We start from the raw sequence: 108,710 nt of genomic DNA, 5'->3' as shown, positions 1-108,710 counted from the left end.
GTTCCCGCCCGTCACTCACGAGGGGCGGGTGTTGATGGACGGGACGCTGGTCAACCCGGTGCCGGTGGCGCTCGCCCGCACGCTCGGGGCCGACCTCGTGATCTGCGTGAACCTCAACGGCGATACCGGCGGCCCGGTGGTGCACGAGGTGCCGACCCCGGCTCCGCGCCGCAGCTTCCTGCAGCTGATCCGCGCGCGCCTGCCCGGCTTCGAGCCCCAGGAGCCCGAGATCCCGGTCCCGGGCATCGCCCGGGTGGTACTCGGTGCCTTCAACATCACCCAGGACCGGATCTCCCGGGCGCGGCTGGAGCGCGACCCGCCGGACGTGGCGATCGGGCCGGATGTCGCCGGTTTCGGCCTGTTCGACTTCCACAAGGCCGACGAGGGGATCGAGATCGGCTACCGGGCGGCCCGGGCAGCCCTGCCCCGGATCCGCGCCGTCGTGAACGGCGCGGCCGCGCGGGCCTAGAGACCCATCCGGCTAAGCAATTGCCGGCCTTCGAAAAAAGACGGTGCCCGATCGAGCGCACGGTCGGCCGGTTTCGCGCCAGGATCGTCACGCGGTTGTCGCAGCCGGTTGCGATGGGCCCTCATCGACCTAGAGGGCTTCCAATGTATTCGAGCCGCCGCCAGATCCTTCTCTCCGGGGGGGCCAGCCTCGTCGGGATGGCGACCGGTCTGGCCCGTCCCGGCCTGAGCCGGGCCGCCGACCGGCCGCTCCTCAGCCACGGCCTCCAGTCCGGCGATGTCGGCGCCGATTCCGCCGTGGTCTGGGCCCGCTCCGACCGGCCGGCCCGGGCGATCATCGAGTGGGCGACCACCGAGAGCTTCTCCGAGATCCGCGGCGGGGTCTTCGCCGACGCGCTGCCCGAGAGCGACGGCACCGTGAAGGTGGCGTTGACCGGGCTGCCGCCGGGTCAGGACGTGTTCTACCGGGTCCGGCTCCAGGACGTCGCCGCGCCGACCATCGTCGGCCCCGCGCAGGTCGGCCGGTTCCGCACCGCGCCGGCGGACAAGCGCTCGGTCTCGTTCTGCTGGTCGGGCGACACGGTCGGCCAGGGCTGGGGCATCGACGAGGCCCGCGGCGGCATGACGATCTACTCGGCGATCCTCAAGAACCGGCCGGACTTCTTCATCCATTCCGGCGACACGATCTACGCCGACGGGCCGATCCAGTCCGAGGTTAAGCTCCCGGACGGCAGCCTCTGGCGCAACCGCGTCACCGAGGAGGTGTCGAAGCCCGCCGAGTCGCTCGCCGAGTTCCGCGGCCGCCACAAGTACAACCTCACCGACCGGAACGTGCTGGCGATGAACGCCGCGGTGCCGATCCTGGCTCAGTGGGACGACCACGAGGTCACCAACAACTGGTGGCCGGGCGAGCCGCTCACCCGGGCCGAGCACCTGAAGAAGAAATACGCCGACCCGAACGTACTTGCGCTGCAGCTGCGTGCGGCCCGGGCGTTCCACGAATACATGCCGATGCGCTTCGAGCCGGCCGAGCCCGGCCGGGTCTACCGCAAGATCGCCTACGGTCCCCTGGTCGACGTGTTCATGCTCGACATGCGCTCCTACCGGGGCCCGAACGGCGAGAACCTGCAGAAGGAATACGGTCCCGACGCGTATTTCCTCGGGCCGCAGCAGATCGCCTGGCTGAAGCGGGCGCTCACCGAGTCGCGCGCGACCTGGAAGGTGATCGCCGCCGACATGCCGCTCGGCCTTGTGGTGACCTACGACGTCGACCGCGATTTCGGCTCGGAGGCGGTGGCGCAGGGCGACGGACCGCCGCTCGGGCGCGAGCTGGAGATCGCGGACCTGCTGCGCTTCATCAAGCAGTCCAAGATCCGCAACACGGTGTGGCTGACCGCGGACGTGCACTACACGGCCGCGCATTACTACGACCCCAACAAGGCGCAGTTCCAGGATTTCGACCCGTTCTGGGAGTTCGTCTCCGGGCCGCTCCACGCCGGCACCTTCGGGCCCAACGCGCTCGACAACACGTTCGGCCCCCAGTTGCGCTACGTGAAGGCTCCCGAGAAGGGCCAGGTGAACCTGTCGCCGGCCGCCGGCTATCAGTTCTTCGGCCATGTCGCGGTGGACGGCGCCACCGAGCAGATGACCGTCACCCTCAAGGACGCGGCCGACACCGATCTCTGGCACGTCACCCTCGACCCCGCGAAGGCCTGAGGGAGGCCGCGCGCCGGCCGGACCTCCGCCTCCGGCCGGCGGATCACCCTATGCCGTGGTGATGTAGTCGCGCAGGGCCTGGTGCTCGGCCTCGACGGTGGCGATGCGGCGCGCGACCACGTCGCCGATCGAGATCAGCCCGGCGAGACGGCCGTTCTCGCAGACCGGAACGTGGCGGAAGCGCCCCTCGGTCATCAGGCCCATCACCTCCTCGATCGTGGTGCTCTTGCCGCAGGTGGTGACGTCCGCGGTCATGTGGTCCGAGACCGGCGCGTCGAAGGTCGCGCCCCCGTGGCGCGCGAGCGCACGCATGATGTCGCGCTCGGAGATGATGCCGGCCACCGACCCATCGGCGTGCGCGACCACGAGGGCACCGATCCGCTTCTCGGCCAGGATCTGGATCACCTCCTCGAGGGTCTTGTCGGGGCTCACGGTGACGACGGAGCTGCCCTTCTCGGCGAGGATGCGTGCGACGGTCATGGCTCTCTCCCTGTGACGCGGTGCGTGCGCCGTCAGCCGCGGCGCCTTCGTTACGCTGTCGTCCGGGTTGGCCCCGGCTCGTTCACATTATGGCGAGTGTGTGACCGAACCGCCGCGTTGGCAAGGTGCTCAGATCCGGGCGGTTTCGCGCCGGTCCAGAAACGGGAAAAGCAGAAAGCCCGCGATGAAACCGCCGAGATGCGCGTCCCACGCGATGGCGGCGTTCTCGCCCACGAGCGGCACGCTCACGAGCCCGAACAGCAGGTTGGTGACGAGCCAGATCGCCAGGAAGGCCACCGCGGTCCGGTTGCGCAGGAGCTCGGGGATCGTCTCGGCCGGCCGGTGCGGCGGCAATTGCCAGGGCTGCCCGGTATAGCCGGAGGCGGGGGGCTGGAACACGAAACGGGCGGCTGCCGCCATCAGGGCAGAGATCCCCGCCGAGGCGCCCACCAGCGGCCCCGCGCTCAAGGGATCGACCATCACGTGCAGCAGGCCGCCGGCCACCGTGCCGGCCAGCGCGATCAGGCCATAGCGCCAGGCGCCGCAGCGCCGGGCCACGGGCGACCCGAAGGCGGCGAGCCACACGCTGTTGAAGATCACATGCATCCAGGAGCCGTGCAGCAGGGCATAGGTGCCCAGGGTCCAGGGCTGCAGCGCGTGCTCGGAGGTGATGTAGCGGGCGAACGCCTCGCGGGCGGCCTCCATGTCGGGGTCGCCGGCGCCGGCCGCCGCCTGGATCACGTCGGCGGCCTTCCCGGGATCGAACCACACCGTCCAGCGGGCGGGCACCAGGGCGAGGTCGAGGACGACCCGGATGTCGAGGGTGTCCGGCAGCACGAACTCGCGCAAGGCCTGGATCGCCATCAGCAATCCGATCGAGAGCGTCACCACCCCCGGCATGTTGAACACGGGCACGCGGCTCTGGCGCGGGAATTCGGGGGAGGCATCCATCCCGGCACCATGTCGGGGCTCTAGGGCGTCGGGCAAGTCCCGGCGACGTATTGAAGCCTTTTCAGGTGACGTTCGGTTGTGGTCGGGTCGTCGAGGACGTCCATAAGCGGACATCGGATTGCCGGCATCGGACGCGGATACACGATCCGAAACCGACTCACACCGCCCCGCTATGGCGTCTGACGCCATAAGGGCCCTTTGGTATTCTTTCGGTGTGACTGCCGTTCTCGTCATTGCCGACAAAGTGATCTTCGATGACGGCGCGATCCAGGAAATCGTCGTCTGGCAGGTGCCGACGCCTGTTCCGCCGACGGTACACGGCTTCAAGTACCGGTTGTTCTACGGTTCTCTCGGACAACGCCTCATAGGCTATGACAACGAGCGCGGGGAAGGCGATCATCGCCATCTCGAAGGCGTTGAGGAGCCCTATCACGTTCGAGGCTGGGAAGAACTCATCGACGACTTCCTGACGGATGTGGCACGGATGAGGAGACGGAGATGACGGATATCCTCCTGCATGTCGGGCACGACCCTGCGGCTACGAAGGCCCGCTTTCTCGAAGCGATCCGCCGCGCCGAGGCCGGTGCTGCCACGCGTGAGCAACACATCACGTTCGAGACGTGGGATGGCCTGGCCAAGGTTCTGAGCGGCAAGCGCCTGGAACTGCTGCGCCACGTCTACCAGCATCCTGCGGCGTCCGTCGCCGAACTCGGGCGGGCACTCGGCAGGGATTACAAGCGGGTCCACGAGGACGTGGAGATCCTGACAGTCGCCGGCCTGCTCGAGCGAACCGAGGGCGGCGTGCGTGCCGCTTACGATGAAATCCGCACCGTGATCAGCCTGAAGCCGGCCGCGTAGACCATTTTGCGCCGGGCCCGCGCCCCAGAACCGTCCCGCGCCGGCCGGCACGGGGTATGCGCCGGACGCCTCAGATCGCCCCGGATCGCCGGCCCGTCCCACGCGGATGTGCCAGGTTGATCCGGGGACGGACACCAGGCGTATCGATTCGGGACTCCGATGAAACATCCCACGAGCCGCATGCTCCATGCCTATTGGGAGCGTCTGCGCGGCGAGCGCGCCGCGCCCGAGCGCTCTGAGATCGAGCCGGGCGAGATCCGGCATCTGCTGGCCGACAGCCTGATCTTGGAACTCGACATGGCCACGCGCTCGGCCACGGTCCGGCTCGCCGGCACGCGGGTCTGCGCCCTCTACGGCCGCGAGCTGAAGGGCGAGACCTTCGCCAGCCTGTGGGGGTCGGAGGCGCCCGATCCCTGGCGCATCGTCGATATTGTCGCCAGCGACACCCTGGGCGTGGTGGCGGGCCTGCGCGGCCTGAACACGGCCGGCGAGGCGGTGGATCTCGAGCTGCTGCTGCTGCCGCTGCGCCATCGCGGGCGCATGCAAGTCCGGGCGCTCGGGACCCTGAGCCTCGACAGCACGCCCCATTGGATCGGCCTGCGCCCCCTGGTGGAGGCGGAGACCACCTCCCTGCGCATCCTGCCCGGCCGCAGGATGGAGGCCGCTCCGCCGACGCGACCGGCCCTTCGGGGGCCGGCCGGCTTTCCCGGTCCGGTGCGCCGGGGCCATCTTCTCGTGCATGCCGGCGGGCGGGCCTAAGATCGCGAGTCGAAACCTGAATTCAGGACGTTCGGCACGCGCTTTTACGAACGGATATCGCAGGTAATCGGCATAAAAATCGACGTGGACAGGTCAGGCCTGATCCAATGGTCGCGTACGACAGGAAATCCGCCCCGCGGAGGATATTGCTGAAGCGGAAAAAAGGCTTTCGTAACAGTCCGGGTCTAGCCTGCGATAACGATTATCGCGGCGAGGAGGCCATCCCGGTATGATCGCGGTCGAGGCCACCGCTGGAACGGAAGCGGACCGCGGGGTCAGCCGTGGGCGCGACGCCGCCGACCAACGCCGCCACCAGCGCGTGCGGGTCGCCGTGCTCGGCCGCTACATGCTGGCCGACCGTCGGGAATATCCGTGCCAGACCGTGGACATGTCGCCGGGCGGCGTCCGGCTGACCTGCGCGGTGGTGGGCGAGATCGGCGAGCGCGTGGTGCTTTACCTGGAGCATATCGGCCGGATCGAGGGCGTCATCGCGCGTCACAGCACGGGCGGCTTCGCCGTCCAGCTCAACGCGACGCCGCGCAAGCGGGACAAGATCGCGTCGCAGCTGACCTGGCTCGCCAACCGGGAGATCCTGGGCCTGCCCGAGGGCCGCTCCCACGAGCGTCTCGTGCCGACCCATACGGCGGTGACCCTGCGGGCCGAGAGTGGGCGGGAGATCAAGGCCCGGCTGATCGACATCTCGATGTCGGGCGCGGCCATCGCCAGCTCGGCGACGCTGCCCCTCGGGGCGGCCGTGACGGTGGGCAGCACCCCCGGGCGGCTGGTCCGCTACTTCGAGGGCGGCTTCGGCGTGCAGTTCCTGCTGCCGCTCTCCCCCGATCGCTTCCATGCCGGGATGACGCTGTAGGGTCTTCCCCCGGGCGTCTCAGATCTTCTTCGCGAGCTGAGCCGCGGTCTCCTCGGCTGGACGCGACAGGTCTAGGGCGCCGAGGAAGCGGTTCTGCGCATCCATCACGTAGACGATCGCGGTGTGCTCCATCGTGTAATCACCGTCCTTGCCGGGCACCTTGCGGGCATAGGCGCGATACGCCTTCTCGGTGGCGACCACCTGCTCGGGGCTGCCGGTGAGGCCGGTGATGCGCGGATCGAAGCTCGACAGGTAGGTCTTCAGGCTCGCCGGGTCGTCGCGCTCCGGGTCGACAGTGACGAAGGCGACGCGCATGCGCTCGGCCTTCGGCCCGAGGGCGGCGAGCACGTCCGAGACCTGCTGCAGCGTCGTCGGGCACACGTCCGGGCAATGGGTGAAGCCGAAGAACACGAGGTGCGGCGCGCCGGTGAAATCCCGCTCGGTGACGGTGCGGCCGTTCTGATCGATCAGCGTGAACGGGCCGCCGACACCGGGAACGCCCACCGGCGCCCGGTCCGGCATGAAGGCGAACACCGCCGCTCCGGTCAGGCCGACGAGACCGAGGCAGAAGGCGAGGAGCGGGATCAGGGCGCGGCGCATCTTTTCGGACTCCGACCTCCGTGCTGCGGCTGGCACAGCACGGAACGGCGCGCGAAGGCAAGCCGGCTCTCCTGGGACCTGATGTCAGGGCTTGAATGTCAGGGCTTGGCGGCGGGCTCTCCGGCGGGCGGGGCGGCCGCGGCGCCCTTCGGCGGCTCCTTGCCGAGATAGATGTATTCCGGCGCGGCCTTCAGCTGATCCTTGGTCGTGTCGATGCGGGCCTGGAGCGTCTTGTCGTCGGTCCGGTCGAGCTTCATCACCGACGGGTCGACGGCCACGTACTTCGAGCCGATCCCCAGGAAGCCGCCGACGCCGATGATCCAGGCCTTCACGCTGCCCTTCTGGTCGAGGACGAAGTCGGCGATCTGCCCGATCGTGTCGTTGGCCGCGTTGGTGACGTTGGCCCCGATCAGCTTGCTGGCGACCATGTCGTCGGGGGTCTGGGCCACGAAGGTCGGGCGCAGGTTGTCGGCCATGGTGGCCGGCTGACCGGGGACCGGCGTCGCCGGCGCGCCGGCATTCGGGGCCGGGCTGGCATTCTGCGCCGCGGCGGTTGCGAGGCCGGCCAGCAGAAGGGCCGAGGCGAGGAACGGAGTGCGCATCGGGTCAGGACTTTCGGACAGGGATCGCAAACGAAGGTGGCGCCGCCTTAAGCCTTTGGCGCAGCGTAAGTTCCGCCGATTTTCATCGCGTCCTGCCGATTGCGTGCCCCTTTGCCGGCTCCGCGTCCCGGGACTCGGCGGTCGGCGGCATCACCGTCGCGAGCGTCGCGTTCATGCGTGCCGAGAGCCACGCTACGAAGCGGGTCGCCCGCTCGTCCCGGTCGATCGGATGGGCCGAGAGGGCAACGTATTGCGTGCCGTCCGGCCAGAATCCGCAGGGGCCGCACAGGCGCCCGGCCGCCAGATCGCGCCCGACCATGTGGATCGAGGCCAGGGCGACGCCCTGCCCGGCCAGAGCCGCCTCGATCGCCAGGTAGAAATGCTCGTAGGTCATGTCCGCGGTGCAGGCGATCGCCGGACGGTTCAGGCGCGTCCAGGCCGCCCAGGCATCGGGCCGGCTGCGGGTATGGAGGGCCGGCAGGTGGAACCGGCCCGGATCGGCCTCGAATCTCGGCAGGGCCTCCGGGCTGCAGACCGGTCCCATCGCCTCGTCGCAGATCACCCGGGCATGCAGCGTGCCGTCGATCGCGAAGTCGTTCCGGCGGATGGCGAGATCGACATGGTCCCGCCGGAAATCGATGCGCCCCCCGGCCGCCAGCACCCGCACCTCGATCCCGGTGTCCTGCAGGAACGCGCCGAGGCTCGGGATCAGGAATTTCAGGCACAGGGTCGGCTCGCAGGACACGACCAGCGGTTGCCGGGGCTCCCCGGCGCGGAAGTCGGCGAGCGCATCCTCCAGATCGCCGAAGATGCCCCGCAGCCGGGCGGCCAGCGCGCGTCCCCGCTCCGTCAGGAACACGCCCCGGTTTCTGCGGATGAACAGCGCCGCGCCGAGATCCGCCTCGAGGTTCTTGATCTGCTTGCTGACGGCGCCGTGGGTGACGTGAAGCTCCTCCGCGGCCCGGGTCAGGCTCCCGTGGCGGGCGGCCGATTCGAACACCCGCAATGCGCCGAGTTGCGGCAGGCGCGCGCGCATGGGGTCCGGGGCATCCATGCGGTGAGTTTTCCTCACGCTTCCCGGTGAGAGCAACTCGATTTTCTCAATCCGGCGCCCGTGCTTCCATGAGCCGACCGCAGCGACCGCAGGACATGCGGTCCCGGTCCGGCAACCGCGAGACTCCAGCCATCCGCGTCGGCGACGATGCGCGGCCGGGCCCGCGATCCTTGAGGAGTCCGCGATGGAGCAGGCCGCTCTGATCGTCCCCGTCGTCTGGCTGGCCGTGCTGAGCCCCGGCGCCGATTTCGCCATGGTGTCGCGCAACAGCTGCCTGTACGGCCGTCAGGCGGGCCTCGCGGTCAGCACCGGGATCGCGATCGCGTGCTGGTTTCACGTCGCCTACGCGATCCTCGGGATCGCCCTGATCGAGCGCACGCTCCCCCACGCCTTCGGCATCATCAGGATCCTGGGCGCCGCCTATCTGATCTACATGGGCGCCTCGATGGTCCTGCGCCGCCGGGCGGCCGAGCCGGATGCCGCCGGGCGTCCCGCCGCTTTCACCGCGCGCGGCGTCGTCACCGGCTTGCTCACGAACGGGCTCAATCCGAAGACCTCCATCTTCGTGATCAGCATCTACAGCCAGGCGCTGGGCGCGGACGCGCCGTTTCGGCAGCAGATCGCCTGGGGCCTGTTCATCTCGCTGTCCCACCTGGCGTGGTTCGCCCTGGTCTCGTCGTACCTCTCGAAGCCGGGCGTCCGCGCCTTCGTCCTGCGCCGCCAGATCCTGTTCAACCGGGCGATCGGCGTCGTCCTCACGCTGTTCGGGACGATGCTTCTGTACGTCAACCAGCCGGGCGGCATGCTGTAGCCTGGGCCGGGAGCGCGCCGCTTTGACGGCGGGGCGCCGGCCGATCACAAGCCTGGCCCCATGCTGCGCCTCGCCCTCTACCAACCCGACATCCCCCAGAACACCGGCACGATGCTGCGGATGGCCGCCTGCCTCGGGCTGGCGGTCGAGATCGTCGAGCCCGCGGGCTTCGACGTCTCGGACCGGCACCTGCGCCGCGCGGGCCTCGATTACCTTGACCACGTGGCGATCACCCGGCACCGCTCGTTTTCGGCCTTCGAGGCCTGGCGGGCCGAGGCCGGCCTGCGGCTCGTGCTGGCCACCACGGCAGGCGCCCGGCCCCACACGGAGTTCGCGTTCCGCCCGGACGATTGCGTCATGGTCGGGCGTGAATCGGCCGGCGTGCCTGACGCCGTCCACGCGGCCGCCGATGCGCGGGTAGTGGTGCCGATCCGGGCGGGCCTGCGCTCGCTCAACGTCGCGGTCGCGGCCGCGATGATCGCCGGCGAGGCCCTGCGGCAGACCGCCGGGTTCGAACCGGATCGCGCCCCGTCGGCTTGATAGGGGCGGGTCGTCGGTAGCACCCGCGCCGCCAGCCCGGGAGACGCGCCGCATGACCGAACCCGCACCCTACAGGCCCTCCCGGCGCCACGCCGATCTGGGCCCGGCCTTCTCCGATCCCGTGGCGGCCGCGCGCTTCCCCGCGACGATCCTGCGCTACCGCAACCAGGCCTGGGCCGCGCGCGTCGGCCTCGCCGGCCTCTCGGAGGCGGACTGGATCGGCCATTTCGGCCGGTTCGAGCCGCTGCCCGGCAGCTTCGAGACGCCGCTGGCGCTGCGCTACCACGGCCACCAGTTCCGCTCGTACAATCCCGAGCTCGGCGACGGACGCGGCTTCCTGTTCGCGCAAGTGCACGACCTCAAGGACGGACGGCTGCTCGATCTCGGCACCAAGGGCAGCGGCACCACGCCCTGGTCCCGCGGCGCCGACGGGCGGCTCACCCTCAAGGGCGGCGTGCGCGAGGTTCTGGCGACCGCGCTGCTGGAAGCGCAGGGTGTCTATACCTCGAAGAGCTTCAGCCTGATCGAGACCGGCGAGGATCTCGTGCGCGGCGACGAGCCCTCCCCGGCCCGGTCCAGCGTGCTGGTGCGGCTCTCCCACGGGCATATCCGGATCGGCAGCTTCCAGCGCTTCCGGGCGCTGGGCGAGCCCGACAACATCGCCCGGCTGCTCGACCACACCCTCGCGACCCACCGGCCCGAGCTCTGGCGCGACAGCCTGGAGGATCGGGGCGTCGCCTTTCTGGGGGACGTGGTCGCCCGGGTCGCCCGGCTCGGCGCGCAATGGGCGGCGGCGGGCTTCGTCCACGGGGTGCTCAACACCGACAACATCAACGTCACCGGCGAGAGCTTCGATTACGGCCCCTGGCGGTTCCTGCCGCATTACGACCCGGACTTCACCGCCGCCTATTTCGACGAGACCGGCCTCTTCAGCTTCGGCCGCCAGCCGGAGGCGCTGTTCTGGAACCTCGCCCGGCTGGCCGACTGCCTCCTGACGCTGGCCCCGCAGACGCGGCTCGAGGGCGCCCTGTCGGGCTTCGGCCCCGCCCTGCAGGAGGCCTTCGCGAAGGCCCTGTTCGGCCGGCTGGGCTTGGCGGAGGCGTCGCGGCCCGAGACCGACCGGCTGGTCTCGGCGGTCTGGCGGTTCCTGGCCGAGACCCGCGCGCCGTTCGAGCGGTTCTTCTTCGACTGGTACGGCGGCCCAGCGAGCGCGGAGCGTGCTGAGGCCGGCCCGAGCGCCGGCCATTACCGGTCGGAGGCCTTCGCGCCGGTGCGGGCGGCGCTCGACGCGCTGGCCCCGGCCCCGGGCGCGCGGCCCGACCACCCCTATTTCGCGGGCGCGCCCTGCACGATGCTGATCGAGGAGGTCGAGGCGCTCTGGGCACCGATCGCGGAGGCCGACGATTGGTCGCTGTTCACCGCCAAGCTCGCCGCGGTGGCGCAGATGGCCGAGGCCTGCGGCACGTCGCCCGCGGCAGCAGCCTGAGCCTCCTCTTCCGCCAGCCGTCGGCGCTCCTCGGCGTAGCCCCCCGCGATGGCCATATCGACGAGGCGGCGGGTCAGCCGGAAGGCCAGCCAGAACAGGACGAGGCAGACGGCAGTCGCGGCGGCAGCCTTGAGCGGGTCCACGGGACTCCTCGAACAATCTCCCCTATGTCGGGGGCGCCCCTCTTAGAGCCGCCCTTGACCGCGTTGCAATTGGACTTGGCTCCAAGGTCGTCTCCGATTGCGGGTCCAGCCCCGCGCCAACGCCGAACCGGGGCTGGTCCGGCGGCGGGCGTTCTCGAACTCAGGCAGGTGCCGTTGCGCGAGACCTTCCACATCGAAGTCCTCGGTCCCGAAGCGGACGAGGTCCAGACGCGGATCTCCGTGCGCGTCGGCAGCCTGGAGACCGCCCAGGAGCGGGCCCTGCGCCTGTTCGCCCGTGCCCGCGTCCCCCAGCGCTCCGGCGAGCCGGCCCAGGCCGTGCGGGTGATCGACGGCGCCGGCCGCGAGGTGTTCTTTCGCAGCCGCTTCGACTCGGCCGATTGAACCGGCCGATGCGCGCCGCCCTGATCCTGCCCGGGCTCGTCCTGCTCACCGGCGTGCTGTTCCTGCGCAGCTACACCCTGGCGCCGGCCCCCGACCGGCGCGGCGGCACGACGCTGCAGCTGACTTGGCCGAACCGCCCGGTCTTCGGCAGCCCGCGGGCCGACTGCCTCGGAACGCCGGCGGACGAGCCGGTCATCCCCTGCCTGATCGCCTCGGTCAATCGGGCTCGGGGTGAGGGCATGGCGCTGATCCAGCTGCCGTTCTGCGCGCCCTGCTACGCCCTGTCCGAGCGGATCGCGCGCATCGGCCGCGACGAGGCGGCAGCGCAGGCCCGACTCACGCAGATCGCCCGCTTCGGCTGGTGAGGCGCGCTCGGGCGACGCGCTCACGGGCGCGCTCCAGGCTTCGCGCCAGCGGGAACAGCGGGTCGCGCCCGGCCTCGACCAAGAGGTGGGCGATCGGGCGCCGCTCCGTCCAGAAGGTCGAGCCGAGGGCGAAATCCGGTGGGGCGCAGGAGTCGATCCGGTCTATCCCCGCCCCGGCCAGCACCGCCTCGGTCAGGCGGTGGACGAGCTGCACCCCGGGGGCGGCCTCCGGGTCGGCCTCGTCGTGGGCGATCTTGAGTACCCAGGCCTCGGGGCCGGTGAGCGGCAGGATCGCGGAAGCGAGGATCCGGTCGTCCCGGCGCAGCCGGGCGACGCGCACACGCCCCTCGGCCCCGAGATCGGCCAGGGCGGCGCGCAGGAACGCGACCTCGTCGGGCCGCTGCCCCAGGCCGGTGCCGGCCCGGCCCTTCCAGCCCGCCGCCTCCAGGGCGACGTGGTCGTCCAGGGCGCGGTCGAGCACCGCGGGGGCGTGCAGGATCTCGAGCGCGACGGGGCCCGCGGCCTCCAGCCGCTGCCGAGCGAGGCGCAGCTTGCGCCGGCGCTTGCCGGAGAGGTGGTCGAGATACGTCGCCCGCGCCGGCATCGACCGGCCGGTGACGTCGAGCAGACCGCGTTCATGCGGCCAGTAGGCCGCCTGCCGCATCCCGCACGCGGCCAGCAGGTCGACGAGCGGACCATCCGCGGGCGCGTTCGGCAGGAACAGCCGCGGCGGCAGGCCGAGCGCCCGCGGCGCGGCGAGCAGTCCCGCGAGGCCGGCCTCCGGGTCGGCGGCGTCGAACAGCGGGGCGCCGAAGGGGCCATAGCCGTGGGTCCAGCCCATCAGCACCGGAAGCGGCACGCCCCAGCGGCGCCACGACACCCGGAACGGCCAGGCGGCCAGGAACCGCGCGCCCGGCGCCTCGGGCGGACGGTCGGCGACGATCAGGAGACGGATACCGGCGCCGAAGGATTTTCGGGCCGCCAGCGCGTAGCCGGCCTCGTAGAACGGGTTGCGGATCCGCGCCTGCGCGCCGAGCGCCCGCCAGGCCGGGATCCAGGCGGCGGCGGGATCGAGGGGTCGAACCGCGGCGACGAGGCCGCCGGGAAGCGTCGCAGTGACCGGCATGGCGCGCCCGTCAGGCCGCGAGCCGGTGGCGGATCGCGCCGGCAAAGCCGAGCACGTCGAAGTGCCAGGCGGTCGCCCCCGCCCCGACGACCAGCAGGACCAGCCGCAGGGCCTGACCCGGCGGCATCAGCCCCCCCGGGACCAGGCCGATCCCGGCGATGACCGCGCCGCAAACCAGGGCGGCGCCCGCAATCCCCGCCATGTCGGCGAGCGGCAGCGGCATCGTGGTGCCGGCTCGGTAGGCGCCGAGCACCAGCACCAGGCAGGCCGCCGCCTGCCCGCCCGCGAAGGCGAGCGCCGCCCCGGAAGCCCCGAATCTCGGGATCAGCAGCAGGGACAGGATTGCCACCACCGCCAGAGTGGCGAAGGCCGCCGCCGCCTCGAGCTGGCTGGTGCGGGTGAAGTAGATCACCTGCCCGAAATAATAGGCCCGGAACATCATCAGGATGCTGGCCAGGATCAGGACCGGGGCGAGCGCTCGCGCCTCCGCCCGGTAATCCGGCCCGAGCAGCACCGCGACCACGAGGTCGTCGAAGCACAGGAAGAACACCGCCCCGAAGGCGGCGATCAGGGTCATGGCCCGGGCGGCGTCGCTCAGAACCCCGGAGGCGGCCGCGATGCCGCCGATCCGTGCTTCGCGCTTGGCGATGGAGATCAGCGACAAAGCGATCGCCTCACCGAACACGATGAAGCTCTGCTTCAGGAAGTCGGCCAGCGCCCCGTAGGCGCCGAGCCCCGCGGGCCCCACCGTCTTGGCGATGATCAGCCGGTCAAGGCTCTGGGCGAGGGCCGCCGTCCCGAACGAGAGGACCAGCGGCCAGCCATAGGCGAAGAGGCGCAGCGCCTCGGCCCGGCTGCCGCGGCCGGGCATCATCGGGGCGATGGTGATCGCGGCCGGCAGCGCCGCCAGGGCGTTCGCGGCGGCCACCGCAAAAGCGAGATGCAGCGGATCGGTGGACAGGTGCAGCGCCAGGCTGCCCAAGCCGAGGATCAGCACGGCCCGGCTCATCACCGAGGCCGCCACCGCCCCGGCCTTGAGGCGCGTGCGGGCGATCTCCGTGGCCCCCTCGAACAGGGTCGTGCCGAAGGCGAGCGCCAGGATCGCCGCCGCCATAGGGGCGGGGACCAGCCCAAGCCCGGCCGCGAACGCGCTGCCTAGGCCGGCGAGCAGCAGCGTGCCGCCCAGGATCCGCACCACGGTGCCGACCTGCGCCGGCTCGCGGGCCTCGTCGTAGAGGGCGAAGAACGCGAATTTCGGCCACTGGCAGGTCGCCCCGTAGAGCACCAGCGCCCAGGACAGGACGTATAGGTAGGTGCCGTAGTTCTCCACCGGCGCGAGCCGGGTGAACACCGCCACGGAGGCCATGTTCAGGGCGGCGGCGAAGCCGCGCGAGCCGACATAGATCAGGCTGTGCCGGGCAATCATGTCCTACGCATCACGCGTCATAAGGGTCGCCGGTCCGGCGATAACCCTTATAGGGCGCAAGCGTTAGAGCATCGTTCCGGACACCTGAACGATACTTTAAGACGACGTTGCTTCGAACCAGCACGCCGGCAGGCGCTGCCTCGCCGGCCCGCTCACCGGCGGATCAGCGACCGCCCGGTCATCTCGGCGGGCTGGTCGAGGCCCATCAGGTCGAGGAGAGTCGGCGCGACATCGGCCAGGCGGCCGTCGGAGAGCGTCACGCCGTCGACGCCGACGAGCGTCACCGGCACCGGGTTGAGCGTGTGAGCGGTATGCGGCTCGCCGGTCTCCGGGTCGCGCATCATCTCGCAATTGCCGTGGTCGGCGGTGACGAGCAGGGCCCCACCGCTCGCCGTGATCGCGTCGACCACCCGGCCGAGGCAGGTATCGACCGTCTCCACCGCCTTCACGGCCGCGGCGAGGCTGCCGGTATGGCCGACCATGTCGGGATTGGCGAAGTTCAGGAGGATCATGTCGTAGCGGCCGGAGCCGATCGCCTCCACGGCCCGGTCGGTTAGCTCCGCGGCCGACATCTCCGGCTGCAGGTCGTAGGTCGCGACCTTCGGCGACGGAATCAGGATCGCGTCCTGGCCCTCGAACGGCGCCTCGCGGCCGCCGTTCATGAAGTAGGTGACGTGGGGGTATTTCTCGGTCTCGGCCATGCGCAGCTGGGTGCGCCCGGCCCGGGAGACGGTCTCGCCGAGGCCGTTCGGCAGGTCGAGCGGGCCGAACAGGGTGTCGGCGAAGGCGTCGATCTCGACGCTGTACTGGACGATCCCGAGGGCGGCGGCGAACCGGACCGTCCGGGTGCGCGCGAAACCCGTGAAGGCCGGGTCGAGCAGGGCTTCGAGGATCTGCCGGGTCCGGTCGGCGCGGAAGTTGAAGCTCAGCACGCCGTCGCCGTCGTTCATGCCGGCATAGTCGCCGATGATGGCGGGCCGCAGGAACTCGTCGGACAGGCCGTCCGCATAGGAGGCGGCGATCGCCTCCGCGGCGCTCGCGAACGGGGCGCCGCGCGCGGCGATCACCGCGTCGTAGGCGAGCGTCACCCGCTCCCAGCGCCGGTCTCGGTCCATGGCGTAGTAGCGGCCGCACAGGGTGGCGATGCGCGCGCCCTCGGGGAGCGCGGCCTCCACGGTCTCGAAGCAGGCAGCGGCGGAACGGGGCGGCATGTCGCGCCCGTCCGTGAAGGCGTGGAGGCGGACCGGCACGCCGGCCTCGACCAGAACCCGGGCCAGCGCCACCGCATGGTCCTGGTGGGCATGGACGCCCCCGGGCGAGAGCAGGCCGACGAGATGGCAGGTGCCGCCGCTCGCGCGCAGCGCGTCGATGAACCGGACGAGCGCCGGGTTGGTGGCGAGCGAGCCGTCCGCGACGGCGGCGTCGATCCGCGGCAGGTCCTGCATGACCACCCGGCCGGCGCCGATATTCAGATGCCCGACCTCGGAATTGCCCATCTGCCCCTCGGGCAGGCCGACATCCGTCCCGTAGGTCTGCAGGCGCGCCCGGGGACGCTCCCGCATCAGGGCGTCGAAGACGGGGGTGCGCGCCTGAAGCACGGCATTGTCGGCGACCGCGTCCCGGAGTCCCCAACCGTCGAGGATCACGAGCATTACGGGGCGCGGGGTCCTGTCGGGCACGGTCACAACACTCCAAAGCCGGTCACGGCACATTGCGGCTTCCGGGCTCCATGAGGTCCGGAAAGATGCGCGTGTCGATAATCGGCTTGGCCGCGCGCGACTACAGCCCTGGATAGGATTCGGCGACGGATACGGGACGGCGTCCGGCTTCTGACACCGGATTCGCGCGGCCCGCTCGCGGAAGCCCCGTCAATTGACGCTCGCCGGGTCCGATCCGGGCGGGACGCCGAGCAGGGGCGGCTTCCGGCGTAGCGCAGTCCGCAGCAGCGTGCGGCGATAACCCCGATGCGACAGGAACCCGGCGGCCCAGGCCAGGTGCATCGCGATCGCCGCCGGCCCGCTCATGACCAGCATCGGCTCCCGCGCCTTGAGCGCCAGCGCGAGGCCGCTCAACCCGCAGCCGCCCGCGTAGACCGCCAGCAGGATCAGCAGCGCCGGCGCGACCGTAACGAGGGCCAGGGCGGCGACGCCGTAAAGCAGGACCAGGGGCGGGAGCATCTGGCGCAACCGCGGCAGGCTGGCATGCTTCTCCAGGGTCCGGGCGCAGCCGCGGCCGTACAGGAAGTATTGCCGCGTCAGGCTGAACAGGGTCGCGCGGGGGAAATAGGTCACGGCGAGATCGGCCGCGAGATAGATCCTGCCGCCGGCGGCGCATAGCCGGCGGTCGAGCTCGGCATCCTCGTTGTGGGAGAAGCTCTCGTCGTAGCCGCCGACCCGCAGGAACTCGCGCCGGTCGAAGATGGCGTGGTGGCCGTGGGAGACGTAGCCCGAGATCCCGCCCAGGCGATGCGCCGAGCCGCCATTGCCGAGCCGGCTGTTCTGCGCCGCCGCGATGGCCCGCTGCAGGGGCGTCACCCCGATCGTCCGCAGCGGCACGACCACCGAGACCGCCTCGCGCAGGCGGATGGTCTGCACGAGGTCCCGCACCCAGTGCTCGGGATAGGCGGCGTGGCAATCGGCGCGCACGAGATAGGTGGAGCGGGAATCCGCGAGCCGCGCTGCCAGGTTGAGGCCCGAGGCCTGGATGCGCCGGGCGTTGTGGATCAGCTGGATCCGCGGGTCCTCGGCGCTCAGCGCCCGGACGATCGCGCAGGTCTCGTCGCTGCTGCCGCCATCCATCACCAGCAACTCGCAGGGGAGCGTGCCGGACGCCGGCATCACCGAGCGGATCGCCTCGGCGATGTGACGGGCCTCGTTCAAGGCTGGCATGGCGATCGTCACGAGCGGAATGCCGGCGCCGTCCGAACCATCGTCCGAAGCATCGTTCATGGCGGTTCTCCTGAGACCGGGGCCCGATCTTTCGCCGGACCCGCGGTGGCCCCGTTCCGGAGGCAGCGCCCAACCTCGGCCAAGGCGGCTCGCACGCCCGACGCGATGGCCCGGGCCGGCCGAGCCGGTCTCGACAGAGGCGCCGTCCCACGCCTGAGGTCTTTTCTGTCGTCATAAGCAGCCAATACGGTGGTTAACCACAACCACCTCTTCAGTCGGCAACCTCGATACGACGAAAGGTGTAATTCGTCCCGGCCGACCGCGATGATAGCTCGGCTCAGTGGGATCGCCGCCCCGGCAGCCGAGCGCCGCGCGGATCCCGCAAGCACCGATCGCCGTGCGGGATCGCCTGGAATGATGGACTCTTTGGACGCGCTCGCGCTCGATGCGCCGAAACACGGGCTTGTCGGGCCGACATCAGAATCGGCCGCGATGCCGGTCACCGAGATCCTTCCGGATGACCGGCTCGTGGCGTTCGATGCCGGAAGTGTCTGGCGCTACCGCGGGTTGCTGTGGGTCCTGATCCTGCGCGACCTAAAGGTGCTCTATCGCCAGACCGCCCTGGGCGCCTGCTGGGCCATCGCCCAGCCGCTGTTCACGGTGGCGATCTTCACCGTCATCTTCGGCCACTTCGCCAAGATCCCCACCGACGGGGCGCCCTACGCGCTGTTTGCCGGAAGCGCCATCATCCTGTGGACCTACTTCGCCGAGTCGGTGCGTCGGAGCGCCACCGGCCTCGTCACCGAGGCCGAGCTCATCCGCAAGATCTACTTCCCGCGCCTGGTGATCCCGCTCGCCACCGTGGTGTCGCCGATGGTCGACTTCGCCATCGCGCTCGTGGTGCTGCTGGCGCTGATGCTCTGGTACGGGGTGGTGCCGGGCTGGCACATCGTCTTCGCGATCCCGACGCTCGCGGTCACGGCGATGCTGGCGCTCGGGGTGAGCCTCTGGCTCGGGCCGGTCAACGTCCGGTTCCGGGACGTCAAGCACACCCTGCCGTTCCTCATCCAGATCTGGATGTACGCCTCGCCCATCGTCTACGCGGCGAGCATCGTCCCGGACTCGGTGCGCTGGGTCTACGCGCTGAACCCCATGGTCGGGCTGATCGAGGCGTTCCGGTTCGCAATCCTCGGCGGAACCGCCCCCGACCTGTTCGCGCTCGCCGTCTCGGTCACGGCCGCATCCGTGCTGCTGTTCACCGGACTGATCTTCTTTCAGCGCATGGAGCGCTCCTTCGCGGATATAATCTGATGTCGATGGCGATCAGCGTACAGGATATCGGCAAGCAATACTGGCGCGCCCCGCGGGCCACGCACGAGAACTCCCTGCGCGAGGCGCTCATCGCGGGCGCGCGGGGCTTGGTGACGCGCCGGTCCGCGGCGCGCCCGTCCAAGGAGGGCTTCTGGGCCCTCAAGGATGTCAGCTTCGGCATCAAGCACGGCGAGAATGTCGGCATCATCGGGATGAACGGGGCTGGGAAGAGCACCCTGCTCAAGCTGATCTCGCGGATCGCCGCGCCGACCACCGGCAGCATCAAGCTGGTCGGCCGGGTCGGGGCCCTGCTCGAAGTCGGCACCGGCTTCCACCGGGAGCTCACCGGCCGCGAGAACATCTTCCTCTACGGCTCGATCCTGGGCATGCACCGCCAGGAGATCGCCGAGAAGTTCGACGCGATCGTCGAGTTCTCGGAGATCGGCGACTTCATCGACATGCCGGTGAAGCGCTATTCCAGCGGCATGTATGTCCGGCTGGCCTTCTCGGTCGCCGCGCATCTGGAGCCCGACATCCTGCTCCTCGACGAGGTCCTGGCGGTCGGCGACTACACCTTCCAGAAGAAGTGCATCGATTTCGCCCGGCGCCTGCAGACCAAGGGCTCGACGATCCTGCTCGTCTCGCACAACATGTTCAGCGTGAAGACCATGTGCGAGCGGGTCATCTACATCAAGAACGGCCGCGTCGCCTTCGACGGCCCCACCGACGAGGGCCTGCACCACTACGAGCGGGACAGCTACCTAGCCGACGCGCCGTGGTTCAAACCGGAGGGCGGCCACCATCCGGTGGAGATCCGCGAGGTGACGGTCGCCGACGAATCCGGGGCGCCGAAGACCTTGTTCCGGCACGGCGAGCGGATGCGGATCACGGTGCGCTACACCGCCTCGGAGCCGATCGCCGACCCGCATGTCCTGTTCTCGGTCACCCGGTCGGACGAGCTGCTCTGCTGCAACTTCAGCACGATGACGGACCGCGCCAAGCTGCAGACCCTGTCCGGGGAAGGCACGATCGAGCTGCTGACGCCGCCGCTGACCTTGAACGCCGACACCTACACGGTCTCGGTGGTGGTCCGGCAGCGGGGTTTCGAGCGCCTGCTCGCCGCGCGAATCGGCGCCCGCTTCCACATCGAGCACCCGGTCTTCGCCCCCGACGTGTTCGGCGTCTTCCACATGCCCGGCACCTGGACGGCGGATCCCGCTCCGCATCGCTGAAGCCCGGAGAGCACGATGGCCACGATTGCGTCAGGGCACCACCACGACGGGGCACGGGGCGCCGACGATGAGACCGCCCGGCGGGCCGGGCGGATCCGGGCGAACTTCTCGGCCTTCGATGCCCGCGTGCGGGAGGCGGAAAGGCGCGCGGCGTCCGGCGACCTGGAAGGGGCCGCCGTCGAGGCCGCCATCGCGGCGACGGTGGCGGCCCATCGCCATTGCGGCGTGTTCGCGAGCCCGCGCCTGGAGCGCGTCACTGCCGAGATCGGCCGGCGGCTGGAGCCGCGAGCCGACCATGGGCCGGCCCCGGAGCCGGTCCCGTTCTGCCGCGTCCTCCACGTCTGCACGCAGCTCGCCCCGGTGGGCGGCCTGACGAAGATGCTGGCCCTCTGGATCGGCGCCGATGCCAACCGGACCAACGGGCTCGCCCTGACCCAGCACCGCGGGCCGGTCGATGCCCGCATCACCGGGGCTGTGCGGGCGAGCGGCGGCACGATCCACCACCTGAACCACCGGCAGGGCGGCAAGCTCGCCTGGGCGCGGGAGTTGCGCCGGGTCGCGCGCGACTACGACGTCGTCGTCCTCCACATCCATTGCGAGGATGTGGTCCCGCTGATCGCGTTTGCGGATCCGGCGAAGCATCCGCCGGTGCTGCTGCTCAACCATGCCGATCACCTGTTCTGGATCGGGGCGCGGATCAGCCACGCGGTGATCAACCTGCGCGAGGCCGCCCGCCGGCTGGCGAACACGCGGCGCGGCATCGACCCGGCCCGGAACCTCCTGCTCCCGACCCTGATCACCCTACCCGAACGTCAGCGCACCCGGGCCGCCGCCAAGCGTGCCCTCGGCATCCCGGAGGAGAACACCCTCCTGGTCTCAGTGGCGCGCGGCGCGAAGTACCGCAATGTCGGGCCCATCACCTACGCGGACCGCCATGTCGCCCTGCTGGCCGCGCACCCGAATGCCCGCCTGATCGTGGTCGGCGCCGGCGAGCGGGCCGACTGGGCTCCGGCGCAGGCGGCCACAGGCGGGCGCATCACCGCCTATGCGGAGCAGGCGGATCCGCGGGTGTTCTTCGAGGCGGCGGACATCTACGTGGATTCCTACCCGTTCGTGTCCTCGACCTCGATGCTCGAAGCCGCAGCCTACGGGCTGCCGCTGGTGACGCGTTTCGAGGCGCCCGAGGCGGCCGAGATCGTGGCGATCAATCATCCGGGGCTCGACGCCACGGCACGGGTCGCCCGCGACCAAGCTGAATACGAGGCCCACCTGACCGCGCTGATCACCGACGCGGAGGCCCGCCGGGCCGCGGGATCCGGGATCAGCGCCGCCATCGCGCGCCTCTACGCGCCCGCGAGCTGGCTCGCCGGGCTCGACGCGGTCTACGCCCAAGCCCGGGCGCTGCCCCGGCTCGCGCCGGATGCCGGGCCGGTGATTGCCGAGGCGCCCCATCTCGGCGAGCCGGACCTGCGCCACCAGGACATGTTCGGCTCGGATTTCCCGGTCTCGGGCATGACCAAGAACTACATCGGCATGCTGCCCCTCCGGCAGCGCGTCGCCTCCTGGGCGGCCCTGCGCCGGGCCGGCGATCTGTCCGGGCCCTGGGAGCGGGTGCGCCTGCTGCTGCCGGAATGGCTGGTGCGCAACGTCAAGGACCGGCCGGGGCTCCTGCGGGCCGGTTGATCGGGCGGGACCATCGCATTCCGCAAGCCGAGACCCGAGAAGCCCTACGGTTTCTCGGGTCTCGGCGTCTGTCCGGTATTCAGGCTTCGGCGTCCCGGCGGGTCTCAAGCCGCCGGCGATGGCCCCGCCCGCGAGGCGGAGCGCGACAGGCGAGCCCCTTCAGCGCGTTCCCGGCTCGGCCGCGGCGAGCGGCCGGCCTGCCTGAACGACGGCCAGCAGGGCTTCGCGCAGATGCGTCGGCCGAACCGTGTCCTTGATCGCCCGGTGCGGCATCAGCCGGAAGGCGGACAAGAGCGCGCCCGCGGCGGCGCGCCGGTCGCCGCGGGCCGCATGGGCCTGGGCACCATCTAGGAAGGCGTCGTAATAGCCCTGCACGGTCGCGAAATAGAGGCGCAGGGCCGCGAGGCGCGAGACGCCGAGCGCCGGCGCGTGCCGGCGGAAGACCAGCCGGGTGAAGTGGATCCGGCGGGCGATCAGGCTGTCGAAGGTCCCGGGCGGCCGCTGCCGGAAATGCACGCAGGGCACGGCGACGAAGCCGGCCCGGTGCCGGCGGACCGCACGGATCTGCCAATCCCAATCCTGGTCGCCGAGCAGCGCCTCGTCGAACAGGCCGACGCTGTCGACCAGGCTCCGGCGCACCACCGTCGCGCCCACCTGCGGGAAGTAGCCGCTCAGCATCCGGCGCAGCAGCGCCCCGCCGTCCGCCGGGAGTTCCGCCGGCCAGGGACCGTAGACCGGCTCCAGATCCTGGGAGGTGGTGACGACCTGCCCGAAGACGATTCCGAGATCCGGCTCCGCTTCGAGACGGCGGAGGTGGGGGCGGATATGGCCCGGCTGCCAGACGTCGTCGTCGTCGAGGAACGCCACGTAGGGCGCGCTGGCCCGCAAAAGGGCGGCGTTGCGAGCAGCCCCCGCGCCGGGACGCGCGACGGCCACGTGGAGCGCGCCAAATTCCGCGGTGGCCTCGGCGCCCGGCCCCGGCCGGCCGTTGTCGCCCACGATGATCTCGAAGGCGAGATCGGGCCCCTCCAGGGCGCGGATGCTCGCCAGGGCCTCGCGCAGCAGGGAAGCCCGATTGCAGGTGGGCACCACCACGGAGACCGTGGGGCGGGGCGCGGGCCGGATCATGTCCACTCCTCCCAGGCATCGTAGGCCCCCTTCAGGAGGGCGCCGAAGACGAGATCGTTGTCGAAATGCGTGACGAAGCTGCGCCCGATGGTCCCGAGCGGCCGCGTCTCCACGGCCTGCGCGTAGATGATCCGGTAGCCGGCGTACTGCGCGGCGCGGGCGGCGTCGGGCGTCCAGTTCGCCGACTGCCCCAGCGGGATCGCGAAGCTCTCCGGTCGGAGGCCCAGCCGGGCCGCGATCGACCGGCGCGAGCCTTCCAGCTCCTCGGCCGCCCGCTCGGGGCTGATCCGCCCGAAATCCGGATGCGTGACGGAGTGGCTGCCGATCTCGGCGCCGGCCGAGGCCAGCGCCTCGACCTCGCGCCAGCTCAGGACCCCGCCCGGGCCGCTCCCGGGCCGGTCGAGCCAACCGGAGACGACGAACAGCGTCCAGGGGATCGCGTGGTCGCGCAGGATCGGCTCCGCCGCCTCGAGCACGCTGCGCCAGCCATCGTCGAAGGTGATCGCGAGATCCCAGGCCTCGCCGTTGCCCTCCGCGATGGTGGCGGCCGGCACGAAGCGGTAGCCGAGGCGCAGGGCCAGCTCGATCTGGTGCCGGAAGCGCCCGGGGGTGACGTCGTTGACCCCGCATTCGGGCTGCCCGACCGAGTGGTAACAGAGGACGCGCCCGCCCGGCCTCTCGCGGCGCGTCCCGGCGACCGCCAGGGTCGCGCGCTCGCAGGCCATCCGGGCGGCCGCGACCCGCGGACGGGTGAGCCCCACGGTGCGGGCGAGGCTCTTGACCGGCCCGGGGATCATCGCAGGGCGGCGCGCAGGCCGGAAACGACCTGGTCCTGCAGCGCGTCGTCCATGCCGGCATAGAGCGGCAGGAGGATCGCGTGGTCGCGCGCCCGCTCCGATTCCGGCAAGGCGAAGCGCCGGGGCGCCTCGGCGTAGGGCGGCTCCAGATGGGCGCACATGATGCCCCGGCGGGTGGCGATGCCCTGGTCGAGCATCGCCTGCATGACCGCCCCCTGGTCGGCCGCCTCCGGCAGGCGGACGCAGAAGCTCTGCCAGTTGCTGCGCGACCCCATCGGCTCGGGGGGCGGCGTCACCTCGGGCAGGTCGGCGAGCCGCGCCCGGTAGCCGTCGGCGAGAGCGCGCCGCCGGGCGATCAGGCCGGGCAGCCGGGTCAGCTGCGCGCGGCCGATGGCGGCCTGCACGTCGGTCATCCGATAATTGTAGCCGGCGACGGTGTACTCCTCGGCGACCACCCGGGCGCTGCCGTGGCGCGCCACGTCGGACACGCTCATCCCGTGCTGGCGCCACAGCCTGAACTTGCGGTCCCATTCGGGATTGGCCGTGGTGATCATGCCGCCGTCGCCGGTGGTCAGGACCTTGCGCGGGTGGAACGAGAAGCAGGCGACATCGCCCGCCGGCCCGCCGATCGGTCGCCAGACATCGCCCTGGAGCCATTCGGAGCCGATGGCGCAGGCCGCGTCCTCGATCACCGGGATGCCGGAGCGGCGCCCGATCGCCACGATGGCTTCGAGGTCGCAGGGCATGCCCATCTGGTGGACGCAGACGATCGCCTTCGTCCGCTCGGTGAGGGCCGCGGCGGCGGCCTCCGGGGCCATGTTGAAGGTCGCCGGCTCGATGTCGACGAAGATCGGCGTCGCCCCGCACTGGGCGATGGCGTTGGCGGTGGCGATGAAGCTGTGGCTCACCGTCACCACCTCGTCGCCGGGCCCGACCCCGGCGGCCAGCAGCGCGAGATGCAGCGCCGTGGTGCAATTCGAGACCGCGCAGGCATGGGGGGCGCCGACGATCGCGGCGAACTCCGTCTCGAAGGCCGCGACCTGCGGCCCCTGGGTCAGCCAGCCGGAGCGGACCACGGCGGCGGCGGCCTCCGCCTCCGGCTCGCCGACATCGGGTTTCGCGATCGGGATCATGCCAGCGCCCGCCTCAGGTGATCCGAGCCGGCCTCGTCGCTCCACCAAGCCACCAGGTCGGCGAGGCCCTCGGCCGCTCCGATCTCGGCCTTGAAGCCGATCAGCTCCCGGGCCAGGCTGGTGTCGCACAGGCGCCGGGGCACCGGGTTCACGGCGCGCTCGGCCTCGTGGACGAGCGGGGTGCCGTCCCGGCCCATGATCCGGGTGAGATGGCCGGCGAGATCGACGAGCGAGGTCTCCACGCCGGTGCCGACATTGAGCACCACGTCGGTGGCCGGGGCGGTCGCCGACAGGATGTTGGCCCGGGCGATGTCGCGGACATGGACGAGGTCCATGGTCTGCAGCCCGTCACCGAACACGATCGGGGACTGGCCCTCGGCCAGACGCTGCATCCAGCGCACCATCACCTCGGTGTAGCGGCCGGTCAGGTCCATGCGCGGCCCGTAGGCGTTGAAGTAGCGCAGGGCGACGTAGTCCAGCCCGTACATGTCGTTGAACGCGCGCAGCAGGCCCTCGCCGAACGACTTGGCGGTCCCGTAGAGGGTGCGGTTGTCGTAAGGGTGGTGCTTCTCGGTGGTCGGGAAGCTCTCGGCCATGCCGTAGACCGAGGCCGAGGAGGCCATCACCACCTTGGCGACGCCGGCCTCGACGCAGCGCTCGAGCAGGTCGAAGGTCGCGGTCGCCATCACCTCGAAGGCCTGGCGCGGCTCGGCGGCGCATTGCGTGATCCGCAGGGCCGCCTGGTGGAACACCACGTCGGTGCCCTTGACCAGGGTGTCCATCAGGGCCCGGTCGCGGATGTCGCCCTGGACCAGCCGGACTCGGCCCGAGCCGAGGGCGTCCTTCAGGTTCTCGGGGCGCCCGCGGACCATGTTGTCGATGGCCACGATCTCGTCGCAGCCGGCCTCGACCAGCAGGTCGATGATGTGGGAGCCGATGAAGCCGGATCCGCCGGTGACGAGGATCCGGGTCCCGCGCAGGTCGCCGCCGAAGCGACTTCCCTTGGTAACCTCACGCAGCTTGGGCATCGGCGACCTCGCAGTAGCTCGCGACGGCCCGACAGACGCTGTCGATCTGGCTGGTCGTCAGTTCCGGGAACATCGGCAGGGACAGGGTCCGGGCGGCCAGCCGCTCGGTGACCGGCAGGCGACCGGTCCCGTCGTCGAGATGGCGGTAGGCGGGCTGCCTGTGGACCGGGACGGGGTAGTGGATGCCGGTGGCGACCCCGGCCTCGGCCAGGTGCTGGCGCAGGCCCTCGCGGTCGGGGGTGCTGACCGCGTAGACGTGGAAGGCGTGGTCGCGTCCGGCCGGACCGGGCAGGTCGAGCCCGAGGTCCGCGAGCTGTTCGCCGTACGCGGCCGCCACCGCCTGCCGGGCCCGGGTCCAGCCCTCCAGGTAGGGGAGCTTGGTGCCGAGGACCGCCCCCTGGACCCCGTCCATGCGCAGGTTGAAGCCGTGCCGGACGTGGTTGTACTTGCCCTGCTGGCCCCAGTCGCGCAGGCACCGCGCGGCTTCCGCGAGGTCGTCCCGATCGGTGACGATGGCACCGCCCTCGCCGTAGGCGCCGAGATTCTTGCCGGGGTAGAAGCTGAAGCAGCCGATATCCCCGATGGAGCCGGCCTTCCTGCCGCCCCGCTCGGCGAGATGCGCCTGGGCGGCGTCCTCCACGAGGGCGAGGCCGTGGCGCCGGGCGATGGCGGCGAGCGCGTCGAGATCCGCCATCCGCCCGTGCAGGTGCACCGGCAGGATCGCCTTGGTGCGGGGCGTGATCGCCGCCTCGACCAGGGCCGGATCCATGGTCCAGTTCACCGGGTCGATGTCGACGAGCACGGGGGTCGCGCCGGCGTAGAGCACGGCCGCGACGGTGGCCACGAAGGTCGCCGAGACCGTGATCACCTCGTCGCCTGGGCCGATATCCAGGGCGAGCAGCGCGAGATGGAGCGCCGCGGTGCCGCTGCTGACGGCCACCGCGTGCCTGGCGCCGCAGGCCTTGGCGAAGGCCGCCTCGAAGGCGGTGACCGCCGGTCCGAGGACGAAGTCGCCGCTGCGCAGGACGTCGAGCACGGCGGTCTCGACGGCGCCGCCGACGGCCGCGTATTGCGCCTTGAGGTCGAGAAACGGGATCACGAGGCCCTCGCAAGTGGCATGAGGTCGATCGGATGGCCGTTCTGGCGCAGGGAGCGCATCGCGGCCTCGAGCAGTTCGACCACGCGCAAGCCGCTATGGCCGTCGGTCTTCGGCGCCTTGCCGGTGGCGATGCAGTCGACGAAGTGTTCGATCTCGACGACGAGCGCCTCGCGGAAGGACAGGTGCGGCGACCACATGTCCCCGGTCCGGTACGAGACCATCAGCTCGGTGATGTCCCCGGAGCCGTCGCCGACGGTGACGCCGCGGTCGTAGACCTTGACCTTCTCGATCGGGTCCAAGTCGTTGTAGACGATCATCTTCTTGCTGCCGCCGATCAGCGTCTGACGGACCTTCACGGGGGCCAGCCAATTGACGTTGATCTGTGCGACGACGCCGCGCGGGTAGAAGATCGTCAGGTGGGCCATGTTTTCGGGGCGGCCGCTGAAATGGCCGGTGCCGCTCGCCGAGATCGCCACCGGGGCGAGGTCCAGCACGTGGTCGAGGATCGCGAGATCATGGACCGCGAGGTCCCAGATCACGTTCACGTCGCGCTGGAACAGGCCGAGATTCACCCGGATCGAGTCGTAGTAGAAGACTTCGCCCAGCGCGCCGTCGGTGATCAGTTCGTTGATCTTCTCGACCGCCCCCGTGTAGACGAAGGTGTGATCGACCATGAGGGTCAGGTTGCGCTTGGCCGCCTCCTCGATCAGCAGCCGCGCCTCGAAGGCCGAGGACGTGATCGGCTTCTCGATGAAGACGTGCTTGCCGGCCCGGAGCGCGTTGATCGCGATCTCGAAATGCGAGCTCACCGGGGTCGCCACCATGACGGCATCGATCTCCGGATCGGCGATCAGGTCGCGCCAATCCTGGTGGAGCTGGGCAGCGGGATAGCGCTTGCCCGCCCGGGCGAGCGCCGCGGCCGACTGGTCGGCGATGGCGGCGAGCCGGCACTGCTCCGTCTCCGACGTGCAGCGGGCCAGGTTCGGCCCCCAATAGCCGTAGCCGACGATTCCGATGGCGATCATGTGCGTGGGTCCCCTCAAGCGATCTGCAGAGACTTCGCCGCCGAGGAGCGGCGGGAGCGGGCGCGTTTCTGGCGCGTGTCGCCGATGACCCGGGCGGGGCATCCGGCCACGATGGCGTAGGGCGGGACGTCGCGGGTCACGACCGCGCCGGCGCCGATCAGGGCGCCCTCCCCGATGGTGATGCCGGCCACGATGGTGGCGTTGGAGCCGATCGCGGCGCGGTCGCCGACCAGGGTCTCAACGAGTTCCCAATCGCCGTCGCGCTTCAGGGTGCCGTCCGGGTTGGTCGCCTCGGGGTAGCGCTCGTTGGTGAAGACCACGCCGTGGCCGACGAACACCTCCGCGCCGATGGAGACGCCTTCGCAGATGAAGCTGTGCGAGGAGATCTTGCAGCGCGGGCCGATGGTGCTGCCCCGCTGGATCTCGACGAACGGGCCGATGCGCGATCCGGCCTTTATTTCGCACCCATAAATATTCACGAGGTCCGGGTAGAAGATACCCACATCCTGCCCAATATCGGCATCGGTTATCGGCATCCAAGCGGCTCCTTCTGCCGAACTTCTGTGCGGCAAAACTGCGCGGAGCCGTGGACGATCCGGAACCCAGGCTTTCGATACTGGTCCTCCCCCGAAAGGTGCACCGTCTCGGCCCGGGGCGGCGGGGGCCCGGGAGGCTTACCTCGAAAGGCGCAGGCGCCGGCGCCGGACGGCGCGGCCGGCCTCCTTTTGGACGAGTCCCGGGGAACGGGGCCGCCGCGCATCATGCCGGCCGAGCTGCGAGCGAGCAGGAAGGCACGACGCGTGAAGACCTGGTCCCCGTCCGATCTCTTCGAAGAAAAGGCCCCCCGGGGCGGTGCTTCGCTGCGCAGAGTCTTCGCGGCGAGCGCGGCGCTGCTGCTGGCCTTCGCCGGATCGCCGGCACGGGCCGAATACCGGATCTCGGCCGGCGACACCCTGGAGGTGACGGCGCTCAGCATTCCCGGATTCAAGCAGGAGGCGACGGTCGGGATCGACGGCACCGTGATGGTGCCGCTGCTCGGCGAGGTGCCGGCGGTCGGGCTGACCGTGGCCGAGCTGCGCAAGGCGCTGCAGAAGGCCCTGCCGGCCAAGGCGGTGCGGCAGCGCAATGCCGACGGGCGCGAATCGATCGCCGTGATCGAGCCCGACGAGATCGGGGTGCGGATCGCGAAGTATCGGCCGGTCTACCTGAGCGGCGACGTGACCAAGCAGGGCGAGCACCCGTTCCATCCGGGCATGACCGTCCGGCAGGCGGTGGCGCTGGCGGGGGGCTACAACCTCCTGCGCTTCCGGATGGAGAACCCGGTCGTCGAGAGCGCCAATCTGCGCGCCGAGTACGACGCGGTCTGGGCGAGCATCGCGCGGGAGAGCGCCAATGTCTGGCGGCTCAAGGCGATCATCGCGGGGGCGCGCCCCGACAAGGCGGCGGCCGGTGCGGAGGCATCCCTCAACGTGCCGCCGTCGCGAGCAAGTGTCGCGCAGAAGCTCGCCGAGCAGCAGCTGCGCGTGCAGATGTCCGACGTCTCCAAGGAGAAGGAGCACCTGCAGCGCGCGCTGACCCGCTCCCAGAACCAGCTGGCCAGCCTGACCGAGCAGCAGGCCAAGGAGAAGGAGGGCGTCACCGCCGACGCCGACGAGTACGACGCGGTGCGCGCCCTGTTCCAGCGCGGCGCCGTGGTCACGACCCGCCTGACCGACGCCCGCCGGGCGGTGCTGCTGTCCTCCACCCGGGCGCTGCAGACCACGGTCCAGGTGGCGCAGCTGGAGCGGGACAAGGGCGAGCTGACCCGCAGGCTCGAGCGGGTCGACGACCAGCAGGCCATGGAGGCCATGGAGAAGCTGCAGGTCTCGGAAGACAACCTGGCGGCCCTGCGCTCGCGCCTCAGCAGCATCAACGACAAGCTGGTCTATACCGGCGCCCTGCGGACCCAGCTCCTGTCCGGCAGCCGGACGCGGGCATCGATCGCCGTGTTCCACCCCGGCAAGGCCGGCTCCGGCAAGAGCGGCCCGAACCTGACCGACGCGGCCGAGGACACGGAGCTGCAACCGGGCGACGTCGTGGAGGTCGTGCTCAAGCCGGATCCCGCCCTGCGGGGGATCGGCGACGGCACCGGCCAGAATTGACCCCCGAACCGACCTCGCCAGAACCGTGCGCCCGCCGCGTGAGGGAAGAGCCATGAACAAGCACTCGACCGCCGCGTCCTTCCTGCAGGCCGATTCCCTCGGCCCGGCGCGGTCGTGGCGGGAGGCGCCGCGAGGGTCCGATCCCGAGGGCCAGGTCGCGATCCTGACGATCGTGCGGCGGAACTGGCGGTCGATCCTTATGCTGAGCGGCATCGGGCTGATCGCGGCGATCGTCTACGTCGCCACCGCCCCGTCGATCTACACCGCCAAGGCGCGGGTCTACATCGAGAGCCGGTCGAGCCCGGTCACGGCCCGCGACACGCCCGGCGCCGCGACCCCCCTGGAGATCCCCGAGGTCGAGAGCCAGGTCGAGTATATCCGCTCGGAGAAGATCGCCCTGGCCGCCGTGCGCCGGCTCGGCCTGCCGCCGTCGCAGGACCTGGCGGTGCCGCCGCATCCGCTGGTGGCGAAGCTCCGCGAGGGGCTGGGCGCGGCCAAGCTGTTCGTCGGCCACCTCATCGGCCTCCATCCCGCCGCCAAGCCGATCAGCCCGGCGAGCCCCGAGGAGCGCCAGGCTGGCACCGTCCGCGAGAACCTGGAAGCCTCGCGCATCGGCGCGGCCTACGTCATCGAGGTCGGCTACAGCCTCGACAATCCCGCCGACGCCGCCGCCGTGGCGAATGCGGTGGCGGACGCCTACGTGGCCACGCAGCTCGAGAACCGGTCACAGATCTGGAAGGTCGCCGGCGAGTGGATCCTGCCGCGGCTGAAGGAGCTGCAGCAGCGCGCCAGCCAGGCCTCCCGGGAGGCCCAGACCTACAAGGCCGAGCACGCCATCATCGATCTCGGCAAGCGCGGCCTGGTCGGCGAGCAGCAGCTGGAGGAGCTGAACACCGCGGTCGCCTCTGCGCGGTCCAAGACCGTGGACGCCCGCGCCACCCGCGACCAGATCCACATGCTGCTGGCCTCCGACATCGCCGATCCCGGCATCACGGAGGCCTTCAAGGACACGGTGATCATCCAGCTGCGCAAGCAGTACGTCGATCTGGTGCAGCGCGCCGACGACCTGAAGCGCCGCCTCGGCCCCGACCACGACGCGGTGACGGCGATCCAGAAGGACGTGCTGGCGGCCAAGCAATCCCTGCGGGCCGAGCTGGAGCGCCTCGCCGCCTCACTGGACCGGGATTACGAGGTCGCCAAGGCTCGCGAGGACAGCATGTCGGCGTCCTTCGACGCGCTGATCTCGAAGACGCTGGTGACCAGCGAGGCCCGGGTGAAGGCCAAGGAGCTCGACCGGGCGGCCGAGACCTATGACCAGATCTACACGAACATGCTCAGCCGCTACATCGACGCGGTCAACCAGCAATCCTACCCGCAGCCCTCCGCGCACGTGATCACCCCGGCGAGCGTCCCGGAGCGCCCGAGCGCGCCGCGCGGCGGCCTAATCGTGATGCTCGGCCTGCTGGTCGGGGCCGGGCTCGGCGTCAGCGGCGCCTTCGCGCGGCACTGGTTCGACCGGACCATCCGGTCGCCCGGGCAGCTCACCGGCCAGGGGCTGCCCTGCCTCGCCGCCCTCCCCGAGCTGCGCCGCGAGCCCGGCTACCGGGCCGCCCTGGCGCTGGCGCAGACCCATGCCAGCGAGGCCCTGCGGCCGGCGAGCGTCGAGGCGTTCAAGGCGAGCGCCGTGCGGTTCATGCCGCAATCGGTCTTCGTCGAGCGCCTCCACAGCCTGAAGTCGCACCTGCTCGGCAACGACCGCCGTGGGCCGGTCTTCGCCATCGGGGTGACCTCGGTGGAGGCCGGAACCGGCAAGACCACCTTCGCGAGCAATTTCGGCCAGTTGCTGGCGCGGTCGCGCTCGGCCGCCGCCAGCCGGATCCTGCTGATCGACGCCGACGTGCGGCAGGCGACACTGTCGCGGCTCAACCAAGCGGCCGACCAGCGCGGGCTGCTCGACGTGCTCGCCGGCCGGTGCGGCACCGAGGAGGCGGTCCGCCTCCAGCTCGGGGATGTCCGCCTGCTCGCCTGCGGCAGCCTCCTGCCGGGCGACCCGCATTTCAGCGACCTGATGACTCCGGAGGGCATCGCCGGCCTGGTCCGGGACGAGCGCACCCATCTCGACCGCATCATCGTGGACCTGCCGCCGGCGGACGAGCTCCCGACCCTGCGGCCGCTCCTCGACATGCTCGACGGGGTCATCCTGGTGGCCGAGGCCGGCAAGACCGACATCGACGACGTGGTCGCCGCCGTCCACGACCTCGAATCCGCCGGGTGCACGGTGCTGGGCGTGGTGCTCAACAAGACCAACGCCACCCCGGCGGCCCGGCGCGGCACGATCGTGAACAGCCTGGTCCGCCGGACCGTCGCGCTCGAGCCCGCCAGCCCGAGCCGGCTCACCCGTTCCTGGCGCCGCCGGCCGAGCGCCGACGTCACCGACTCGGGAGCCTCCGCGTGACAGCGCTTGGCGGGTCGGATCGCCCGGGCGGACGGAAGACCCCGGCCGCCCGCACGCGATCCCCTCATCCCGGCCGGTCTCACATATCGGGCCGGGCAATACGCGCGCCGGACGAGGCACGGGTCCCCTCTCCCGTGCGGGAGAGGGTTGGGGTGAGGGACCAGGTTTCTCCGGAGAGGGCGCACCCGCCGCATCGCCATTCGAAGGGCAGCGGACCGACAGTCTCATACCCTCCCACGGTCAGGGGCCTTGTCGGGATGGCCGCCGCTTGGTGCAACACGCCATGATGCAGACCCATCCTGAAGCGGTGGCACTCGGCCGGGTCGCGTTCTTCGGCCATGACCGGATCGAGCCGACCATCCGGAAACGGGTCGGGGCCATCCGGGATACCGGCTGGTCGGTGGTCGAATACATGTTCGTGCGCGCCCGGGCCGGCCTCCCCGATCCCGCGGCCTCCGGCGACGTGGTCCCCCTCGGGCAGACCGTGGACCGGCATTACGGCAAGCGGCTGCCGCTGCTCGCGCTGGGGATCGCCCGGGCGCTCACGCGCTGGCGTGACCTGCGCGCGGCCGACGTGGTCTATGTCCGCAACCTCGACATGGCGCTGGTGGCCTGGGCCTCGGCGCGGCTCGCGGGCAGCCGCGCGCCGCTGGTCTACGAGGTGCTCGACATCCAGCGGCTGATGGTGCGTCCCGACCGGACCGGGCGGATCGCCCGGGCGGTCGAGCGCTGGATCCTGGGCCGCAGCGCGCTGCTCGTCGTCAGCTCACCGGACTTCGTGACCCGCTACTTCGCGCCGGTCCAGGGCTTTGCCGGCCCCTGGCACCTGCTTGAGAACAAGGTGATGGCCCACCGCCTCGCCGCGGTGGCGCACCGGCTGGAGCGCGGTCGGGTCGCGGGGCCACCCTGGGTGATCGGCTGGTTCGGCACCCTGCGCTGCCGCCGGAGCCTGACCATCCTGGCGGCGGTGGCGCAGGCGCTGGGCAATTCGGTGCGGATCGTCATCGCGGGCCGGCTCTCGGAGGAGGATATCGACCCGCAGGATTTCGCCGCGACCCTGGCCCGGCATCCGAACATGACGTTCCGCGGCCCCTACGCCAATCCGGGCGAGCTGCCCGACATCTACCGCGGCGTCCATTTCAGCTGGGCGGTCGATTACCTGGATGACGGCCTGAATTCGGACTGGCTGCTGCCGAACCGCCTCTACGAGGGCGGGTTGTGCGGGGCGCTGACGCTCGCCCGCGCCGACACCGCCACCGGCCGCTACGCCGAGGCCGAGGCGCTCGGCTGGGCGTTCCCGGAGCCGCTGGAAGCGTCTGTGATCGCGTTCCTGCGCAACCTCGACGCGGAGACCTACGCCCGGATGCAGGCCGGCCTCCTCGCCTGCGAGACCACCCGGTTCGTCGACACCCACGGCATGCGGGATCTGCTGGCGCGGGTCGCCTGACCGGACTTCGTGACGCGCGGGAGCCCAGGCCCTTCCTGGGCTCGGAGAGTGCCATGTCGCGCTGGGCAGATCGCGAAGGGCCCCCTTCCTGTGCGGGTGGGCGGATTCACCCATCGCCGACGGCGTAAGGCGCGGGTCCCCTCTCCCGTGCGGGAGAGGGGGCCTGCCGCGTCTTTCACAGAGCGACATGTAAACTGCATAGCCCACACAGCGACCTGCGCCTCCCTCGGTCCTGCGCGGTTCCCGGAGGCCGGACAGGCGAGGCGCGCGCTGGGCTCCAGCCCGATTCGCCGCCGATTCGCCCCCGAAGGTCCGGGGAGGGCTCCGCCGCGCGGATTTCCACCCTCGCGCAGTACCCGGACTACCGATACGCCACGAAGTCTGTTTTTTAAGTGGCAATGCGCCGATACCGTCCTGTATCGGAATATTCCACCGCGGATATGCAAAACAGCCCCGCTAAAACCGATTCCGGCGACTGAATTCGCGCCATGAAACGGCGCAGCACTCCAGCGAAAACACCGGGGCCGCCGCATCGATAATATCGGCCCAAAAAGTCTCCGCTCGATTACAGAGATACGAGTCGTCGGCGCCAGTGGACAGTGAGGCGCGCCGAAAGACTTGAGAAATGGATAGCAAGATCTGGCGGCGCCGCCGCGTCCGATTGGACGATCCCCTACGTACGTAGTTTGTGACTGTTTTGATTTGCGTAGAAATTTAATCAAACGAGCGCAGATAGGGTATTTACAGCCGATTTTACGAAAGTTAGCATTATATCCGCGGTCATCGAGAGCCACTTATAGGGCACCCAATAGACCGCTATCCGCCAGTGTCACGCCGACGGCGATTTCATTGGGTCCCCACGCCCTCGTCTGACAATGGGCTTCCTGCGAAAGGAGGTAACTTCTTATGGCCAGTCTTGGTACTCGAGACGAGCGCGTCATCGTCGAGCGAAACACTCTCCAGAGCCGTGGCGGCTTCCCGGGGGTGCAGGGCGGTGACGGTCCGGCCGTCATCGAGCAGCGGGAGCCGATCCTGGTCCGCGCGAACCGCATCGTGATCATCGATCGGCGGCAGCTCGTCGGTCGATGCCTGGCCGCCTCCCTGCGGGAGGCCGACAAGGACACCGTGTTCGAGGTCTTCCCGGACATCGAATGCTGGAAGCGCCAGACGCCGTTCGCGGCCGCCCACGTGGTCGTGCTGTGCCGGCCGGACAGCAACCTCTCGGAGACCGAGTGGGTCGAGATCAGCCGGGAGCTGGCGCTGCTGCAGGGCGAGGCGGGCGCCCCGCCGGTGGCGGTCATCTCGGACGGGGAGAACCTCGACCAGATCGTGCGGACGATCAAGCTCGGGGTGAAGGGCTATATCCCGACCACGACCTCGGTCGACATCGCCCTGCAGGCGCTCCAGCTCGTCCAGGCCGGCGGCGTCTACATCCCGGCGGAATGCCTCTTCCCGCTGCTCGCCAGCATCAAGGTCGAGGCGCCGGTCGAGACCGGCGAGGACGAGATCTTCTCCCCGCGCCAGCTCTGCGTCGCCCGGGCGTTGCGCAAGGGCACGCCGAACAAGATCATCGCCTACGAGCTGAACATGTGCGAGAGCACGGTGAAGGTCCACGTCCGCAACATCATGAAGAAGTTGAAGGCGAAGAACCGCACCGAAGTCGCCTACCTGACCAACAAGTACTTCCTGCGCGAGGATTCGAGCCTCGCCACCGTGAAGGCCCCGGCGGCCTGATCCGCCTCGCCCCGGACCCGACACCACAGAGCCGTGCCCGATCCCCGCGATCCGGCACGGCTCTGTGTCGTTGGCGGTCCGCCCCGATCCGGCGACTGGGGCGGCCGGCTCAGCCGGCGGCGACGAGGGGCCAACCCTGCGCGGCGGGGGCGGCCCGGGGCTCGGCGGGCTCCGCGGGGCGGCCGACGCTGGTATAGGCGAAGCCGTGCAGCCGGGCCTCCTCGGGCCGGTAGACGTTGCGCAGATCCACCAGGATCGGCGCCCGCATCGTGGCGCGCAACCGCGCCAGGTCGAGCGCCCGGAACGCGTTCCACTCGGTGACGATCACCAGGGCGTCGGCATCCGCCGCGCAGGCATAGGGATCCTGTGCGAAATCGACGCCCGGCAGGAGCGGCCGGGCCTGGTCCATCCCCTCGGGATCGTAGGCGCGGACCGTCGCGCCGGCATCCTGCAGGCCGGCGACGATCGCGAGGGAGGGCGCGTCGCGCATGTCGTCGGTGTTCGGCTTGAAGGTCAGCCCCAGCACCGCCACCGTCTTGCCCCGCACCCCGCCGCAGGCCTGGATCACCTTGCGGGCCATGCCGCGCTTCCTCTGATCATTGACCGCCACGACGGTCTCGACCAGCCGCAGGGGCGTGCCGACATCCTGGGCGGTCTTGACCAAAGCCAGCGTGTCCTTGGGGAAGCAGGAGCCGCCGTAGCCGGGACCCGCGTGCAGGAACTTGCCGCCGATCCGGTTGTCGAGCCCCATGCCCCGGGCGACCTGCTGGACATCGGCACCGACCTGCTCGCAGAGATCCGCCATCTCGTTGATGAAGGTGATCTTGGCGGCGAGGAACGCGTTGGCGGCGTATTTCGTCAGCTCGGCGGTGCGCCGCGAGGTGACCAGGATCGGCGCCTGGTTGAGGTAGAGCGGTCGGTAGACCTCGCGCATCACCGCCTCGGCCTGGGCATCCTCGGTGCCGACCACGATGCGGTCGGGGCGCTTGAAGTCCGCGATCGCCGCGCCCTCGCGCAGGAATTCGGGGTTCGACACCACGGCAAATTCGGCGTCCGGCCGGATCTCGCGGATGATGCGCTCGACCTCGTCGCCGGTCCCCACCGGAACCGTCGACTTGGTGACCACCACAGTGAAGCGGGTCAGCGCCCGGGCGATGCTGCGGGCCGCCTGGTAGACGAAGGACAGGTCGGCGAAGCCGTCGCCCCGGCGGGACGGGGTGCCGACCGCGATGAACACCGCATCCGCCTCGGCGACCGCCGCCTCCAGGTCGGCGACGAAGGACAGGCGGCCCTGGCGGACGTTCTCGGCCACCAGCGCGTCGAGTTCGGGCTCGTAGATCGGGATCGCCCCGGCCTTCAGCGCCTCGATCCGGTCGCGGTTGCTGTCGACGCACACGACCCTGTGGCCGAAATCGGCCAGGCACGCCCCGGAGACCAGCCCGACATAGCCCGACCCGACCATCGTGATGTTCATGCTTGCCTCGCCCCATCGCGAATGCCCGGAGATGGTTCGGTCTACGGCAGGGCCGCGGCGGCGGCACCTCAGGCGTTAGGCGTAGGGGCGGTCGGCGGGACGGGGTAGGCCGCCGGCGCGGTCCGGCCGGGCGGCCCGGATGCGCCGAGGACCGCTGGCGGCCCGGCAGAATACCTCGCTTGGCTTAGGGCGGGCGGATCCCGCACGGTCTGAAGCGCTCGCGCGCGACCGGCCAGCCTAAAAGCTAAGTCTTTTTCGCCCCTTTTAGGGCTGGATACGGGAGGCTTTAGGCGACCAGGATCCTCGGGCCGAACTCTCTCGGGGACTTTGGCCAGGGAGAGTCCATTTGGCCGCGCGCTTCTACTTCGAGCTAGCCAACGCCGAGATCACGCTTCACGATCCGACCGGCGTCGAGGCCGCCGACCTCGCCGAAGCCCTGCTCGAGGCGCGCAGCGTGATCGCCGAGATGGCCGACGAGATCGCCGAGGCGCCCACGGGGCTTCCCTGGACGCTGCTCGTGCGCGACGAGGCCGGATGGCTCGTCGGCCGACTGCCGGTCCGAAAATGACCGGCCGGGCGTTTACAGGTTGTTAACCCTTCGCCCGAAGGATCGGGGAAGGCTTCGATCGCGGGCAGCCATGGCCAGACCGATTTCCTCGTCCTCCCGGGATCTGCGCGCCGCCGCGCTGGCGGATGCAGCCGCCACCGACATGGCCGGCGCCGCCCAGGCCCTGGCCGCCGGCGATCCGGAGACCGCCGAGGCACTGCGCGCGATGGCCCGGCACAACCGGATCCTGGCGCTCAAGCTCCGGGCGCTGCAGGGCACGACGCCGGACCGGATCGGCCTGGCGCGGATCGCCTGAGTCCGCGCCGTCGCGAGGCTCGGGCGAGCGTCGCGACGGCGCGCCGCCACGCGCAGCGGATTTCCGTCCCGGGGCTGCGGCGGGCGGACCGTGATTCCCTCGCCTCGCATGGAAGGAACGGCCTCACAGCGTGCCGGGAGCGGTGCGGGCGTCCTCTCGCGAGCGGACCGGCGGATCCGCCCATCCCACCCCCGTCACGCCGCCCGCATGGTCGCCAGGAAGCGATCGACCTCGGCGGAGAGGCGCTCGGACTGATGGGACAGGCCGGTGGCCGCCGAGAGGACGTTGCCGGCCGCCGCGCCGGTCTGCTCGGACACGTCCGCGACCCCGACGATGTTGCCGGTCACCTCCTTCGTCCCGGCGGTCGCCTGGGCGATGTTGCACACGATCTCCTGCGTCGCCGCGCCCTGCTGCTCCACGGCGGCCGCGATCGAACTCGCCACGCCGTCGATCTCGCGGATCCGCTGGGTGATCGTGCCGATCGCGCCGACCGCCTCGCCGGTCACCCCCTGGATCCGGCCGATCTGCTGGCTGATCTCCTCGGTGGCCCTGGCAGTCTGGCCGGCCAGTTCCTTGACCTCGGCGGCCACCACGGCGAAGCCGCGGCCGGCCTCGCCGGCGCGGGCGGCCTCGATGGTCGCGTTGAGCGCCAGCAGGTTGGTCTGGGCCGCGATGGCCGAGATCATCTGCATGACGTCGCCGATCCGGCTGGCCGCCGCGCTCAGCTCGGCCACCAGGGCGGCGGTCTGGTCCGCCTCGCTCACCGCCTTCCGGGCCAGGTCGGTCGAGCCCTGCACCTGGCGGCCGATCTCCTGGATGGAGCTGCCGAGCTGCTCGGTGGCGGCCGCCACCGTGGTGACGTTGACCGCGGCCTCCTCGGCCGCCGTCGCCACCGCGCCGGACCGGCTGCCGGCCTCCTGGGCGATGTCCTTCATCACCCGGGCGGTGGCCTGCAGCTCGGTCGCCGAGGACGCGACCTGCTCGACGATGCCGGCGACCGCCTGCTCGAAGCTCTGGGCCAGGTCCAGCCGGGCGCGTCGGCGCCCGGCGGAGGCGGCGATGTCGGCGGCCCGCTTGCGCTCGGCCTCCTCGGCGGCGCTGCGGGCGACGCTCGCCTTGATGCCCTCGACCGCGCGCCCGACCGCGCCGATCTCGTCGCCGCGCTGCGCCTCCGCGATGGTGGCGTCGATCTCGCCCTTCGCCATCCGCTGCAGGACGGCGACGAGGCTGCTCAGCGGCCGCGTCACGCCGAACGCGATGATGACGATCGAGAGGCCTAGGGCGGCGATCAGGCCCGCCGCGGCCGAACCGATCAGCACCACCCGGGCCTGCCGGGCCCCGGCCTCGGTGGCGTTCTTGCCGTCGGCGAGCCGGGCATCGACCCGCGCCTCGTAGACCCGGGCCGTGTCGTCGAACCGCTTCGCGATCGGTTTGCTGGCGACCATGGCCAGCTGCGTCGCCGCGGCCCGATCGTCCTTCAGCGCGAGGGCGTTGGATTTGTCGAGGACGTCGTAATATTCGCGCGCGATCGTCCCGATCTCCACCAGCAGGTCCCGGACTTCCTTCTTCAAGGATCCCGCAGCGAGCGTCTGGATATTGTCGGCGGTGCGTTTCACCGCGTCCCGATAGGTCTTCTCCAACCCCGGAAGCTCGCTGGTCGGCTGACCGATGATGAGGTTGCGGTTCATCAGGCCCGCTGTCTGAAAGTCCTGGCGCACCTCGGCGAACGCTTCCAGCCGGGCAACATAATAATCCACCAGAACGTGATTACGCTCGGTAATGTCGCCCAGCATACTGAGGGTATAATAAATTGTTCCGACGCTGACGAGGGCCATGATCAGGATAGGAACGGACATCTTGTACGTAATTTTGCATCGATCCAAGATCCTCATCTTGATAAAAGCTCCATCTTTATGGTCACTCCGCTATAAGATCCCCTGGCAAACTTGATCAAGTGGCTTGACACAAAGATTTGTTCCGAATCAATATGTCGTTGACGTTGGAAATTGAATCGGTCAACAGGATCGTATTTGTCTACATCATGCGACCTGCGGATGAATTACTCGGCTAAAACCGGGATTTATAGACGAATCGTAGCAACCATGACGACCATCCGGAACGATAATGCCTGCTCTGCCGCCCGGCCGATCGCTGGGGGTAACGCGCGCACCGACGCGGCGTCGCGCGCATCGCGTTCGACGGCGGGCAGGTCGGCGACGGGGCGTTGCCGCGGCGTATCACCCGAATGTCCCGATCCGTCGGGCCGAAGCGCAGCGACGAGTCGCGATGCGCCCAGGCGCACCCACCGCAACCGAAGCAATATCCACCCCGGCGATGGGCGACAAACTCCCGGAAACTCAATTAAAAACGCCTCGAACTGTGCTTTTTATTGATTGTTCGCGACCAGACAGACTGGTAGATTTGCAACATAAAGCTTGACAGGGAATTCCCCGCCGTGCCCCCTACAGAGAGCGACGACAGCGACATGAGTGCCAGCCTGGCGCTCGATATGGTCGGCCGCGCCTATCTCGCTTTGGCGCTCCTCTACGAGACGGCGCATCCGGGCGAGTTCGACGGAGTCCAGCAAAAGATCCGGGCATTCGTCGAGGACAATTTCCGTATCATCCAGGAGACCAGCGGCCGCGGAACGCTGGGTGCCGGCACGGTCGAGGGCGCAGCTCATCTTGTGAACAGCGTCCTCTCCGAGGTCGAGAACAAGATCGCCACCATGATCCGGCCGAGCCGATACATGCAGGGCTAGAGCGCGCACCGCCGAACACCCGGGTGTTGCAGTTGAGCCATGAGCCCGAGATAAATCTCGCGCCGCGCTTCGACCATGACAATTGTCCGGATAATGCGTGTCGACAGTGTTGATAAGGCATGTTAGGCCCCGATACGGGCGGAAACTAGCTTGTCGACGCGATGAAAAGCAGTGATGATTGCGACCAGGGCGCACGCAGTGCGGATGTTGCACTCGAGGTTTTGGCGCGCGCCTATCATGCTCTGGCAGTCGTCTATGAACTCTCGAGTCCCGGGGCCTACTTGGATCTTCATGGGCAGATGATGCCGTATCTGCTGGACAGCTTCCGGGATGCGCAGGCCTCGCAGGCCGACGATCCCCAGATCGCCGAATTATTCAGCGCCGCGCTGGAGCGGGTGCGCTGCGCGCTCGACGACGTCCGATGCGACGTCTCCGCAGTCCGGACGCGGGACAGCGAGCGCAATTACTGATGAATCCGGCCGGCAGCGCGCTCAGCGGACCGGCCGCAGGAGCGCCCCCGGCCCGAGCAGCAGGCGCGGCGCCGCCCCGTCCGACACGCGGCTCGGGACGAGCCGGGCGAGCTTGGCGTCCACGGTCGCGGACAGGATGTGCCGCCAAGCCCGGGGGGCGTGGAGCAATTCGCGCAACGCCGCCACGTAGCCGTGCGAGCGCCGACGGTCGAGGACGCGCCGGTGCTGCCATTTCCGCAGCGTGGCGTCGCGATGGGCCCGCAGCGCCCTGCGGGACGCCGGGACCAGGCCCGTCCGGGACAGCATCGCCTCGTCGAACGCAACGATCGCCGCGAGGTCGTCGGTCCGATGCTGGGCGCTCAGCGAATCCGCGCGCTCGATCGCCACGTAGCCGCAGGGCGCCGTCACGGCGAACACCGCACCTGCCGCCAGGGCCTCGACGTAGAGGGCGTAATCCTCGCCAAGCCGCAACCGCTCGTCGTAGCGCAGGCCGTGGCGCTGCAGGAACGAGCGGCGCATGATCGGCTTCAGGAAGCCGAACTCCCGCCGATGCTCCCGAAGGCGCCCGGTATTACCCGCCACGAAGGTCTCGAGCGACAGGAGCTGCGGCTGGCCGGGCCCGGTGACGAGGCCCGCGACTGCGCTGGCGGCGTTCCCTCGGACCAGGACGATGTCGTCGGCGATCAGGTCCCAGTTGCGGGGGGCGGACAGCAGCCGACCGAGGCGCCCGTCCAGGAAGTAATCGTCGGCATCGAGGATGCAGATCAGGCGCGCCGTCGCGACCGCCAGCGCCGCGTTGCGGGCGGCCGCCGGACCGGCATTGCGGGTCAGCCGCAGCAGCTTCAGCCGGCCCGAGCCGTCGCCGGCGGCCTCGGCGGCCGCGCTGGTCCGGTCCGCGGAGGCGTCGTCGACGACGATGACCTCGGCGACCTCGGGCTGGCGCAAGGCCGAGGCGACCGCATGCGCGATCGTGGCCTCGGCGTTGCGCGCCGCGATGATGACGCAGACATCCGCTCCGTCGCTCTGGGCCTGGACGCTTCGCACCGGACGACTCCGAACCTCTTCCGGCCGGCGGGGCCGGACGGCGATTCCGAAGGCTAGGCGGCGCGCCGAGGGGACGCGAGATCGTCCAAAAGGAGGGTTCCGGGGCCGCCGCCGCTCGTCCGAAAGATCGCGGCCGCTGCGGCCGGTTGCCCCGATACTCCCGCCGGATGTCCCGAACGCCCCCGGTGAGGATACGCGCATGACGAGACCGCTCCGCCCGATCCGCCGCGCCTGCCTGGCGACGGCCCTGCTGCTGCCGACGTTCCCGGTCGCGGCCGGAGACGAGCCTGTTCAGCCCGTCGGCGCCGCGCCGGCCTTCCGGGGCGGCGGCTCCTTCGTCGAGACCTTCACCAGCCTCGGCGACCGCCGCTGGTACGTATCCGACGGCTGGGTCAACGGCGACCACCAGCGCTGCACCTGGTCGCGCCAGCGCGTCCAGATCCCGGCCACCGGCGCGCTGAGCCTGACCCTGTCCGACAGCCCCTACAAGGACCGCGCCTTCAGCTGCGCCGAGATCCAGACCAAGGAGCGCTACGGCTACGGCACCTACGAGGTTCGGATGCGGGCGGGCGCGGCCTCGGGCCTGGTCTCGGCGTTCTTCACCTATAACGGTGCGGAGGACGGCGACCGCCGGACCAACGACGAGATCGACTTCGAATTCCTGGGCAAGGACACCACGGGCGTCCAGCTCAACTACTTCACCGGCGGCACCGGCCAGCACGAGACCATCGAGGCCCTCGGCTTCGACGCGTCGACCACCATGGCCGACTACGCCCTGGAATGGCTGCCCGACCGCCTCCGCTGGTCGGTCAACGGGCGGCTGCTGCGCGAGGTCCGGGCCGCGCCCGACCGGCCGATCCCGTCGCATCCCGGCAAGATCATGCTCAGCATCTGGATGGGCCAGGGCGACGACTTCGTCTCCTGGCTCGGGCCGGCGAGCTATCCGGGACGGCCGATCACCGCCACCTTCGAGCGCGTGGCCTTCACGAAGCTCGGCGATCCCTGCGGCTTCAAGGGCTCGATCGTCTGCCGGTAGGGCGGCCGGGATGCGGGATCCGCGGGCGGGCGCTCACCCGGGCGCCCGCCCGTCGCGCGCCGGGACCCGCGGGGCGTGGTGCCGCAGTCCGCTCGATCGGGGAACGCTAACGAAGTCTTAACCATATCTCCGGCAGGCTGAGGCCCGCGGTCACCACGGGGCCCTGTCGATGTCCGGATACAGCCTTCTCGTTGCGCTCTATGCCGTCGGTTTCGTGGAGTTCTGGCGCCTGTGCGTCCTGGCGCCCGCAGCCCACGACGAAGCCTGACGGGCGCGGCGCTCAGCGGCTGCCGCGCTGGCGCAGGACCGCCGGCACGGTGCGCAGCATGATCGCGAGATCCCGGCGCAGGCTCCAGCGGCCGGCATAATCCATGTCCAGCGCCACGCGCTCCGCATAGGTCGTGTCCGAGCGCCCCGAGACTTGCCACAGACCGGTCAGCCCCGGCGGGACCGAGAAGCAGGTTGCGAACGCCGTTCCGTAGCGGGCGACCTCAGCCTGCACGATCGGGCGCGGCCCGACCAGGCTCATTTCCCCGCGCAGGACGTTCCAGAGCTGGGGCAGCTCGTCGAGCGAGCTCTTGCGCAGGACCTGGCCGAGGGCCGTCACCCGGGGATCCCGGGTCAGCTTGTGCGTCGCCGTCCACTCGGCCCGGGCGTCCGGATGCGCCGCGAGATGTGCGGCCAGGACCGCGTCGCCGTCCGGAACCATCGACCGGAACTTCAGGCAGCCGAACGGACGCCCGTGCCGGCCGAGCCGCACGTGCCGGAAGATCGGCGCGTGGCCGTCGCTCGCCCAGATCAGCAGGGCGATGAGCAGCAGCAGCGGCAGCAGCAGACACAGGGCCGTCAGCGCGACCGTGGTATCGAGCCCCCGCTTCGTCGCCCAGCCGAGCCGCGGCCCGATTCGCGCCGGGGACGTGGCCGGCAATGTCTTGACCAACGCTTCGTTGATCGTCTCGACCATATGGTGCGGCGACGATGGGGGGATGGAGGTGGGGGTCCCAACCGGACGCAGCATAGCGGCGGCTCCTCACTCGGTGCGAGAGGTGGATGAGGCAGTGCAAGACAGGATCGACGCCCGGGTGCCCGTGCAGCCGGACAGGATACCGTCGGGACGGGGGAAATATTTGGCGCGCGAATGTCGTGATACGTTGGCACAGTTGCAAACATGCGGGATAAAGCGCCGCCGAGACCGCCGAATCACCAGTGAGGATAAGTAATTGCTGGTCCTACTGGTCTTCGCCGCTCTTATCGGGGGCGCGATCGGCTTCGCGGTGGGCCTGCTCCAGGGCTGGCTCGTCGCCGTGCTGGCGGCCCAGGCCGGGGCCGCGATCGCCGTGGGCCTGGTCGTCCTGCTCGGAATGCGCCGGTGAGTGCCGCGGGCGGGCCGCGCCCGGCGTCCGAGGATCGGGCAGCGACGCTCCGCGGCGGCCTGCGGCCGGGAGCGCCGCAAGATATCGCGTCGTCTGCCGACCGGCGTATGTGAGCGATGACCGATCACATCAGTGTTCCACCCGGAATCGGACGGGCCATCGCGATCATACCCCAGTTCGATATTGTTAAACAACCCTAAACACGACGGGTCAAACACCGAATACAGCAATGCGGCAGATGTTCGGGCCGCCACGCCTACGCCGATCGAGGTAGGCCGCCCGCGCGCCCGACCAGCCTACACAGCGGGACCGCACCGCACGAGGCGTGCATGGTCCCGTTCGAGCATCGTCGCGACAGGTGGTCACCGGCTTTCGGAAGACGACGAGGCGGTGTCCAAGATCGCCCGCATCGACCCGGATCCGGCGCCCGGGCCGATGCAGGAGAGCCCCGCATCCTCGGGTTCGACGGCCTGCGGGCCGTGGCCTTCCTGATGGTCTTCGTCAGCCATAAGGCGCCGAGCCCGCGAACCGAGGCGCTGGGCAGCGCCGGGGTGTGGCTGTTCTTCGTGTTGAGCGGATTCCTGATCGTCCGCATCCTCGCGGCGGCCCGCGCGCGCATCGAGTCCGGCACGGCGACGCCGCTCGACAGCCTGCGGGTGTTCTACCGCAACCGCTTCGCCCGCATCGTGCCGGTCTATTACGCGTTCCTGTTCGTGCTCTACGCGACCCCGTTGGGCAGCCCGCTGGATCTTGGCGATGCGGGGTTCAAGCGCGCAACCTGGCTGTATCTCACGAATCTCTATATCGAGCGGCACGGCTGGGGGACGGAACTCGGGCACCTCTGGAGCCTGGCGGTCGAGCAGCAATTCTACCTGCTGTTCGCCCCCGTCGCCCTGATCCTGCCGCGGCGCCATCACGGGGCGCTGTGCGGCGCGCTGATCGGCGCCAGCGTGCTGATGCACGTTGTCCTATGGTCGGCCGGGGACTGGCTCGTGAGCTTCGACGTCGACACCCTGGCCAATCTCGGGCTGATCGCCCTCGGGGGGCTGGCCGGCCTGCGGACCAAGCCCCTGGCGGCCTGGCTCGGGCGGGACGCCGCGCTCATCGCCGTGCTGGCCCTGTTCCTGGCCCTGCCGCTCCTGGCCGGGGAGACCGGCCTCTGGCTGGTCGTCGGGCGTCTGAGCGGGGTGCTCGCGGCGCTGCTGCTGCTGCAGATCGTCCAGTGCCCGGAGAGCCGTACCGTCGCCATCCTCGACAGCCCCTGGCTGCGCCGCATCGGCGTGATCAGCTACGCCGCCTACCTGTTCCATGTGCCCCTGCATGCGGAACCGGTGCTGGCGGCGCTCGGGCTGCCCTTGGCCGGTCCGCGCGCGGTCACCCTGGCCCTCGACCTGGCGCTGACCCTGCTCCTGGCGGAAGCCTCGTGGAGGCTCCTCGAATCCCCCGCCCGCCGGCTCCTGCGGGCACCGCGGCGGGCGGCGCGGGAGCCGGCGCTGGTCAATCCGCTGTAGCCGTCAGGGATTCAAAAGGTCTTCGACCTTTTGCGGGTGCCGAGCAGAGCCCTGCGGCCGGGCGAAGCCCGGGTCCAACGGGGCTCCGCCCCGATACCCCGCCGAAGGGCGCGCCCTCTGGAAACCCAGTCCCTTCCCTGAGATGACAGAGTGTAGGGCTGCGGCGGTCTGGCCGAGCTGCTTCCGCGCATCCAGGATCGGGCGTTCGAGCCCGTGCCACGAGGCAGCGGCGGCGAGGAGCGTCGGGCCGAGGGCCAGCAGGACCAGGACGGTCGCCGATTCGATTTGCGGGGCTAGGGAATACACTGCGTTGAGGATCGGGCAGTGATACAGATACAGGCCATATGAGTAATCGACCTTGTAGGGCCCAATCCGTCCGCCGAAATTCGTGACGCCGATCGCGACGGCGATGTAGGCCAGGCAGAGCCCCGACAGGGTGGTCTCGACGAGCGGCCACCGCTCCGGGCCGAGCCCGTGGACGAGGGCGATCCCCGCCAGCGCCGCCGCGAACAGCCGCCCGTCCAGGGGTACGGCGTCGCGCCAGACATAGAGCAGGGCTCCGCCCAGGAAGGCGGCGAACAGGATCGCACCCCGGCCGAGGAAGACGAGGCGGAACAGCCCGTTCTGCGCGAACAGGGGCAGCAGCCCGAGCCCTTCCAGCAGGGCAGGCGTGACCGCGACGGCGACGGCCAGCGCCAGGAGAAGCCGGGGCCGCCGCAGGAGCCCAAGGATGATCAGGCCCGCCATGAGGCCGTAGCAGGCGAGCTCGTAGGCGAGGGTCCAGAGGGCGGCGTTGACGATGCCGGGCTGCCCGTTCTGGTTGAAGACCCCGGGGAGCTGGGCGCGGAACAGGCCGATGCTGTTGGCGCCGTACTGCCACACCGCCGGCTGCGCGAAATAGGCCGCCGGGCCGTAGCTGGAGAACAGCGGCCCGAGGACGAGGGCGGTGACCAGGGTGACGGCGGTCAGCGCGGGCAGGATCCGCAGGGCCCGGTTGACCAAGAACGGCCCGACCGGGAGCCGGGACGCGCTTCCGGCCACCAGGAAGCCGCTGACGCCGAAGAACAGCGGCACGAGGCTGCCGGTCAGGGGCGTGAGCGTATTGGTCCAGAGCCGGCTGCCCACTGTAGCGCCGGCGTGGAACACCATGACCAGTAGGGCGAGCACGAGGCGCAGCGTGTCGAAGCCGCCGCCATAGCCGCCGCCGGCCGCGAGGGCGCCCCCGATCGTTCGCCCGCGACGGGCCATCTGATGACGCATGATCGGGCCTCGCACGGACACGCACCGGAACGTGGCGCCTGCAAGCCATGCCACCGCTTCGCCCGCGGCGAGAGACGATTGCGGCCGCGCAAAAGGAGGGATGCCGCAGCCGATCCTGCGCCCCGGGGATCGGCGCTATCTCCCTTGGCGGGAGCGGGCCTCCTCCGAAGGGCGTAGCGGGCCGGAGGATCGGCTGCGCCCGGGCTCCGATCGGGGCAACCACCGATAGCGCGACACGCCGGACCGCGCGCCTGAATAGAAAATACACTCCGGACGTGGCCGCATGACGTGTGGAGACGCCCAGCAACACCCAAGATCCTGCGGGCACAGCGACGGACAAATCAAAGTCTCATCTCAAGAGACATCTTTCCCTTGACTTGCCGAAGCTTCTCGGCCTCCATAGGTGCCAGCGAGGCACGGAGCCGCAAGCCGGCCCGTCCTGGATCATGATGGTCCTGAACGCGACTGTGACGCGGGATCCCCTCCCCGACGGCATCCCGACGTGTCGCGCCCAGTCGCAGCTGCGATGCCGGCAGCGCCGCGTTCGACCGCCGGCAGGATCGTGAGATCCGTCGATCTCGGACCGCGTCGGTCGAGATCGCAAGATCGCGCGGACTTCGAGACTTGCACGTCCCCGACTGCGCTGTGCGCGGCGATGGACCGGGAAAGTCTTCCAACGGCCGCCGGCATGTCTTTCACGACGCGATAGGCGCGGTTGGCGTGCCGAAGCGCAATGATTCGGAGGTGGAGCGATGAACCCCTTAGGGTCTGTGACGTCCAATCCATCCACCGCGCTGACGCTGATGCAGGTCGACACCTCCCTGAAGCCCCGTTCCGGCCGGGACGATGCGGAGACCGATCCGACCACGCTGGCAGCCACGACAGCCCTTCAGGTGCTCGATCCGCGCTCCGCTATGACCCTGTCAACAGAGACTGCCGATGCACTCTTGTCTCTGGTTCACAAGCATCCCCGTCGGAAGAGCACCATGGATGGCCCCGGCGGAATCATCGACGAGAGCGCTCTGCTCACAGATGAGGCTTTCGCAAAGACGCTAGAGAACACGCCCGCGCGCTACGCCGCCGCCATGAGGGGCCTGGGTGCGGCTCGCTGGGTCTGGCGCCCGGAGGTACATCCCACAGGCGTCAATTTCTTCGAAGCCATGTCTTTGGCCATCCCCCGCGATTTCGAAAAAACGAACTCCATGGCGCAGGCCATATTTATTGATAAATCCGCAAAAATACTAGATAAATCCGACATTCCAGGCGCAAAATTACTATCTGGGTATTATGATATGTACAATGATAAGAGCGATTACATTGGGACAGTCAGACGTACGGAGTGTGATCCGACCTATCTCGAATATTTTAAGAAAGCTAATCCCGGCCTGCTGATCGCGCCCGTCTACTTCGGCAACGATGCCGTTCTCGTCGTCTGGCCCGATACGTCCGATTGGGAGATCGCGCTTGCGTCTCTCCAGCATTTGAAGTTGCCTAACGCCTGATCGGCAACCGCGCCACCACGGCGCCGGTCGCGTCCCGCACCACGAGCGTCCAGGCGGTGCCGGGATCGTCGGCGCAGACCGCGTCGGCCATCTCCCGGATGACGCTGCGCGCCTCGGCCAGCGCCTCGGCCAGATCGGCGGCCTCCACGCCCTCAAGGTCGCGGATCGTCTCCCGGCCACTCTCAACATCGAAATAGAACCGGATGGGCACCGAGATCCCCCGCGATTGATGCCCTCGGAGGGCCGTCCGTTCCTGGCTGCGCGGCCCGGCTGCGCCCGACTGCAATCATCTGGAGATATAAAGTTTAACAAATATCAAAGCTAATTTCTCTGCACGCGTGGCAATAATGTCTGATTTTTGCTGGAATAGCACAATATAGGTATCGATCATTGCCCATTTGAACGGGGCAGCGCGGCGAAAGGCGGTAACGTACAGGTCCGGGAGCCGGCGCGAGGCCTGGGGACGTTTCGGCCGATGACCGAGACGCCGCCCTGCCCAGGCCCGGCCATCCCCCGCAGTGAGATGCCACGGCCGCCGCCCTACGCCCTTTGAGCGTCGTGCGCCGGGCCCGCTTCGCGGCATGCTCGGCCCGAACCGCCCGGGACGGGCTTTCCGGGGGCCGCGGGCAGGACAGCGATGGCGAATCAGATCGTGGCCGTTGCGCGGATGGCCCCCGTGGACGTCTCGTTCCTCATGGCCGCCCACAACGCCGCCCCCTGGATCGAGGCGGCGATCCGCTCGGCCCTCGACCAGACCGGCGTCACGGTCGAGATCCTGGTGGTGGACGACGGCTCGGTGGACGGGACCGCCTCCGTGCTGGCGCGGCTGGCGGCGGATGAGCCGCGCATCCGTCGGATCCTCCTCGACGCGGTGCGGGCCGGCGCGCCGCGCGGGCCGTCCGCCGCCCGGAACGCCGCCCTCGGGGCCGCCAGGGGCCGGTGGCTGGCAATTCTCGACGCGGACGACCTGATCGTCCCGGATCGGACCCGGACCCTGCTGGATCTGGCCGCCGCCGCCGATGCCGACGTGATCGCCGACAACCCGATCCCGTTCGCCGGCAGCTTCGACCCGGGCGGCGCCGGCATGCTGGAGCGCGGCCGTGAGCCTTACCTGTTCACGGTTGCGCTCGCGCAATACCTGTCCTGCAACCGGATGCTCACCCCCGGGGTGAAGCTCGGCTATCTCAAGCCGATGCTGCGGGCCGACCTCGTGCGCCGGCACGGCCTGCGCTACGCGGAGGAGGTCCGGATCGGCGAGGATTTCCTGTTCTGCGTGGCCGCCCTCGCGGCGGGCGCTCGCTTCGTCGTCAGTTCCTATGCCGGCTACGGCTATCGGCGGGGGGCGGCCTCGCTGTCCCACCGGCTGCGGCTCGCCGACATCCAGCGCCTCGACGCCGCCTTCGCGGCCTGGGCCGTGCAGGGCGCGCTCTCCGCCGAGATCCGGCAGGCCGCCTACGCTTATCGCGACAGCCTAGCCACCGCGCAGATCATCGCCCGGGTGATCGAGGCCGCGCAAGGCGGCCGGTGGCTCCGTGGCGCCGGGCTGGCGCTCGCCCGCCCCCGGGCCTGGCGGTTCCTGACCGGCTCGCTGATGGCGGCGGCCGGCAAGCGCTTCGGCAAACGCCTGCGCCCCGCCCTGCCGGGCACACTCCCGGTCGGACAGAGGTGAGCCCCATGCGCCTGTGCCTCTGCATCTGCACCTGCGAGCGCCCGGCGGGCCTCGCGCAGCTCCTCACGGCGATCGACCGGCAGAGGCTCGGCAGCCTCGCCGATGCCGCGCTGCGGATCCTCGTGGTCGACAACGGCCGCAGCGATGCCGCCATCCCGGTGGTGGAGGCCTACCGGGCCGAGGGCCGCTTCCCGATCACCTATGTGCGGGAGCCGGTCCGGGGCCTGGCGGCGGTGCGCAACCGCAGCCTCGATGCGGCCGCCACGCTCGGCGCCGATTGGATCGCCCTGATCGACGACGACGAGGTCCCGGATCCGGACTGGCTGCGCAGCCTGCTCGACACCGCCCGGCGGGCCGGGGTCGCGGCCTGCGTCGGCCCGGTCGTGCCGCTGTTCGAGCGGGTTCCCCCGGCCTGGGCGGTGGCCGGCGGCTTCTTCGCCAAGACCCTACCGGTCCGCGATGGGCTGGTGGCGGACGGCTACACGGCCAACGCGCTCCTGGACCTGCGAGTAGTGCGGGCGCTCGGCCTGTCCTTCGACATGCGCTTCAACACGCTGGGCGGCGAGGACACGTTCTTCTTCCGCGCCCTGCTGCTGGCCGGGCATAGGATCGCCTGGGCGCCCGACGCGATCGTGTACGACAGCATCCCGGCGCACCGGATGCGGGTCCGCTGGCTGCTGGCGCGCTGGTACCGCAGCGGCAGCGTCGAGGCCTATCTCGGCCGCCTCCGGCCTGAGACGGTGAGCGGACGGCTCACCAACGCCGCCCGGGGCCTGGCCCGCCTCGGCGGCGGCCTGGCGCGCCTCGCGATCGCCGGGCTGTCGCTCCGGCCCGCCACCCTGATCGGCGGCTTCTACACCCTATGCCGGGGCGCCGGGCTGCTCGCCGCGGTGCTCGGCCTGAGCTACCGGGAATACCACCCGTCCCGGCATCAGTAGGCGCGGGTCTCCGAAGAGCCCGGCCCTTGGCGGGGTCTTCGGAGACCTGAGGGCGCCGGGGCGCCTCCTCCGTCGTCAGTCGCCGCCCTCGTCGGGAATGTTCAGGAGGTTGCCGCAGGCCTTGCAGTGCACGGCGTCCGGCTCGTGGCGCATCAACCCGCAAGCGTCGCAGGGAAACCGCACCTTGTAGGGGCGGAACACCACCTGGGCGAGGCGGAAGAACAGCGTCACGCCGCAGATCATCACGAAGACCGAGAGCAGGCGGCCCATCGGTCCCGGCAGGGTGATGTCGCCGTAGCCCGTCGTCGTCAGCGATGTCACCGTGAAGTACAGGGCATCGACCGGCGTCTGGATCGCCGGATTGCTGCCGTGCTGCGTGGCGTAGACGATGCCCGTCATCGTGAACACGAACACCACGAGGTTGGTGGCGGCCAGGATCGCGTCCTCGTTGCGACGAAACACGGCGCTGTCCTGGCGCAGCCGCTCGAGCAGGTGGTAGGTGCGCAGCAGGCGCAGCGTCCGCAGGATGCGCAGGAAGCCGACGCCCTCGACGATCACCGGCGCGAGGAACGAGGCGACGGCCACGACGTCCGCCCAGGTGCTCAGGTGCCGGAACTCCCGCAGCGGGGCGCGGCTGATGCCGAGGCGGGCGGCGAAATCGAGCAGGACGCAGACGCCCAGCGCCACGTCGCAGGCGATGATCCAAGAGGTCAGCGGCAGGAACGAGGTGACGATCACGAACGCGACCGTCGCCACGTCGAAGACGAGCAGCCCGTAGCGGAAGCGATGGGCCCGCCGCGTGTCCCCTTCATACAATTCGCGAAGCGTCGTGGCCGCTCTCGTCATCGCTCGTCGGCTTGGGAGAAGGAAGGTCAGGCGTTCCGCATCGGCCCTTACCAGGCAACGGGGCCTTCGGCATCGCCCATCAGCCGGGACAGCAGCAGGAGGATCAGCATGCCGAGGAGCAGCACACCCGAGAGGGCCATCACGAGATCGGACAGGCGGCCCTCGATGGTGCCGGGACGACGCCTCGGGAATTGACGGCGCATCGTGTTTCACCTGGTTCAGGGAACGGAGATGGATCACGCCTTCGGCGGCCCGGTCACGCCGCGGCAGCCGGTCTCGGCTCAGCTTCGGGCGCGGAGAGGCGGCGCGAGGCGGAGCACCAGCGCTCCGGCGGCCATGCAGGCGAGCGACCCGAGCAGCACGCCGATCTTGGTCTCGGCCTCCAGCTCCGGCTGCTGCGCGAAGGCAAGCAGGCCGATGAACAGGCTCATTGTGAAGCCGACCCCGCAGAGCAGGGCGATTCCGTAGACCTGCGCCCAGCTCGCATGGCCCGGGCGCTGCGCCCAGCCGAGCCGGACGGTCGCGAGCACAAAGCCGAAGACGCCGAGCTGCTTGCCGACGAACAGGCCCAGCGCCACGCCCAGCGTCACCGGATCGAGCAGCATCGCCGGCCTGACATTGGCGAAGGAGACCCCGGCATTGGCGAACCCGAATACCGGCAGGATCAGGAACGCCGTCCACGGGCTGATGGCGTGTTCGAGGCGGTGCAGCGGCGAGGTCGGATCATCCGGTTTGCCGGCGCTCAGCCGAAGCGGCACCGTCAGGGCGAGCAGGACGCCCGCGATGGTCGCGTGGACCCCCGACAGGAGCACGAACACCCAAAGCGCCGCGCCGAGGGTGAGGTACGGCCACAGGCGGCCGATGCCGGCCTTGTTCAGCCCGTAGAGCGCAGCCAGGGTCAGAGCCGCGCCGCCGAGCATCGGCAGCGACAGGTCGGCGGTGTAGAACAGCGCGATGATGAGCACCGCGCCGAGGTCGTCGATGATCGCCAGTGCGGTGAGGAAGACCTTGAGCGACACCGGCACGCGCGAGCCGAGCAAGGCCAGCACGCCGAGGGCAAAGGCGATGTCGGTGGCCGCCGGGATGGCCCAGCCCCGCAGAGTCTCGGGCGAATGCCAGTTGACGGCGGCATAGACGAGCGCCGGGACGACCATGCCGCCGAGCGCGGCCACACCCGGCAGGATGCGGTCCGGCCAGGTCCGCAGGCGCCCATCCAGCAGCTCGCGCTTGATCTCCAGGCCGACGAGCAGGAAGAACACGGCCATCAGGCCGTCGTTGACCCAGTGCAGGACCGACAGCGGGCCGATATGGGCCTTGAGCACGGCGAAGTAGGTCTCGGCCAGAGGCGCGTTGGCGACGACGAGCGCCAGCGCGGCGCTCGCCATAAGCACGAGCCCGCCCCCCGCTCCGCTCGTGAGCAGGTTGCGCAGAGACGACAGGGGACGAAGGCGTGACGGCATGCGCACAGGTCTTCCGCCGCTGGCGGCCCGACCAACGCAGAAACCTGCCGATCCGACCTCCGGATCGTACACCCGGGGCGGCCTATCGCATCGATGCGTGATTCCGGCAAGCGATGGCGGCACGTCCTGCACCGGCGCGCGAAGGCCCGTGAACGACCCAACTCGGCCACCCGGACAGCCGTCGGCGCTTCTCAAAAGCGGCCGTTCGTCAAATCTCCGGCAACTTCGGCTCGGGCGGTAACCGGACCTTGGCCGTTCGACCCGAAGCGGACGCTCTACTTCTGGCTTGCGGCGGTCGCTTTCGTGGTTCCAGCATGCGCCGAACCAGACTTCGCCAGCGCCGGGCCGCTCCAACGGGGCCGTATTCCTTCACATCGCCAGATTAGCTCGTTAGCGGCTGATGACCTTACTCACTCAATAATTTTGCCAAACTTGCTTGTTCCCAATTCGTATGACGTTCAAAGTCCGCCATCGAAATCTATAACTGCCAAGGCAAACGTTGAGGTGAGTGTTGTTTTGCTCAAATTTTGTGCAGTTAGGGCGTGAAACCTTTTGGTCCGAAGATCCCTTCGGACAAGTAGATCTAAAATCGAGGGACGAAAAAATTCATACCTGTTAGGAGATGGTCCATGAGAGCGCTGGTCTGGCACGGCACTGAGGACATCCGCTGCGACACGGTCCCGGACCCCAAGATCCAGGATGATCGCGACGCGATCATCAAGGTCACCGCCTGCGCGATCTGCGGCTCGGACCTGCACCTCTACGACCACTTCATGCCCGGCATGGAGAAGGGCGACGTCATGGGCCACGAGTTCATGGGCGAAGTCGTCGAGACCGGCAAGGGCATCAATGGCGCGCTCAAGAAAGGTGAGCGCATCGTCGTGCCGTTCACGATCATCTGTGGCGAGTGCGACCAGTGTAAGCGCGGCTACTTCTCCGTTTGCGAACGCTCGAACCGCAACAAGGACATCGCCGACAAAGCCTTCGGGCACACCACTGCGGGACTGTTCGGCTACACCCACCTCACCGGCGGGTACCAGGGTGGGCAGGCCGAGTACGTCCGCGTGCCGTTTGCCGACAAGACGCACATCAAGGTGCCGGAGAACCTGACCGACGAGCAGGTGCTGTTCCTCGGCGACATCTTCCCCACCGGCTGGCAGGCGGCCGTACAGGCCGATATCCAGCCGACCGATACGGTCGCGATCTGGGGCGCTGGTCCCGTCGGTCAGATGACGCTGCGCTCCGCGCTGCTGCTCGGGGCAAAGCAGGTGGTCTGCATCGACAGCGTGCCCGAGCGCCTGGAGATGGCGCGCGCCGGCGGTGCGATCACCATCGACAATAGCCAGGAAAGCACGGTCGAGCGGCTAAACGAACTCACGGGCGGCAAGGGCCCGGAGAAGTGTATCGATGCCGTCGGCATGGAGGCGCATTCGCCACGCGCGCTCGAACACGCCTATGACCGCGTCAAGCAGGCGGTGATGCTGGAGAGCGACCGCGCTTCAGTGCTGCGCGAGATGATCTATGTCTGCCGTCCCGCCGGCATCCTCTCGATCCCAGGCGTCTATGGCGGGCTCATCGACAAAGTGCCGATGGGAGCCCTGATGAACAAGGGACTGACCATTCGAACGGGGCAGACCCACGTGAACCGATGGACCGACGACCTCGTCAAGCGCATCGACGATGGTCAGATCGACCCTTCCTTCGTCATCACTCATCGGGCTGGGCTCGAACAAGGGCCTGAGATGTACAAGACCTTCCGCGACAAGAAGGACAACTGCTTCAAGGTGGTGCTCAGACCCTGAGGGGTTCCGCGGCCCGTCGCGCTACGGCGGGCCTGCTCACTTTGCCCTCCCTGCGGCAGCGAGGAAGTCAGCATGTCCGACGTTATGTCTCAACGCCGCCGGAGCGGCGCTCCTGATCACTCCGAGTTGCCGAGCTATCTTGTTTCAGATCCGCGCCGCAGGCCAGATCCCGCAACCAGGGAACTGGCCCAAGGCTTAGGTTGGTTCTCGATCGCCCTTGGGCTTACCGAGGTGACGTGCGGAGGCGCCATCGCTCGCTGGCTTGGAATGCCGCGCTCAGCCCCAGTCCTCCGAGCCTACGGCGTGCGCGAGCTCCTGCAGGGGGTCGGGATCTTGGGTGCGAGTGATCCGACCCCGTGGATATCGGCACGCGTGGTCGGAGATGCGCTCGATATCGCCACGGTACTGCCCGGGCTTGAGGGCCACAACCCGCGCAAGGACAACGTGCTGATAGCGCTTGTGGCATTGGCCGGCGTCACCGCAGTCGACGTGATGTGCGCGCGTAGCCTCTCGGAAGCCCCCCTTGCTCCGTCAGAGAAAGTCCGACGCGATTACCGCCGCCGCAGCGGCTTCCGCGGTCGCGCCGAGGCGATGCGGGGCGCGGCACGCGGCTTCAAACCGCCGCCCGACATCATCGGCCCAGAAGCGATGCGTCCTTGGAAACTAACTAACGCCTGAGGTCGGAAGGATGGCTGGCCTGATCCTGTCCGTCCTCGAACAGGCATCGGGCGCGCTCGTCATGGGCCTCGTCCTCGCCGACATCTTCCTGACGGTTCTCTACGCGCGCATCGGGACAGGTCTGGTCGCGGACAGGATTGCCCATCTCACCTGGGCGCTCTTCCGTGCCGCCGCCGATGCGGCCGGGCAGAAGCGAGGCGCCGTGCTGTCCTTCTGCGGCCCGGTCATCCTCGTCGTCTACGTCCTGCTCTGGGCCTTGGGGCTGACCCTCGGAGCCGGCCTGATCATCCACCCTGCGCTCGGTGTGGCGGTTCGTGCGAGCAGCGGCGAGACGCCGACTGACTTCATGACCGCCCTCTACGCGGGCGGCAGCAGCATGGCGATCGTGGGGGCCAGCGACTTCAAGCCGGTCACCGACAGCTACCGCGTCCTCTATCTCGTGAACTCCCTCGTCGGCATGTCGGCGACATCGCTGGTCCTGACCTACGTGATGCAGGTCTACAGCGCCCTCCGGCAGCGCAATGCCCTTGGGCTCAAGCTGCATCTCCTGACGGGTGAGAGCGCCGATGCAGCCGAGTTCCTGGCGCGGCTCGGGCCGCAGGGACAGTTTAGTTCAGGCTACACCCACCTGGCCGACCTCGCGGCGTCTCTTTCCGAGATCAAGGAGGCGCATCACTTCTATCCCGTGCTGTTCTACTTTCGCTTCCGTCAGCCCTTTTATTCGGTCTCGGCCCAGGTCTTCGTCGCCCTCGACACGGTGTCGCTGATCCGCAGCGGGATCGGAGGCCGTCAGGCAGCATGGTTGAAGGACGCCGCCGCCGTCGACGCAATCTGGCGCGTTGCCATGCTGCTCGTGGTCACGCTCGAAACGACATTTTTGCGCGGAGACCTGCCGACGCCAGCTGACGTCAGCAGCGCTGAAAGGGAAGCATGGCGCACGCGCTTCGCAGAAACTGTCAGGTATCTCTCTTCGGCGGGGATCGAGGCGATGCCCAGCGAGGCAGGCGCCGAGATTTATCTCTCGTTGCGGGCTCGATGGCAGCCACACATCGCGCGACTGGCACCGTCGATGGCTTACCACATCGACGAACTGAAACCCGGAGGAGACAAGCGCCGATGATATTTTCTCTTCCTGTAAGGGCGCGACGACGATGTCCGCTTCGATGGAACCGCTGTCCAAAAGCGGACGGGCGGGAAACCACCCCAAGCGGACGGCACCACGCCTCCGATGCCCCCCGCTACCGCGTCGCGAACTTGAGGCTGAGCGCCGCCTTGGCGACGAGGCCGGGGCTGGCGAGCGCGTCGAGATACTGCCGGTAGCGCTTGTCGAAGACGTTCTGGACGACGAAATCCGCCTTCACGCGGTCGTCGAGGTCGTAGGACGCGAAGAGATCCACCAGCCCGTAGGCCTTCGACGCCCGGTCCTTCGCGCCCTTGGGCAGGTCGGTGCGCGCATCCACGAGGTTCAGCCGCGTGCCGAGTTCCAGGCGGTCGCCGAGAAGGCGGAAGCCCAGGGTCGTGCTGATCCGGTCCGGCGGCACCGAGAGCAGGCTCTCGCGGGTGGTCCGGTCGCGCCCGTCGGTGTGGGTGGCGGAGAGGGTCACGAAGCCGCCGCCCCAATCGTAGGTGCCTTCCAGCTCGACGCCCGACAGGTCGGACCGGGCCAGATTGAGGTACTGGTACGAGCGGACCGGGATCACGCAGGGGAAGCGCCCGGGCCGGGCCGCGCAGAGCGCGGCCGGGATACCGGGGATCGCCGGCGCGTAGTAGGTCGGCCCGACGCTCCGCATGTCGATGAAGTTGTCGACCGCGTTGTCGAACACCGCGAGCTTGCCTCGCACCGCGTCCCCCGGGACCAGCACGGCATCGGTGCGCAGGTTGATGCCGCCCTCGACAGTGTGGGCCACCTCGGGCCGCAGCGCCGGGTTCGGCAGGATGCTGAACGCCGGGAACGGGTGGATGCCCTGCACCAGGGTCTCGGTGATCGAGGGCGCCCGGTAGCCCTCGGCATAGGTGCCGTAGACCTCGAAGCCGGCGACCGGCGAGATCCCGAGGGTGATCTTCGGCGAGATCCGGTCGCCGCCGGCATGGTAGGCGCCGCCATCCAGGACATAGGTGTCGTAGCGCAGCGCGCCGACCACCCGCAGCCAGGGGGCATAGCGCATCTCGTCCTGCACGAAGGCCCCGGCCAGTTCGCGCCGCCCCGAGGGCGTGAGGGCCGCGCCGAACCCGCCGGCCCGGTCGCTGGTCCGGACCCGGTTCTCGACGAGGTCGCCGCCGAAGGTCACGGCGTGGAGAAGCGGCCCGGTCTCGAAGCGGGCGGTGTCGTGGGCGTCGAACCCGGAGGTGTCGATCGTGTAGGTGAGCCGGTCGCCCGCCTTCGTGCCGAGGCGGCCGTAGGTGCCCCGGGGCGAATCCGCCAGGAAGACCAAGGCGTTGCGCGTCGTCGTAGTGTAGCCGTTGAGGCTGAGGTCCACGAGCGGCACGTCGGGCCGGGCGAAGCGGTAGCCGAGGCTGTAGGTGTCGGCCTGCACCGCGTTGGCGAAGCGCGCCCCCGCGCCGCTGCTGCCGGCATTGGCGAAATCGAAGCGCTGGAGCAGAGCCGTGCCGCGGATCGCGTGGCCGTCCGCCGGCCGCACCGAGAGCTTGGCCAGCCCGGAGGTCAGCGCGTTGCCGGTGTCGCGCACCAGGGTGCCGAGGCCGTCGCGATAGGGATCGGTCGTCCGGTAGGTGAACTGGCCGTACAGGTCGGCGGCGGTGCCGATCCGGGCGCCGAGCGCCGAGGTGTTCAGGAATTTCTGGCCGTTGGTCCCGAAGCCCTGCTTCTGCACGAAGCCAGCCGTCTCGTCGGGGGCGAGGATGTCGTCGATCGAGCGGGTCCGGAAGGCGACGACGCCGCCGATCGCGCCCGAACCATAGATCGTCGCGGTCGGCCCCCGGGTGATGTCGACGCCCCCGACCAGCTCGGGATCGAGGTAGAACACGCCGTTGGCCGAATGGCCCGAGGTCTGGAAGTCCTGGCGGGCGCCGTCGATCAGCACGTTGACCCGGCCGAAATCCTGCAGGCCGCGGATGTTGATCGCCTGGGCCGGGTTGGTCTGGCTCTCCTGGGTGGTCACGCCGGGCACGTCGCGCAGGATGGCGGAGAGCCGGCTCGGCTGCAGCCGCTGGATCTGCGCCTGGGTGACCACGCTGGTCCCGGACAGCGCGTCGATTGCGGCGCCGCCGGTCCTGGTGGCGGTCACCGACACGGTGTCGAGGGCGATCTCGGATTCGGGCTGCGGGCGCCCGTCCGGCGGCGCGGCGGCCTGCTGCGCCTGGGCGACGGTGAGGCTCAGAAACGAGACGCCGAGCGCGAAGAGCGCACGGCGGGAAGCATAGGGCATGACGCGATCCGCGAAAGCACAGTCTAAGGGGAGCGCTGGCTGGCGGATGGCTGGCTTGCGGCCTGCCTCTTGTGCGGACGCGACCGATCAACGCAACCGTCTCTGCGACGGCTTGCTTTTCAATGCTTCGAAGCTGCCCCTGCGTCAGCTCACAACACTTCTAGACCGCGCGATCGCGGCTCAGCTTTGTTGCGAGCTGGCAACAGTCCGGTGCGGCAGGATGAACGGCTGATCGGGGCCGGGAATGTGTCCGACCGGCCAGCGCACCCCGAACACCCGGGCGATCAGGTCGTCCCGCAGCACGTCCGCGGGCCGCCCGGTGGCGACCAGCCGGCCGCCTTCGAGGACCAGCAGCGTGTCGGCATAGGCGGCCGCGAGGTTGAGGTCGTGCAGGATCGCCACCACGGCGACGCCGGAGGCCGCCAGCGCCGCGGCGGCGTCGAGGAGCGCGCCCTGGTGGCGCAGGTCCAGACTCGCGGTCGGCTCGTCGAGGAACAGCACCTGCCGGTCGGACAGCGTGCGGCCGGCCTCCATCTGGCAGAGCACCCGGGCGAACTGCACCCGGGCCTGCTCGCCGCCCGAGAGGGTCGGGTAGGCCCGGGCCGCGAGATGGGCGATGTCGGCTCGGTCGAGGGCACGGGCCAGGATCGCGTCCCGGTCGCGCGCGGTCAGGCCCCGGCCGATGCCGTCGAGGCCGATCCGGGCCACGTCGGCGGCGGCGAACGGGAAGGCGAGGCGCGCGGCCTGCGGCAGCACCGCCCGCATCGCGGCAAGCCGCCAGGCCGGGATCGCACCCACCGCCTCGCCCCTGTAGGCGACCTGCCCGCGGGTGGGGCGCAGCTCGCCGCAGAGCAGGCGCAGCAGGGTCGACTTGCCGGCGCCGTTCGGGCCGACGACCACCTGCAGGGAGCCGGCGGCCACGTCGAGGGACACGTCGCGCACGAGGTCGCGCCCGGCCACCGTGACGGTGAGGTCGCGGGCGGAGAGCAGGGCCGGCTCAGGCATCGGCGGCGACCCGCGCCCGGCCGAGCAGCAGCCACAGGAAGACCGGCGCGCCGACCAGCGCGGTGACGATCCCGATCGGCAGCTCGGCCGGCGCCGCGACCAGCCGGGCGACGACGTCGGCGAGCACCAGGAACGCGCCGCCGAGCAGGGCCGAGGCCGGCAGCAGCAGGCGGTGCTCCGGGCCGATCGCCAAGCGCAGGGCGTGGGGCACGACCAGGCCGACGAAGCCGATCACCCCGGCGCCGGCCACGCTCGCCCCCACGGCGACGGCGACCAGGAAGATGCAGGCGCGCTTGAGCCGCTCCACCGGGATCCCGAGATGGAACGCCTCCGCCTCCCCGAGCACCAGAGCGTTGAGGCCGCGGCCGAGGAACGGCACCGCGACCAGAACCGGAAGGATCAGCGGCGCGGAGGCCGCGACCTTGCCCCAGGTGGCGCCGCTAAGGCTGCCCAGCGACCAGAAGGTGAGATCGCGCAATTGCCGGTCGTCGCTCGCATAGGTCAGCAGGCCGGTGAGCGCGCCGCTCAGCGCCCCCAGGGCGATGCCGGCGAGCAGCATCGTCGCCACCGCGGTCCGGCCGGACCGGGTCGCCAGAGCGTAGAGAATCAGGGTCGCGCTCAAGCCCCCCAGGAAGGCGCCGGCCGGCAGGGCGAGATAGGGCAGCGGCCCGGGCAGGCCGGCATAGGCGAGCAGCCGGTCGCCCAGCACGATGATGCAGGCGGCGGCAAAGCCCGCCCCCGACGAGACCCCGACGAGGGCAGGGTCGGCCAGGGGATTGCGGAACAGCCCCTGCATCAGCGCGCCCGAGACCGCGAGCCCGGCGCCGATCATCAGCCCCAGCAGGGTGCGGGGCAGCCGGATGTTGAGCACCACCAGGGCGTCGCGCGCCAGGGCCGGATCGGCGCCGCCACCGGTCAGCACCGCCAGGACCCGCTCCGGCGGGATGCGGATCGCCCCGAGGCTGACCGAGAGCAGTGCGACGGCAAGCATCAGCAGGGTGAGCCCCGCCAGCACCCATGGCAGGGCGACGCGGGGGTTCAGCAGACCCCGGGGATCTCCCAATCGCCCCCTCATCCTGAGGTGCTTCCGCGCAGCGGAAGCCTCGAAGGAGCCCTCCAGATGTCACCGCGATCGCTGGAGGGCTCCTTCGAGGCCCAACGATCTTCGATCGCCGGGCACCTCAGGATGAGGTCGAGATGGGGAAAACCGTAGTCAAAAAAAAGCTCACTCACCCGGCAGGCCCGGATAGATCGCGCGCATCAGCTCGATCGCGGCCTGGGGGGTGCGCGGCCCGAAGCCCAGGAGGTAGAGGCCGTCCATGGCGATCAGGCGGCGCTGCGCGCCGGCCGGGGTCCGGCCCAGGGCGGTGTCGGGGGCGAAGATGGTCTCGGGCCTGGGCGGCTCCGGGCCGTTCTGCATCATCACCACCGCGTCGGGGGCGGCGGCGACGATGGCCTCGTCGGTCATCGGCTTGAACCCGGAAACGCCGGCGGCCGCGTTGGTGATGCCGGTGAGCGCGAGCATGCCGTCCGCGGTGGAGCCGGTGCCGCCCACGACCGTGCGCCCACCCTGCAGGGACAGGACCACGATCGCCCGGGCGGGCGTCCCGATCCGGGCGCGGCGGGCCGCGACCTCGGCGAAGCGGGCGCGCACCTCGGCGGCGAGGGAATCGGCCTCGGTCGTGAGGCCGGCGAGGCGCCCGATCACGGCGATCTTGTCGAGGACGCCCTCCGGGCTCGGCGGCTCGGCGACGGTCTCGACCCGCAGGCCGGCCTCGCGCAGCTGGGCCAGGACGGCGGGTGGGCCGGCGCCGTCGGCGGCGATCACCAGATCGGGCCCGCAGGCGAGCAGGCCCTCGGCCGAGAGCGCCCGCAGGTAGCCGACGTTCGGCTTCTCGCGCAGGGCCTCGGGCGGATAGAGGCTGGTGGTGTCCACCGCCACGATCCGCGGGCCGGCGCCGATCCGGTACAGGATCTCGGTGACGGCGCCCCCCAGGGCGGCGATCCGGGCGGCGGTCGCCGCGGCGGCGGCTCCGCGGGGGGCGAGCGCCACGGTGGCGGCGGCGGCCAGGAGGGAACGGCGCGACCAAGCGGGGGCGATCGTCATTTGGTCAGGATCAGCTTGTCGTTGGCGGTGATGCGGAGCCGGTACCGCTGGCCGGCATGCCGGATGACGATCTCGCGGCGCCCCCGCAGGAGGCTGGCCGACACGATCTCCTCGTCCCGCTCCGAAGCTACGGCACGGAGCGCCAGATGCGGATCCCCGCGACCGTCGGCGCGCGCAACCCGGTTCTCATCCCCGTCCAGACCGGACATCTTCAGGAAGCCTCAGATTCGTTCTTTGTAACACTTCGAAATACAAAGACACGTGGCAGAGGCCGAACCATAGGGGCGATCTGCGGCAAATACCAGAGCCGGCCCAGCCGGGATAACCTTGCGCAGATCCAGTCTAGTCAGATTGATCTTCGCTGCGCTACGTCGCCGCCGCGGCGGGGGAAGACTGCACCGCCGGGCATGAAGGGCGACGCTGGTCGATCGATCCGCCGGTCTCGGCCGCGAAAACCGGTCCGGTGTGCCGGGTCCGCGGCGGCCTCAGCCGAACAGGGGCAGGCCCGCGCCGATGATGACGAGCCCGAGCACGATCAGGCTCCCGCCCGCGCTCTCCAGGGTCGCCTGCTGCACCGACCGCTTCGGGGCGATGCCCGCCAGGGTCGCGCCGGTGACGAGGCAGAGGACGCTCAGGATGGTCATGACAGGCGCCTCCAGCGGCCGGGCTTCGGACACGCGCAACGGTTTCGGTCCGCATAAGGATGCAGCGCCGGCCTTAACGAACGGTCCACGCGGATCGCCGAGCCGGTATCCCCAGTGACGCGCTAGCTCCGCGGGAAGCGCCGGAGGTCGATCTCGATGGCGATCCGGTCGGCGCCGATCGCGGAGAACCGGATCCCGGCGCTCTCGAAGGTCTGCCGCACCGCCTGCCGGATCCGCGGACGCGGGCTCTCGCCGAACTCCTCCATCCGGCGGACGCTGGAGCCCGAGACCCCCGAGGCCGCCGCGAGGCCCTGGATCGACCAGCCGATGACCGCCCGGGCGCCGCGGATCAGCGGCCCGAGCGCGGCATCCGGCACCGCGTCGCGCGCGTCCTCCGGGACCGCGAGCACGAGGCCGAACCATTCGCGCACGGATCCGTCGGGCTCGGCCTGCGCCGCGCCCCGACTGCTGAACCGGCGATACGTCCCGTCCGCGCCGCGGATGCGATATTCCGCGTGGTAGGGCGTGCCGGTGGTTCGGGCCGCCTGCCAGGCGGCCAGGGCGGACCGGCGGTCGTCGGGATGAAGCGCGTGGAGCCAACCGAGCCCCGCCATCTCGGCGGCGCTCTGCCCGGTCAGCTGCTCCCAGCCGGCCGCCATCTCGATCTCCCCGGCGGGATGGGCCGACCAGGTCGCGGCGGTGACCGCCCGCAGGACGCCGGTCTGGCGGCCCTGCATCCAGGCCGTGATCTCCCGGGCCTCGTGCGGCGCCGTGGTGTCGAGCAGGACGCCGTCCGTGCGCGCGGGCCGCGCATCGGGTCCGAGTACGACGTCGGTCTTCAGGGCGACCCAGCGGACCGTGTGGTCGGGCCGGATGATCCGGAATTCCCGATCGACCGCATGGCCGAGCTGGATCAGGTCCCAGAGGTCCGCTTGCTCGGCTTGGTCGTCGGGATGGATCAGCCGGCGGAACAGGCTGCGCAGATCGTCCGCGAGCGGAAGCCCGCTCACCCGGTGAAAGCCCTGGGACCCCCAGAGGCGGCGGGTCGCGATATCGAACGACCAGAAGCCGACCCCGCCCCGCTCCTCGACCAGCTTCAGCATCTGATAAGACGAAAGAGGAATTCCCTCTATGATATTATCGTTATCGAACGCTGAAATTTGATTATGTTTCATCTAAACGAACTCAAACTGAGCACATAATGATCGGAGCCGGCCTTATAAAGATCTATATTCAATCCGCAGTGTTTTCCATCGGACAGTATTCCGTCCCCGGATCTTGTAACGCAGCGGCGGCCGCCTTCGCTAGGTCAAGCTAAGCAGTGCTTCGCTGCGGTGCCGACATGGCGCCGGGCGCCCCATCCCCCGAAGCCGGCACGCGGCCTGGCCGACGCCACCCAGGCCTGCATGGCGCGCCGTCTACTTAAAGTTTTGCATTTCGTCCAGGCCATCGCCAAGATCCCGAACGGGCAGTCCGGCAAAGTGAACCGATTCTGATCAAGTTCAGTCGAACAGAAACGTTTTGCGCCTGTGCTGAGCAGATTTCACTCAGAAAAAAACTCGTGGCTCGGCCGCTTTCGTATAAAGATTATGATCTCATTAGTTTATGTCTGTCATATTATATTCATATGACGTGACGCGTGGCGGTTTTCTATAGTAATCAATGCAATAACATCTCTGACAGGATCGAAAACAAGATCTTCGATCAACGGCTCACCTGAATACCAACACACCCGCCTCTCCCGAGCGGCGGGACATCCTCTGCCCCCGACTGAAGGCGTCGACACATGGCTCTCGCGAAGAAATCCGCCATCCACTCCATCCCGGCCCCGGCCGTCCCGAGGGAGCGCGTTTCGGCGTCCGCGGGTCGGTCGCACCTCGTCGCCGAGGCGGAGAAGCGCAAGGCCCGGACCTTCGCGCGCCAGCAGAAGGCCGCCGAGCGGATCGCCTCGGCCACCGCCGAGCTGTCCAGCGGGATCGCCGAGGCTTCGGCCGCGGCCGAGGAGCTGCGCAAGGCCTCCGAGCAGATCGGCGTCGGCGCCGAGGAGGCCGCGGGCGCCGCCCAGGAGACCATGAAGGCGGTGAACCAGGGCGGGATCCTGATCCAGGCCGCCAAGGAGAATGCCGGAACCTCCCTGCGCAAGACCGAGGCCCTGTCCGGGCTGATCGGCGAGACCGCGGCGCAGATCGCTGCCTCGGTGGCAGCCATCGCCAAGGCCTCCGAGCGCCAGGAAGCCTCGGTGAAGCTGGTCGAGGAGCTCGACCGGCAGGCGAGCGCCATCGGCGAGATCGTGAAGGCCGTCGCCCGGATCGCCGACCAGACCAACCTGCTGGCGCTGAACGCCGCCATCGAGGCGGCCCGGGCCGGCCAGCACGGCAAGGGCTTCGCGGTGGTCGCCGACGAGGTGCGAACCCTGGCCGAGACCAGCGAAAAATCCGCCCGCGACATCCAGGCGCTCGTGGCCCAGATCCAGGCCGACGTGAAGGTCGCGGCCGACGGGATCAGCCAGTCCGCGGTCTCGGCCCGGGCCGAGGTCGAGAAGGGCCGGACGGTGACCACCCAGCTCGACCGGGTGCGCGCCGACATGGCCGAGATCATCGCGGGCTGCGGCGACCTGGCCCGCGCGGCCGACGAATCGGCCACCGCCGCTACCGAGGCGCAGAAGGGCGCCGAGATCATTGCGGCGGCGGCCGAGGAGCAGAGCGCGGCCTGTCAGGAGGCCGGCAAGATGGTCGAGCAGCAGACCACCGCGCTGTCGCAGAGCGAGGACGCCGCCCAGGAGCTGTCCGGCCTCGCCGAGGAGCTGAAGAACAGCACCAATATCGGCAAGAGCGCCGAGGAGGTCGCCTCCGCGGCCGAGGAGCTGTCCAGCGCCGTCGAGGAGATCAACCGCGCCGCCGCGCAGGTCACGATCGCCCTCGACGAGATCACCAAGGGCGCGCAGCAGCAATCGGCCGCGACCCAGCAATCCTCGGCGGCGATCGCGCAGATCGAGCGCTGGGCGCAGGTGTCCCAGACCCTCGCCGGCATCGCCGTGGAGAAGGCACAGGGGATCTCGGACTTGCTGGTCGAGAACAAGGGCCTGGTCGACGGGATGATCGTGGGCCTCGAGCAATCGGTGGAGGCTGGCCGCGTCAGCCGCGATCAGATCGCGTCCCTGGAGCAGGTCAGCCGGCGCATCGACAAGATCGTGGACGCGATCACCACGGTCTCGATCCAGACCAACATGCTGGCGGTCAACGGCTCGGTCGAGGCGGCCCGCGCCGGCGAGTTCGGCAAGGGGTTCGCGGTGGTCTCGACCGACATCCGCAACCTCGCCCGGGATTCCGCCGAGAACGCCGAGCGGATCAAGGACACGGTCAAGACCATCCAGGACACGATCGTGTTCGTGCGCGGCGATCTCCAGGAGATCGCCGAGAGCGCCGCCACCGAGGTCGAGAAGAGCAGCGCGATCTCGCGCAACCTTGACGCCGTGGCCAAGGACATGGCCGAGGTGCTGTCCGGCAACCGGGAGATCCTGACCGGCGCCGACGGCATCGTCCGCATGGTCCGTGAGGTCCAGACCGCGATCGAGCAGGTCGCCGCCGCGGCCCAGCAGGCGGCCCGCACCTCCGCCGAGGCCGGGATCGCCGCCAGCGAGCAGGGCAAGGGCGCCGAGCAGCTCGCCGCCGCGATCGAGGAGATCGCCTCGCTCGCCGACGAGCTCCAGGCCGCCTGAGCCGAACCGCCCGGGGAGCGAGAGACCGACCATGGCAGACGCAGCAGCTCAGGCGGTGCAGGCGCTGGATCCCGGGTTCACGCCCGATCCGGCGGAGGCCGCCGCACGGCCAGACCACGCGGACGACCGCAGCGAGGCCCGTCAGTTCGTGATCTTCCACGTCGAGACGGAGATGTTCGCCGTCGCGCTGGCCGACGTGCAGGAGATCATCCGGATCCCCGAGGTGGTGCGGGTGCCGTTCAGCCCCGCCTCGCTGCTGGGGCTTGCCAACCTGCGGGGCACGGTCCTGCCGGTGCTGAACCTGCGGGACGTGTTCGCCTTCCCGCCGGTGCTGGACGACGACGCCACCCGGGTCGTGGTGCTCGACCAGGGCAATCCGATCGGCCTGGTGGTCGACCGGATGGCCAATGTCGTCACCGTCGATCCCGACCGGATCGAGCCGACCTCGGCGATCGAGGGCAGCGTCGACACCGCGCTCCTGACCGGGATGATCAAGGGCGACGACGGCCATTCGATGGTGATGATCTTGGACGCGGCCCAGCTGGTGAGCCGCGAGTTCAGCCAGATCGCCGCGAAGGTCCGCCGGGCCGCCGGCCAGGTCCAGGCCGCCGACGCGGATTCAGCCGACCGGGCCGAGATCGAGGCCGACGAGGACCAGCTCGTGAGCTTCGAGGTGGCGGGGCAGGAATACGCCTTCCCGATCGAGCGGGTGCAGGAGATCGTGCAGCTGCCCGAGCGCCTCACCCACGTCCCGAACGCACCGCCCCACGTGCTCGGGGTGATCACCCTGCGCAACCGCCTGCTGCCGCTCGTGTCGCTGCGCGAGATGTTCGGCCTCGAGGCCAAGGCATTCACTGAGACCAACAAGGTCGTGGTGGTGTCGCTCGGCGAGGGTGGGACCCTGTCGGTCGGCGTCGTGATGGACAGCGTCAAGGAGGTGCTGCGGGTCAGCCGCACCCTCGTCGAGCCGATGCCGGCGCTGCTGTCACAGGACGGCGGCATGGACGAGATCCAGGCGATCTGCCGGCTGCAGGAGGGGCGGCGCCTCGTCTCCGTCCTGTCGGTCGAGAAGATGTTCGACACCAGCGCGCTGCGCAAGCTGGCCGTCACGGAGGACGAGGGCATGCGGGCCGAGGGACGACAGGACGGGGACGAGCGCCACGACGCCGCCGACGAGGAGCAGTTCGTCGTGTTCCGGCTGATGGGCGAGGAATACGGCGTTCCGATCGAGGCGGTGCAGGAGATCGTCCGCGTCCCGGACGAGCTGACCCGCATCCCCAAGGCGCCGTCCTTCGTGGAGGGGGTGATCAACCTGCGCGGCGTCGTCCTGCCGGTGGTCGATCAGCGCCGCCGCTTCAACCTCGCCGAGGCGGAGCGCAACGACCGGCAGCGGATCATGGTCTTCACCGTCCGCGGCGTCCGGACCGGCTTCATCGTCGACTCGGTCTCCGAGGTGATGCAGATCTCGGCCAAGGCGATCGGCGACGCGCCCAACCTCTCAGACGCGCAGCAGCGCCTGATCCGCCGGGTCGCCAACCTGGAGAGCCAGAAGCGCATGGTGCTGCTGCTCGACACGATGCAGCTCCTCGACACGCAGGAAGCCGCCGCCGTCCGGCTCACGGCCCATTGAGCCTGCGTCCGAGCCCCGGCCCGGACCTGCGCCCCGTCACCCCGCAACCCTGGCGAGATCCCGCATGATCCGCGCCCTCGTGGCCGATGATTCCGCCTTGATGCGCAGGCACCTCACGCAGCTCCTCGAAGCGGTGGGCGGCTTCACGGTCCAGACGGCCCGCAACGGCGTCGAGGTCCTGGAGGCGCTCCAGAGCTTCGATCCGCACGTGATCACCCTCGACGTCAACATGCCGGAGATGGACGGGATCACCTGCCTGTCGCGGATCATGAGCGAGGATCCGCGGCCGGTGGTGATGGTCTCGTCGCTGACCGAGGAAGGCGCCGAGACGACCCTGCAGGCGCTGAGCCTCGGGGCGGTCGATTTCGTCCAGAAGCCCGGCGGCACGATCTCCCTGTCGATCGACCGGATCCACCGCGAGCTGCTGCTGAAGGTCCGCAGCGCCGCGACCACCCGGGTCCGCCGCAGCACCGGCCTGCGCGGGCGCCTGGCCGCACAGCGCCGCCGTCCCGCCCTGCCGCCGTCGGCCAGGGTCTCCTTCACGGGCGGTCGCCCCGGGCTGGTGCTGGTCGGCGTGTCAACGGGTGGCCCCGGGGTGCTGGAGGACATCCTGCCGCGCCTGCCGGCGGACTTCCCCTGGCCGATCCTGGTCGCCCAGCACATGCCGAGCAGCTTCACCGGGGTCTTCGCCCGGCGGCTGAACGACCTCTGCGCGGTCTCGGTGGTGGAGGTCGCTCGGCAGATGCCGGTCGAGCCCGGCACGGTCTACATCGCCAAGGGGGATGCCGACCTCGTCGTGACCCGCCGCGGCATCGGCTATTCCGCGACGCCGCTCCCGCAGAGCGACACGCATATCTGGCATCCGAGCGTCGCCCGCATGGTCGAGAGCGCGCTCGCCCTGCTCCCGGCCAACCGGCTGATCGCCCTGCAGCTCACCGGCATGGGCGACGACGGCGCCGAGGCCATGGCCCGGCTGCGCGCCGGCGGCGGCCTGACCATCGCGCAGGACGAGGAGACGAGCGTCGTCTTCGGGATGCCGCAGGAACTGATCAAGCGCGGCGGGGCCAGCGTGGTCCTGCCGAGCGATGCGATCGCAGAGCAGCTCATCGAATGGCTCGGTGCCCCGGAGGCCGGGGCTCTAGCCGGGGGACGCCGCCGTGGGACTTAAGAAGCCGACCGCTCCGCCGAAGACCGAGCCCGAGGCGCCGCCGCACGCGGATCTCGCTGGGCTCAAGGCCGCGCTCGCCGCCCCGGGGGCCAGCGAGCGCCGCCGGGCCGCCCGGGAGCTCGGCGCGTTCCCGGAGGCCGGGCCGCTGCTCTGCGCGCATCTCGCGCGCGAGCCGGCCGCCAGCGTCCGGGCCGTGATCCTGACGACGCTGATCCGCCTCAAGTCGCCTGCCGTGGTGGAGGGCCTGCTGCCGCTGCTGCGCAGCGAGGACAGCGCCCTGCGCAACGCCGCGATCGAGGCGCTTCAGGAGATGCCCATGGAGGTCGAGCCGCATGTCGCCGACCTGCTGGCCGATCCCGACAGCGACGTCCGCATCCTGGCGGTGAACATGCTGAGCCTGCTGCCGCACCCGAAGGCGCCGGACTGGCTGGCCGAGGTCGTGGCGCGCGAGGCGCACATCAACGTCTGCGCCGCGGCGGTCGACGGCCTGGCCGAAATCGGCAACGAGCGCGCGATCGCACCGCTCCAGGCCCTGGCCGCGCGCTTCCCCGAAGTGCCGTTCATCCGCTTCGCGGCCGGCGCGGCGATCCGCCGGATCGGGGGGGCGTGATGCAGCCGCCCCGTTCCCTCGGCCAGACCGCCCCGGCGATCCTGGTGACCGAGGAGGAATACGAGAAGTTCTACGAATACTTCTACCGCCGCACGGGCATCTCGTTCAGCGGCAAGAAGGAGTATTTCGTCGAGAAGCGTCTCCTGGAGCGGATCGCCAAGACCGGGAGCGACAGCTTCAAGTCGTATTTCACCCTGCTGCGCTTCCAGGCCTCGGGCGAGGAGCTGCAGCATCTCGTCAACCTGATGACGGTCAACGAGACCTACTTCTTCCGCGAGGATTACCAGTTCGACGCCCTGGTGCGGGGCATCCTGCCGGAGATCACCCGGACGCGCCGGCCCGGCGGGACGCTGCGGATCTGGTCGATGCCGTGCTCGACCGGCGAGGAGCCGTACTCGATCGCGATCCAGATCCTCGAAAACTGGTCCCGGGCGGACGAGTTCGACATCGAGATCACCGGGTCGGACATCGATTCCCGGGTGCTCGCCGATGCCCGCAAGGGGATCTACAGCAACCGCTCCTTGCAACGGCTGTCACCGGAGCTGCGCAAGAAGTATTTCCGATCAGTCGGCGAGGACCAGTTCGAGATCCACGAGGAGCTGCGCAGCTCCATCGATTTCTCGATCGCCAACCTGTCGGACCCGATCCACATGCATCGCTACCGCGCGATGGACGTGATCTTCTGCCGCAACCTGTTGATCTATTTCGATGATACGTCCCGACGCGCCGCGGTCGAAGCGCTCTACGAATGCCTGACCCCGGGCGGCTTCATCTGCCTGGGTCATTCCGAGAGCATGAGCCGCATGTCGTCGATGTTCCTGCCGCGCAAGTTCGGCGACACGATCGTCTACCAAAGACCGATCGATTAGGATTGAGGCGGGCATGTCCGGCAAACGAATACTCGTCGTCGAAGACGGCATCACGATGCGGTTGTTCTATCAGGACGTGCTCGGCCGGGCCGGGTTCGTCGTCGAGGAGGCCGCCAACGGGGTCGAGGGCCTGGAGAAGGCACTGCTCGGCGGCTTCGACCTGATGATCGTCGACATCAACATGCCCAAGATGGACGGCTACGAGCTGGTGACGCGCATCCGCCGCGAGCCGTCGCTCCAGGCGATCCCCGTGGTCACGATCAGCACCGAGGCCAAGGACGCGGATGCGAGCCGGGCCTACGCGGTCGGGGCCAACTTCTACATCGTCAAGCCGGCCGACCCCGTGCTGCTGGTCGAGACCGCGCGCCTGCTGACGGGTGCGCAGGCATGACCAACCCCCTGCTGGCCCGGTTCATCCCGGAGGCGCGCGAGTTGCTGCAGGTCTCCGCGAGCGGCCTGCTGAAGCTGGAGCGCAACCCGACGGACGGGACCGCGATCAACGAGGTGTTCCGGGCGGTCCACACGATCAAGGGCTCGTCCGGCCTGTTCGACGCGCTGGCCCTGACCCGGCTGGTCCACGCCGCCGAGGATCTCCTCGGGGAGGTCCGGTCCGACGCGCTCCAGATCGACTCCGCCCTGGTCGACATGCTGCTCGACAGCCTCGACCAGGTCGGCCAGTGGATCGACGAGCTGGAGCGGCGCGCGGTCCTGCCGACGGATGCGGACGCGGTCGCGCACCGGATGTCCACGCTCCTGCGCCAGCGGCTGCGCACGCCGGACGACGCCCCCGGCGGGGAGCCGGCAGACGCGCCGCAGGCGGCCGCGCAGCCCGGCACGGATCCGGCGCCGGGTGACGACACCGCGACGCTGCCGCCCGCGCTCCTGGCGCGGCTTCCCGCCCCGGCCTGCCTGGACGCGTTCCGGCGCGCCTGCCGCGGCGAGACCGTCCACCTCGTCCGCTACGCGCCGGAGCCGGGCTGCTTCTTCAACGGCACCGATCCCCTGCAGGCGATCCAGCAGGTCCCCGGCGCGCTCGCCCTCGACATCGCACCCGACCAGCCCTGGGGGCCGCTGGAGGATCTCGACCCCTACCAGTGCAACCTGCACTTCGCCCTGCTGAGCACCGCGCCCCGGCCCGAGATCGAGCAGGCGATGCGCTACGAGCTCGACCGGGTCACCATCGCCCCCGTGCGAGCCCGGGACCTCGTGCGCATCGAAGGCGCGGCCAGCGACGGGCCGATCTGGGACGATTTCCGCGCGGCGGCCTCGGCGTTCCTCGATGCCGGGCGCCACGACGATCTGCGCAAGGCCGTGGCGGCCCTGCGCAGCGTCGCCGGGCCGACGCTCTGGCGCCGCCAGGCGCTGGACTGGCTGGAGGTCGCCCTCTCGGCGGGCGAGCCCGATCGGGATCTCGTGGCGGCTTTGGTGGCGGCCGCCGGGACCGGCCGGTTCGATCCGGCCCCGGCCGGCCCGCGTCCCGCCGGCGAGGCCCCGGCGCAGCAGCTGGCTTCGCAGGCCGCCGACCCCCGGGAGGACGTCGCCCGCACCGTCCTCACCAGCCAGCACCGGGCGCTGGAGCGCATGGGCTACGACGCGGAGCGCCTCGCCTCGGTCGGCACCGTGATGGGCAACGTCCTTCTCAGCCTCGGCCGCGACGCCGAGCGGGCGGCGATCCAGGCGGCGCTGGACGAGGCCCGGGAGACCCGCTCGGTCGCGCCGGTGCTCAGCGCCCTGTCCGCCGTGCTGGACGGCGCGCCGCTCCAGCGGGTGGGGGCCGCGCCGGCGCCGGCCGAGGCGCTGCCGCAGGGCTTTTCCGAGGACGCCGCGTCGGTTCCGGTCGCGGGCAAGGAGCCGGAAGGGCGCCTGGCCGCCAAGTCCCTGAAGGTCGATCAGGCGAAGATCGACCTGCTGATGAACCTGATCGGCGAGTTGGTCGTCTCCAAGAACGCCCTGCCGTTCCTCGCCAAGCGCGCGGAAGAGACCTATGCCTCGCGCGAGATGTCCCGCGAGATCAAGGAGCAATACGCGGTCATCGACCGGCTCGCCCAGGAGATGCAGGGCGCGATCATGCAGGTCCGCATGCTGCCGGTGGCCGAGATCTTCGACCGGTTCCCCCGGCTGGTGCGCGACCTCGCGCGCAAGCTCGGCAAGCGGATCGACCTCGTCCTCGAGGGCGAGGATACGGCCGCGGACAAGACCATCATCGAGGCCCTGGGCGACCCGCTGCTGCACATCGTCCGCAACTCCCTCGATCACGGGATCGAGGCGCCGGAGGAGCGCCGGGCGGCCGGCAAGCCCGCCACCGCGCGCCTCCTCCTGAAGGCCCGCCAGGAGGCCGACAGCGTCGTCATCGAGGTCCAGGACAACGGCCGCGGCATCGATCCGGCCCGGATCCGCGCGGCCGCGGTCGCCAAGGGCGTGGTCGGCCAGGAGGAGGCGGACCGCCTCTCCGACCAGGAGGCGATCAACCTGATCTACCGCCCGGGCTTCTCGACGGCCCTGGAGGTCTCGGACCTGTCCGGCCGCGGGGTCGGGATGGATGTGGTGCTGACCACCGTGGAGAAGCTCGGGGGCCAGGTCTCGGTGAGCTCCCGCCTCGGCGAGGGGACGACGACGCGCCTGGCCCTACCGCTCAGCATGGCGGTCACCCGGATCATGATCGTGGAGACCGCCGGCAGCCTCTACGGCGTGCCCATGGACATGATCGTCGAGACCGTGCGGGTGCCCCGCGAGCGCATCCGCATGATCAAGAAGGCCGAGACCTTCGTGCTGCGCGAGACGATCATCCCGCTGCTGCGGCTGTCGCGCCTGCTGCACCTGCCCGAGCAGCCCCGGGGCGAGGCCGACGCCGCCGTGCTGGTCTGCCACGTCAACGGCCGACGGGTCGGGCTGATCATCGACAACTTCCGGGAGGGGATGGACGTGATCCTGAAGCCTCTGGAAGGCGTGCTTGCGGGCATCGGCGGCTATGCCGGCACGACCCTCCTGGGGGACGGCCGGGTCCTCCTAGTGCTCGATCTCAGGGAGCTGCTGTGATGGCCATCCGGATCGCCCGAAAGACCATCCACCTCGAAGGGCATTGCAGCGTCGAGGAGGCCCTGCCGCTGCTGGAGGCCCTGCGCAAGCCGGGCGCCCACAAGGTCGTGCTGACCAAGTGCCAGGGGCTGCACACCGCCATCCTCCAGGTCCTGGCCGCCGCGCGGCCGGCCACCCTCGCGCCGCCCGCCGACCCGGCGCTGGCCGGGCTCGTCATGCCGTTCCTCGAGGCGTTCCGGCAGGCCGCGCCGCAGCGTTCCGCCCCACCGGCCTCCGGAGCGGCCGCTTGACCACGATCCTGGCCATCTCGAACCGGAAGGGCGGCAGCGGCAAGTCCACGACTTCGGTCAACCTGGCGGCCGAGTGCGGCGCCCGCGGCCGGCGCACGCTGCTGGTCGACCTGGACACTCAGGGGCATGCCGGTCTCGGCTTCGGCATCGTGCCGGAGCGCGACGCGCCGACCGCCCACCACATCTTCACGAGCCCGGATTTCGACCTGCAGGCGGCGATCCGGCCCACCGCCTTCGCGGGCGTCTCGGTCGCCCCCGCCGACCAGCTGTTCGACGGGATGACGGTCGTGGACCGCAGTGTCTCGGCCCTGCAGCGCGGCCTGCGCGGCCCGGAGATCGCGGCGCGGTTCGACCTCGTGATCGTCGACACGCCGCCCTCGCTGGACATGATCCTGGTCAATGCGCTGGCCGCCGCCGATGGTGTCCTGGTCCCGATGATCCCCCACGCTTTGTCGGCCGAGGGCGTGCGCCAGTTGGCCCGGCTGTTCTTCCGCATCGCCACCACGATCAACAGCGGCCTGAAGGTGGTCGGCCTGCTGCCGGTGATGCTCAACGTGCATACCAACCACCACCGCGAGACGATGCAGGACATCGCCCGGGAATTCGGGATCGAGCGCGTGCTCACCGGCATCCGGACCGACATCCGCCTCGCGGAGGCGTTCGCCGCCCGTAAACCCATCCGGGACTACGCGCCCTCCAGCCGCGGCGCCGCCGATTACGCCCTGCTGACCGACGAGCTCACCGCCGTCTGGCAGGCCGACACGGCCCCCGCATCCCACGCACCGTCCTAGGAGACACTCTTGGCCACGACGATCATGATTGTCGACGATTCCCCGACCATGCTGATGAGCATCGAGGGCATCCTGAGCAAGGCCGGCCTCGGCGTCGTCAAGGCGGCGAGCGGCGAGGAAGCCGTCACGACGCTGCAGGGCGGCACCAAGCCCAACCTGCTGATCACCGACCTCAACATGGGGGCGATGAACGGCATCGAGCTGATCCGCCGGGTGCGCAAGCTCTCGGGCCTGCAATTCATCCCGATCCTGATGCTGACCACCGAGTCCCAGCAGGACAAGCGCAACGAGGCGAAATCGGCGGGTGCCACGGGCTGGATCGTCAAGCCGGTGGACCCGGATGCCCTGCTCAAGGTGATCCGCCAGCTGGTCCCCGGAGCCTGATCGTGGCCTGGGCCCCTCCCCCCCTCGCGCTCCGATGGTCCGGACCGCTCTGCGCCGGGCTGTCGGCCGTGATGCTCGCCGCCGCCGGCACGGTGGCGTTCGGGCCCGTGCCGGGCGTCGCCGCCCTGGCGGCCCTCGGCTTCGCGGCGAGCTGGGGGGCGAGCTGGGTCTCGGCGGTGCTGAGCCGCTCGTCGCCGAGCCGGGAGGCGCCGGCGCACCGGGCGCCCGCGGAGGCGCCGCAAGCGGAATCGCAACAGGACGATCCCGGCGCGCAGGAGGCGACGGGACGGGCGGCGGTCCCGGCCGAGATTCCGGCCGAGATCCAGGCCACCCTGGCCGACCATCTCGCGGTCTACGACCGCCTGTTCGAGCGCGCCACCACCGACACGGCCTCGGTCACCACGGAGACCGAGGCCGCCGCCTACGACATCATGACCAGCCTGCGGGAGGTCGACGGTGCCATGAGCGAGCTGCTCGCCTTCCTGGACCTGTCCGGCTCCAACACCCGGGTGGTCGAGATCGTCGACCAGACCGACCGGCAGCTCACCGAGAATCGCCAGCTGATCGGCGACTTCCTGGTCCGCCGCGACGAGGACGTGGTGACCTGCCGGCAGCGCCTCGACGAGCTCGACGTCGCCACCGCCCAGCTCACCCGGGCGACCGACGGCGTGTAGGCCATCGCCCGCCAGACCAACCTGCTCGCTCTGAACGCGACGATCGAGGCGGCCCGGGCCGAGAAGGCCGGCGCGGGCTTCGCCGTGGTGGCGCGGGAGGTCAAGGAGCTCTCGAGCGCCTCCGCGGGGACCGCGACCCGCATCGCTCAGGATCTCGCCAGCCTGCGCGTCTCCATCCGCGAGAATTTCGCCAGCCTGGTGACCGACCGGGTCGAGAGCGAGCGCGGGGAGCTGATGAAGATCGCCTCGGCGATCGCCAGCCTGACGGAGAACATGGAGCGCCTGGTCGCCCACCAGCGCGACACGCTGGTGAAGGTCCAGGAAGAGAGCGCCCGCATCGCCCAGCCGATCGTCCGGCTCATCGGATCGATTCAGTTTCAGGACGTCACGCGCCAGCGCCTGCAGCATCTCGAGAGTATTTTCGCCGCCGCCCGCACGCATCTTCGCGCACTGGATCTGTCGAATCCATTGACGAAATCTTGGCCCGACGCTAGATCATTTGCAGAAATTGCACTTTCCGAGGGACCGTCACCCCCAAGAAGCACAGAAAAACAAAATAAGGATATCGAATTATTTTAGTTGGTTTTGAAACATTGCATTCTACGAGATGCATCTACCCTGAAGGTCAGGCTTGTGATGCACCCTTTCAGCATTCATGACAGGAGGATTGATCGATGGCATCGATCCTACTGACGGATGACGTGGCCGTCGTGCGGATGACGGTCCGGCGGTTTCTCGAGCGGGGCCAGCACAGGGTCGAGGAATGCGGGTCCGCCGCCGAGGCGGAGGCCCTGTTGGGCAGCCGCCCGTTCGACATCCTCGTCACCGACCTCTGGATGCCCGGGCGGGACGGGCTGACGCTGATCGGCTGGGTCAAGGCGCACAAGCCCGGCCTGCCGATCATCGCGATCACCGGGGGCGCCCCGCGGGCACCGCAGCTCTTCTCGATGGAGGAGGCCGCGCGCGTCGGGGCCGACCGCGTGCTCATGAAACCGGTCGGCATGCAGGAACTCCTGGCCGCCATCTCCGCCCTCGCCCCATCGGACGCCAAGGAGTGATCGAACATATGCATGGCGTCGGACAGATCCTCCAACAGAACCGGGCGGGCGTCCTCGACGCGTGGCTCGCCAAGCTGCGAGACACCGCGCCGGGGGCGCAGCCGGGCTCGCTCCAGCTGCTCAAGCTCGAGCTGGGCACCCTGGTCGAGAAGCTCACGGCCTATTTCCTCCTGGACGACGGCGCCGGCGCCGGGCCCGCCTTCAAGGCCGTGGAGGAGCAGGCCGCCACGATCAGCGCCGCCTGCGTCCGCGACGGGCTGACGCCGATGGAGACCGCCACGCTGATCCTGTCGCTGAAGACGATCGCGGGCGAGATGCTGGATCGCGAGACCAGCGCCAAGGCCACCGAGCTCTACAGGATGCGCACCGCCCTCGACGCGGTGGTGGACCGGCTCGCCCTCATCACCTTCGCGGCCTTCGTCGAGACCCGCGAGGAGATCATCAAGCGCCAGGGCCGGGCGCTGCTGGACCTGGCGACCCCGGCCCTTCCGATCTGGCGCAACATCATCCTGATGCCGCTCGTCGGGATCATCGACACGCAGCGCGCCCGTCAGGTGATGGAATGGCTGCTGGAGGCGCTCTCCCGGGAGGAGGCGCGGATCGCGATCCTCGACGTGACCGGCGTGCCGCTGATCGACAGCCGCGTCGCCCTGCACCTGACCAAGACCGTCGAGGCCGCGCGCCTGCTCGGCTCCCAGGTGATCGTGACCGGCATCAGCCCGGACGCGGCCCAGACCCTCGTGAAGCTCGACGTGGATCTGTCCAATATGATCACCCGGGGGACGCTGCGGGCAGGTCTGGCCGAGGCCTTCCGGCTTCTCGGCCCGCATGCCAAGGGCGCGCACGAGACGATGCTCTGATGCGCGTTCCCATCCTGCGGCTCGGCCGCGTCCTCCTCACCTCCCTGCCGGCTGACCTGACGGACCAGCAGGTGATGGATCTCCAGATCGACGCTCTGGCGCTGATCCAGGCCGGCAAGGCCGACGGTCTCGTGATCGACATCACGGCGGCCGACGTCGTGGATTCGTACATGGCCCGGATCCTCTCGGAGACGGCCAAGATGGTGAAGATCATGGGGGGCGTCGCGGTCCTGGCCGGCATGCAGCCGGCCGTGGCCCTGACGCTCGTGGAGATGGGCCGGGACATGATCGACATGGAGACCGCCTTCGATCTCGAAGGCGGGGTGGCCAAGGTCGGGCGGATGGTGGCTTCCCGCGGAGGTCGCCATGACGAAGTTCCGACCGCCTGATCGCTCCGAACCGGAGCCGCCCCCGGGCGACGAGACCCGGGCCGTCGTGGACATCCGGGCTCAGGACGACATCCTGCGGGCACGCCAAGCCAGCCGCGGCGCCGCCGCGGCGATCGGCTTCGGCACCGTCGATCAGACCCGCCTGGCCACCGTGGTCTCCGAACTCACCCGCAACGCCCTGATCTATGCCGGCGGCGGCGCGTGCCGGGTGCTGACCCGGCTGACGGCCCTGGAGCGGAGCATCGTGATCGAGGTCGAGGATAGCGGGCCGGGGATCGCCAACGTCGCCGGCGCGCTGACGCGCGGATACTCGACCGGGGGCGGCCTCGGCCTCGGCCTGGCCGCCGTGCACAAGCTGATGGACGACCTGACGATCGAGACCTGTCCGGGCCACACCCTGGTCCGGGCCGGCATGACGAGGCGGCGATGAGCCGGTCGCCGGGCTTCCCGGAACCGGCCATCCCGGGGCCGGACATCGTGGCGCTGCGGGTCATGAGCGAGATCGACGCCGCCGAGGTGCGCCAGGAGGCGCGCCGGCTCGCCCTGCGCCACGGCTTCAGCACCGTGCGGGCGCACGGCCTGGCCACGGCGGTCTCCGAACTCGCCATGAACCTCGTCCTCCACACCACGCGCGGCGGGCTGATCCGCCTGACCGCGCAGGATACGCCCGACGCGTCCGTGATCGAGCTCGTCGCCGAGGATGACGGCCCGGGGATCCCCGATCTCGCCCTCGCCATGGAGGACGGCTTCTCGACCCGCGGCGGCCTGGGCTGCGGCCTCCCGGGGACGCGCCGCCTGGTCGATAGCTTCACGATCACCACCCGGGTCGGGGAAGGGACCCGCATCGTCTGCCTGGTGCGGCGGCCGTGAGCCCGGATCCGGTGATCCCGATCCCCCGGATCGCCGCGGCCACACGGGTCTATCCCGGCGAGACCGCCTGCGGCGACCTGGTGGCCTGGTGGCAGGAAGGGGACGCGACCTTCGCCTGCATCGTCGACGGCCTCGGGCACGGGCCGGACGCCCATCACGCCGCCCGGAGCCTGCTCGCTTTGGTCGAGGGCCAGGTGGGACTCGAGCCGGCCCAGCGGCTCGCCACCGCCGACCGGGCCATGCGCCACACCCGCGGCGCCGCGGCGGCCCTGGTGCGCATCGATCCCGCCGCCAGGACCATCACCGCGGCCGCCGTCGGCAACATCCAGGGCGCGCTGTTCGCCGCCCGGACCCTGCGGTTCGACGGCATGCCGGGGATCGTCGGGGCGGGCCTGCGCCCGCTCAAGCCCCTGGTCGTCCCATTCACCGCCGCCGACATCCTGGTCCTGTGGACCGACGGGCTCCGGCCGGTGGACCTGGAGCCAGACGCGGCGCGCGCCGATCCCGAGCGGCTCGCCGCGGACCTGATGGCCAGCCACGGACGCCAGAGCGACGATTGCGGCGTCCTGTGCGTCGCCTTCCGGGCGTGAGGCCGCATGCGAAACCTCTTGCTGCGCTACACCGACGGCATGGCGCGCTACGTCGCCACCGCGGACGAGGCGCCGCTCCTCGACATCGAGGAACTCGGCCGCCTGGCGATCACCGACGACATCTCCCTCGACGAGATCGCCGGGCTGCATGAGGGCGCGGCGCTGGCCCTGTCGGACCGGGGCGTGCCGATCAACCGGCCGGAGATCATCCGGCGCATGTCGGCCTGCCTGAGCGCCCTGATGGTCTCGGCGGCGGTGGCCTACCGGACCAAGATCGACCTGCTCGAGCAGCATCGGCAGCAGGAGCGTGACCGGACCGAGCGGGACCGCCAGCGCCTGGAGACGCTGGGCCAGTTCGTCGGCTCGGTGGCGCACGAGCTCAACAACCTGCTCCAGCCCGTGCGCGGCATGACCGAGATCATGCTGGCCGATCTCGCCGAGGGGCGATCGCCCGAGCGGGCCGACCTCGAAACCGTGGAGGCCTGCGCGATCCAGGCGGTCGGCGTCATCCAGGGCATCCTGGGCTATGTCCGGCGCGAGACGATCGCGCCCCAGAGCCTGGCCTTCGGGGCCGCGGTCGCGACCGCCTGCACCTTCATCCGGCCGATGCTGCGCGAGCCGTTCGCGGTTGCGATCCGGGACCGGGACACCGAGGTCCTGGCCCTGCAGGGCGAGCTGACCCAGATCCTGCTGAACCTGCTCCAGAACGCCGTGCAGGCCGGGGCGACGCGGATGCGGGTCGAGGTCGACCGGATCGACGGCGATCGGGCAGCCGGCGGGGCGTGGCCGCGGATGCGCCTTCAAGTGATCGATGACGGCCAGGGGATGTCCGCCGCCGTCGCGGCCCGCGCCCTCGACCCGTATTTCACCACCAAGGCGACCGGCCAGGGCACCGGCCTGGGGCTCGCCATCGTCCGCAGCATCGTGGTCGGCTGGTCGGGCGACCTGCAGCTGACCTCGGAGCCCGGGCGCGGCACCACCGTCACCCTGCTGCTGCCGGTCCACGCCGGCTGACGCGATCCGGGCGGGCGCGGTAAGCCCGCGCCGGGATTACGCTTTCGGGAATCGATCAACAGCCCTCCACCGGAATCGGGCTAGACCGCGCCTGAACGGTTGAACCGCGGCGGCTCCTGCGCTTTGTTCGCCATATGTTCTCAACGGAACGGATTGGCCATGCTCGCACACCCGCACGAACCGCCTGCGGAAATTCGGCTCACGGAGGCGGAGGCGATCGCGCTGGCCTATCATCGGGCCGCCCGGGGCGACGCCTGGAGCGCCCTGGTGGCGGCAATCGCCGACGCGCTGGTCGATCTCGACGACGCCGAGCAGCGGGCTGCCAAGCAGGGCCGGCTGATCTCCCGGGGCTACGCCCGCTGCTGCATCGGCGCGAACTGACGGCGCCCGGTTCGGCACCGGGCCTTGCAGGAGACCGCAACTTCTGGTAATAAATCCTTTCCTATGACAATAAACCAGACCTCGCCCGCGATGGGAGCCGGCCATGGGCGACATCAACGATGAACGGCGCCGCCTCTCAGCCACATGGCTCAACACCATCGCGTCCGGCGTCGTCTCGGCCGGGTCCTGCGGCTCGCTGCTGGCCTACAGCTTCGGCCCGCGGCCCGGCATCAGCGGGCTTCAGGTCCTGGTGGTCACGACCTGCGCGCTCGGCCTCGGCGCGACCCTCCACCTCCTGGCCCGGTCGCTCCTGAACAACCGGTGACGGGACGGAAGAGGACTGCGGCCGGCCCGAATTGCACCGCTGCGACGGCCGGGGGCGGGACAGAGCCCCCGGCAGGCTCTAAGACCGCGCCGAATCTGCCGATCCGGAACCCGCCATGACGCCGGCCGAGCGCGACCGCTTCGAGAAGTGCCTCGCCCTGGCGAATCGGGGGGCCACCGCGGGCGAGCGGGAAGCGGCGCGGGCCGCCGCCGAGCGCATCGCGGCCGGCGCCGGCCTGTCGCTGGCCGAAGCCGCGGCGGCCCTGCGCAATCCGCGGTTCTCTGCGGCGGAACCGGAGCCGCCGCGCCGGCCGCCGCCCTCCCCGCGGCGGCCCTTCGCCTGGGCGCAGCCGAAGGAGCCGGTGAAGCCGATCACCGTCGAGGAGCTGCGGCGCCAGAAGGCCGAGACGGAGGCCTGGAAGAAGCGGGCCGCCGCCTCGGCCGAGCTCAAGCGGAAACGCGAACGGGCCGAGCAGGAGGCCTACGCCGCCGAGCAGCGCGCCGCCCAGGCCGAGCGCGACCGGGAATGGGCCGCCGCCCAGGCCCGCCGGAAGGCGCCCTGAGGGGCGCCGGTCAGGAGAGCTCGGGCCCGGCCGTGACGGTCTGGCCGGCCAGAGCCGGGGCGTCGTCGCCGTGCCGGCCGACCGCGATCGCGCGCTTGATCGTGGAGCGGGCGGCGTCGATGGCGATGGCCGCCGCCGACAGGGTCCGGCCCTCGGTGGGGCGCTCCAGGGCGTGCCGGGCGATGTCGCCGGCGAGGTCGTCGATCTCGCGGGCGAGCGTCACGAGACGGGCGGGATCGGGGGAATCCTGCGCCTCCTGCCGGATCGCCAGGAGCCGGTCGGTCGCCTCCTCGATCCGCTCGCGCCGCAGGCGGGACAGGCGCTGCCCGACCCAGGCGAAGGCCGAGCCGATGCCGCCGCCCAGGAAGGCGACGAGATAGATCCAGGTCTCGTAGCGCTCGACGAAACTCTGCTGCTCGCGCTCGAAATAATCGACCGCTCCGGGATGGATCGGCAGCCGGGCGCTGGTGGCGCCGGACGTGCTCTCGTAGGCCGGGGCCTGGACGTAGTCGGCGGCGGCGGTGACGTTCGCCATGCCGCTGCGCAGCTCGAACAGGTGCTGGGTCACGTCCGCCGCCACCGAGCGGGACAGGCTGGCGCGCGCCATCAGCCGGTAGGAGGCGCCCACCGTGTGCACGTCCTCCTCCGGCACCTTGGGGCTGCCCCCGAAGGTCTCGGCCGGCATGCTCACCATCTGGAGGCGCGGCATCCGGGCCACGATGGCGTCGGCATTCTCCACATCGACGAAGGCGACCTTCCGGCTGCGGCTCGCCGCCTGGACGCTCTCGACGATGCGCTGCGCCGTCGGGGCGGTGGGCGCGATCACCGAGACCACGGCATCGACCTCCTTGCGGGTCAGCGCGGCGGTGAGGTCGGCCTCGGCGACCTCCACGAGGGCGACCTGCCGGGGCGGTAGCGGGCCGCCCTTGTCCTGGCTCGCGAGCGTCAGGCCGTAATGGGCCAGCATCGACCGGATCAGCGTCTCGTCGGCGTCCCGGTGGGCCAGGATGGCGAGGCGCTTGCGGTCGAGATCGGGGAAGCGGGTGATCTCCGAGGCCTCGGGCGAGGCGATGATCATGGCCTGGTCGCGCAGGATGGCGAGGGTCAGGCCGTTATCCGGCAGCGCCACGTCGGGGCGGACCACGGCGAGGTCGGCCCGGCCGTCGCGGAGCGCCTCGGCGCTGTCGCGCACGTCGTCGAAGGGCAGGATCTTGAGCCGGATCTCCTTGTGCCGCTTCGCCAGGGCGTCGGCATAGGCCTGGATCACCGCCGGCTCGGTGCCGTCGCGCGGGGCGACCGCCACCGTCAGCACCGTGGCGCGCGAGGCCCAGTAGGCCCCGGCGGCGGCGAGCCCGAGCCCAATGGCGAGGATCAGGAAGACGATCTCCGGACGCAGGAGAAGCTTGCCGAACCGCCTCATCGGCCCTCTCCTCCACCCGCGCCGGAACCCGCCCGGTCCCTCGCGGAGGCCGGGCGATCGTCGGGCGCCGGTTCTATCTTACCGCCGGATGGTTTCGGAAAACCGATATCCACGTCTCCGCGTCACGCGCGTGATCAGTGGCCGCGGCGGGTGAGCCAGCCGGCCGCGAAGGCCAGGGCGGCGATGCCGAGCAGGGTGCTGGTGCGGTTGGTGTCGGCGTAGCGGACCGCCTGACGGCCGTAGGTCTCGCCCCGGCGGCGGGCCTCGCGGGCGTAGCGGCGGCCGTCGTCGATCAGGTGGTCGGCGCGCTCGGAAGCGGCGTGAGCCAGGTGGCGGCCATCCTCGGCGAGATCCTCCGCGCGGTCCCGGGCGCGCCCGTAGACGTATTGCGCGCCGCCGGCCACCTGGTTCACGGCGCCGCGGACCTGCCGACCCGGATCGCCGGTGAGGCCGCCGAGGGTGGTCTGGGCCCGGCCCTTCACGTGGCGGGACGCGCCCCGGATCTGGTCGCGGTTCATGCTGCTCTCCTGGCTGTGGGGTTGGTCGGGGCGGGACCGGTCCTGCCGGCCCCGCCGAACGGATTCAGTTCCGGCCGGTGACCTTGTCGGCCAGGTTCTTGGCGCCGTCCTTGACGTCGCCCACAGTCTTCTGCGCCTCGCCCTTGAGCTCCTGCGCCTTGCCCTCGGCCACGAGCTTGTCGTTGCCGGTCACGTTGCCGGCGGCCTGCTTGACGTTGCCCACGGCCTCGTTGGCCAGGCCCTTGATCTTGTCGGTGGTGCTGCTCATCGAAACATCTCCTTCGGGGTTGCGGAATGGCCGGCTTGTGCCGGTCGAGAGGGGTCCCCGCCGGCGGGCGGGGACCGATGGGGATCAGGCGCGGCGGGTCTCGTAGGCGCCGAGCAGGGTGACGGGCTTGGGGGCGCCGAAGCGACCGCCCAGGAAGGCGGCGAGCGCGCCGAGGACCAGGGCCAGGGCGGCGTAGAAGGCGCCCTGGGTGGCGGCCGACTTGGTGGCGACGGCGGCGGCCTCGGCCTTCTGCTTGGCGGTGGCGACCGCCTGGTCGTACTGCTTCTCGTAGTCCTGGACCTGCTGGCGGGCCTGCTCGACCGGGATGTTCTGCGCCTTGGCCAGCGCGTCCGCGGCGCGGCTCTCGGCCTGCTGCTTCTGGGCCGGGTCACCGGTGAACAGGGCCTTCACGGCCGCCACGGCGGCGTCGCGGGCGGCCTGCGGGTCCTGGCCGGCGGCCTGCTGACGGACCGTGCTCTCGATCCCGTCGAGCGGGTTCGTGATCTTGGCGAGCGACGGCGCGGCGGCCTGGGCGGCCGTCTGCACGGTGCCGCCGACGAGCGATCCGGCCCCGCCCAGGGTGGCGGTCACGCCGCTGAAGGCGCCGCCGATCAGCCCGCCGACCGCGGAGGTCAGCAGGTAGAGCACCACCAGAGTGGTCACCGCCCAGGACACCAGGCCGTGCAGGCCGGCCGTCCCCGGCAGCGGCTTGCCGGACAGGCGCCCGGCGATGGCGCCGCCGATCAGCGAGGCGACGATGCCCGAAGCCACGAACCAGATCCCGGCGCCCATGGAGGCGGTCGAGGCGGCCGGGTTGTCGGCGGCATTGGGCCCGAAGGAGGCCAGGCCCACGCCGGCGCCGACCAGGTTCAGGATCACCTGGGTGACCAGGGCGGTGGCGGCACCGGCGAAGATCGCCCCCCAGGAAACCTGGTTGAGCAGGATTGCGCGCGTGTCGGCGGACGCGCCTGCGGCCAGGGGGGACGCGGTGGTTTGGATGGTGGTCACGCTCTTGCTCCGGGTCGTCGGTCGTCTGTGGAAGTGGAAGCCGGGATCAGTCGCGGCTCGCGCTGACCAGGAGGCCGAGGCCGAAGCCGACGAGGCCGGCGACGAGCAGGGAGGCGAGCGGGTACTCGGCGACCTGATGGCTCACCTCGCGGGTGCCCCGGCGCAGGTAATGGCCGCCGCGCTCATAGGCGTCCTCGGCGTAGTCGGCGGCCTCGTCGGCCGCGTGCCGGACCGTGTCCTTGGCCTGGCCGTAGAGGTTCTCGGCCTGCCCGCTGGCCTCGCGGAAGCGGCCCTCGACCGAGTCGCTCCGCGAGCCGGCGAGGTCGCCGACGGCGCCCTGCACCTTGCCGCCGAGGTCCTTGGCGGCGCCCGTGATCCTGTCGATGTCGACCATGTCGTTCTCCGTTGGGTGTGGGTTCGATGGGGATGGCGCCCGGACGGGCCGCCGGCTTGAGACCGGGGTCAGTCGGAGCGGGGTTTGGCCGGCTTGGAGGGCCGGGCCGCCTGTTTCTGCCGCCGGCCCTCGGCCTCGACCCGGGCGTCCCCGGTGAGCTTGCCGATGGCCTCCTTGACCGACGCCTTGAGGTGCTCGGCGGACGGTATTTTCAAGCGCTCGATCACGGGCACCTCGCCGTTCCTGAGAAGACCCTGGATCGGCCATCAGATGTGCGCCGCGCTCGCACAATCAATGGTACAAAAGAACTATAATTGCGAGATGACTTAGCCGATCACGACTGTGTGATCCGCTGCAGATCGGTCAGAAGGCTCCTCCGATATTTGTACGGACCGACATTGGACGCTGGCGCCGGATGGCCTGTTCTTTCGCGTTCGCCCCCTGGCGCTTGCACCTACCGTATCGGCAGCGGGGCAAAAACGGATTGCGCACAAGCTGGTTCCCTGACCTACGTTATTTTTCCTGGTATACCTGCACCACCGGGGCGGTTGTTATCGACCAGAAGTAGTCTTCGCCGTTTTGAAGCGGTGGTATCAGCGCCCGGGATCCGGCCTCACCCTCGCGGGCGCCGTCGTGGCAGTGGCCGATGGAGGGCGGAAATCGCAGGGCCGGGCAGCCCACAGCCGATGCGCGCGTTCGACAGCCGGCAACACGCAACAGTTTTGCGCCGGGCGGATATTTGAGCGGGTTGACCCGTTGCACGTATCCGCGGAGGGTCGGTCAGTCCCGCCACTGGCGGGCAAGGATCAAACCCCATGACAATCTTGATGTCGGTCGCGCTGGCACTCGCGGTGCTCGGCGCGCTGGTGACGCATTCCGCCTATCGGCTCGCGCCGGTCACGAACAAGTTCGCCGGCTGGGACGTCGCCTTCGTGAGCGGCATCAGCGTCACCGCGCTCGGCAGCCTCGGCGCCCTCCTGCTGGTCTTCACCGCCTGAGCTTCGACCCTCTGCACCGCCGAGCCGATGCATAAGGCCACAGGGGTGGACCTATCCGTCCGGCGGCCTGTTCCTCCCCCGAACCGGTCGCGTTGCGATCGGACCCGGCTCCAAACCTTCGATTCACCGCGCCTGCCGGTGCCGAACCGGCATCCCCGTCGGCGGCGAGCGCTTAGACCCCGCAACGGCGGGTCAACGAGGTTCCAAGATGGCAGAACAACTCTCCGGTCAGGACGGCCGGCAGGGCAAGCGTGGCCGGCCGGCGCTCTACGTGCTGGTCGCCAGCGTCGGGCTCATGGTCGCCGCGCTCGCCGGGCTGATGATGTGGCAGGGCGCAAGCTCGCCCACGGATTACGCGAGCCAGAGCCAAGCGGCCTCGCGCAAGCAGGTCACCGGCAGCGAGAGCGGCACGGGCGGCGCGACCTCGCCCTCCGACACCAGCGCGGTTCCGGGCGGCAACCCGGCCTATCCGCAGCCGGCCGCCCGCAGCGCAAATCCGTGACCCGGCACGATCACCGCTGCGCGGCGGAGATCTGCCGCGAGCAGGGCTGGCAGGTTGGAACCTGCCTGGTCGGCGATGCCGGCTACGGCCCGACGGTGATCCAGATCACCGCGGTGGGCGACCGGGTCATGCTCGCCAAGATCCTCAGTCACGGCCGGGTGGCCGTGGCCTATAACGAGGCCCAGGCCTGGTCTCTCTCCCTCCGGGACTGGCGCTCGGTCGGCTGATCCGGCCCCGCCGTGGTACGGATCCGCCCGGGCGCGCTCGCTGGGCGATTCGGCTGGACCAACGAGCGTCGAAGCGCTCCGGGGCGCGTCTTATATCTCCGGGCGCACGGGTGCGGCGGCCTTGTCGGCCGGGCGCCAATCCACGAGGTACGCTATGACATCGCTGCTCGATCAACTCCGCACCATGACCGTGGTGGTTGCCGATACCGGTGACATCGGCGCCATCGAGAAGCTCAAGCCGGTCGATTGCACCACCAATCCCTCGCTGCTGCTCAAGGCGGCCAGCATGGAAGGGCTCGCCCCGATCGTCGACGAGGCCGTGGCCTGGGGCAAGAAGCAGGGCGGCGAGACCGAGGACATCGTCCAGGCGGTGGCCGACCGGCTCGCCGTATCGGTGGGCGCCGAGTTGACCAAGCTCGTGCCGGGCCGGGTCTCCACCGAGGTCGACGCCAACCTGTCGTTCAACACCGACCGGACGGTGGAGAAGGCCCGGGCGATCATCCGCGCCTACGACGAGCGCGGCATCGCGCGCGACCGGGTGCTGATCAAGATCGCCTCCACCTGGGAGGGCATCCAGGCGGCCCGCGTGCTGCAGCGCGAGGGCGTCGACTGCAACCTGACGCTGCTGTTCTCCCTGGTCCAGGCCATGGCCTGCGCAGATGCCGGCGTGTTCCTGATCTCGCCCTTCGTCGGGCGGATCACCGACTGGTACGCCAAGGCCGAGGGCAAGACCTACACGGGCGCCGAGGATCCGGGCGTCCAGTCGGTGCGGGCGATCTACGCCGCCTACAAGGCGCGCGGGATCAAGACCGTCGTAATGGGCGCCTCGTTCCGCAACATCGGCCAGATCCAGGCGCTGGCCGGCTGCGACCGCCTGACCATCTCGCCCAAGCTCTTGGAAGAGCTCGCCGCGACGGAGGGCCACCTCCCCCGCGCCCTGTCGCCCGAATCCTACGGCGAGGCGCTTGAGGTGCCGGCGACCGACGAGTTCTCGTTCCGCTGGGAGATGAACGAAAGCGCGATGGCCACGGAGAAGCTCGCCGAGGGCATCCGGCAGTTCGGCAGCGACCTGCGCGCGCTCCACGCGCTCATCCGCGACCGCCTCGCCCGCGGGTGAGTCGCCCCGGCACGCGGGTCCGGCCCGAAACGCGGGCCGGACCCGCGTGCGGCCGGTGGATCATTCCGGGCGAGCACCGCGTTCCATCCGCGCCGCATCTGCCGCGGTTCGGAGTGCGCCGTGTACAATCCCTTCTTCTCATCGATGATGCTGGCGATCGAGGCCCAGCGGGTAATCGAACTGCGCCTGGTCCGTCTTGCCTGGGGCGGCAGCGAGGGGCTGGCCGAGGCGCAATCCATGGTGACCGAGAAGATGCACGCTGCCGGCGAGGCCATGACGACGCTCATGATGGGCGGCTCGCCCGAGACGGTGATCGCCCGCTACCGCGAGCACGTGGCGTTCAACACCAAGCGCCTGACCGCGGCCTGACGGTCCCGTGCCGTCCGGCGCCGGGTCGACCGGCCTGGGCGGCAAATCTTCGTCGGGATCCATTTTCTTTCGCCGACGCAGTATCGCGTTCGGCGGCGGCCGCCCTCGGCGCGGCCCAGGACGGAACTGAACGCCTACCATGATCGAGCCGAATCAAACCGCCTTCATCGTGAAGGTCGCGCGCCGGGATGAGGACGCCCCGGAGAACCTGCTGACGGTGTTCTACGCGGTCATCGCGGACGATCCCGACAGCGGGGTCCAGATCGTCAAGGAAGCCGTGAAGGACGGGGCCGAGGTCACGCTGACCGAGGTGCGGCTCTCGCAGGCCACCGCCCAGGCGATCGACCTGCGCCCCGGCTACGCGCGCGCGCTCTGAGCGGAATTCGGCTTCCACGCCCATCCGTGTTGAGGGGCGAGATCGGATGGGCGTGGAAGGCCAGCGATCGGCTGGTCCGACTTGGGTAGGACGGCAGGGTTAACGGTCCCTTACCGGCGCCCCGCTCAGGAATGCGGCGCGATCCAGCCCAGGATCGACGCGCAGCGCTCGGCCTGGTCGCGGGTCAGCCCGGAAGCGACCGCCGCGCCGTTGCGATAGACCACGAAGGTGCCGTCATCGGTCGCGCGGATCTTGATCGAGGCCATCAGGCGGCTCCCCCGGCGAGCGCCTGAAGCTGGGTCAGCCCGGTGGCGGTGATCTGCCAGATGGCGAGGCCGTCGCTGACCCCGACCCGCTCCAGATGGCCGATACTCTCGAGAGCCGTGAGTCTGCTGTGATCACCGGGCCAGGATGCGTCCGGCTTCCGCTGAATGGAGATCCGATAGTTGTCGGACCCGGCGGCTTTATTGAGCAGGCGGCGCTCGTGATTGACCAGCATTGGCACTCCTAGGCAGTTCCAATCGGGACGCATTACTTACGTACAGGCTGGCCTATATGGTCAAGCTTGGCAACCCCACCGGCCCAAACGCCCCTGTATCGCGGCCGCCCGGCGCCCGGATCAGGACGCCAACGCCAGGTCCGCGCCGGCGCAGCCCAGCCCGGCCAGGAACAGGCATCCGCCTATCCCTTCGAGGAGGGCCCGGTGCCGGGGCGCCCACAGGGAGGCGGCGGCCAGGCCGGCGCCAGCCACCACACAGAACACGCCCAATCCCATCATGACGGCCTCCGCGTCGCCCCGGCGACGCGAGGACGACGATCGCGAGAGCCGGAAGGTTGCCGCGATTCCAGGTTGTCGACAGGCAAATCGGCCGCCGACAGCGGAAGGGCCGGCGTGGCGGCCGGCCCTTCGGAGAATCGTGACGCGTTCGCGGCCGGACCGCGCCGGCGTTACTGGAACATGTCGGGCTGCGTCGCGGCGATGTGGCTGTAGAGCGTCTGGAAGTGCAGCCAGCCGATATAATCGCTGCCGACATGCTCGCGGCTGTAGCGGGCGGTCTTCTCCGACAGGAGCTGCGGTTTGATGCCGGTCGCCTCGACCAGGAGCTGCTGCTGGCAGGCGCGCTCCAGGGCGATGAACCAGAACGCCGCGTCGTCGATGCTGTGGCGGCTGCAGGTCAGCAGGCCGTGGTTCTGGTGCAGCACGCCGCGGTTGCGGCCGATCTGCTGGGCCACCGAAAGGCCGCTCGCCTTCTCGACCGCGACCGCCCCGGCCGAGGCGCCGATCACCGCGTGGCTGTCGTGGAAGGCGGCCGCGTCCTGGCTGATCATGTCGAGCGGCCGGCCGGTGGCACACCACGCGGTGCCGTAGGTCGTGTGCGCGTGGCACATCGCCATGACGTCGGGATACTCGTCGTGGACCGCCGCGTGCAGCACGAAGCCCGCGCGGTTGATCGCGTAGCGTCCCTCGACCACGTCGCCCTTGTGGTCGGCGAGGATCAGGTTCGACATCCGCACCTGCGAGAAGTGCACGCACATCGGGTTGGTCCAATACAGCTCCGGACGCTCCGGATCGCGGATCGTGAGGTGCCCGGCGAAGCCGTAATCGAAGCCGTGCAGCGCGAAGGCCCGGCAGGCCGCCACGAGGTGCTGCTTGCGGTATTCCCGCGCTTCGGCGTGGCTGGCGAACTCCGGCATCTCCGGGAAGATCAGGCCCGCCTGCTCGGGCTGGTAGATCGAGGTGCGCCTGCGGCCGGCGCTGTCATTGGGCAGGTCGATGGCGATGTCGCTGCCGTGGGCAGGGTCGTCGAGCATGACGCGTCCTCTCATGGGCTGGGCGAAGACCATCCTCACCCGTCTTCGCGGTCTGACAGGCACTATCGTGCCGAACCCCAACATTGACAAACGACGCGTTTTCACCGTTTTCGTGAATCCAATTCACGGACCGCCCGATGCGCCGCATCCCGAGCTTCTCTGCCCTGCGGGCCTTCGAGGCGGCCGCGCGCCTCGGCAGCTTCGCCCGGGCGAGCGAGGAGCTGCACCTGACGCCCTCGGCGGTGAGCCATCAGATCCGTGCGCTGGAGCGCAGCCTCGGGCGCGCCCTGTTCCGGCGCGCCAACCGGCAGGCCACGCTCACCGCCGACGGCGAGCGCCTGAGCGCGGGCCTCGCGCAGGCCTTCGACACGATCGAGGCACTCTGCGCCGAATTGAGCCCGCCGCCGCCCTCGGCGCTGGCCGTGCATTGCACGCCGAGCTTCGCCGCCAAGTGGCTCGGCCCCCGGCTGCATGCCTTTGTGGAGGCGCATCCCGACATCGGCATCCGGCTGTCCAGCAACGCCGACCCGATCGACCTCGGCCGGCACGCGGAGATCGACATCCTGATCGCCTATGGTCGCCCGCCGCGCGGCCCGGGGCTGACGGTCGAGGCCCTGGGCCGCGAGGAGATCGCGGCCCTGTGCGCGCCGGAGCTGGCCCGATCCCTCGGGCCGATCGAGCCCGCCACGGCCCAGCGCTTCCCCCGGCTGGATTCCTCGTTCAGCCCCGTGCGCTGGCCGGACTGGTTCGCCCGCAACGCGTTCTCCGCCCCGGCCGCGGCCTCCGGGCCGGCCTTCGATCGCGGCTCCCTGGTGATCGCGGCGGCGGTCCAGGGCCTCGGCGTCGCGCTGGAGAGCCTGCGGTTCGCGCAGGACGAACTCCGCGCCGGCCAGCTCGTGCGGCTCGGCGACGGCCGGCTCGCGAGCCTGTACCGGCACCTGCATTTCATCTGCTACCGCGAACGCGACCGGGACCTAGAGAAGATCCGCGCCTTCCGCCGATGGCTTCTGGAGCGGGAGCAGGAGAGCCGCGCCAGGGGATAGGCGCCGCCCGTCCGGGGCCGGGCGCCGGCGCCGTCGCATGGGCACGTACGGGAATGCATGATAATGCCAAGCTCGCACGAGGATGCAACGCGGCGGGTACGGCCCCCGGGGCTCGACCGACCGCGGGACACCGCAGGGAGAGCGCCATGTCGATGTTCGCCAAGCTGCAGCGCCGCGCCAGCGAGGGCCGCCCCGTCCGCGTCGCGCTGATCGGCGCCGGCAAGTTCGGCTCCATGTACCTGTCGCAGGCCCCCCGGACGCCGGGCATCCACCTCACCGCCCTGGCCGACCTCTCGCCCGACCGGGCGCGCCAGGCGCTGCGCCGGGTGGGCTGGGACGAGGCCCGCTTCGCGGCCCCGACCCCGGAGGAGGCCGCGCGGACCGGCGCGACCTGCGTCACCGACGATGCCGACGCCCTGATCGCCAGCCCGTTCGTGGACATCGTGATCGACGCCACCGGCAGCCCCGCCGCCGGCATCCACCACGCTCTCAAGGCCTGCGAACACCGCAAGCACATCATCATGGTCAACGTCGAGGCCGACGTGCTGGCCGGCCCGCTCCTGGCCCGCCGGGCCGCGGAGGCGGGGGTCATCTACTCCATGGCCTCGGGGGATCAGCCGGCCCTCATCGCCGAGTTGGTCGACTGGGCGCGCACCATCGGGCTGGAGGTGGTCTGCGCCGGCAAGGGCACGAAGTACCTGCCGGCCTATCACGCCTCTACGCCCGACACGGTCTGGGGGCATTACGGCTTCAGCGCCGAGCAGGTCGCGGGCGGCGACTTCAACCCGCAGATGTTCAACTCCTTCCTGGACGGCACCAAGTCGGCGCTGGAGATGGCCGCGGTGGCCAATGCCTGCGACCTGACCCCGCCGCGCGACGGGCTGGCCTTCCCGGCCTGCGGCGTCGACGACCTGCCCACGCTCCTGCGGCCGGTGGCGGATGGCGGCATCCTGACCGAGCGCGGCACCGTCGAGGTCGTGTCCTCCCTGGAACGGGACGGGCGCCCGGTGTTCCGCGACCTGCGCTGGGGCGTCTTCGCGGTGTTCGCGGCGCCGAGCCGCTACGTGCAGGAGTGCTTCGCGCAATACGGGCTCAAGACCGACGCCAGCGGCCGCTACGCCGCCACCTACAAGCCGTATCACCTGATCGGCCTCGAACTCGGGATCTCGGTCGCCTCCATCGCGGTCCGCGGCGAGGCCACGGGCGCCACCGGCGCCTGGCGCGGCGACGTGGCCGCTACCGCCAAGCGCCCCCTGATGGCCGGCGAGCGCCTCGACGGCGAGGGCGGCTTCACGGTCTACGGCAAGCTGATGCCGACGACCGATTCCCTCGCGCAGGATGCACTGCCGATCGGGCTCGCGCATAACCTGGTCCTGACCCACGACGTCCCGGCCGGCCGGGTGGTGCGCTGGAGCGACGTGACCTACGACGCCAACCACCCGGCGATCCGCGTCCGCCGCGAGATGGAAGCCCTGTTCCGCGCCGAGCTTGGCCTGGGTTCAGCCGCACTACGGGTCGCCTGAGCGCGCCACTGCGCCCGGCCGCGTCGTCCCGGCAGGCGGACGGCGCAGGGCATCACCGACACACCCTGTCGCGCCGTGCTCGATGCCGCAGTGTGCTGGTGGTGGGACACAAGCGGGACAGGGCGCAGGGGCAATCCGGGCGAGCGTGGCGGGCTTTCCGTCTGGCGGCTGCCGGACATCCTCACCAAGGCTGGATGCCTCGCGAGGCTCGGCCCGCTCCCTGAGGCCGAGGAACAGGTAAGAAGGTCATCAACGGCTACGCCGACCTGGACGATATGTCGGTGGCGCTCGCCGTCGCGGTGATGAAGTTGGCGGCGGGCACGCCATGCGCCTGACGGTTGGCAATGCCGATCGAAGGCGAGGGGTCGCCTATCCGACGAAGATGCGGATGAAGTCCGCGCAGGCGACGGCCAACAGAAACAGCATTCCCCAGCCTAAGTTGCGGATCTGGCGTTCCGCCTCGGAGGCCTTCGCTTCCAGCGCGAGGATACGCAGCCGCAGCCATTGGACCTCCTCTTCGGGGTGCATTCTGAGCTCCATCGCCGGGGTCGCAACTTCCGATGGTAGGCGGCGTGGGCCCGCTGTCCATCCATCCCGGCGGTGCCAGTCCGTCATCGGACGATGCGAGCCGACCGCTCATAACGGTCTGATTGGAGGTTCGAATCCTGCACCCTCCGCCAGCGCATGCAGATGCCAGGACGGCGCCTGCATGCACGTTACCTTGACATGGCAGGGATCACTGGTTCGCGGCCCCTCGCGCATCCTGTGCGGGCGGCAGCCGTCGCCGGGCGGTTTTGCTGTTACCCACAGCGTTACCCCGGCGCATCCGGAAGGTTTTAAAATGATCGCTAAGTGATGGCGCGCCCGCCCAGCGCCGTTTCGAACGAATTGTTCAACACGCTGGCGCAGTGGAACGCCTTCCTGGAGCACCGCCAGTCGCATGACTTGCAGGTGCCGCCATGTCCCTAGGCAGCACCTTTCAGGCCGAAGCGGCAGCCCCGCCTCCCGCTAAACCCCGCCGAATCAGAAAGGCCAAGGCACCGGCACCCTTTAGCTTGCGGCTTTCGGAGGCCGAGCGCGCCCGCCTGGCTTGTGAGGCCGCGGGCGCTCCGCTCGGCACCTACATCCGCGCGAAGGTTCTGGGTGAGCCGGTCCCCGCTAGGGTCCGTAAGAGCGGCATCTCGATTGCCGACCGGAAAGTGCTGGCCCAGCTCATTGCCCTGCTCGGCCGGTCGCGGGTTTTCAGCAACCTCAACCAGCTCGCCCATGCGGCAAACACCGGCTCGCTTCCCGCGACGGAAGAAACCGAAGCCGCCCTGGTTCAGGCGCTTTCCGACCTCCACGAGATTCGCCGCCTGCTGCTGGTCGCGCTCGGCCTCAAGCCGGAGGCGCAGCCATGATCTTGAAGGGCTCGCAACGCGGCGGCGGCCAGGACTTGGCCGCCCACCTCATGCGGATGGACGACAACGAACATGTGCGCGTCCACGAGTTGCGCGAGTTCGCCTCCGACAATCTGCGCGGCGCATTCAAAGAAGCCGAAGCGATTTCGCGCGGGACCAAGTGCCGCCAGTATCTCTTCTCGCTGTCACTCAGCCCGCCGGAGAGCGCGGCCGTCACCGAGGCCGAGTTCGAGAGGGCCATCGACGACGCAGAACGCCGCCTCGGCTTGGATGGGCAGCCGCGCGCCATCGTCTTCCACGAGAAGGAAGGCCGCCGCCACGCTCATGCTGTCTGGAGCCGCATCGACGCGGCCACCATGACAGCGCGGCCGATGTCCTTTTTCAAAAAGAAGCTCGTTGGTCTCTCGCGCGATCTCTACCTCGAACACGGCTGGGAGATGCCGCGCGGTATCGCCCGCGAGGGGATGCGCGATCCGCGCAACTTCACCCTGGCCGAATGGCAACAGGCCAAGCGCCGAGAGCAAGACCCGCGCTGGCTCAAGGCAGCCGTGCAGTCCTGCTGGCAAGCATCCGACAGCGCTCCCGCTTTCTCCCGAGCGCTAGAGGATCACGGCTGTTTCCTCGCGCGCGGGGACCGGCGCGGCCACGTCATCATCGACCATGACGGCGAAGTGCATTCGCTCCCGCGCGTCCTCGGTCTCAAAACCAAGGATGTGAAGGCGCGGCTCGGGGATGGCGATGCGCTGCCCTCCGTCGAGGCCACCCGCAAGGCGCTGGCCAAGCGGATGACACCAGCGATCAAGCGCCACGTCGCGGAGTCGCGGACCAAGTTCCAGAAATCTGTTGCCACCCTCGCTCACGCCAAGATGGAAATGACCCATCGCCACCGTGATGGCCGCGCGAAGCTTGCCCAGGACCAGACGCGTACGTTGGACGCTGAGACGAAGGCGCGAGCGGCACGACTGCCCAAAGGCCTGCGCGGCCTGTGGCACCGGATCACCGGCCAATATCAAAAGGTCCGCGCGCAGAACGAAGCCGAAGCCAAGGCAAGCCGCGAGCGGCAAGCGCAAGAGCGCCAGCAACTTATCGACCGGCAGCGCGAAGAGCGTGCCCGCCTCCAGATCGAGTTCAAATCCTTGCGCAATCGCCAAGCCGAAGAGCTGCTGGAATTGCGGCGTGAGCTTGGACGCTTCTTCAAATTCTCGCGCGGCCTTGATCCTGGGCCAGCCCGAAAGCGCGAGATGTCTGTCGGGCTGGGCCTGGAGCGATAGCTTCTCAACAGGAGGCGTTTATGGCGACCAACAATGACAACAGCGGCGCGGCTATGGCCTTCGGTTTCGTTGCGGCGAGCGCTCTGATTGCGGGCGCGCTCCTATTTGCACTCTTGGCCTTTGCCTCGCTGGTTTTGACAATCGTGTGCTTCGCGGCTTGGAACAAGCCAATTCAGTTTTTCGGTGGAACGATCACGCCTGAGGAGGCCCGCGCTTTCGTGCGGCGTGGCTTGATCGGGGCCTGTCTCGTACCCGCCTTTGCCTTCTTCACCTCAGCCTTGTTTGGCGTGGCAATCAGGCCCGACTTCGTGATCTACCTGCCGATTGGCGGTTACGCACTAGGGTCGGTGGTCGTCACCTATCACATCGAGAAGGCCAAGGCCGAAGCAGCGCAATCAGCCGAAGCGATGCAAGCGGTCATCACACCGCAAACGTCCCCGCGCTCGTCTCACACCGTCGAGCCACTGCCTTCCGCGTACGCGGCGCGTGAGCATCAGACCGAGCGTGAACCCTTCCGCTTCGCTACCTGGGACGATGAAGAGGAGCTGCGCAAATGAGCCTGCGCAATCTCGTCGAAATCCATCAATTCCTGTTCAGCCTCGAATCCCAGGCAGCCCAGCGGCTCGCTTGGGAGGATGCCGAGCAGGCGCGGATCGCAAGAGCGCGCGCGGAGGCTGTGGCGGCTGCTCGCCTCCGCCAGATGCTCGATGCGAACCCAAGCGGTCAGCTCGGGAACGCCAAGCTCAACGACCTCGAAGCCCTCATCCGGTCGGGGCTGCTATGAGCGTCCCGGCCCTTCGCACCTATCGGAATATCCGCCGGGGGATCGAACTCGGATTCATCGACGGATATCCGCTCGTCTATGATGGTACGGAGCCGGTCGCGATTGATGCCCAGGCCGGAAAGGGGAAGCTCACCCGCTTCCTGGGCGTGAACCTCGTCTCGCCCCGCACCGACCATCTCACCAAGATCATCACTGACCCAAAGGATGGCGAACTGGCCTGGGTGTCGTGGGTAACGCTCAAGCGCCAGGGCTACCGCGTCTTGTTCATCAATGCAGGGAACCTGCACGGCTACCCGTCCGAGAGCTACAACATCAACACGCGGCTCTTGGAGACAGCGGCCAACCCTGTCCTACGCGGTATCGTTGGCGAAGCGGCTTACGATGCCGCGAGCTTTCTGGTGCCGCAGGAACCGGACTCGAAGAACCGCTGGGTAAGCCAGGGCGTCCGCAGCTTCTTCACGCTCTACAATAAGGTGACAGCCCTCTACCCGTCGGAACGCTGGTCCTGCTCGCCGGGCGGCTTGTGGGATTTTTGGGGGCGGCCGCGCGATGAGATCGCCGACGATCTGCTTCTCTGGGCTTCAGACCGACGGATGCAGGACGAAGCCGGAATGTGCAGGTTGGTTGCTGGCTTGACCGCCTCGCCCGACCAATGGAACGCCTACGCCTCGCTCATCATCGAGCGGCTGCAAGGCTTCCAGCCGGGGATGTCCGCCCGCGAACTCACAAGCCGAAACACGTTCGATCCCGCCGACATGAAGCGCGAGAGAACGGCCCTCTTCATCATCGGCTCGGCGCGATCCGAGACAAGCCGCACTTTTGTCGGCGCGATGACAGCCGCCGTGATTGAGCGCTTCGCTGATGCGCAGGGCCCGCTTCGCGCACTGGTGGTCGGTGAGGAATGGGGCCAGCTCTATGTCTCGAATTTCTATGAGATCCTGACCCTCTATCGGCAAGGCGGCATCAACTTTCTTGGCGTGTTCCAGAACGCGGCGGCGCAGATTGAAACGCGCTATGGGCGCGAGAGCGCGCGTATCTGGAAGAAGGCTGTGGCGCACACGCTATATCGCGGGCTCCCGGATCATGACACGCTAAAAGAAATTGAGCATCGCTCAGGGAAAGCGTCGGTCATGGTACGAGGCTTCAACGTGAACTCGAACCAGGTGAATGGCTCCGGCGACAACCTCGTAGAGCAGCCCCGCGCATTGTTACAGGTCGAAGATATAAGACGTGCAACCAGCGGTCACTTCTCCCTATTGGATGCCCGAGATTCTGGGTTTTACGTCGTTCACAATCCTGATTTCTGGCTCAGGCCCGAAATGAATGGACTACTGAGGAGTGTACGGCAGCTTAATCAGAAAGATATCGATAAGCCGCCGAGTAATTGATAGCAATAACAAGACACTAGCCATAATACACTTAAAGTTGTATATATCCTCCCTCATTCGGGCTTTACAGTTAAGCGAGTACACGGGTTGAAAATGAAGCCGCCATTAGTGGTTGTCGGGGACGAAAGTGACTCAGGCGGCATTGCCGCCAGAAAAGGCTTCCGTTTCCAGGATCACGTTGCCGCTTCACTTGTGATCGATATGCTCACTGACATCACCATAGCTCAAGTTGAGTGCGAAACTGCCGACGACATAGCGATACAATTTGGCGCAGGGGCCGACGTAGATATCGAATATGTCCAGGTGAAAACCACCGATGGCGATTCCAAGTGGTCGATAACTGAATTAACAGCCAGGAAAAAAGGGAAAGCTCTTACATCTATATGCGAGCGCTCGCTGCTTTGCGACAAGCATGGGGGATCGGTTCGGTTCAGAATTGTCAGCACGCGAGATGTAAGAAAAGATCTTCGCCCGTTCTGTAAACCTTGGCCTGATCGAATTTTAGCCGACCCCGCTCGCACAGCACTGGCAACAAGAGTCGGCAAAAAGTGGAAGACCACGAAGTCTCAATCAGGACGTACCCTTGCCGATTGGGCGGCAGCAGTGTTCTGGCAAGTAGAAGCAAATGAAGAGGCTCTTAAGTCGCGAAACATAAATCGACTGCTGATCCTCGCGCAAGGCAGTGGTCCCGTTCCAGCTTGGACATTAATCACGGAGGCTTATGACCGCTTGCTCAAGCGCGTAGCAGACATGGCTGACGCCTCCAAATCTAAGCCTCAATTGAAATGTTGGGGTCGAGCGAGTGCCCTAGATTGGTGGAAGGAAGAAGTAAAATCCATTTCCACGGACGCTTCATCAAGCGTAAAAGTTTATAGAGCCGGAACGGAAGCGTTCTTTTCAGAACTTCATGTCCAAATTGACGAACAAGAGCGACGGTCATTGCACTCCTATGACGCGGAGTATGATGGCGAAATATGGCGTAGGGAGGATCTGATCGACTATCTGATTGATTGGATTCCAGAAGTTGCCTTGCCCCCATCGATAGTAGCCACCTATACACATCTAGCCGCGAGGAGATTGTCCACGCGAGCCTTGAAGGCTCTTCAGCAGCAGGGCATCACCGATGGCCCGATGATTATTGCCAATCTTCTGCTCCACAGCATATTGCGGCACCATTTCGATTCAGAACCTATTGCATGCAAGATCTACTACAGGGTTGGCGGGGAGGTTCGTTCAACAAACGCACATATTATACAGACGAGCTCCGGCGATCAGCTTTGGCTCGGCCGATCGCACTTAGTATCAGCCTCAACCTACGCTCAGGTAGTCGAAGAGGCGATCAAAGAATTGGAGTCCTCATTAGACCCCAATCTAATTAAGGAGGATCGCGACCTTATCGTACGCCTGAGAGAGCCAAATCACTTACGGCCGGACGGACTTGGACACGCGCTGAATGAAAAGGGAAAGGTCTCAGATTTGATGGCGGTCATGAAGTTGCCGATCCTGATTGCCTACGATAGTGCGACTCTCGCCTCTGGCTATGAAGCGACGTATCTGGCGAAATTGGTTGATGAAGTGGCAAAGGCGTATGCCGATCTGAAATCGAAACTTGGAGCAAACCTTCAAAAGGTAGACGTCGCGATTATTCTTGTTCCAGTCGAGTGTTCAACGACTTTAGCATCCGAATTTATGCTTAAGCTTGGGGCCGCTAAATGGACGAATTGAAGCTTCGTGGCCTATTAGCCAACCCAGATGAACTGGCAGATAATATCTTTGATGTTTTGCAAAGTCTATCAAAGCTGGCAAACGATCAAAGAACACTAAAAACTGCTCGAGAACTTGTAATCAGAGCTCTTGCAGTAAGAGACAGCATACCATCTGACTATATCGACATTTTAGAATCTTTGATCCGCTCAGTTGGCCTGTTCCCATACGCCGACTCCGAGCATGTAACTTCGCTTGAAGATCACGTCCTACTTGAAGCCCATAGAGCGCCAGGCCTCGGATCGAATAATTTCTTTCATAGACTACAACTCGATGTATATCGTGAACTCATCACAGGTCGAAATGTAGTTCTGAGCGCCACTACAAGCGTCGGAAAAACCCGCGTCGTAGATGCGATACTCGCCTCCCAAAAGCATAAATGTGTCGCCATCATCGTCCCAACAATTGCCCTAATAGATGAGACTCGGAGGAGGCTCACCCAGAATTTCGGTGAAAGCCATGATATTATTACGCATCCAAGCCAAGTAGCTCTTGGCGACGGAAGGCCCACTATTTATGTTCTAACCCAGGAGCGGGCGCTTGCGCGCAAAGATCTGAATTTGGTGGAATTTGTAGTTATTGACGAATTTTATAAGCTTGACCTCCGCGACGCCCATGACGAAAGAGCAATTGATCTAAACTTGTGTTTTCACCGATTTGCCGAGAACGGAGCGCAGTTCTATCTACTCGGACCAAATATTAATGCCGTTGAGGGCCTACCGGCGCGCTATAAACATAGCTTCATGCCGTCAGAATTCGCGACCGTCGCCGTCGACATTGAAATTTTTAAAATTAAGCGAGACGAGGTTCTAAAAAGAAATTCCAAACTGGTAGAAATCTGTCGCAAATTGCAATCCCCGACTCTGATTTACTGTCAGTCACCTCAGAAGGCTCGTGATGCTGCGGAGGTATTGATGTCGGAGCTAGCTCTGCCGGAGTCAGATCCGAAAACCAAAGATGCTGTCGATTGGCTGGAACAAGAATTTCCTTCAGAGTGGATTGTAACTCAAGCTCTAAAAAAAGGAATTGGCATTCATCATGGTAATGTTCCTCGATCAATTCAACAATACATGGTTCGAGCATTTGAACAGCGCCTCATCAGATTTCTTGTATGCACATCAACAATCATAGAAGGCGTAAACACGATTGCAGAAAATGTAATTATTTATGATAAGAGAATCAATAACAGCAATTTAGACTACTTTACCTTCAAGAATATCGCAGGCCGCGCTGGTCGAATGAAACATTATTATGTGGGAAAGGTATTTGTTTTGGAAGAACCGCCGGCCGAGACGCACCTGGCAGTCCAGTTGCCAATCGAAAACCAGACCGACGCGACACCCATGTCCTTGTTGCTGGATCTGCCAGACACCTCACTTGCCGAGCGATCTCGGCAGCGGCTGGCAGAGGCTTTTGCTGCATCGCCCTTAAGTCCGGGAACAATCAAAGCCAACCGCTATGTGCCTATCCAATCGCAGGATAGGTTATATTATCATATCAGAGATAATTCTGACGTGTTGATCCCCGATTTGACATGGAGAGGAGTTCCCGAGCCGCAGCAACTAAAGGCCGTTTGCAATCTGATCTTCAAGTTCGTTGACGAAGGCGCACGTTTACACAGGCATCGGGTTTTTTCGGGCGATGCATTGCACGCTGAATTAATAGCGCTCCGAGTGGCCCCGAATTTTCGAGGCTATATCGACGAAAAGGTCCAATCGAGATGGGATGACGAAAGCGTTACCGATGCTATTGAGCGAGTCCTCAAGTTTCTGAGAAACTATGTCGGATATGCGTTTGGGCGACAGCTCATGGCCGTTTCGCGGATTCAGGCTGAGGCGCTTTCGCCGCAGGTGAATCCGCGGAAGCTTGGCGATTATAGTCTCTTTGCAGCGCAAGCCGATAGTTTGTTTTTGCCGAGTGGCCTCTATGCGCTTGATGAGTATGGGTTGCCACCCGAGATAGCTCGTCGCCTAGCCCAAGCCGGACAAGATTATTCAACACTCGATGCCGCATTGCATATGGTGGCAAGTGTAGATGTGAACAGAAAGGACATGCATCCTTTCGAACGCGAAATAATTAAAGATGTGCAAAGCGCCCTTCCGGCTCGTGCGCGGCGTCCTATAGACACCGAATAGTGTTGCCGCGATGGTAACATTTGCCCAATGGTAGCAGCCTTCGCCTCGGTCAATATTAATATTCCATCGTCTTCAACACAGATTCGAATGATGCCGCGCTCTGCCGGAGGCTCGGCGGCGGAGGTAAGACCGGAGCTACGTACAGCGCGCTATGGGCTAACGAGCATGGCGAAGCCGCCTTTCCCGATAGAGCCTACCGATTAGGCTGGCGCTGTTGGGCAGACGGCAGCACCGGATGGTGCCGCATCCAACCCGGCGCGAGGGGTTGGCCTTCCGGAAGGATCAGGGTCCAGGGGCTCGAAGGCTCCTGGTCGCGTCCAGATGCGATCAAGCTGGTGCAGGGTTCCAAGGGCGGCATACGCCTTTGGTCATGGGGTCCAGGGGAGAGCGAAGTTTTCTCTTGGTCGTGGTCCAGCGGCGAAACGCTTGGTCTGGGCGGGTTTCGGGAGGGGCATGAACGCTCCTCCTGAACGGATGAAACGGCGCACGTTTCGCTGGCGTGATGAGGCTCGATGCCGAAGAGCGCCAAGGCCTGGGGGATCCAACGGGGGCGCGCAGCGGTCCCCTTGGCAAGATTGCGGTGTACTACACCGCACATCTTGCACGTCGCGTTATCGGGCTCTATGCATGGCTAGCTCGGACATGGCTGCTACGAGCTGGCTAGCGCAATGTCAGCGAGTTTTCTCGTCATATTGAATGTCGGTGACCTTCTCCATCCACTCGACGGGGCTGCCGTTGAGCGACTCCTGAATGGCGATATGGCTCATCGCTGTGGTTGGGCTTGCGCCGTGCCAGTGCTTCTCACCGGGAGGAAACCACACGACGTCGCCCGGCCGTATCTCCTCGACCGGTCCGCCTTCGCGCTGAACCAACCCGAAGCCGCTTTGCACAATCAGCGTCTGGCCAAGCGGATGCGTATGCCAGGCCGTGCGGGCACCGGGCTCGAACGTCACAAGCGCACCACTTGTGCGGGCCGGTTCCGGCGGACTGAACAGCGGATCAATTCGAACGGTGCCGGTGAACCAGTCTTCTGGTCCTTTGCGGGAGGGTTGAGTGCCGGCGCGAGTAATTTCCATGGTCATACCTCTTTTCTCATTTTGTGTGGTGGGTTCGCCGGCTTCCACCGGAAAAGTTGTCAACAAGAGAGCAAGTGACAGCCCGATCGCAAAATATATTCTCCTGGAATTCATAATGTCATTCTGGCTTTAGCGCTTCCACGCGAACGGTGACGGCCCTGGCCGGTCAAAGATTGAGACATCGCCCTTCACATCACCGAGGATTGTAATGCCCGGCTGGGGAACACGGCCCTTCTTGTAGTAGATCACGAAATCATCCGGGCCCCATAGACCCAGAGTGCCCGCCGCAAAGTCCTGCTGCCGCTTCACCTCTGGCAGGGGCGAAGGCAGGTTGCCGGTCTTTTCCTGCCTGATGTGGTCCCTCATCTCGATGGTGAGCGGCAGCATTCGTGTGAGCGAGCGCGCCGCTTCGTTCTCGGCCAGCTCTGCGGTGACGTTGCCCCATTCAGAAGAAATTCGGATGCGTTCCTGCGCCATGGCGGGCCCCCCTGCTAGAATTGCGAGGACAGCGGCTGCGAGCTGGAACGTGCGCAGAAGGAGCTTCCTCTGTTGTTGTTTGACGGTGTCCATGCCTGCACCTGCGCCTAAAGCGACCAGCCGCCATCGACCACGATCGATGCGCCGGTAACAAAGCCGCCGAGGTCCGAGCACATCCACAGGACTGCTTCCGCAATCTCCTCCGGCTTTCCAAGGCGGCCGACCGGCTCCAGGTCGATCGCTTTCTGGATGTCGCCGCCCGTGAAGCGGTCCATCATCGGCGTCTCGATGTTGCCGGGCAGGACGCAGTTCACGCGGATATTCTGCTTGGCGTAGTCGAGCGCAGCCGATTTGGTCATGCCGATCATGCCGTGCTTGGAGGCGGCATAGGATGCACCGCCCGCGACGCCGCAGATGCCGGCACCCGACGAGGTGTTCACCACGACGCCCCCGCCCTGGCGGACCATCTGCGCGATCTCGTGCTTCATGCAGAGGAATGTGCCGCGCAGGTTGATGCCGAGGATGCGATCCCATTCCTCCAGCTCGATCTCATGGAGCGGCGCGGCCTTGTTCTCGACGCCCGCATTGTTGAACGCGCAGTCGATGCGGCCGAAGGCTTCGACGGCCTTGGCGACCGCAGCCTCGACCTCGTCGGGCTTCGACACGTCGCAGGCGATCGCCAGAACTTTACCACCGGCAGCCTTCACCTGGTCAGCAGTCTCCTGCAACGCCGCCTCGCCCCGGTCGCTGACGACCACGTGCGCCCCTTCGACTGCAAAAGCGATTGCGGCGGCGCGACCGATGCCGCTTCCTGCACCGGTGATAAAGGCTGTCTTGCCGTCGAAACGATTAGGCCTGGCCATGTTGGATGCTCCTTGATGCTGGTTGCACTGCTGATTGGGCCGTGCTGCCGCGAGCGGCCACGAAAGCCGCTACGGCACAGGCCACAAGCATCAGCGCGCTGAAGGTGAATGTGCTCTGGTAGCCGGCATGGTCGAAGAGAACGCCGCCGAAGGCTGCGCCGCCTGTGATCGCGAGCTGGACCACGGCCACCATCAGCCCACCGCCCGCTTCGGCGTCGTCAGGCAGCGCCTTGCTGACCCAGCTCCACCAGCCCACAGGTGCCGCCGTTCCGATCAGTCCCCAAAGGGCGAGCAGGCCGGCCACAGCGCCGAGCGATGAGCCCAGGGCGATCAGCGCCAAAGCCAGAACTGCCATCATGAGCGGCATGGCGATCAGAGCTGCAGAGAGCCGCTTTTCGAGGATGCGGCCAATGAAGGTCGTGCCCACGAGGCCCGAGACGCCCATAACCAGCAGCAGCACCGACAGCGTCGAGACATCGACGCGCGTGATGGTTTCGAGGAAGGGCCGCAGATAGGTGAACAGAGCAAACTGCCCGAGGAAGAACAGCGCCGCCGCAGCCATCCCGACAGGTACGAGCGGCTTGCGCAGCACGCGGAAAACAGCAAAGGCGCTCGCTTTCGTGCGGTTCGGCATCGCCGGCAGCGACAGATACAGCCAGACGAAGGTCACGGCTGCGATCGGCACGACGCAGAAGAAAGCGCCGCGCCAGCCGATATACTGGCCGAGGAAGCTGCCGAGCGGCGCTGCAACGGTGGTCGCAAGCGCGTTGCCGCCGTTGATGATTGCAAGGCCGCGCGGCACGTCCTTGGCCGGCACGAGCCGCATGACGGTTGCCGCAGAAAGCGACCAGAAGCCGCCGATCACCATGCCGACCAGGGCCCGGCCGCTCATCAGTACGGCGTAGTTCGGAGCAAAGGCCACGATCAGCCCGGAGACGAGCATCAGCACGGTCAGCAGCAGCAGGACCGTTCGCCGGTCGAACTTGGGCGTCGCGGCCGAGATAAACAGGCTGGTCAGCACGGCGAAGATACCGGAGACCGCGATTGCCTGCCCCGCTTGGCCTTCGGTCAGATGCAGGTCCGTTGCGATCGGCGTCAGCAGGCTCACCGGCATGAACTCGGATGCGACGAGGGTCGATGCGCACAGGCTCAGAGCGACGACCGCGCCCCACGAAGCTTGATCGACGGTTTCACTGGAATTTGCAGGCAGGGTCGGGCCACTCATGAATTATCTGCTTTCAATGGATTGCCACGGCGGGTGCGAGACTCCCTCGCCGTGGTCTTCCTCATGTTGTCGGAAAAACAGACCGCCTCTGCGGGCGGTCTGCGTCTGTCGTTATTTAAGATTAGCGCGGAAGAACTCGGTCAGCTTGTCGAACGGAATGACGTTCACACGGTCATAAAGATCGACATGGGTCGCGCCCGGCACGATCAGAAGTTCTTTCGGTTCGCCTGCAAGCTCGTAAGCTTCCTGGCTGAAGCCGAGAGAGTGTGCCTTTTCTCCGGCGATAAACAGCATCGGACGCGGCGAGATCGTCTCGATGTCATTGAACGGATAGAAATTGACGAACTTCACTTCCTGCGTTTGCGCCCGGTTTTGTGACTGTTCCGGCGGGATGCCCTTCGGCACAAACTCACCGCGTTCCGTGCGGTAGAAGTCGTGGAAGTCACGAGATACGGGGTCCGCACCGTCCGGGAGCTTTTTCGGCAGGTAGTTGAGCCACTTGGTCTTCCCGCCCTGGAACTCGGCATACCGCTGCTCGGCAGCCTGCGCGAGCATCTCTTTGCGTTGTTCGAGTGACTGCGAATTATTGATACCGCTTCTGGTCGCGCCGCCCATGTCATACATGCTGACGGTTGCGATCGCCTTCATGCGCGGATCGATCTTTGCCGCACTGATCGAGAAGCTCCCGCTTCCGCAGATGCCGAGAACGCCAATGCGCTCTTTGTCGATGAAGCTTTGCGAGCCCAGGTAATCGACGGCCGCGCTGAAATCTTCCGCATAAACGTCCGGCAAGACAGCGTTGCGTGGCTCGCCTTCGCTCTCGCCCCAGAAAGACAGATCGATCGACAGGGTTACGAAGCCCCGTTCCGCCAGCTTCTGGGCATAGAGGTTCGAACTTTGCTCTTTGACCGCGCCCATAGGATGGCCGACGATGATCGCGGCGCTCTTGGTTTTCTTGTCGAGGTTCTTTGGCGTGTAGAGATTGCCGACAACCTTCATGTTGTACTGGCTTTTAAAACTTACTTTCTGAACCGTAAGCTCCTTGCTTTCGTAGAAATTATTCGCACCGTTCGACATGTCTTGAGCCATAACTTTCTGAGTTGGGATTGTTGTGATTGAAACCGAGACAAGCAGGATTGCCAGAGGCAAAGCTATAATCTTCATGGAACTTCCTTTCATGTTTTACGAAGAGAAGTCCGCATGGGGCTGCGTCATAGGCAGGTTATCTGCTTTCTAAATTCACAAAAGCATGCATCGCCATCGGAATAACTATCTTCGTGCCACTACAATTTAGAACGTGCCAACTCATAGGATTAGATGCTAAAATGCGCATGAGCCTATAAGCAGGGTTTATGAATGATCCGGGACAATGTGAGTGATCTGGTGGCGTTTATCGCCGTGGCGCGGGAAGGCAGCTTCACGCGGGCAGCGATCAAACTGGGTGTCTCCCAGCCCGCGCTCAGCCATACGCTACGGACTCTGGAAGAACGGCTTGGCCTGCGTCTGCTCAACCGCACGACACGCAGCGTCGCACCGACCGAGGCCGGAGAGCGGCTGCTCCGAAGCATCGAGCCGCAGTTCACGCAGATTGAGGCGAGCCTCACCGCGCTGACCGAGCTTCGAGACACGCCCTCAGGCGTTGTTCGCCTAACATCGACGCATCATGCAGCCCAGACGGTGCTGTGGCCGCGCCTGGCGAAAGTGATGCGGGATTACCCTGACATCTCGATCGAACTCGTGACCGATGAGGGGCTGACCGACATTGTCAGCGAGCGCTTCGACGCGGGCGTGCGGGTTGGCGAATATGTCGAGAAAGATATGATCGCTGTCCGCATCGGCCCTGAAATGCGCCAAGCGATTGTCGGCACGCCGGCATACCTCAAGAAGCACGGCACACCGAAACAGCCGGATGAGTTGACCGGCCACCGCTGCATCAACCTTCGGCGCG

Annotated in this window: 117 protein-coding genes (2 of these 117 running past the window's edge); 69 read left to right on the top strand and 48 right to left on the bottom strand. The window is 68.5% G+C overall.

What is annotated here, in order from left to right:
- Positions 1 to 469: the 3' end of a patatin-like phospholipase family protein gene (locus tag AKJ13_RS03125; RefSeq protein ID WP_050732033.1), read on the top strand. 515 nt of this gene lie to the left of the window's left edge; only the last 469 of its 984 coding nucleotides appear in the window; the start codon falls outside the window, past its left edge; it ends in the stop codon at positions 467 to 469.
- 143 nt (positions 470 to 612) lie between these two features.
- Complete coding sequence (locus AKJ13_RS03120) at positions 613 to 2,184, top strand: alkaline phosphatase D family protein (RefSeq protein ID WP_050732032.1); 1,572 nt, start codon at positions 613 to 615, stop codon at positions 2,182 to 2,184.
- 48 nt (positions 2,185 to 2,232) lie between these two features.
- Here the strand turns inward: AKJ13_RS03120 and AKJ13_RS03115 are convergent, their stop codons facing one another.
- Together AKJ13_RS03115 and AKJ13_RS03110 are read right to left on the bottom strand one after the other, a co-directional pair.
- The gene (locus AKJ13_RS03115) at positions 2,233 to 2,664 is read right to left on the bottom strand and encodes a CBS domain-containing protein (RefSeq protein ID WP_007567361.1); all 432 of its coding nucleotides are present in this window, start codon (positions 2,662 to 2,664) and stop codon (positions 2,233 to 2,235) included.
- A gap of 129 nt (positions 2,665 to 2,793) precedes the next feature.
- Complete coding sequence (locus AKJ13_RS03110; protein ID WP_007567363.1) at positions 2,794 to 3,615, bottom strand: rhomboid family intramembrane serine protease; 822 nt, start codon at positions 3,613 to 3,615, stop codon at positions 2,794 to 2,796.
- Between the two features lie 214 nt (positions 3,616 to 3,829).
- Between AKJ13_RS03110 and AKJ13_RS03105 the strand changes: the two genes are divergently transcribed.
- From AKJ13_RS03105 to AKJ13_RS03090, 4 genes are all read left to right on the top strand, one after another.
- Positions 3,830 to 4,117, top strand: coding sequence for a DUF6516 family protein (locus AKJ13_RS03105; RefSeq protein ID WP_050732148.1), 288 nt, complete (start codon positions 3,830 to 3,832; stop codon positions 4,115 to 4,117).
- Entirely contained in the window at positions 4,114 to 4,473 is a 360-nt protein-coding gene (locus AKJ13_RS03100; RefSeq protein WP_050732031.1) for a hypothetical protein, read from the top strand. Before AKJ13_RS03105 ends, AKJ13_RS03100 begins: the two co-directional genes overlap by 4 nt.
- Before the next feature lie 159 nt (positions 4,474 to 4,632).
- Entirely contained in the window at positions 4,633 to 5,232 is a 600-nt protein-coding gene (locus AKJ13_RS03095) for a PAS domain-containing protein (RefSeq protein ID WP_050732030.1), read from the top strand.
- A 229-nt stretch (positions 5,233 to 5,461) separates the two neighbouring features.
- Positions 5,462 to 6,100: a PilZ domain-containing protein gene (locus tag AKJ13_RS03090; protein ID WP_050732029.1), complete on the top strand. Its 639-nt coding sequence runs from the start codon at positions 5,462 to 5,464 to the stop codon at positions 6,098 to 6,100.
- Between the two features lie 18 nt (positions 6,101 to 6,118).
- Here the strand turns inward: AKJ13_RS03090 and AKJ13_RS03085 are convergent, their stop codons facing one another.
- The 3 genes from AKJ13_RS03085 to AKJ13_RS03075 form a co-directional block, all read right to left on the bottom strand.
- The gene (locus AKJ13_RS03085; RefSeq protein WP_050732028.1) at positions 6,119 to 6,700 is read right to left on the bottom strand and encodes an SCO family protein; all 582 of its coding nucleotides are present in this window, start codon (positions 6,698 to 6,700) and stop codon (positions 6,119 to 6,121) included.
- A gap of 98 nt (positions 6,701 to 6,798) precedes the next feature.
- A complete protein-coding gene (locus AKJ13_RS03080) occupies positions 6,799 to 7,302 on the bottom strand; it encodes a PRC-barrel domain-containing protein (protein ID WP_050732027.1) in 504 nt (167 codons plus the stop codon).
- 82 nt (positions 7,303 to 7,384) lie between these two features.
- Complete coding sequence (locus tag AKJ13_RS03075) at positions 7,385 to 8,356, bottom strand: LysR family transcriptional regulator (protein WP_050732026.1); 972 nt, start codon at positions 8,354 to 8,356, stop codon at positions 7,385 to 7,387.
- A gap of 184 nt (positions 8,357 to 8,540) precedes the next feature.
- Between AKJ13_RS03075 and AKJ13_RS03070 the strand changes: the two genes are divergently transcribed.
- The 5 genes from AKJ13_RS03070 (at position 8,541) to AKJ13_RS03050 (ending at position 12,103) form a co-directional block, all read left to right on the top strand.
- Positions 8,541 to 9,167, top strand: coding sequence for a LysE family transporter (locus AKJ13_RS03070; protein WP_050732025.1), 627 nt, complete (start codon positions 8,541 to 8,543; stop codon positions 9,165 to 9,167).
- Between the two features lie 60 nt (positions 9,168 to 9,227).
- A complete protein-coding gene (locus tag AKJ13_RS03065) occupies positions 9,228 to 9,707 on the top strand; it encodes a tRNA (cytidine(34)-2'-O)-methyltransferase (RefSeq protein WP_050732024.1) in 480 nt (159 codons plus the stop codon).
- A 52-nt stretch (positions 9,708 to 9,759) separates the two neighbouring features.
- Complete coding sequence (locus AKJ13_RS03060) at positions 9,760 to 11,193, top strand: protein adenylyltransferase SelO (protein ID WP_082316841.1); 1,434 nt, start codon at positions 9,760 to 9,762, stop codon at positions 11,191 to 11,193.
- 317 nt (positions 11,194 to 11,510) lie between these two features.
- Positions 11,511 to 11,738: a hypothetical protein gene (locus AKJ13_RS03055; RefSeq protein WP_007567380.1), complete on the top strand. Its 228-nt coding sequence runs from the start codon at positions 11,511 to 11,513 to the stop codon at positions 11,736 to 11,738.
- 8 nt (positions 11,739 to 11,746) lie between these two features.
- Positions 11,747 to 12,103, top strand: a complete 357-nt coding sequence (locus AKJ13_RS03050) for a hypothetical protein (RefSeq protein ID WP_050732023.1) — start codon at positions 11,747 to 11,749, stop codon at positions 12,101 to 12,103.
- Here AKJ13_RS03050 and AKJ13_RS03045 read toward each other — a convergent pair.
- The 4 genes from AKJ13_RS03045 to AKJ13_RS03030 form a co-directional block, all read right to left on the bottom strand.
- The gene (locus tag AKJ13_RS03045; protein ID WP_050732022.1) at positions 12,075 to 13,229 is read right to left on the bottom strand and encodes a GNAT family N-acetyltransferase; all 1,155 of its coding nucleotides are present in this window, start codon (positions 13,227 to 13,229) and stop codon (positions 12,075 to 12,077) included. The two genes, AKJ13_RS03050 and AKJ13_RS03045, sit on opposite strands and share 29 nt — an antisense overlap.
- Positions 13,230 to 13,239: 10 nt before the next feature.
- Positions 13,240 to 14,655, bottom strand: a complete 1,416-nt coding sequence (locus tag AKJ13_RS03040) for a polysaccharide biosynthesis C-terminal domain-containing protein (RefSeq protein WP_050732021.1) — start codon at positions 14,653 to 14,655, stop codon at positions 13,240 to 13,242.
- A 152-nt stretch (positions 14,656 to 14,807) separates the two neighbouring features.
- A complete protein-coding gene (gene gpmI, locus AKJ13_RS03035; protein ID WP_200905581.1) occupies positions 14,808 to 16,307 on the bottom strand; it encodes a 2,3-bisphosphoglycerate-independent phosphoglycerate mutase in 1,500 nt (499 codons plus the stop codon).
- A gap of 216 nt (positions 16,308 to 16,523) precedes the next feature.
- Positions 16,524 to 17,603: a glycosyltransferase family 2 protein gene (locus AKJ13_RS03030; protein ID WP_050732019.1), complete on the bottom strand. Its 1,080-nt coding sequence runs from the start codon at positions 17,601 to 17,603 to the stop codon at positions 16,524 to 16,526.
- Positions 17,604 to 17,957: 354 nt separating this feature from the next.
- Here AKJ13_RS03030 and AKJ13_RS03025 point away from each other — a divergent pair, with 354 nt between their 5' ends.
- Genes AKJ13_RS03025 through AKJ13_RS03015 form a run of 3 tightly spaced genes read left to right on the top strand, consistent with a single transcriptional unit; the run spans position 17,958 to position 21,769 of the window.
- The gene (locus AKJ13_RS03025) at positions 17,958 to 18,854 is read left to right on the top strand and encodes an ABC transporter permease (RefSeq protein WP_050732018.1); all 897 of its coding nucleotides are present in this window, start codon (positions 17,958 to 17,960) and stop codon (positions 18,852 to 18,854) included.
- A complete protein-coding gene (locus tag AKJ13_RS03020) occupies positions 18,854 to 20,086 on the top strand; it encodes an ABC transporter ATP-binding protein (RefSeq protein WP_050732017.1) in 1,233 nt (410 codons plus the stop codon). Before AKJ13_RS03025 ends, AKJ13_RS03020 begins: the two co-directional genes overlap by 1 nt.
- 15 nt (positions 20,087 to 20,101) lie before the next feature.
- Complete coding sequence (locus AKJ13_RS03015; protein ID WP_050732016.1) at positions 20,102 to 21,769, top strand: glycosyltransferase; 1,668 nt, start codon at positions 20,102 to 20,104, stop codon at positions 21,767 to 21,769.
- A gap of 159 nt (positions 21,770 to 21,928) precedes the next feature.
- Here AKJ13_RS03015 and AKJ13_RS03010 read toward each other — a convergent pair whose 3' ends face one another.
- Genes AKJ13_RS03010 through AKJ13_RS02980 form a run of 7 tightly spaced genes read right to left on the bottom strand, consistent with a single transcriptional unit; the run spans position 21,929 to position 28,515 of the window.
- Complete coding sequence (locus AKJ13_RS03010) at positions 21,929 to 22,897, bottom strand: glycosyltransferase family A protein (protein WP_050732015.1); 969 nt, start codon at positions 22,895 to 22,897, stop codon at positions 21,929 to 21,931.
- A complete protein-coding gene (locus AKJ13_RS03005; protein ID WP_050732014.1) occupies positions 22,894 to 23,694 on the bottom strand; it encodes a polysaccharide deacetylase family protein in 801 nt (266 codons plus the stop codon). The genes AKJ13_RS03010 and AKJ13_RS03005 overlap by 4 nt, the downstream gene beginning before the upstream one ends.
- Positions 23,691 to 24,827 carry a DegT/DnrJ/EryC1/StrS family aminotransferase gene (locus tag AKJ13_RS03000; RefSeq protein ID WP_050732013.1) on the bottom strand — a complete coding sequence of 379 codons (1,137 nt, stop codon included), beginning with the start codon at positions 24,825 to 24,827 and terminating at the stop codon, positions 23,691 to 23,693. The genes AKJ13_RS03005 and AKJ13_RS03000 overlap by 4 nt, the downstream gene beginning before the upstream one ends.
- Positions 24,824 to 25,855 (bottom strand): NAD-dependent epimerase/dehydratase family protein, encoded by a 1,032-nt coding sequence (locus AKJ13_RS02995; RefSeq protein ID WP_050732012.1) that lies wholly within the window; start codon positions 25,853 to 25,855, stop codon positions 24,824 to 24,826. Before AKJ13_RS02995 ends, AKJ13_RS03000 begins: the two co-directional genes overlap by 4 nt.
- Positions 25,839 to 26,954 carry a DegT/DnrJ/EryC1/StrS family aminotransferase gene (locus tag AKJ13_RS02990; RefSeq protein WP_050732011.1) on the bottom strand — a complete coding sequence of 372 codons (1,116 nt, stop codon included), beginning with the start codon at positions 26,952 to 26,954 and terminating at the stop codon, positions 25,839 to 25,841. The genes AKJ13_RS02995 and AKJ13_RS02990 overlap by 17 nt, the downstream gene beginning before the upstream one ends.
- Positions 26,951 to 27,979, bottom strand: a complete 1,029-nt coding sequence (locus tag AKJ13_RS02985; protein ID WP_050732010.1) for a Gfo/Idh/MocA family oxidoreductase — start codon at positions 27,977 to 27,979, stop codon at positions 26,951 to 26,953. The genes AKJ13_RS02990 and AKJ13_RS02985 overlap by 4 nt, the downstream gene beginning before the upstream one ends.
- A 14-nt stretch (positions 27,980 to 27,993) precedes the next feature.
- Positions 27,994 to 28,515, bottom strand: a complete 522-nt coding sequence (locus tag AKJ13_RS02980) for an acyltransferase (protein WP_050732009.1) — start codon at positions 28,513 to 28,515, stop codon at positions 27,994 to 27,996.
- Between the two features lie 264 nt (positions 28,516 to 28,779).
- Here AKJ13_RS02980 and AKJ13_RS02975 point away from each other — a divergent pair, with 264 nt between their 5' ends.
- From AKJ13_RS02975 to AKJ13_RS02960, 4 genes are all read left to right on the top strand, one after another.
- A complete protein-coding gene (locus AKJ13_RS02975) occupies positions 28,780 to 30,120 on the top strand; it encodes a polysaccharide biosynthesis/export family protein (RefSeq protein WP_050732008.1) in 1,341 nt (446 codons plus the stop codon).
- A gap of 52 nt (positions 30,121 to 30,172) precedes the next feature.
- The gene (locus tag AKJ13_RS02970; protein WP_050732007.1) at positions 30,173 to 32,575 is read left to right on the top strand and encodes a polysaccharide biosynthesis tyrosine autokinase; all 2,403 of its coding nucleotides are present in this window, start codon (positions 30,173 to 30,175) and stop codon (positions 32,573 to 32,575) included.
- A 271-nt stretch (positions 32,576 to 32,846) separates the two neighbouring features.
- Positions 32,847 to 34,022 carry a glucosyl transferase gene (locus AKJ13_RS02965; RefSeq protein WP_244471501.1) on the top strand — a complete coding sequence of 392 codons (1,176 nt, stop codon included), beginning with the start codon at positions 32,847 to 32,849 and terminating at the stop codon, positions 34,020 to 34,022.
- Between the two features lie 906 nt (positions 34,023 to 34,928).
- Positions 34,929 to 35,756 (top strand): response regulator transcription factor, encoded by an 828-nt coding sequence (locus AKJ13_RS02960; protein WP_050732005.1) that lies wholly within the window; start codon positions 34,929 to 34,931, stop codon positions 35,754 to 35,756.
- Between the two features lie 109 nt (positions 35,757 to 35,865).
- Here the strand turns inward: AKJ13_RS02960 and AKJ13_RS02955 are convergent, their stop codons facing one another.
- Positions 35,866 to 37,230, bottom strand: a complete 1,365-nt coding sequence (locus AKJ13_RS02955; protein WP_050732004.1) for a UDP-glucose/GDP-mannose dehydrogenase family protein — start codon at positions 37,228 to 37,230, stop codon at positions 35,866 to 35,868.
- A gap of 346 nt (positions 37,231 to 37,576) precedes the next feature.
- Between AKJ13_RS02955 and AKJ13_RS02950 the strand changes: the two genes are divergently transcribed.
- A complete protein-coding gene (locus AKJ13_RS02950) occupies positions 37,577 to 37,798 on the top strand; it encodes a hypothetical protein (protein WP_050732003.1) in 222 nt (73 codons plus the stop codon).
- 70 nt (positions 37,799 to 37,868) lie between these two features.
- Entirely contained in the window at positions 37,869 to 38,093 is a 225-nt protein-coding gene (locus AKJ13_RS02945) for a hypothetical protein (protein ID WP_050732002.1), read from the top strand.
- 194 nt (positions 38,094 to 38,287) lie between these two features.
- Here the strand turns inward: AKJ13_RS02945 and AKJ13_RS02940 are convergent, their stop codons facing one another.
- Positions 38,288 to 39,985 carry a HAMP domain-containing methyl-accepting chemotaxis protein gene (locus tag AKJ13_RS02940; RefSeq protein WP_050732001.1) on the bottom strand — a complete coding sequence of 566 codons (1,698 nt, stop codon included), beginning with the start codon at positions 39,983 to 39,985 and terminating at the stop codon, positions 38,288 to 38,290.
- Between the two features lie 593 nt (positions 39,986 to 40,578).
- Here AKJ13_RS02940 and AKJ13_RS02935 point away from each other — a divergent pair.
- Together AKJ13_RS02935 and AKJ13_RS02930 are read left to right on the top strand one after the other, a co-directional pair.
- On the top strand, positions 40,579 to 40,854 hold the full coding sequence (locus AKJ13_RS02935) for a hypothetical protein (protein ID WP_050732000.1): 276 nt from the start codon (positions 40,579 to 40,581) through the stop codon (positions 40,852 to 40,854).
- Between the two features lie 161 nt (positions 40,855 to 41,015).
- Positions 41,016 to 41,324 carry a hypothetical protein gene (locus AKJ13_RS02930; RefSeq protein WP_050731999.1) on the top strand — a complete coding sequence of 103 codons (309 nt, stop codon included), beginning with the start codon at positions 41,016 to 41,018 and terminating at the stop codon, positions 41,322 to 41,324.
- Between the two features lie 21 nt (positions 41,325 to 41,345).
- Here AKJ13_RS02930 and AKJ13_RS02925 read toward each other — a convergent pair whose 3' ends face one another.
- Positions 41,346 to 42,368: a glycosyltransferase family 2 protein gene (locus AKJ13_RS02925; RefSeq protein WP_050731998.1), complete on the bottom strand. Its 1,023-nt coding sequence runs from the start codon at positions 42,366 to 42,368 to the stop codon at positions 41,346 to 41,348.
- 199 nt (positions 42,369 to 42,567) lie between these two features.
- On the opposite strand from AKJ13_RS02925, the gene AKJ13_RS02920 reads away from it, so the two are divergent.
- Complete coding sequence (locus AKJ13_RS02920) at positions 42,568 to 43,404, top strand: glycoside hydrolase family 16 protein (RefSeq protein WP_050731997.1); 837 nt, start codon at positions 42,568 to 42,570, stop codon at positions 43,402 to 43,404.
- Positions 43,405 to 43,684: 280 nt separating this feature from the next.
- On the opposite strand, the gene AKJ13_RS02915 is transcribed toward AKJ13_RS02920, so the two are convergent.
- On the bottom strand, positions 43,685 to 44,422 hold the full coding sequence (locus tag AKJ13_RS02915) for a sugar transferase (protein WP_082316840.1): 738 nt from the start codon (positions 44,420 to 44,422) through the stop codon (positions 43,685 to 43,687).
- A gap of 202 nt (positions 44,423 to 44,624) precedes the next feature.
- On the opposite strand from AKJ13_RS02915, the gene AKJ13_RS32160 reads away from it, so the two are divergent.
- Positions 44,625 to 44,777, top strand: coding sequence for a hypothetical protein (locus AKJ13_RS32160; RefSeq protein WP_200905574.1), 153 nt, complete (start codon positions 44,625 to 44,627; stop codon positions 44,775 to 44,777).
- Positions 44,778 to 45,106: 329 nt separating this feature from the next.
- Positions 45,107 to 46,288 (top strand): acyltransferase, encoded by a 1,182-nt coding sequence (locus AKJ13_RS02910; RefSeq protein WP_050731995.1) that lies wholly within the window; start codon positions 45,107 to 45,109, stop codon positions 46,286 to 46,288.
- Between the two features lie 3 nt (positions 46,289 to 46,291).
- Here AKJ13_RS02910 and AKJ13_RS02905 read toward each other — a convergent pair whose 3' ends face one another.
- Positions 46,292 to 47,548 (bottom strand): acyltransferase, encoded by a 1,257-nt coding sequence (locus AKJ13_RS02905; protein WP_082316839.1) that lies wholly within the window; start codon positions 47,546 to 47,548, stop codon positions 46,292 to 46,294.
- A 752-nt stretch (positions 47,549 to 48,300) separates the two neighbouring features.
- On the opposite strand from AKJ13_RS02905, the gene AKJ13_RS02900 reads away from it, so the two are divergent.
- Entirely contained in the window at positions 48,301 to 49,050 is a 750-nt protein-coding gene (locus AKJ13_RS02900) for a hypothetical protein (protein ID WP_144426171.1), read from the top strand.
- Here AKJ13_RS02900 and AKJ13_RS02895 read toward each other — a convergent pair.
- Entirely contained in the window at positions 49,040 to 49,261 is a 222-nt protein-coding gene (locus AKJ13_RS02895) for a hypothetical protein (protein WP_050731992.1), read from the bottom strand. The two genes, AKJ13_RS02900 and AKJ13_RS02895, sit on opposite strands and share 11 nt — an antisense overlap.
- 426 nt (positions 49,262 to 49,687) lie before the next feature.
- Between AKJ13_RS02895 and AKJ13_RS02890 the strand changes: the two genes are divergently transcribed.
- Both AKJ13_RS02890 and AKJ13_RS02885 read left to right on the top strand, forming a co-directional pair.
- Positions 49,688 to 50,719 carry a glycosyltransferase family 2 protein gene (locus tag AKJ13_RS02890; RefSeq protein WP_050731991.1) on the top strand — a complete coding sequence of 344 codons (1,032 nt, stop codon included), beginning with the start codon at positions 49,688 to 49,690 and terminating at the stop codon, positions 50,717 to 50,719.
- Positions 50,720 to 50,724: 5 nt separating this feature from the next.
- Positions 50,725 to 51,657, top strand: coding sequence for a glycosyltransferase (locus AKJ13_RS02885; protein ID WP_050731990.1), 933 nt, complete (start codon positions 50,725 to 50,727; stop codon positions 51,655 to 51,657).
- 75 nt (positions 51,658 to 51,732) lie between these two features.
- Here AKJ13_RS02885 and AKJ13_RS02880 read toward each other — a convergent pair whose 3' ends face one another.
- The 3 genes from AKJ13_RS02880 to nhaA all read right to left on the bottom strand — a co-directional run bounded on the left by AKJ13_RS02880 (position 51,733) and on the right by nhaA (position 53,963).
- Positions 51,733 to 52,503 carry a potassium channel family protein gene (locus AKJ13_RS02880; RefSeq protein WP_050731989.1) on the bottom strand — a complete coding sequence of 257 codons (771 nt, stop codon included), beginning with the start codon at positions 52,501 to 52,503 and terminating at the stop codon, positions 51,733 to 51,735.
- A 47-nt stretch (positions 52,504 to 52,550) separates the two neighbouring features.
- A complete protein-coding gene (locus AKJ13_RS32155) occupies positions 52,551 to 52,706 on the bottom strand; it encodes a hypothetical protein (protein WP_200905573.1) in 156 nt (51 codons plus the stop codon).
- 78 nt (positions 52,707 to 52,784) lie between these two features.
- The gene (gene nhaA, locus AKJ13_RS02875; RefSeq protein ID WP_050731988.1) at positions 52,785 to 53,963 is read right to left on the bottom strand and encodes a Na+/H+ antiporter NhaA; all 1,179 of its coding nucleotides are present in this window, start codon (positions 53,961 to 53,963) and stop codon (positions 52,785 to 52,787) included.
- A gap of 629 nt (positions 53,964 to 54,592) precedes the next feature.
- Between nhaA and AKJ13_RS02870 the strand changes: the two genes are divergently transcribed.
- The 3 genes from AKJ13_RS02870 to AKJ13_RS02865 all read left to right on the top strand — a co-directional run bounded on the left by AKJ13_RS02870 (position 54,593) and on the right by AKJ13_RS02865 (position 57,563).
- On the top strand, positions 54,593 to 55,765 hold the full coding sequence (locus AKJ13_RS02870) for a zinc-dependent alcohol dehydrogenase (protein ID WP_050731987.1): 1,173 nt from the start codon (positions 54,593 to 54,595) through the stop codon (positions 55,763 to 55,765).
- 72 nt (positions 55,766 to 55,837) lie between these two features.
- The gene (locus AKJ13_RS30165; protein ID WP_082316838.1) at positions 55,838 to 56,443 is read left to right on the top strand and encodes a cyclase dehydrase; all 606 of its coding nucleotides are present in this window, start codon (positions 55,838 to 55,840) and stop codon (positions 56,441 to 56,443) included.
- A 22-nt stretch (positions 56,444 to 56,465) separates the two neighbouring features.
- Positions 56,466 to 57,563: a hypothetical protein gene (locus tag AKJ13_RS02865; RefSeq protein ID WP_050732146.1), complete on the top strand. Its 1,098-nt coding sequence runs from the start codon at positions 56,466 to 56,468 to the stop codon at positions 57,561 to 57,563.
- A gap of 118 nt (positions 57,564 to 57,681) precedes the next feature.
- Here AKJ13_RS02865 and AKJ13_RS02860 read toward each other — a convergent pair whose 3' ends face one another.
- The 7 genes from AKJ13_RS02860 to AKJ13_RS02830 form a co-directional block, all read right to left on the bottom strand.
- Positions 57,682 to 59,829: a TonB-dependent hemoglobin/transferrin/lactoferrin family receptor gene (locus AKJ13_RS02860; RefSeq protein ID WP_050731986.1), complete on the bottom strand. Its 2,148-nt coding sequence runs from the start codon at positions 59,827 to 59,829 to the stop codon at positions 57,682 to 57,684.
- A 180-nt stretch (positions 59,830 to 60,009) separates the two neighbouring features.
- Positions 60,010 to 60,834 carry a heme ABC transporter ATP-binding protein gene (locus tag AKJ13_RS02855; protein ID WP_050731985.1) on the bottom strand — a complete coding sequence of 275 codons (825 nt, stop codon included), beginning with the start codon at positions 60,832 to 60,834 and terminating at the stop codon, positions 60,010 to 60,012.
- Positions 60,827 to 61,909 (bottom strand): iron ABC transporter permease, encoded by a 1,083-nt coding sequence (locus tag AKJ13_RS02850; protein ID WP_050731984.1) that lies wholly within the window; start codon positions 61,907 to 61,909, stop codon positions 60,827 to 60,829. Before AKJ13_RS02850 ends, AKJ13_RS02855 begins: the two co-directional genes overlap by 8 nt.
- Before the next feature lie 150 nt (positions 61,910 to 62,059).
- A complete protein-coding gene (locus tag AKJ13_RS02845; protein WP_050731983.1) occupies positions 62,060 to 62,941 on the bottom strand; it encodes an ABC transporter substrate-binding protein in 882 nt (293 codons plus the stop codon).
- Positions 62,938 to 63,150, bottom strand: coding sequence for a hemin uptake protein HemP (locus tag AKJ13_RS02840; RefSeq protein WP_050731982.1), 213 nt, complete (start codon positions 63,148 to 63,150; stop codon positions 62,938 to 62,940). Before AKJ13_RS02840 ends, AKJ13_RS02845 begins: the two co-directional genes overlap by 4 nt.
- 276 nt (positions 63,151 to 63,426) lie before the next feature.
- A complete protein-coding gene (locus AKJ13_RS32150; protein WP_007567468.1) occupies positions 63,427 to 63,585 on the bottom strand; it encodes a hypothetical protein in 159 nt (52 codons plus the stop codon).
- Between the two features lie 122 nt (positions 63,586 to 63,707).
- On the bottom strand, positions 63,708 to 64,688 hold the full coding sequence (locus tag AKJ13_RS02830) for a PAS domain-containing protein (protein WP_050731980.1): 981 nt from the start codon (positions 64,686 to 64,688) through the stop codon (positions 63,708 to 63,710).
- A 683-nt stretch (positions 64,689 to 65,371) separates the two neighbouring features.
- Between AKJ13_RS02830 and AKJ13_RS02825 the strand changes: the two genes are divergently transcribed.
- The 22 genes from AKJ13_RS02825 to AKJ13_RS02720 all read left to right on the top strand — a co-directional run bounded on the left by AKJ13_RS02825 (position 65,372) and on the right by AKJ13_RS02720 (position 82,804).
- On the top strand, positions 65,372 to 67,303 hold the full coding sequence (locus AKJ13_RS02825; RefSeq protein WP_050731979.1) for a methyl-accepting chemotaxis protein: 1,932 nt from the start codon (positions 65,372 to 65,374) through the stop codon (positions 67,301 to 67,303).
- A gap of 31 nt (positions 67,304 to 67,334) precedes the next feature.
- Positions 67,335 to 68,933 carry a chemotaxis protein CheW gene (locus AKJ13_RS02820; RefSeq protein WP_050731978.1) on the top strand — a complete coding sequence of 533 codons (1,599 nt, stop codon included), beginning with the start codon at positions 67,335 to 67,337 and terminating at the stop codon, positions 68,931 to 68,933.
- Positions 68,934 to 68,997: 64 nt separating this feature from the next.
- On the top strand, positions 68,998 to 70,101 hold the full coding sequence (gene cheB / locus AKJ13_RS02815) for a chemotaxis-specific protein-glutamate methyltransferase CheB (protein ID WP_050731977.1): 1,104 nt from the start codon (positions 68,998 to 69,000) through the stop codon (positions 70,099 to 70,101).
- Positions 70,091 to 70,711 carry a HEAT repeat domain-containing protein gene (locus AKJ13_RS02810; RefSeq protein ID WP_050731976.1) on the top strand — a complete coding sequence of 207 codons (621 nt, stop codon included), beginning with the start codon at positions 70,091 to 70,093 and terminating at the stop codon, positions 70,709 to 70,711. The genes cheB and AKJ13_RS02810 overlap by 11 nt, the downstream gene beginning before the upstream one ends.
- The gene (locus AKJ13_RS02805) at positions 70,711 to 71,580 is read left to right on the top strand and encodes a protein-glutamate O-methyltransferase CheR (protein WP_050731975.1); all 870 of its coding nucleotides are present in this window, start codon (positions 70,711 to 70,713) and stop codon (positions 71,578 to 71,580) included. Before AKJ13_RS02810 ends, AKJ13_RS02805 begins: the two co-directional genes overlap by 1 nt.
- 13 nt (positions 71,581 to 71,593) lie before the next feature.
- Positions 71,594 to 71,971 (top strand): response regulator, encoded by a 378-nt coding sequence (locus AKJ13_RS02800; protein ID WP_050731974.1) that lies wholly within the window; start codon positions 71,594 to 71,596, stop codon positions 71,969 to 71,971.
- Positions 71,968 to 74,616 (top strand): chemotaxis protein CheA, encoded by a 2,649-nt coding sequence (locus tag AKJ13_RS02795; protein WP_050731973.1) that lies wholly within the window; start codon positions 71,968 to 71,970, stop codon positions 74,614 to 74,616. Before AKJ13_RS02800 ends, AKJ13_RS02795 begins: the two co-directional genes overlap by 4 nt.
- Complete coding sequence (locus AKJ13_RS02790; RefSeq protein WP_050731972.1) at positions 74,616 to 74,906, top strand: hypothetical protein; 291 nt, start codon at positions 74,616 to 74,618, stop codon at positions 74,904 to 74,906. The genes AKJ13_RS02795 and AKJ13_RS02790 overlap by 1 nt, the downstream gene beginning before the upstream one ends.
- Positions 74,903 to 75,697, top strand: coding sequence for a ParA family protein (locus AKJ13_RS02785; RefSeq protein WP_050731971.1), 795 nt, complete (start codon positions 74,903 to 74,905; stop codon positions 75,695 to 75,697). Before AKJ13_RS02790 ends, AKJ13_RS02785 begins: the two co-directional genes overlap by 4 nt.
- Before the next feature lie 9 nt (positions 75,698 to 75,706).
- Positions 75,707 to 76,081, top strand: a complete 375-nt coding sequence (locus AKJ13_RS02780) for a response regulator (RefSeq protein WP_144426170.1) — start codon at positions 75,707 to 75,709, stop codon at positions 76,079 to 76,081.
- A 2-nt stretch (positions 76,082 to 76,083) separates the two neighbouring features.
- Positions 76,084 to 76,755, top strand: coding sequence for a hypothetical protein (locus tag AKJ13_RS02775; RefSeq protein ID WP_144426169.1), 672 nt, complete (start codon positions 76,084 to 76,086; stop codon positions 76,753 to 76,755).
- A gap of 3 nt (positions 76,756 to 76,758) precedes the next feature.
- Positions 76,759 to 77,334, top strand: a complete 576-nt coding sequence (locus AKJ13_RS02770) for a methyl-accepting chemotaxis protein (protein WP_082316836.1) — start codon at positions 76,759 to 76,761, stop codon at positions 77,332 to 77,334.
- Positions 77,335 to 77,429: 95 nt separating this feature from the next.
- Positions 77,430 to 77,813, top strand: coding sequence for a response regulator (locus tag AKJ13_RS02765; RefSeq protein WP_050731968.1), 384 nt, complete (start codon positions 77,430 to 77,432; stop codon positions 77,811 to 77,813).
- An 8-nt stretch (positions 77,814 to 77,821) separates the two neighbouring features.
- Positions 77,822 to 78,673 carry an STAS domain-containing protein gene (locus AKJ13_RS02760; protein WP_050731967.1) on the top strand — a complete coding sequence of 284 codons (852 nt, stop codon included), beginning with the start codon at positions 77,822 to 77,824 and terminating at the stop codon, positions 78,671 to 78,673.
- Entirely contained in the window at positions 78,673 to 79,062 is a 390-nt protein-coding gene (locus AKJ13_RS02755; RefSeq protein WP_007567495.1) for an STAS domain-containing protein, read from the top strand. The genes AKJ13_RS02760 and AKJ13_RS02755 overlap by 1 nt, the downstream gene beginning before the upstream one ends.
- Positions 79,040 to 79,492: an ATP-binding protein gene (locus tag AKJ13_RS02750; protein WP_050731966.1), complete on the top strand. Its 453-nt coding sequence runs from the start codon at positions 79,040 to 79,042 to the stop codon at positions 79,490 to 79,492. The genes AKJ13_RS02755 and AKJ13_RS02750 overlap by 23 nt, the downstream gene beginning before the upstream one ends.
- Positions 79,489 to 79,932, top strand: a complete 444-nt coding sequence (locus AKJ13_RS02745) for an anti-sigma regulatory factor (protein WP_050731965.1) — start codon at positions 79,489 to 79,491, stop codon at positions 79,930 to 79,932. Before AKJ13_RS02750 ends, AKJ13_RS02745 begins: the two co-directional genes overlap by 4 nt.
- Positions 79,929 to 80,522, top strand: a complete 594-nt coding sequence (locus tag AKJ13_RS02740; protein WP_064774600.1) for a SpoIIE family protein phosphatase — start codon at positions 79,929 to 79,931, stop codon at positions 80,520 to 80,522. The genes AKJ13_RS02745 and AKJ13_RS02740 overlap by 4 nt, the downstream gene beginning before the upstream one ends.
- A 6-nt stretch (positions 80,523 to 80,528) precedes the next feature.
- Positions 80,529 to 81,536: an ATP-binding protein gene (locus tag AKJ13_RS02735; RefSeq protein ID WP_144426168.1), complete on the top strand. Its 1,008-nt coding sequence runs from the start codon at positions 80,529 to 80,531 to the stop codon at positions 81,534 to 81,536.
- 159 nt (positions 81,537 to 81,695) lie between these two features.
- The gene (locus tag AKJ13_RS02730) at positions 81,696 to 81,917 is read left to right on the top strand and encodes a hypothetical protein (protein ID WP_050731963.1); all 222 of its coding nucleotides are present in this window, start codon (positions 81,696 to 81,698) and stop codon (positions 81,915 to 81,917) included.
- Positions 81,918 to 82,020: 103 nt separating this feature from the next.
- Positions 82,021 to 82,242, top strand: a complete 222-nt coding sequence (locus tag AKJ13_RS02725; protein WP_007567504.1) for a hypothetical protein — start codon at positions 82,021 to 82,023, stop codon at positions 82,240 to 82,242.
- A 115-nt stretch (positions 82,243 to 82,357) separates the two neighbouring features.
- Positions 82,358 to 82,804 carry a hypothetical protein gene (locus AKJ13_RS02720; RefSeq protein ID WP_050731962.1) on the top strand — a complete coding sequence of 149 codons (447 nt, stop codon included), beginning with the start codon at positions 82,358 to 82,360 and terminating at the stop codon, positions 82,802 to 82,804.
- A gap of 10 nt (positions 82,805 to 82,814) precedes the next feature.
- On the opposite strand, the gene AKJ13_RS02715 is transcribed toward AKJ13_RS02720, so the two are convergent.
- The 6 genes from AKJ13_RS02715 to AKJ13_RS30160 all read right to left on the bottom strand — a co-directional run bounded on the left by AKJ13_RS02715 (position 82,815) and on the right by AKJ13_RS30160 (position 86,639).
- Entirely contained in the window at positions 82,815 to 84,224 is a 1,410-nt protein-coding gene (locus AKJ13_RS02715) for a TAXI family TRAP transporter solute-binding subunit (RefSeq protein ID WP_050731961.1), read from the bottom strand.
- Between the two features lie 134 nt (positions 84,225 to 84,358).
- On the bottom strand, positions 84,359 to 84,742 hold the full coding sequence (locus tag AKJ13_RS02710) for a CsbD family protein (RefSeq protein WP_050731960.1): 384 nt from the start codon (positions 84,740 to 84,742) through the stop codon (positions 84,359 to 84,361).
- Between the two features lie 64 nt (positions 84,743 to 84,806).
- Positions 84,807 to 85,010 (bottom strand): CsbD family protein, encoded by a 204-nt coding sequence (locus tag AKJ13_RS02705; RefSeq protein WP_007567512.1) that lies wholly within the window; start codon positions 85,008 to 85,010, stop codon positions 84,807 to 84,809.
- A gap of 84 nt (positions 85,011 to 85,094) precedes the next feature.
- A complete protein-coding gene (locus AKJ13_RS02700) occupies positions 85,095 to 86,018 on the bottom strand; it encodes a PhnA-like protein (RefSeq protein WP_050731959.1) in 924 nt (307 codons plus the stop codon).
- A 46-nt stretch (positions 86,019 to 86,064) separates the two neighbouring features.
- On the bottom strand, positions 86,065 to 86,412 hold the full coding sequence (locus AKJ13_RS02695; RefSeq protein ID WP_050731958.1) for a CsbD family protein: 348 nt from the start codon (positions 86,410 to 86,412) through the stop codon (positions 86,065 to 86,067).
- Positions 86,413 to 86,480: 68 nt separating this feature from the next.
- Positions 86,481 to 86,639, bottom strand: a complete 159-nt coding sequence (locus tag AKJ13_RS30160; RefSeq protein WP_082316850.1) for a CsbD family protein — start codon at positions 86,637 to 86,639, stop codon at positions 86,481 to 86,483.
- A 588-nt stretch (positions 86,640 to 87,227) separates the two neighbouring features.
- On the opposite strand from AKJ13_RS30160, the gene AKJ13_RS02690 reads away from it, so the two are divergent.
- The 6 genes from AKJ13_RS02690 (at position 87,228) to AKJ13_RS02665 (ending at position 90,001) form a co-directional block, all read left to right on the top strand.
- Positions 87,228 to 87,410 carry a hypothetical protein gene (locus AKJ13_RS02690; protein WP_050731957.1) on the top strand — a complete coding sequence of 61 codons (183 nt, stop codon included), beginning with the start codon at positions 87,228 to 87,230 and terminating at the stop codon, positions 87,408 to 87,410.
- Positions 87,411 to 87,618: 208 nt separating this feature from the next.
- Positions 87,619 to 87,912: a hypothetical protein gene (locus AKJ13_RS02685; protein WP_050731956.1), complete on the top strand. Its 294-nt coding sequence runs from the start codon at positions 87,619 to 87,621 to the stop codon at positions 87,910 to 87,912.
- Positions 87,909 to 88,139 (top strand): hypothetical protein, encoded by a 231-nt coding sequence (locus AKJ13_RS02680; protein WP_050731955.1) that lies wholly within the window; start codon positions 87,909 to 87,911, stop codon positions 88,137 to 88,139. The genes AKJ13_RS02685 and AKJ13_RS02680 overlap by 4 nt, the downstream gene beginning before the upstream one ends.
- 154 nt (positions 88,140 to 88,293) lie before the next feature.
- Entirely contained in the window at positions 88,294 to 89,256 is a 963-nt protein-coding gene (tal, locus tag AKJ13_RS02675) for a transaldolase (protein WP_050731954.1), read from the top strand.
- A 120-nt stretch (positions 89,257 to 89,376) separates the two neighbouring features.
- Positions 89,377 to 89,625 carry a hypothetical protein gene (locus AKJ13_RS02670; RefSeq protein ID WP_050731953.1) on the top strand — a complete coding sequence of 83 codons (249 nt, stop codon included), beginning with the start codon at positions 89,377 to 89,379 and terminating at the stop codon, positions 89,623 to 89,625.
- 139 nt (positions 89,626 to 89,764) lie between these two features.
- The gene (locus tag AKJ13_RS02665) at positions 89,765 to 90,001 is read left to right on the top strand and encodes a hypothetical protein (protein WP_007567545.1); all 237 of its coding nucleotides are present in this window, start codon (positions 89,765 to 89,767) and stop codon (positions 89,999 to 90,001) included.
- Positions 90,002 to 90,126: 125 nt separating this feature from the next.
- Here AKJ13_RS02665 and AKJ13_RS32145 read toward each other — a convergent pair whose 3' ends face one another.
- The 4 genes from AKJ13_RS32145 to AKJ13_RS02655 all read right to left on the bottom strand — a co-directional run bounded on the left by AKJ13_RS32145 (position 90,127) and on the right by AKJ13_RS02655 (position 91,813).
- On the bottom strand, positions 90,127 to 90,267 hold the full coding sequence (locus tag AKJ13_RS32145) for a hypothetical protein (RefSeq protein ID WP_007567546.1): 141 nt from the start codon (positions 90,265 to 90,267) through the stop codon (positions 90,127 to 90,129).
- Positions 90,267 to 90,500: a hypothetical protein gene (locus AKJ13_RS02660; RefSeq protein ID WP_050731952.1), complete on the bottom strand. Its 234-nt coding sequence runs from the start codon at positions 90,498 to 90,500 to the stop codon at positions 90,267 to 90,269. The genes AKJ13_RS32145 and AKJ13_RS02660 overlap by 1 nt, the downstream gene beginning before the upstream one ends.
- Positions 90,501 to 90,620: 120 nt before the next feature.
- Positions 90,621 to 90,779, bottom strand: coding sequence for a hypothetical protein (locus AKJ13_RS32140; protein ID WP_200905572.1), 159 nt, complete (start codon positions 90,777 to 90,779; stop codon positions 90,621 to 90,623).
- A 170-nt stretch (positions 90,780 to 90,949) separates the two neighbouring features.
- The gene (locus AKJ13_RS02655; protein ID WP_050731951.1) at positions 90,950 to 91,813 is read right to left on the bottom strand and encodes a class II aldolase/adducin family protein; all 864 of its coding nucleotides are present in this window, start codon (positions 91,811 to 91,813) and stop codon (positions 90,950 to 90,952) included.
- Positions 91,814 to 91,950: 137 nt separating this feature from the next.
- Between AKJ13_RS02655 and AKJ13_RS02650 the strand changes: the two genes are divergently transcribed.
- Together AKJ13_RS02650 and AKJ13_RS02645 are read left to right on the top strand one after the other, a co-directional pair.
- Complete coding sequence (locus AKJ13_RS02650; RefSeq protein ID WP_050731950.1) at positions 91,951 to 92,856, top strand: LysR substrate-binding domain-containing protein; 906 nt, start codon at positions 91,951 to 91,953, stop codon at positions 92,854 to 92,856.
- Between the two features lie 146 nt (positions 92,857 to 93,002).
- On the top strand, positions 93,003 to 94,379 hold the full coding sequence (locus AKJ13_RS02645) for a Gfo/Idh/MocA family oxidoreductase (protein ID WP_050731949.1): 1,377 nt from the start codon (positions 93,003 to 93,005) through the stop codon (positions 94,377 to 94,379).
- 369 nt (positions 94,380 to 94,748) lie between these two features.
- Here the strand turns inward: AKJ13_RS02645 and AKJ13_RS31830 are convergent, their stop codons facing one another.
- On the bottom strand, positions 94,749 to 94,907 hold the full coding sequence (locus AKJ13_RS31830) for a hypothetical protein (protein WP_160320590.1): 159 nt from the start codon (positions 94,905 to 94,907) through the stop codon (positions 94,749 to 94,751).
- A gap of 527 nt (positions 94,908 to 95,434) precedes the next feature.
- Here AKJ13_RS31830 and AKJ13_RS02640 point away from each other — a divergent pair.
- The 7 genes from AKJ13_RS02640 (at position 95,435) to AKJ13_RS31255 (ending at position 103,121) form a co-directional block, all read left to right on the top strand.
- Positions 95,435 to 95,779 carry a hypothetical protein gene (locus tag AKJ13_RS02640; RefSeq protein ID WP_244471492.1) on the top strand — a complete coding sequence of 115 codons (345 nt, stop codon included), beginning with the start codon at positions 95,435 to 95,437 and terminating at the stop codon, positions 95,777 to 95,779.
- A complete protein-coding gene (locus tag AKJ13_RS02635; protein WP_050731947.1) occupies positions 95,776 to 97,050 on the top strand; it encodes a relaxase/mobilization nuclease domain-containing protein in 1,275 nt (424 codons plus the stop codon). The genes AKJ13_RS02640 and AKJ13_RS02635 overlap by 4 nt, the downstream gene beginning before the upstream one ends.
- A gap of 20 nt (positions 97,051 to 97,070) precedes the next feature.
- Positions 97,071 to 97,607, top strand: coding sequence for a hypothetical protein (locus AKJ13_RS02630; RefSeq protein ID WP_050731946.1), 537 nt, complete (start codon positions 97,071 to 97,073; stop codon positions 97,605 to 97,607).
- Positions 97,604 to 97,834, top strand: a complete 231-nt coding sequence (locus tag AKJ13_RS02625) for a hypothetical protein (protein WP_050731945.1) — start codon at positions 97,604 to 97,606, stop codon at positions 97,832 to 97,834. Before AKJ13_RS02630 ends, AKJ13_RS02625 begins: the two co-directional genes overlap by 4 nt.
- Entirely contained in the window at positions 97,831 to 99,222 is a 1,392-nt protein-coding gene (locus tag AKJ13_RS02620) for a TraM recognition domain-containing protein (protein ID WP_050731944.1), read from the top strand. The genes AKJ13_RS02625 and AKJ13_RS02620 overlap by 4 nt, the downstream gene beginning before the upstream one ends.
- Positions 99,223 to 99,315: 93 nt before the next feature.
- A complete protein-coding gene (locus tag AKJ13_RS30155; protein WP_082316835.1) occupies positions 99,316 to 100,947 on the top strand; it encodes a dsDNA nuclease domain-containing protein in 1,632 nt (543 codons plus the stop codon).
- A complete protein-coding gene (locus tag AKJ13_RS31255) occupies positions 100,935 to 103,121 on the top strand; it encodes a DEAD/DEAH box helicase (protein WP_144426166.1) in 2,187 nt (728 codons plus the stop codon). The genes AKJ13_RS30155 and AKJ13_RS31255 overlap by 13 nt, the downstream gene beginning before the upstream one ends.
- A gap of 671 nt (positions 103,122 to 103,792) precedes the next feature.
- Here AKJ13_RS31255 and AKJ13_RS02615 read toward each other — a convergent pair.
- From AKJ13_RS02615 to AKJ13_RS02595, 5 genes are all read right to left on the bottom strand, one after another.
- Positions 103,793 to 104,197, bottom strand: coding sequence for a cupin domain-containing protein (locus tag AKJ13_RS02615; RefSeq protein ID WP_050732144.1), 405 nt, complete (start codon positions 104,195 to 104,197; stop codon positions 103,793 to 103,795).
- A 129-nt stretch (positions 104,198 to 104,326) separates the two neighbouring features.
- On the bottom strand, positions 104,327 to 104,767 hold the full coding sequence (locus AKJ13_RS02610) for a cyclophilin-like fold protein (RefSeq protein WP_244471491.1): 441 nt from the start codon (positions 104,765 to 104,767) through the stop codon (positions 104,327 to 104,329).
- A 14-nt stretch (positions 104,768 to 104,781) separates the two neighbouring features.
- Positions 104,782 to 105,537: a glucose 1-dehydrogenase gene (locus AKJ13_RS02605; RefSeq protein WP_050731943.1), complete on the bottom strand. Its 756-nt coding sequence runs from the start codon at positions 105,535 to 105,537 to the stop codon at positions 104,782 to 104,784.
- Complete coding sequence (locus tag AKJ13_RS02600) at positions 105,524 to 106,762, bottom strand: MFS transporter (protein ID WP_050731942.1); 1,239 nt, start codon at positions 106,760 to 106,762, stop codon at positions 105,524 to 105,526. The genes AKJ13_RS02605 and AKJ13_RS02600 overlap by 14 nt, the downstream gene beginning before the upstream one ends.
- Positions 106,763 to 106,873: 111 nt before the next feature.
- Positions 106,874 to 107,926 carry an alpha/beta hydrolase gene (locus tag AKJ13_RS02595; protein ID WP_144426165.1) on the bottom strand — a complete coding sequence of 351 codons (1,053 nt, stop codon included), beginning with the start codon at positions 107,924 to 107,926 and terminating at the stop codon, positions 106,874 to 106,876.
- Between the two features lie 192 nt (positions 107,927 to 108,118).
- Between AKJ13_RS02595 and AKJ13_RS02590 the strand changes: the two genes are divergently transcribed.
- Positions 108,119 to 108,710, top strand: partial view of a LysR family transcriptional regulator gene (locus tag AKJ13_RS02590; RefSeq protein ID WP_050731940.1) — the 5' portion only. Its footprint extends 302 nt past the window's final position; only the first 592 of its 894 coding nucleotides appear in the window; its start codon is at positions 108,119 to 108,121; the stop codon falls past the right edge of the window.

Source organism: Methylobacterium sp. ARG-1 (assembly GCF_001262595.1).
GTDB lineage: Bacteria > Pseudomonadota > Alphaproteobacteria > Rhizobiales > Beijerinckiaceae > Methylobacterium > Methylobacterium brachiatum.
This window is presented reverse-complemented; position numbering and strand designations above follow the sequence as displayed.

Bases quoted from the DNA above. Each gene is read 5' to 3' on its own strand.
- AKJ13_RS03030 (WP_050732019.1), bottom strand. From the start codon at position 17,603: ATGAACGATGCTTCGGACGATGGTTCGGACGGCGCCGGCATTCCGCTC.
- AKJ13_RS02790 (WP_050731972.1), top strand. From the start codon at position 74,616: ATGGCCATCCGGATCGCCCGAAAGACCATCCACCTCGAAGGGCATTGC.
- AKJ13_RS03065 (WP_050732024.1), top strand. From the start codon at position 9,228: ATGCTGCGCCTCGCCCTCTACCAACCCGACATCCCCCAGAACACCGGC.
- AKJ13_RS02905 (WP_082316839.1), bottom strand. From the start codon at position 47,548: ATGCGTCATCAGATGGCCCGTCGCGGGCGAACGATCGGGGGCGCCCTC.
- AKJ13_RS02655 (WP_050731951.1), bottom strand. From the start codon at position 91,813: ATGCTCGACGACCCTGCCCACGGCAGCGACATCGCCATCGACCTGCCC.
- AKJ13_RS03010 (WP_050732015.1), bottom strand. From the start codon at position 22,897: ATGATCCGGCCCGCGCCCCGCCCCACGGTCTCCGTGGTGGTGCCCACC.
- AKJ13_RS02935 (WP_050732000.1), top strand. From the start codon at position 40,579: ATGAGTGCCAGCCTGGCGCTCGATATGGTCGGCCGCGCCTATCTCGCT.
- AKJ13_RS02650 (WP_050731950.1), top strand. From the start codon at position 91,951: ATGCGCCGCATCCCGAGCTTCTCTGCCCTGCGGGCCTTCGAGGCGGCC.
- AKJ13_RS02960 (WP_050732005.1), top strand. From the start codon at position 34,929: ATGGCCAGTCTTGGTACTCGAGACGAGCGCGTCATCGTCGAGCGAAAC.
- AKJ13_RS02830 (WP_050731980.1), bottom strand. From the start codon at position 64,688: ATGCTGAAGCTGGTCGAGGAGCGGGGCGGGGTCGGCTTCTGGTCGTTC.
- AKJ13_RS02765 (WP_050731968.1), top strand. From the start codon at position 77,430: ATGGCATCGATCCTACTGACGGATGACGTGGCCGTCGTGCGGATGACG.
- AKJ13_RS02760 (WP_050731967.1), top strand. From the start codon at position 77,822: ATGCATGGCGTCGGACAGATCCTCCAACAGAACCGGGCGGGCGTCCTC.
- AKJ13_RS02910 (WP_050731995.1), top strand. From the start codon at position 45,107: ATGGTCCCGTTCGAGCATCGTCGCGACAGGTGGTCACCGGCTTTCGGA.
- AKJ13_RS02705 (WP_007567512.1), bottom strand. From the start codon at position 85,010: ATGAGCAGCACCACCGACAAGATCAAGGGCCTGGCCAACGAGGCCGTG.
- AKJ13_RS02890 (WP_050731991.1), top strand. From the start codon at position 49,688: ATGGCGAATCAGATCGTGGCCGTTGCGCGGATGGCCCCCGTGGACGTC.
- AKJ13_RS32155 (WP_200905573.1), bottom strand. From the start codon at position 52,706: ATGCGCCGTCAATTCCCGAGGCGTCGTCCCGGCACCATCGAGGGCCGC.
- AKJ13_RS03050 (WP_050732023.1), top strand. From the start codon at position 11,747: ATGCGCGCCGCCCTGATCCTGCCCGGGCTCGTCCTGCTCACCGGCGTG.
- AKJ13_RS02695 (WP_050731958.1), bottom strand. From the start codon at position 86,412: ATGGTCGACATCGACAGGATCACGGGCGCCGCCAAGGACCTCGGCGGC.
- AKJ13_RS02750 (WP_050731966.1), top strand. From the start codon at position 79,040: ATGACGAAGTTCCGACCGCCTGATCGCTCCGAACCGGAGCCGCCCCCG.
- AKJ13_RS03115 (WP_007567361.1), bottom strand. From the start codon at position 2,664: ATGACCGTCGCACGCATCCTCGCCGAGAAGGGCAGCTCCGTCGTCACC.
- AKJ13_RS03085 (WP_050732028.1), bottom strand. From the start codon at position 6,700: ATGCGCCGCGCCCTGATCCCGCTCCTCGCCTTCTGCCTCGGTCTCGTC.
- AKJ13_RS02595 (WP_144426165.1), bottom strand. From the start codon at position 107,926: ATGAAGATTATAGCTTTGCCTCTGGCAATCCTGCTTGTCTCGGTTTCA.
- AKJ13_RS02635 (WP_050731947.1), top strand. From the start codon at position 95,776: ATGATCTTGAAGGGCTCGCAACGCGGCGGCGGCCAGGACTTGGCCGCC.
- AKJ13_RS02970 (WP_050732007.1), top strand. From the start codon at position 30,173: ATGAACAAGCACTCGACCGCCGCGTCCTTCCTGCAGGCCGATTCCCTC.
- AKJ13_RS03110 (WP_007567363.1), bottom strand. From the start codon at position 3,615: ATGGATGCCTCCCCCGAATTCCCGCGCCAGAGCCGCGTGCCCGTGTTC.
- AKJ13_RS02900 (WP_144426171.1), top strand. From the start codon at position 48,301: ATGAACCCCTTAGGGTCTGTGACGTCCAATCCATCCACCGCGCTGACG.
- AKJ13_RS02715 (WP_050731961.1), bottom strand. From the start codon at position 84,224: ATGAGGCGGTTCGGCAAGCTTCTCCTGCGTCCGGAGATCGTCTTCCTG.
- AKJ13_RS02615 (WP_050732144.1), bottom strand. From the start codon at position 104,197: ATGGAAATTACTCGCGCCGGCACTCAACCCTCCCGCAAAGGACCAGAA.
- AKJ13_RS03100 (WP_050732031.1), top strand. From the start codon at position 4,114: ATGACGGATATCCTCCTGCATGTCGGGCACGACCCTGCGGCTACGAAG.
- AKJ13_RS02710 (WP_050731960.1), bottom strand. From the start codon at position 84,742: ATGAACCGCGACCAGATCCGGGGCGCGTCCCGCCACGTGAAGGGCCGG.
- AKJ13_RS02820 (WP_050731978.1), top strand. From the start codon at position 67,335: ATGGCAGACGCAGCAGCTCAGGCGGTGCAGGCGCTGGATCCCGGGTTC.
- AKJ13_RS03095 (WP_050732030.1), top strand. From the start codon at position 4,633: ATGAAACATCCCACGAGCCGCATGCTCCATGCCTATTGGGAGCGTCTG.
- AKJ13_RS03060 (WP_082316841.1), top strand. From the start codon at position 9,760: ATGACCGAACCCGCACCCTACAGGCCCTCCCGGCGCCACGCCGATCTG.
- AKJ13_RS02850 (WP_050731984.1), bottom strand. From the start codon at position 61,909: ATGAGGGGGCGATTGGGAGATCCCCGGGGTCTGCTGAACCCCCGCGTC.
- AKJ13_RS02955 (WP_050732004.1), bottom strand. From the start codon at position 37,230: ATGAACATCACGATGGTCGGGTCGGGCTATGTCGGGCTGGTCTCCGGG.
- AKJ13_RS03090 (WP_050732029.1), top strand. From the start codon at position 5,462: ATGATCGCGGTCGAGGCCACCGCTGGAACGGAAGCGGACCGCGGGGTC.
- AKJ13_RS02840 (WP_050731982.1), bottom strand. From the start codon at position 63,150: ATGTCCGGTCTGGACGGGGATGAGAACCGGGTTGCGCGCGCCGACGGT.
- AKJ13_RS02690 (WP_050731957.1), top strand. From the start codon at position 87,228: ATGACAATCTTGATGTCGGTCGCGCTGGCACTCGCGGTGCTCGGCGCG.
- AKJ13_RS31255 (WP_144426166.1), top strand. From the start codon at position 100,935: ATGGACGAATTGAAGCTTCGTGGCCTATTAGCCAACCCAGATGAACTG.
- AKJ13_RS03025 (WP_050732018.1), top strand. From the start codon at position 17,958: ATGATGGACTCTTTGGACGCGCTCGCGCTCGATGCGCCGAAACACGGG.
- AKJ13_RS02870 (WP_050731987.1), top strand. From the start codon at position 54,593: ATGAGAGCGCTGGTCTGGCACGGCACTGAGGACATCCGCTGCGACACG.
- AKJ13_RS32150 (WP_007567468.1), bottom strand. From the start codon at position 63,585: ATGACCATCCTGAGCGTCCTCTGCCTCGTCACCGGCGCGACCCTGGCG.
- AKJ13_RS02860 (WP_050731986.1), bottom strand. From the start codon at position 59,829: ATGCCCTATGCTTCCCGCCGTGCGCTCTTCGCGCTCGGCGTCTCGTTT.
- AKJ13_RS03020 (WP_050732017.1), top strand. From the start codon at position 18,854: ATGTCGATGGCGATCAGCGTACAGGATATCGGCAAGCAATACTGGCGC.
- AKJ13_RS30165 (WP_082316838.1), top strand. From the start codon at position 55,838: ATGTCCGACGTTATGTCTCAACGCCGCCGGAGCGGCGCTCCTGATCAC.
- AKJ13_RS02600 (WP_050731942.1), bottom strand. From the start codon at position 106,762: ATGAGTGGCCCGACCCTGCCTGCAAATTCCAGTGAAACCGTCGATCAA.
- AKJ13_RS02980 (WP_050732009.1), bottom strand. From the start codon at position 28,515: ATGCCGATAACCGATGCCGATATTGGGCAGGATGTGGGTATCTTCTAC.
- AKJ13_RS03075 (WP_050732026.1), bottom strand. From the start codon at position 8,356: ATGGATGCCCCGGACCCCATGCGCGCGCGCCTGCCGCAACTCGGCGCA.
- AKJ13_RS02885 (WP_050731990.1), top strand. From the start codon at position 50,725: ATGCGCCTGTGCCTCTGCATCTGCACCTGCGAGCGCCCGGCGGGCCTC.
- AKJ13_RS02800 (WP_050731974.1), top strand. From the start codon at position 71,594: ATGTCCGGCAAACGAATACTCGTCGTCGAAGACGGCATCACGATGCGG.
- AKJ13_RS03015 (WP_050732016.1), top strand. From the start codon at position 20,102: ATGGCCACGATTGCGTCAGGGCACCACCACGACGGGGCACGGGGCGCC.
- AKJ13_RS02745 (WP_050731965.1), top strand. From the start codon at position 79,489: ATGAGCCGGTCGCCGGGCTTCCCGGAACCGGCCATCCCGGGGCCGGAC.
- AKJ13_RS02620 (WP_050731944.1), top strand. From the start codon at position 97,831: ATGAGCGTCCCGGCCCTTCGCACCTATCGGAATATCCGCCGGGGGATC.
- AKJ13_RS02995 (WP_050732012.1), bottom strand. From the start codon at position 25,855: ATGCCCAAGCTGCGTGAGGTTACCAAGGGAAGTCGCTTCGGCGGCGAC.
- AKJ13_RS02945 (WP_050732002.1), top strand. From the start codon at position 37,869: ATGGCCAGACCGATTTCCTCGTCCTCCCGGGATCTGCGCGCCGCCGCG.
- AKJ13_RS02665 (WP_007567545.1), top strand. From the start codon at position 89,765: ATGATCGAGCCGAATCAAACCGCCTTCATCGTGAAGGTCGCGCGCCGG.
- AKJ13_RS32145 (WP_007567546.1), bottom strand. From the start codon at position 90,267: ATGGCCTCGATCAAGATCCGCGCGACCGATGACGGCACCTTCGTGGTC.
- AKJ13_RS30155 (WP_082316835.1), top strand. From the start codon at position 99,316: ATGAAGCCGCCATTAGTGGTTGTCGGGGACGAAAGTGACTCAGGCGGC.
- AKJ13_RS02625 (WP_050731945.1), top strand. From the start codon at position 97,604: ATGAGCCTGCGCAATCTCGTCGAAATCCATCAATTCCTGTTCAGCCTC.
- AKJ13_RS02795 (WP_050731973.1), top strand. From the start codon at position 71,968: ATGACCAACCCCCTGCTGGCCCGGTTCATCCCGGAGGCGCGCGAGTTG.
- AKJ13_RS02805 (WP_050731975.1), top strand. From the start codon at position 70,711: ATGCAGCCGCCCCGTTCCCTCGGCCAGACCGCCCCGGCGATCCTGGTG.
- AKJ13_RS02940 (WP_050732001.1), bottom strand. From the start codon at position 39,985: ATGAGGATCTTGGATCGATGCAAAATTACGTACAAGATGTCCGTTCCT.
- AKJ13_RS02930 (WP_050731999.1), top strand. From the start codon at position 41,016: ATGAAAAGCAGTGATGATTGCGACCAGGGCGCACGCAGTGCGGATGTT.
- AKJ13_RS02985 (WP_050732010.1), bottom strand. From the start codon at position 27,979: ATGATCGCCATCGGAATCGTCGGCTACGGCTATTGGGGGCCGAACCTG.
- AKJ13_RS02730 (WP_050731963.1), top strand. From the start codon at position 81,696: ATGCTCGCACACCCGCACGAACCGCCTGCGGAAATTCGGCTCACGGAG.
- gpmI (WP_200905581.1), bottom strand. From the start codon at position 16,307: ATGCTCGTGATCCTCGACGGTTGGGGACTCCGGGACGCGGTCGCCGAC.
- AKJ13_RS03045 (WP_050732022.1), bottom strand. From the start codon at position 13,229: ATGCCGGTCACTGCGACGCTTCCCGGCGGCCTCGTCGCCGCGGTTCGA.
- AKJ13_RS03080 (WP_050732027.1), bottom strand. From the start codon at position 7,302: ATGCGCACTCCGTTCCTCGCCTCGGCCCTTCTGCTGGCCGGCCTCGCA.
- AKJ13_RS31830 (WP_160320590.1), bottom strand. From the start codon at position 94,907: ATGCACCCCGAAGAGGAGGTCCAATGGCTGCGGCTGCGTATCCTCGCG.
- AKJ13_RS02630 (WP_050731946.1), top strand. From the start codon at position 97,071: ATGGCGACCAACAATGACAACAGCGGCGCGGCTATGGCCTTCGGTTTC.
- AKJ13_RS02920 (WP_050731997.1), top strand. From the start codon at position 42,568: ATGACGAGACCGCTCCGCCCGATCCGCCGCGCCTGCCTGGCGACGGCC.
- AKJ13_RS02660 (WP_050731952.1), bottom strand. From the start codon at position 90,500: ATGCTGGTCAATCACGAGCGCCGCCTGCTCAATAAAGCCGCCGGGTCC.
- nhaA (WP_050731988.1), bottom strand. From the start codon at position 53,963: ATGCCGTCACGCCTTCGTCCCCTGTCGTCTCTGCGCAACCTGCTCACG.
- AKJ13_RS02610 (WP_244471491.1), bottom strand. From the start codon at position 104,767: ATGGACACCGTCAAACAACAACAGAGGAAGCTCCTTCTGCGCACGTTC.
- AKJ13_RS02605 (WP_050731943.1), bottom strand. From the start codon at position 105,537: ATGGCCAGGCCTAATCGTTTCGACGGCAAGACAGCCTTTATCACCGGT.
- AKJ13_RS02855 (WP_050731985.1), bottom strand. From the start codon at position 60,834: ATGCCTGAGCCGGCCCTGCTCTCCGCCCGCGACCTCACCGTCACGGTG.
- AKJ13_RS02755 (WP_007567495.1), top strand. From the start codon at position 78,673: ATGCGCGTTCCCATCCTGCGGCTCGGCCGCGTCCTCCTCACCTCCCTG.
- AKJ13_RS02725 (WP_007567504.1), top strand. From the start codon at position 82,021: ATGGGCGACATCAACGATGAACGGCGCCGCCTCTCAGCCACATGGCTC.
- AKJ13_RS02720 (WP_050731962.1), top strand. From the start codon at position 82,358: ATGACGCCGGCCGAGCGCGACCGCTTCGAGAAGTGCCTCGCCCTGGCG.
- AKJ13_RS02880 (WP_050731989.1), bottom strand. From the start codon at position 52,503: ATGACGAGAGCGGCCACGACGCTTCGCGAATTGTATGAAGGGGACACG.
- AKJ13_RS02645 (WP_050731949.1), top strand. From the start codon at position 93,003: ATGTCGATGTTCGCCAAGCTGCAGCGCCGCGCCAGCGAGGGCCGCCCC.
- tal (WP_050731954.1), top strand. From the start codon at position 88,294: ATGACATCGCTGCTCGATCAACTCCGCACCATGACCGTGGTGGTTGCC.
- AKJ13_RS02915 (WP_082316840.1), bottom strand. From the start codon at position 44,422: ATGCTGCGTCCGGTTGGGACCCCCACCTCCATCCCCCCATCGTCGCCG.
- AKJ13_RS03005 (WP_050732014.1), bottom strand. From the start codon at position 23,694: ATGATCCCCGGGCCGGTCAAGAGCCTCGCCCGCACCGTGGGGCTCACC.
- AKJ13_RS02825 (WP_050731979.1), top strand. From the start codon at position 65,372: ATGGCTCTCGCGAAGAAATCCGCCATCCACTCCATCCCGGCCCCGGCC.
- AKJ13_RS32140 (WP_200905572.1), bottom strand. From the start codon at position 90,779: ATGATGGGATTGGGCGTGTTCTGTGTGGTGGCTGGCGCCGGCCTGGCC.
- AKJ13_RS03040 (WP_050732021.1), bottom strand. From the start codon at position 14,655: ATGATTGCCCGGCACAGCCTGATCTATGTCGGCTCGCGCGGCTTCGCC.
- AKJ13_RS03070 (WP_050732025.1), top strand. From the start codon at position 8,541: ATGGAGCAGGCCGCTCTGATCGTCCCCGTCGTCTGGCTGGCCGTGCTG.
- AKJ13_RS03000 (WP_050732013.1), bottom strand. From the start codon at position 24,827: ATGATCCCGATCGCGAAACCCGATGTCGGCGAGCCGGAGGCGGAGGCC.
- AKJ13_RS02845 (WP_050731983.1), bottom strand. From the start codon at position 62,941: ATGACGATCGCCCCCGCTTGGTCGCGCCGTTCCCTCCTGGCCGCCGCC.
- AKJ13_RS02735 (WP_144426168.1), top strand. From the start codon at position 80,529: ATGCGAAACCTCTTGCTGCGCTACACCGACGGCATGGCGCGCTACGTC.
- AKJ13_RS03120 (WP_050732032.1), top strand. From the start codon at position 613: ATGTATTCGAGCCGCCGCCAGATCCTTCTCTCCGGGGGGGCCAGCCTC.
- cheB (WP_050731977.1), top strand. From the start codon at position 68,998: ATGATCCGCGCCCTCGTGGCCGATGATTCCGCCTTGATGCGCAGGCAC.
- AKJ13_RS02685 (WP_050731956.1), top strand. From the start codon at position 87,619: ATGGCAGAACAACTCTCCGGTCAGGACGGCCGGCAGGGCAAGCGTGGC.